Below are 115,343 nucleotides of genomic sequence, written 5' to 3'. Positions count from 1 at the left end.
CTATCTGCGCGAAGTCTTGGCCACCCCGCATTCGGCCGCGCGCATCATTTGGCGGAGGATTTGCGCTGCTGTGTATGACCAGTAGCACCTAAAAGTAGATTTCAGGGATATCATTATGCAAGTTTATGCAAACGATTGACTGGCCCTTGAGCTGCGACTTAACCTAAAACCCGTAGTGAGTTACACACGGAAGAAAGGGCAATAGGTTATGACCAGAACGGCTAGACCGAGCAGCTCTGCACCTGTGTACCGAATGGCACACGGTGCATACATGGCGGAAATCGCCAGCCTAGGCGGCGGCATTAAGGCGCTGACCTACAACGGTGAACCTCTTGTGGAAACCTACGAAGGCCTGCCTCCGATGTGCGCCGGCGTGGTTCTTGCACCATGGCCAAACCGCACAGAAGACGGCTGCTTCACTTGGCGCGGGACTAAGCACTTAGTCCCCGTCAACGAGCCCGAGCGCAGCAACGCCAACCATGGCTTCGTCCTCGACGCAGCCTGGGATCTGGTTTACTACGCCACCGACCGCGTGCAACTCACCACCCGCATCGAGGAACCGTGGCCGTGGCCTACCCAACTCATAGCCACCTACACCCTCGACGCAGCCGGCTTATCCGCCCACTTCGAGGCCAGCGCCGAAGGGCCCGCCCCGTTCGCGTTCGGCCTGCACACCTATCTCTCGGCACGCGGCGCGGCTGCCGACGCCTCCGAACTGACCCTCCCCGTCACCGAGCACCACCTGCTGGACGCCCGGAACTTGCCGACGGGTGAGGTAGAAGAGGTCATCGTCAAGCGCCAGCGCATTGCCGAAGTGGAATGGGATGACTGCTTCCACGGGCATGGACCACTGACCGCGGAGTATGTCTCGGCGGGCAAGGGCGTGCGCCTAGAGATGGGGCAGGGGCTGGATTGGGTCCAGATGTACACTCCGGCAGATTACCCAGGGCGCGGGCGTGCCCTGGCGGTGGAGCCCATGAGCGCTCCGCCAAACGCACTGCGTAGCGGCACAGACGTGGCCGTTCTCAACGCACATCAACCGATTGCCTACGAGCTTCGCTTGAGCGCAATCTAATAAAAGAAAGCTCTTGAAATGGAACCTTCAGTATTGAGACTCGACGCAACCTGGGTGGATTATCTGCTCGTTGCTTTGTACTTCCTCTTTGTCTTGGGAATTGGCTGGGCTGCAAAAGCCCGCGTTTCCTCCTCCATTGACTTCTTCCTCTCGGGCCGCGGTTTGCCGGCTTGGGTGACTGGCCTGGCGTTCGTCTCTGCGAACCTCGGTGCGGTGGAAATCATCGGTATGTCTGCAAATGGCGTGGAATACGGTTTCCAGACCATGCACTACTTCTGGATCGGCGCCATCCCGGCCATGGTCTTCCTAGGCATCGTGATGATGCCGTTCTACTACGGCTCCAAGGTGCGTTCCGTGCCGGAGTTCATGCGCAGGCGCTTCGGCAACGCGGCACACCTGGTCAACGCGATTTCCTTCGCCTTGGCACAGCTGCTCATCGCCGGTGTGAACCTGTACCTGCTGGCCACCATCGTTGAAGCCCTGCTGGGCTGGCCGATGTGGGTCGCGCTCCTTGTCGCTGGCCTCATCGTTTTGTCCTACATCACCCTGGGCGGCCTGTCCGCAGCCATCTACAACGAGGTTCTACAGTTCTTCGTCATCGTTGCTGCTCTGGCACCATTGACCATCATCGGCCTCAACCGCGTCGGCGGCTGGCAGGGCCTGAAGGATTCCGTTATTGCGGAATCCCACTTCCACACCTGGCCGGGCACAGACATTTCCGGCTTTGAGAACCCAGTCTGGTCCGTCATCGGTATCGTACTGGGCTTGGGCTTCGTCCTCTCCTTCGGTTACTGGACCACCAACTTTGTCGAGGTACAGCGCGCCATGGCTTCGGAGTCCATCTCCGCAGCCCGCAAGACCCCAATCATCGGCGCTTTCCCGAAGATGTTCGTGCCCTTCCTCGTGGTTATCCCGGGCATGGTGGCTTCCGTTTCCGTCGCTGACCTCATGGAAGAGCGCGCTGAGCCAAACGACGCCATCCTGCTGCTCATGCGCGACCTTCTTCCGAACGGCCTCCTCGGCGTGGCCATCGCTGGCCTGCTGGCCTCCTTCATGGCTGGCATGGCCGCAAACATCTCGGCCTTTAACACCGTTATTTCTTATGACATCTGGCAGACCTACGTGGTCAAGGACCGCGAGGATGACTACTACCTGAAGTTCGGCCGCATCGCGACCGTCGTCGCCACCGGCGTGGCCGTCTTTACCGCCCTTTTGGCCCAGAACTTCGGCAACGTCATGGATTACCTGCAGACGCTGTTCGGCTTCTTCAACGCCCCGCTGTTCGCAACGTTCATCCTCGGTATGTTCTGGAAGCGCATGACTCCGCACGCCGGTTGGTCCGGCTTGGTTGCAGGTACCGCATCTGCAATTACCTTCTGGTACATCGCAACCTTTACCGACGCAACGGCTTCCATCTTCAACCTTCCTGGCCAGGGCACGGCATTCGTGGCCGCTGGCGTGGCCTTTACGGTGGATATCATCGTCTCCGTCATCGTCACCATGTTTACCCAGCCCAAGCCAGACGAAGAGCTCGTCGGCTTCGTATCCTCGGTTACCCCGAAGGACCACTTCGAGGACTACACCGAGAAGAACCTGCCGTGGTACAAGCAGACCGTCCCGCTGGGCGTCATCTGCCTGGTTATTGCCGTCGGCCTGAACGTCATCTTCGCCTAAAGGAGCATCAATCATGACAACCAAGACTTCACCTCAGCACGCGGGTGCCTTTGACCTGCGCAACGTGATCGGTGCGCTCCTGGGCATCTACGGCATCGTGCTCGTAGTCTGCTCCTTCGCCCTCGACCCAGGCGTCAACCCAGACACGGGCCTGCCGAAGGAATCCTCCGACAACCTCTGGGCCGGCGTCGCCATGCTGGTCGTCGCAGTAGCCTTCATGCTGTGGGCCAAGCTGCGTCCCATCATCGTTGACCCTTCCAAGATCGACGAGTCGAAGCTGGCGGAGGCCAAGTAATGCTAGAGATCACCAAAGCCGCGCTTGCCGACGGCCGCGAAATCATCTACTTCGACGACACCCCACACACCGACCGCGTCTTGGAAGACAGCCGCGAACTCCCGCAGGTCACACCGGCCTCGGAGATGCGCCGCGACCCGCTGACCGGGGACTGGGTAGCCTTTGCCGCCCACCGCATGAACCGCACATTCATGCCCCCGGCCAACGAGAACCCGCTCGCGCCGACCCTGCCGGGCCAGCTGCCCACGGAGATCCCGTCGCCGTCTTATGACGTGGTGGTCTTTGAAAACCGCTTCCCCTCCTTTGCGATGGGGATGGAGGACTACGAGGACGACGTCGACGGCATGGGCCTGGTCCCGCGCCTGCCGGCGAAGGCCCGCTGCGAGGTCGTGTGCTTTACTTCTGACCCGGAGCTGAGCTTCAAGGATCTGCCCGTGAGCCGCATTCGCACCGTCATCGAGGCGTGGGCGCACCGCACCTCGGCGCTGTCTGCGCTGCCTGAGGTGGCGCAGGTCTTCCCGTTTGAAAACCGCGGCGCCGAAATCGGCGTGACGCTGCAGCACCCGCACGGCCAGATCTATTCCTACCCGTTCCTCTCGCCGCGCATGAAGTCCATCGTGGCTTCCTCGCAGGCTTACGAGGGCGATCTCTTCCAAGACATCCTGGACAAGGAGCGCGCAGCGGGCACCCGCATCATCGCGGAGACCGAGCACTTCACGGCGTTCGTCCCCGCGGCCGCTAAGTGGCCGCTCGAGGCGATGGTCATGCCCAACGAGTACGCGGCGGATTTCACCGAGCTTTCCGACGCCCAGCGCGACGACCTCGCCGCCCTGCTCAAGAAGCTGTATACCGCTGTGGACCGTTTCTTCGACGGCGTGGAGAAGACCCCGTACATCGCTGGTTGGAACCTCGCGCCGACCGACCCTACGCTGCGCGGGGACGTGCGCATGCACCTGCAGCTGTTTTCGCTGATGCGCTCGCCGAACCGCATGAAGTTCCTCGCCGGTTCGGAGTCCGCGCAGGCAGTGTGGATCAACGACACCACCCCGGAGCGCATCGCCGCCCGGTTCCAGGAGGTGTGGGATGCTTAACTGGATCTCCACTCGCTCCGACGCCGCGCTTGCCGACGCCGCGATCGCACTCTTCCGCTCCAACTTCTCCACGGAGCCTGCCGGGGTTTGGGCCGCGCCGGGCCGCGTGAACCTCATCGGTGAGCACGTCGACTACGCAGGTGGCGCCTCGATTCCTTTCGCGCTGGAGCAGAACACGGCCGTGGCCGTGGCCCCGCGCGAGGACGGCCAACTGCGGATTGCCTCCGAGTTCGGCGGCAAGGTCTACCGCGTGGACGTTTTTCTGGAGGAGGTTGGCCCGGGTTGGGCCGCGGGCACCCCGGACGCCTGGGCAGGCTACGTCGCCGGCGCCGTGTGGGCGGGCCTCGAGGACGGCGTCATCGCCTCCTGCGAGGGCCTCGACATCGCGATTGTCTCCGACGTTCCGGTAGGCTCCGGCCTCTCCAGCTCCGCGGCGTTGGAATGCTCGGTGGCGGTGGCGGCCTACGAGCTTTCGACGGGGCACGCGCCTGACGACGCCGCCCGCACCCGCCTGGTTCTCGCCTGCATGCGCGCCGAGAACGAGGTCGTCGGTGCCTCGACAGGTGGCTTGGACCAGAACGCGAGCCTCTTCGGACAGAAGGGCAAGGCGCTCGTCTTGGACTTCTCCACGGGTGAGGTGCGCCGCGTGCCGTTTAACATCGCGGAGCGCGACATGGTGTTGCTCATCGCAGACACCAACGCCCCTCACACTTTGAACGACGGCCAGTATGCCTCCCGCCGTGGCGTCATCGACGCGGTTCAGTCTGCATTGGCGGGCTCTGGGGCCCGCGGCGGAACTATCCGCGATATTCCCGATGCCGTTGCGGCCGCCACCCGGTGGGCGAGGGAAGCGGGGGAGGATGAGGGCGTCGTTAAGCGCCGCGTCGCCCACGTCGTGGAGGAGACCGCTCGCACCTTGGAAGCTGCCTCCGACTTGGAGGCCGGCAACCTTGACCGTTTCCGGGAGCTCATGCGCGATAGCCACATCTCGCTGCGCGACCAGTACGAGGTCACCACGCCGGAGCTGGACTGCGCGTTCGCGGCGGCCGGTGAGGTGGGCGCGCGTATGACTGGGGGCGGTTTCGGTGGCGCGGTGATTGCGCTGGTCAAGCGTGCCGATGTGGAGTCGACGGCGGAGGCAATTGTTGCTGCCGCGGCTGAGCGCGGCTTCCCGGCGCCGACCTTCCTTGTGGCCAGCCCTGGCGACGGCGCGCGCCGAATCGCCGGATAAGCCCGGCCAACTGGCAGCTGGAAAAACTTTCTGGTCGCCTGTAATAAACGCGGCGGTAGTGCAACTAACTAGGTGAACATCAATTTCCTAGTTAAGGAGTCATCATGAAAAAGACCCTCGTTGCTGCTACCGCCGCTTGCGCTATTTTGGCTGGTGGTGGCGCTGCAGTTGCTACCGGCTTCAACCCGTTCAGCGAGGATGCGAAGACCACCGCTGGCACCCAGCTGACCAGTACTGTTGACGGTCAGCTGGGGCCGGGCCAGGAGCTACTTATTGCGGCAAACTGCCCGGGTACTCGCGCGAACCTGACCACGTCGTGGGGTGCGACGACGGTGATGTCGCCGGCGGCTGACCTCGGCCAACTGGTGGGTTACGTAACCGCGCCGGACAACATCGGCCCCGGTCCTGCCGACGGCTACCACACCTACACCGTGACCTGCGATTCCGGTGAGACCGATACCTTTACCTTCGCGTCCGGCGGAAACGGCGGCCACTAGCGCCCTGTGCGGCCTGGCCTCCGCTCTGGCCCTTTTCGCCTGCGGTTCCGCCCGGGGTTTCCGCACGTCCCAGACTGGTCCCATTGGTTGGCTCCCATTGATTGGGTTTCTTTAGGGGGTAATGAAACCCAATGGGCCGTATTGGTCGCCAACGCTACTCGTAAAGGGACCATTAGAGGGAAACCCGTAGAGGGGGACCAACACGAAAGCGTCGAAAACAGCCCCACAAACGCAGGTCCAAAACCCATTGCCCGGCTACATGAACTCGCGTGAAACAGTCGGCGCTATCCTATGTGCTATGACTAATCCTTTTGCCAATAACCCCTTCGAGGAACCCCTCGCAGACGCACCTGGCAATCCGTTTGCGGACGCGGCAAAACCGCAACCAGCGCAGTCTTTCCAACCAGCGCCAGTAGACGAGCCAAGCGAAGTCGTACCAGCTCAAACCGAAGCTAACGAGCTAGAGCCAGCAGAGGCGGACGGCAAGGTTTACCCTTTTTCTTGGTGGAAAGCTGGCCTGTCAGCGTTTTTCCTTTTAGTCGGATTTAATGACTTTAGCGCGGAGCCAGGAGCCAGTCTTTTCTTTATCATCCCGTCGGCGTGGTACCTGTTAATGTCCGTCATCTATCGCGATAAGCTGCACAAACGCCGTTGGCTGTGGGTGTGGGCGGTGGCGTTTGCCTGCCGGATCATCTTTTAGCGGCTAAGCCTAAAGCTTGGCCAGCGCCTTGGTGATGCCCTCCTGCAGCGTGGCCCGCGACTGCTTCATCGGATGCGCAATCGCACGCAGCCCCATGTACGCAATCTGGTCCGCCGCGCGGTTGAGAGGATCGCCCGCATGGCCAAGCACGCGGCGGATTTCCACCTCGCATTCACCCTCGACGTCGTTCCAGGCCTGCTGGAAACGCGACCGCGCACCTGACGTCACGCCGCGCCACGTTCGCCGCGAGCGCACCGCCTTCGACTGCTTATTGCGCAACTGCTCCACCGCTTCGAGCGCCGCGACCGAATCGCTTTCAATAATCGCCTTCTTTGCACCCACCTTGAGCAGGTACTTCAGCGCCAAGGTCAGCGACTCCAGCTCGAGCTCGTCAGTACCCGCCTTAGTCTCGCGGGTGCGCAGCCGGTAGTCGCCATTGCCCGCCACGAAGCACATGGAGCCCTTGAACACGGTGTCGGAGGAGGCGTCGGTAGCAATGCGCACCGTGGCGCCCTCCGGCCATGATGACGCCCGCGAAAAGCTCGGCCACCAATGTGCCTTCGGGGTCTCTACCTGCGTGGACTCTTTCTTCCGCGGCGCCTCGCCCAACTTCTTGGCCTTACGCGCGGTCAGGCCCGCTTCCTTGCGGCGCACAGAGCTCGCGCTTTTCGACGCCCTATTTTCCTCCGCAAAGCTGCCCGTCACCGTATAACCGCGCCGTTCCAGCGCCGACCGCAGCGCATTTTGCCGGCGCCCCGTGACAATCCAGACTCGGCCCTTCAGGTTCTTCGTGGCCTTCTCGAACTCGCGGATGGCAATCTCCACCACGTCGCCGCTCTTGGTCTGGCCCTTGCGTATGAACCGGGTCTGCCTGGCGTTTACTGCGATGACCCAGCCATCAACAGTACCGCCCGGCGCGGAGTCCCAGCGCTCGTCCCACAGTGCGATCGCCACATGGACCGGTGCGCTCACCATAGAGTCGGTGATCTTCCGGGTGCCATACGTACGGGACTGCGTGCCGGTAAGCGCGCTGAGTTCGAGCGGTTCCATCGTCTACTAGTAAACCATCTGCGTCCGACCCCAAGCACAACGGACTTTTCAATCAGCTTTAAAGCGGTTCTTTAGCCCCAGGCCAAGAACGCGGGCTATGCACTGGGCTACCTGACCGGCAGGGCGCTGACACCGCAGTAGCTGACACCGCAGAGGCGGTACAACCTGCGGAAATTCCGGTTAAGGAAAAAGTCGCGCACTAGTCTGTAATAATTCCGAGCCTGCTGCAACATACTCTATGTGAAGTATGTTCCAGCAGGCTTGTGGAGTTTTATTTGTCCGTCTTAACCTTGCCCGGCGCGCGAAAGCGGGAGTTCTCCCGGCATTTTCGCGCGCATTATCCTGCCGTCTTGGCGTTTTTGCGGCGTCGCGTGCCGCAGGAGCACGCTGAGGAGCTGGCTGCCGATGTCTTCGAGCGCGCCTGGGCCAACTTCGACACCCTGACGGGGGAGAACCCGCTGCCATGGCTCTATGGCATCGCACGCAACGTGATGCGCGAGTTCTATCGCTCGCGCCGCGAGTTCGAAAACCTCGACGACTTCGACGGCGCCCTTCTCGACGAATCCGCCGCCGTTGACTTGTCCCTCGACATCAACCGCGCCCTGCTGCAGCTTCCTTATGCCGAGCGCGAGATCCTCACTCTCTTCGCCTGGGAGGAGCTCACGCAGGCCGAGATCGCCGAGGTCCTCGGCATCACCCCTAACAACGTCCGCGTGCGCCTGCATCGCGCCCGCACCCACCTTTCCGAACTCACCGGAGGCCACGATGACTGATCCGCTTTCCCAATTGCGCGCCGCAAATCCGGTGCCAGACGCTGCGCTTGACGACGCCGCCCTTACCCGCTCCGAGGCGGTCCTCAGCGATATTGTCGATTCGGGGTCACACACGCCGTGGAAGGCCGTGGCCGCGGGCGTCGGTGTCCTAGCTCTGGTCGGCGGGGTCATCCCGTTTGTGAACCACAGCGAGCCAGTCGCAGTGGCGGAGGTGCTCACGCACGCGGGCGAGGCTGCCGCCGCGCAGCCCGACGCCGCGGACAAGGGTGTGACCTCAAAGAAGTACCTCAAGCGCGTGGACACCGATGGTTCGTCTACTGCCACGACCGAGTACTCGGTGGGCGTCGACGGCACCGTGAACATCTCCTCCCAAGGCGAGCTGCCAGGGTTCGACCCGCAGCCAGTCATCCCCGCAGAAGACCTCATGGCGGCCACCGACCGCGCTGGGCTGGAAGCTCTTGCGGATCGTTTCCCCAACCGCGCCCTCGGCGCGCTGCAGCTGCTGCTGCAGCCGGGTTTGAGCAGCGCGCAGCAAAAGATTGTCTACGACATTCTGGCCGCCACCGACGGCAACGACCTGGCTTCGGCCTCGCAGGGCTCCCACGACGGCGTGGGGGAGGACGGCCTCATCAGCGTCATTCGCGACGCTGACCACGTCAGCTTCTCCATCCTTCCGGCAACCGGCCAGCTGGTCCGCGTGGTCGGTCTGGTCGGCCCCAACGTGACCACCACCGTGGAGGCCACGGCCATCTTGGGCTGCGTGTCAGTCACCGGCCTGGAAGGCCCCGACAGCATTTCGCTGGCCTGCGGTGATAACAACTACCTGGTCAAGGACCTCAAGTGGTCCAACTGGGGTGCCGATGAGGCCACGGCGGAGGGGACGGCCGTGGAAAACGACTGCGACCCCTTCTGTGCGGAGGGCAAGTTTAAGCAGACGCCGGTGCGGGTGGTCGTCGACAAGCGTGAAGCGTGTGGCTACAACGCCAAGGTGTACTCGCGCATCCGTGTCATCTGCTCGGACCACGAAGAGGTCGAGGAGATTGGCTGCGCGTAGCGGCTAGGTCAGCTGGCGGAGCGCGAACTGCCCGTACATGTCACCGAGCTCCTCGGCGGTGTACGGGCCATCGGGGCTAAACCACGTGGCCACGCCGATGCCCATGTCGATGAGCGCCCAGCAGGCAATCTTGAGGTTCTCGGCTTGGAAGCTGCCCTCGTCGACGACGTTCATCCAACGTGCCACATAGTCGCGGCGCAGCTGCAGGACCACGGACTTGTGGGGTTCTTCGAGGTTGTTGAGCTCGTTGTTGACCACGCGGACGCGCTTGGCGTGGGTGGCGTGGAAGATGACGTGTGCGCGCATCGTGGCGAGGATTTTTTCCTCGGAACCCGTGACCCCGGCGAGCGCCGCGGCGTTGGCACGTAGGAGTTCCTCCATGGCGGAGACGGTGACCTCGGCGAGCAGCTCTTGCTTGGACTTGTAGTGGTTGTAGAGGCTCGATGCCCGCATGCCCACTGCCTTTGCGATGTCTTCCATGCCGGTGCCGTGGTAGCCGCGCTGGTCAAAGAGGTCGAGGGCGGCGGTGGCGATTTGGTCGCGGCGCTTCTGGTTAGCCATGGTGGTGTGCCTTTCGCTGGGTACGTTTCCTTGACAGGCGGTGAGGTGTGTATCACAATAGCAGACTAATAGTGATTCGTATCGGAGGCCTGAAATGTCCAATAATCTCTTTGATTCTACAACTGACTTCCTCGGCGTGTTCGACGGCATCAGCGCCCAAGATGCCGAGGTCTGGGCACGTGCTCGCTCGTTTCGTGAGGATTGCCTGCCGGTTATCAATGGGCATTGGGAGAAAAGCGAATACCCCCTCGAACTAGTACGCCGCTTAGGCGAGCTCGACCTCATGACGGACGGCCTTGACGTTCCTGGCCACGAGTCTATGACCGCACGCGGCGCAGGTTTGGCGCTCATGGAGGTCACGCGTGCCGACGCCTCGATGGGCACTGTCGTTGCCGTGCAGGCCGGCCTGGCTATGCGCTCCATCGCGATGCTTGGCTCGGAGGAGCAGCGCTCCCGCTACCTGCCGGCGATGGCGTCGTGCTCGCTGCTCGGCGCGTTTGGCCTGACGGAACCGCTGCACGGGTCTGACTCCATTGCGCTGGAGACCACCGCGGTCCGCGACGGCGATTCCTGGGTTCTCAACGGCGAAAAGAAGTGGATCGGTAACGGTGCTTCCGGTGGCGTGACCGTGATTTACGCCCGTATGGAAGACGGAAACGTGGGTGGCTTCATCGTTCCGCAGGACGCGCCGGGCTACTCCGCCACGGTGATTGCCGGCAAGCTGTCACTGCGCGCTATCCATCAGGCGCACATCGTCTTGGAGGATTGCCGCATTCCTGCCTCCAACCGGTTGCCCGGCTGCCAAACGTTCAAGGACGTCTCCCGCGTGCTGACAGCAACGCGCATCGGCGTCTCGTGGATGGCGTTGGGTTCGGCCGTGGCTTGCTATGAAACCGCGCGCAACTACGTCATGGAGCGCGTCCAGTTCGGCCGTGAGCTGGCAAAAGCGCAGATTATCCAGCAGCGCTTGGCCAACATGGTGCTGGACCTCAACCAGATGATGCTGACCTGCCGCGAGGTTGCCGCCCGCGAGGAGGCCGGCACGCTCACCCCGCCGCAGGCTTCCGCAGCGAAGCTGCACAACACCCGCGCTGCGCGACGCATTGCTTCTGACGCCCGCGACATGCTCGGCGGCGTAGGCATCCTGCTAGAAAACGACATTGCGCGCCACTTTGCCGACATCGAGGCCATGCACACCTACGAGGGAACCGACACCGTGCAGAGCCTCATCATGGGCAAGGTCATTACGGGTTTCTCGGCCTACAAGTAGCAGCCTGCCCGCGCCTCGCTTGGCGCGCGGCTCACCCCTCTCCGGGTTTGGTCCCATTGGTTGGGTTTCATTAGGAGGCAAAGAAACCCTTAGGAGCCATTGCGCGGGAGTCGGCTCTCGTAAAACTACCCAACCAATGGGACCACTAGAGGAGGACCAAACCGCGGCAGCTGAAACCGCCCATTCGCAAGCAAGAGGCCAGCCGCTGAGGCGCCAGCCGGCAGACAGCCTCGAAAGCGCCAAATCCCCCTAGCTGCGCAAATGCAGAGTTATCCACAGGTAAAAAATTGACTCTAGACACGGGCGCACGCGCTTGGCGAACATGGTTGTATGACTCAAACACAACGACTCATTCACTTACGTCCACTGTCCAACGATCACCAGGTGTGGGAGCAAATAGCCAATGGCGAGCTTCTGCGAATCGCGCCCTGGGTCGCAACCCCGCGGGATTACTTCGAGCAATTACCCACGTACGAACGCCAGCGTCTCAAAGTGATTGCCGCGGGAAAAAGCGTGCACAAAGCCATCATGATAGGAAAGTCAGCAGCCAGGCTATGGGGCATTTGGGTCCTCCCGCCTTTCGGCGAAAAGATTGAAATGGCTAGGCAGTCCAAATCGCTGCCAGTCAAGACGAAGATTCCAGCCGATTACGATTACCGCAAGACGCACCTGCCAGACAACATGGTCTCCGAGCAGCTCGGCACCCGTTGTACAACTGTGGCACGAGCGTGCATCGACATCGCAAGGCACCATTCCTTCGAAGAGGGACTCGTTGCCATGGATTCGGCGCTCGCGAAGGAACTCACCACGAAGGAGGAGCTGCGCCGCACGCTGACCGCCATGGGGCGTGTGCATGGTGCCCCGCAGGCACGGAAGGCGATTGAGCACGCCATCGCGCATTCGGAATCGCCTTTCGAGTCCTACTTTCGAGGCATCGCCATCGCGGAAAAGCTGGGAGAGAAGGTGGTTGCGCAGTACTTCATTCCGCCGAACTTCCGCGCAGACGCATGCATTGACGACGCCGTCGTGATTGAGATCGACGGTGCCGTCAAGTACGACGGCTCGTCGTTTGGCAAGAGTGCCGAGCAAACAATCGTGGAGGAGCGACGACGCGAGAAGCTGATTCAGAACCGTGGCCTCATCGTGCTGCGATACAGCCCACGGGAGCTGCTCACGGAGAGAGCCCGTGTCGTACGAGAGGTGCGCCAGGCGCTGGAAGCTGCCCAACAGCGAGGATGGTCCCAGTCTACTGGTCCCTTTACGAGTAAGAAGGCCGGCTAAAACCCGCTAGGTGGTCCCTTTACCCCGTAAAGGGACCCAACCAATGGGACCAATCCGAAAGAAATGGTTGGGACAGGTCCGCGGGCTAGTTGCACAGCGGCTTACGGGTCGCCGCCATGTGCTTCGCGCGATCGACGTTCGCCGGCAGCAGCACGAGCGGCACGTCGAACTCCACTTCACGGTCGGCGAACTCGTTAAAACTCAGCGAGCCCTCACCGGTGTACATCTGAGCCAACTTTGCTGCGATGACGTGGTCGTTTTCAGTGGCATTTTCCAGGGGCCACTCGCGGTCGAGGGCAGGGCCGGAATAGAGCTCAATCGCGACATCGGCAGGCGGGGCGTAGCCCTCAATGAGCGACTCCGCCTCAGCAATCGCGCGAGCGAGCACGTGATCCGGCGACATCAACACGACGTCGTCTGCCGCGAGGAAGCCCTGTTCCTTGGCCACGAAAGCGTTGGGGAAGGGCTTGGTCGAGGTGATGAAGTCGAAGGCTTTCTGGTGGTAGTCGGCCACGCCAGCCGCACGCAGGCGCTCCAGTGCGGAAATCGTGCCCGACCAGCCCGGATAGAGACCCACGTTAAGTTCTGGGAAAGCCAGCTGGCTATCTGCGTGCGCCACGATTCGGTCGCAGGATAGGGCCAGCTCTAAGCCGCCGCCCAAGGCAACACCGCGTACCGCTGCGACCACGGGCACCGGCGCGAACTTCAGCTGGCGCAGCGTGTTCGAGCCGTCTGCAATGAGCTCCTCAACGCGCTCCGCCGAGCCCGACTCGCCCGCCGCAGCAATCGACGCCAAGTCCGCACCTGCGCAGAACACCGGCGCATCGTTACCGATGACCAGCGCTTTCAGGTCCGCAGAGGAGATGGAGTCAACGGCAGCGCGCAGGACTTCCAAAGCGGCAGTCGGCAAGGAATTCATCGGCGTATGCAGGTCGATGATGCCGATGCGCCCGGAAGGAGTGGACACTGCATGCACCGCGCCGGCCGGCAGGCAGACCACGGTTTCCAGGTCCAAGGAGCGCAGGCTGACCACGCCCTCCCGCTCCCGCAGCTCCTGCAGCTGGCCCTCGGAGGAAAGCACCTTGCCGTCTACAAAGAATCCCCCGGCAGCGGCGGCTGCGGTCACTAGCGCTGGCGGCTTCGAACCGTAAGCGGAGGCAACCCTGTCGATGCCGATGGCGTCGGCAAGCGCGAAAATGCCCTTCTTCCAGCCGAAGCCGAGGGTGAGGCCGTCGTCGATAAGCGCGACGTGCTCTGCGATCTCCGGCGCGACCTCGCAGCAGTAGCGCAGGGTGTCGAGGAAGACCGCGCGGGCGAAGCGGCCGCCCGGCGAATCCGTGTCCATGACCTCCCGCGGATCCTTGAGCCCTATGACTGGGTCGTCCGGCTGGGTGCGTGCCACGTACTCATAGTCGGAGTTGATGACCTCGTCGCGGCCGCGGTAGAAGCCGCCCTCGCCGGTGCGCCCGGTCAGGCCGCGCTCGACCAAGCCCGCGATGAACTCGTCGCAGCCCAGCGGCACATCGAGAAGCGGATCACCCGCGGGAAGTGCGGACTCGAGGGAGTTCCAGATGGGCCCCACCAGCTGCAAACCGATGTAGTCCAAAAGCCCGAAGATGCCGGTGCGGGGGATGCCGAAGGCGCGGCCAAAGGCGGCGTCGGCAAGCTCGTAGCTCACGCCGAACTCGCGGGCGCGGGCAACGCCGGCGGCCATCCAGTAGCAGCCGACGCGATTGGCAATAAAACCCGGGGTGTCGCGGCACTCGAGCGCGATCTTGCCCAAGGTTTGCTCGATGGTGGTGCGTAGCGCGGTCTCAGTCTCGCCGGAGGCGATGAGCTCGACCAAGCGCATGACCTTCGGCGGGTTGAAGAAGTGGGTGATGCCGAAGCGCTCGCGGCGCGAGACCGGTACACCCTCGACGAGCTTGGCCAGCGGGAGGGTAGAGGTGTTCGAACTCAAGATGGCTGAGGGCTTGAGGTGTGGCTCGATGGCCGCGTAGAGCGCGTGCTTGGCGCCGAGGTCCTCGAAGATGGCTTCGATGACCCAGTCGCGGTCCTCGAGGAGGGCGTAGTCATCGGAGGCGGTGACGCGGGAGGCGTCCGAAGGCAGGTAGAAGCCGCGGCGCTTTACCTGGATGTCCACGCCCTTCTGCGCGCCCTCGGCGTTCTGGTCGAGCAGGACGACATCGAGACCCGCCGATGCGCACAGCGCCGCGATGCCCGAGCCCATGGAACCTGCGCCGATGACGGCAACCTTGGTGATTGTCATTTACTTCGCTCCTTCGTTCTCGGATTCGTTTTCGATGATGAGCGCAATGCCCTGGCCGCCGCCAATACACATGGTGACCAGGCCATAGCGCTTGTTCAGGCGGCGCAGCGCGTATGCCAGCTTGGTGATGAGGATGACTCCGGTGGCTCCCACCGGGTGGCCGTGCGCCACGGCGCCGCCGTAGATGTTGGTCTTTTCGGGGTCGAAGCCGAGCTCGTCCTGCACGGCGATGGCCTGCGCGGCGAAGGCCTCGTTGGACTCGATGAGGTCGATGTCGTTCAGCGTGAGTCCGGCCTTCTCTAGGGCCTTCGGCACCGCAGCGATGGGGCCGACGCCCATGCGGGTGGGGTCGACGCCCGCGATGGCCCAGCTGACAATCTTGGCCAGCGGCTCCAGGTTGCGCGTGCTCACCTGCTCGGCGGTGGCGAGGACCACGGCCGCGGCGCCGTCGTTGATGCCGGATGCGTTGCCTGGGGTTACGGTTCCATCCTTCGCAAAGGCGGGCTTGAGCTGCGCAAGCTTGTCGACGCTCGTCTCCCTCACGTGCTCATCAAAGTCTAGGTCGCCTACGGCGACGATCTCCTCGGCGTGGACGCCTTCCGCGCGGGCGGCCGCGGCGCGGCGCTGGGATTGCGCAGAGAACTCGTCTTGGCGCTCGCGGGAGATGTTGTGGTCACTCGCGACGTTTTCCGCGGTCACGCCCATGTGGCCAGTGCCGAAGGGACAGGAGAGTGCGCCGGTGAGCCAGTCGTAGAGTTTGCCGTCGCCCATGCGCTTGCCGAAGCGGGCGCCCTCGACGGAGTAGGGGGCTTGGCTCATGGATTCGGCGCCGATGGCAAGTGCCACGGTGCCGTCGCCAGACTGGAGGAGTTGCGCGGCGGAGACCACGGCTTGGACGCCGGAGCCGCAGAGGCGGTTGACGCCCATCGCGGTAGAGGACTCGGGCATTCCGACGCCGATGGCGACTTTGCGGGAAATATACAAGTCGCTCGGGATGACGGGCATGACATTCGACGCCACCGCGGTGTCGATTTCGGCGGCCGGGATACCCGAACGCTCAATAGCTGCCGACGCCGCCGTCGTACCCAGCTCGGTTAGTGAAAGGCGGGCCAGGCTGCCGCCGAATTTACCGATGGGCAAGCGTGCGGCCCCGACGATGTATACGTCTTGTGCCATGAGGTCCTCCTAAAATATGCGAATCACCATTAGTTAAAAATGAATCCTAGGTCACATCCTTGAGTTGTGCAATGCTTTCGAGAAAGTTTTCGCTTGTCCCGCGCGTGTGGGGCGCCGGCGCCGCATGCGATTGCGGTGCAGGCGTTGAAAACAAATTGAGGGAATGTGGCGCCTACTGGTTAGGCTGCAACGTATGAAGTGTTTTGAAACGCCGCTGATTCTTGACGGCGGCCTCGGCACCCACCTGGAGTCCCGCGGTAACGACATCTCGGGACAGTTGTGGTCGGCGCAGATTCTGCGCGAGAACCCTGCTGAAATTCAGGCGGCGCACGAGGACTTTTATCGCGCGGGCGCGCAGGTGGCCACCACGGCGTCGTACCAGGTGACCTTCGATGTGCTCGGCGTCGAAGCTGAAGAGCTGCTGCGTCGCAGCGTGGAGGTGGCACGCGCTGCCGCGAACAATGCGCGTCCCGATGGTTTGGTGGCCGCCTCAGTGGGGCCTTATGGTGCAGGCCCCGGTGAAGGCACGGACTACGACGGTGCCTACGGGCTGGGCTGCGAGGAGCTTAAGCGCTGGCACCAGCGCCGCATCGAGGTGCTCGCCGCAACCGACGCTGACTTCCTGCTTGCTGAGACCATTCCCAACGTTGACGAGGCGGCTGCATTGCTGGAGCTACTCGACGCCACCGGCAAGCCCTATGCGCTCAGCGTCACCGGCGCGCTCACAGCGGACCCTGCCAAGGTTGCGCAGGTCATCGAGCTCGCGAAGCAGGCGCGCAACCTCGGCGCCCTGGGCGTGAATTGTTGTGATGCGGAGACGACAAAGGCCGTCGTTAAGCGCATGCGTGAGGGCATCGATCTGCCCGTGCTTGCCTACCCCAACAGCGGCGAGACCTGGGATCATGTGTCCCGCCAATGGCGCCGCGATGACGAGCATTCGCGGGGGCTGGTCGAAGCCGCACGCCAGTTGCGTGCCGCGGGCGTGACTCTGCTGGGTGGGTGCTGTCGAACTACGCCGGAACAGATTCGGCTGATTTCGCAGCAGGCGTACTAGCCGGTGCGGACTCCGATTACATCACCGGCCAGACCATCGTGGTCGATGGCGGCATGGTCTTCCACTAAGCCTTTCTCTAGATGGAAACCTGTAAAGAGGGCCCCTTTTAGCCGTAGAAATGAAAAACGGTCTTAGCTAGTGTGTCGTGCATGGATAGTTTTAGTCATGCCCCGATTTTGTCAGATCCCCGCGCTGCTGCTTTTTCAGTTCGAGGACTGCACAAGTCCTTTGACGGCAGGCCTGCCGTTCACAACTTAGACCTAGACGTGCCGCGCGGTTCCATCTACGGAATCGTGGGGCCGAACGGTGCCGGCAAGACCACGATGCTCACGATGGCGTGCGGTTTGCAGCGCCCAGACGCTGGAACCTCCTTCATCGCCGGCCACGACGTGTGGGCTGAGCCCACCGAAGCCAAGCAGGCGATGGGCCTGCTCATGGACGGAGCCCCCGTGTTCGACCGTCTCACCGGAGCCGAGTACCTGTATTACCTGGGCGCCTTGCGGCAACTCGACGAAGCCGAATCCCAGCGCCGTGCCAACGAGTTGCTGCACGCACTATTCCTGGATGAGGCGGCTGCCAAGAAGATCGCGGACTACTCCGCGGGTATGACGAAGAAGATTCTGCTGGCAGGCGCTGTGCTGCACAACCCGGAGGTGCTTGTGCTGGACGAGCCGCTCGAGGCCGTGGATCCCGTGTCCGGGCAGCTCATTCAGCGCCTCCTTCTGAACTATGCTGCGCGCGGCGGCACCGTTGTCGTGTCCTCACACGTGATGTCGCTGGTAGAGGGGCTGTGTACGCATGTTGCGATCATCGGCGATGGCCACGTGCTCACCAGCGGCACAGTGGACGAAGTCCGCGGGGACAAAACTTTGACGGACGTGTTTATCGATTTGGTTGGCGGCGAGGAACTGAGCGAGAGCGCATTCGATTGGCTCAGCGGTAAGGGGGCTAGCCATGTCTGAGGCGCAGAAGTCCCCGCGCAGTCTGCGGGCAACCACCGTCGCGCTGCACCGAGTGCTGTGGAAGCGTGGGCTGCAGGGCAACAGTGCCCAGATCATGATGATCGTTTTGTTGGCCATCTATGGCTTCCTCGGGGTTTTCAACCTGGGAGCAATGGTGGGCTTCGCGCTTTACTCTGGTGGCGATAGCTTCCATGCGCTGACCGGAGCGAATGTCATTGGCGTCGTGGTTTACCTCTTGCTGGCGGTATTCTTGCCCGCTGGTGAGCGACAACTGGATTCCGACTCCTTTGTGGGACTGTCCGTGCGTATGCAGGAAGCGCGGCCAGGGCTGATGGCTATTGCGTTCATCAACTCCCGCGTCATCATTTCCGCTGTGTGCTCCATAGTGTGGGCGGTATTGGGGTCCATTTTCATTGTGAATTTCGGGGCGGCGATTCCAGCCGTGTCGATTGTGGCCTTCGTGGTTGGGATGGTCTTGTCGTGGTTTGTCACGATTGTTCTGTCCGAGTGCGTCGTCAACGTGGCGCGCACCTTCACCTTCCTCGACAGTGACAAAGGCAAGGCCTTTGCGGGCATCTTCGGCGTGGTGCTGATCCTCGCGATGTTGTCCTTAAACGGCAGATTCGATGGTGCTATCCCCTTGGGCGCTATTGGCGACGTCGCGGCATGGACGCCCCTGAGCGCCGCAACGGGCTGGGCGACGGCCCTCGCAAATGGTTCCTACATTGAGGCCGGGATCCAGCTGCTTATCGCAGCGGCTACCGTGGTTGCGCTCGTGGCGTGGTGGCGATACTTGATTGCGCGCGACTTCGCCAAGCCTGGCCTGCTAAGGGCATCGAAAGCGCCCATCAAGGATCACGGTGTCAGCCGCTTGCGGCTGCATGGTGTGGCCTATCGTAGCCCCGCCGCGATGGAGTATTCGCGCTCCTTGCTGTACATGGGCCGCGACTCCCGCTTGCTGGGAACCTTGTTAATGCTCCCGCTCGTTGGCGTATTCGCCATTTACAAGGTGGTCACGGGTGACTTCACTTTGGGAATGGGTGGCCTCGTGTTCTTGGGGCTGCTCGGCGGACTCGTAGCCGTCAACGACTTTGGCTACGACGGTCCATCGGGATGGTGCAAGATGGTGACGCCGACGCCGCCGCACAAGTACTTCGCGGCGCGCCACTTTGCTCACATCACCCCGGCCGTCCTCTTCGTGCTGTGTGTCACGGTCGTCGCAACCATCTTCGGAGGTCGGCCACTTCTTTCGGTGTGCTTTGGCTGCGCATCGCTGGGAATGTTGCTGTCCTCGGGTGCGTGTTCCGCGGTGCTTAGCGCAGTGAATCCCTATCCAACCTCGGCGCCAGGGACCAACCCGCTGGCCGATAAGTCGGGTTATTCGGCCGGTGCCTTTGTGGGCGCGTTCCTAGGTTTCTTCTTGGGGTGGGTCGCTTCCGCGCCGGGCTTGGTGCTCATGGTCATCGGCTACAACAACGACTCCGTCGCGCTGCTGTGCTCCGGTGCAGCCCTGGCGTTAGTTATCCCGGTCATCGTCGAGTTTCTTTGCCTGCACTTCGTCGGCAAACACGTGGACAGCAAGATGCCGGAGATTTACGCAAAGGTCGACGCCTGGGTGAAGTAGACCGTGTAGGCGCGGGAAACGGTGAGGGGGCGTCGTCAAGCGCAAGGGGGCACCCGAAAAACGCATCCTCGAGCTGGGCTTTTAAAGTGGTTGACCAATTTTCTTCCTAAATTGTTGAACAACCCCTTAAGATGATGTGCGTCACGAAACTTATGCGACCTGCATCACGAAAGGACAGTTTGGTGAGCGCTGAAACAACTGAAGTCGTCAAGAACCCACCCAAGGGGATCGGCGCAATGGCGGGTGCCATGTTCCTCATGGCCACCTCCTCCATCGGTCCGGGCTTTTTGACCCAGACCTCCGTCTTTACCGTCCAGATGGGTGCAGCTTTCGCTTTTGCGATTCTGCTCAGCATCATCGTGGACATCGCCATCCAGCTCAACGTCTGGCGCGTTCTGTGCCTCTCCGGCATGCGCGCCAACGAGCTTGGCAACACCGTTCTGCCGGGCCTTGGCTGGTTCCTCGCGGTGCTCGTCTTCATCGGCGGTGTGGTATTCAACATCGGCAACATTGCTGGCTCCGGCTTGGGCTTGAACGCAATGCTCGGCATTGACGCCCGCATCGGCTCGGTCATCGCTGCGGCAATTGCCATCTTCATCTTCTTGTCCAAGAAGGCTGGCATCGCGCTCGACCGTCTGGTTGCAGCCCTTGGCGCCATCATGATCCTGCTCATGCTCTACGTGGCTATCGTCTCGCAGCCGCCAGTGGGCGAGGCGCTCAAGAACACCGTCATGCCGGAAGAAGTTGATTTCTTCGTTATTACCACCCTCATCGGCGGCACCGTCGGTGGCTACATCACTTTTGCGGGTGCGCACCGCCTCATCGACAACGGCATGACCGGCCCGGAGCACATCAAGAACATCACCACGACCTCGGTCATGGGCGTCATCATCACCGGCATCATGCGCGTGCTGCTCTTCTTGGCTGTGCTGGGTGTCGTCAGCACGGGCGTGGCACTGTCTGAGGACAACACTGCTGCCGACGCCTTCCGCCAAGCCGCCGGCGAGTTCGGCCTCCGTGCGTTCGGAGTGGTGCTCTTTGCCGCGGGCTTGTCCTCGGTGATTGGCGCTTCCTACACCTCGATCTCCTTTGTGACCACGCAGAAGGTCGCCCCGTGCACCCGCAACTTCCTCACGGTGGGCTTCATCGTGGTCTGCACTATCTTGTTCGTCATCCTCAACTCCGCTCCTCAGAAGCTGCTGATTTTCGCAGGTGCGTTTAACGGCATCATTTTGCCTATTGCGTTTGCGATGGTTATGTGGGTTGCTTTCCGACGCCGCGATCTCCTCGGCGGAGTCAAGCATCCAATGTGGCTGCTGGTGGTTGGTTCCCTCGCGCTGCTGCTGGAGTTCTACATCGGTTTCAACTCCATCTCCGGAATCATGAAGCTTTGGGCTTAGGGGCCTTGGTCGATGTCTTACACTGCACATCCTTCCACGATGCAGCCCGCTAACGTGCGCGCGCATGCCCGGCAGAATCAGATGGTGACTACGGCGGGTTTCGCTGACGGATACATGCAGGCCAACCTGCTTGCGGTGCCGCAGGAATACGCGTTCGACTTCCTGCTGTTTGCTCAGCGCAATCCGAAGGCGTGCCCGATTGTGGGCGTGCTGGAGGCGGGTCAATACAGCTCGGAGCTGCTTGCGGGTGGTGATATCCGCACCGACATTCCCGGCTACCGCATCTTCCGCGACGGTGAGCTAACCGACTCCGTGGAGGACGCCACTGAGTTCTGGACTGAGGACATGGTCACGTTCCTCATCGGCTGCTCGTTTACTTTCGAGTCGGCGATGCAGGAAAACGGCATTACGCTGGCTCATATCGAGCAGGGACGCAACGTGTCGATGTATTGCACGAACATTCCCACCACTCCGGCCGGCATTTTCAGCGGACCGCTGGTGGTCTCCATGCGACCGATTCCTGCATCTCAGGTTGCCGACGCCGTGCGCATCACCTCGCGTTACCCGTCGGTGCACGGGGCGCCGGTGCACGTGGGAAACCCTGAGGATATTGGCATTTTGGATCTTTCTCGCCCTGACTTCGGCGACGTCGTGGACATCCCGGAAGGGCACATTCCGGTGTTCTGGGCTTGTGGCGTGACGCCACAAGCGGTGGTGATGAACTCGAAGCCGCGCCTGGCGATTACCCACCAGCCCGGCAAGATGCTCGTCACTGACGCGCCCGACGTGGACTACCAGGTGCCTTAAGCCCGGTTTGGTCCCATTGCTTGGGTTTCATTGGTTGGGTTCCTTTACGAGTGGCCGGTGCCGGAAAACTCGGCTTAATGGTCCCTTTACCCCACAAAGGGACCCAACCAATGGGACCAAACCACAATGGGGGCAGGGGAGCCGCCCCGTCAAGCCTCCCCGCCAAGCCTCCCCAAGCTAGATGACCGCGAGCATCTTCTCGCGGGTCCGCAGCAAGCTGTCGTGCAAAAGCGCGGCAGCTTCTTCGCGTTTTCCATCGGCAATGAGCTGGGCCAGGCGGATGTTGCCCTCAATGTGCTCAGCGTGCAAGGTGGGGTAGCGCGGGATAACGAGCAAGAAGCTCAGCCGCATCCGCGCGAGTAGGTTGTTCATTTGTGCGTTAAGCGTCGGGGAATTTAGCGACGCCACCAGTGCGCGGTGAAAACGCTGATTAATGTTGGATACTTCCTGGTCCTCGCCGTTTTCCTGCGCGGCGCGAGCAGAAGTGACAAGCTTAATCAACGCTGCCGGATCGGCGAATTCGCCCCACAGCACGCCGGAAGGCTCGATGGCCGCACGTGCGATAAACAGGTCTCGCACGTAGTCGGCGTCCGGCGTGGCAATGAAGACGCCCCGGTTGGGGATGCGCTCCACGAGTCGCTGCGCAGCGAGCTCAGTGAACGCCTCGCGGAGCGTATTGCGGGAACAAGAGAAACGCTCAGCGGCTTTGACCTCGCTGAGCTGTTGACCGGGCATGAACTCGCCGGCCGAGATGGCATCGCGAATCTCCGACGCCACAGACTGAGAAAGCATGCCAGACAGCTTAACCCATTGGGCGCGCAGGTAAACCGCTGAGACTAGTGGTGTGTGGATTTACCATCCTGGTTTTACGATTGCGATCCGCTACTTGATCGCCGCGATGACCGAGCCGGTGCTCAGACGGTCGCCTTCCTGCGCCACCAGCGTGATGGTGCCCGTGGACGGCGCTTTGACAGAAGACTCCATCTTCATCGCCTCGATGGTCGCGATGGCCTCGCCCTCTTCGACCTTGTCACCATCCGCGACGTTCCACGCCACGAGGTTTGCATCATACGGTGCGGTTACCTCGCCTTCCTGCGAGCCCGCGCTTGGCGACGCCACCTTCACCCCACCAGCAGCCGCCGGGGCTGCCGCAAACAGGTTCTCCGGCAAACCGACGCTGACCAGCTTGCCGTCGATTTCGATGGCTACCTGAGTGCGCTTGGCGTAAATGGTCTCGACCGGCACAATGTTGCTCGTGGACTCCGCAGACGGGCGGTAGTTGTGGTCAAGCCAGTCCGTGTAGATACCAGCTGTGGCCTCGGCATCGCCGTGGTCGGCGAGTACCTGAGAGTCCACCATGTCGCGGTGGAACGGCAGTACGGTGCGCACGCCTTCGATGTCGAACTCGGCCAGGGCCTGCTTGGCGCGGGCCAGGGCCACCTCGCGGGTCGGTCCCCAGACCAGCAGCTTGGCAATCAGCGAGTCGTAGTACGGCGGCACGATGGAACCCGAGCGCACACCCGCGTCCACGCGGATGCCGGGGCCCGTTGGTGGCTCGAAGCGCACGATGGTGCCCGGGCACGGTGCGAAACCGTTGAGGATGTCCTCGGCGTTGATGCGGAACTCGAAAGCGTGGCCGTGCGGCTCCGGGTCGAGGGATTCGTCCACGAAGGACAGTGGCTCGCCCGAAGCGATGCGGAACTGCTCCGCGATGATGTCCACGCCGGTCACGACCTCAGTGACTGGGTGCTCTACCTGCACACGGGTGTTGACCTCGAGGAAGGAGATGGTGCCGTCCTCAGAGACGATGTACTCCACGGTTCCAGCGCCGGTGTAACCCACCTTGGCGCAGATGGCGCGGGCGCCCTCGTGGATGCCGGTGCGCTGGGCGTCGCTAAGCGCAGGTGCGGGAGCTTCCTCGATGAGTTTTTGGAAGCGACGCTGCGTGGAACAGTCGCGGGTGCCGAGCACGGCGACGTTGCCGTGGGTATCGGCGAGGATTTGCGCTTCGACGTGGCGCGGGTGGGTGAGGAACTTCTCCACGTAGCACTCGGCGCGGCCGAAGGCCTCCTTGGCCTCGCGGCCTGCGGAGTTGAAGGCCGCCTCAATGTCTTCCAGGTTTTCCACAACCTTCAGGCCGCGTCCACCGCCACCATATGCAGCCTTGATGGCAATCGGCAGGCCGTGTTCCTCGGCGAAGGCGCGGGCCTCCTGCCAGTCGTCGATGGGGTCGGAGGTGCCAGGAGCCAGGGGAGCGCCGACCTCTTCGGCCACGCGGCGGGCGGCGATCTTGTCGCCGAGCAGCTCGATGGATTCTGGGGTTGGGCCAATCCAGGTCAGGCCGGCGCTGGCCACAGCGCGGGCGAAGTCGGCGTTCTCAGAGAGGAAGCCGTAGCCCGGGTGTACAGCGTCGGCACCGGCACGCACGGCGATGTCGAGCAGCGCTGGGACATTCATGTAGGTATCGGCCGCGGCGTTGCCGGGCAGTGCGTAGGCCTCGTCAGCTACACGGGTGTGCAGCGCGCCAGCGTCGGCCTCGGAGTAAATGGCGATGGAGCGGATGCCCAGGTCACGCGCAGCGCGCGCAATGCGCACGGCGATCTCGCCGCGGTTGGCAATAAGGACTGCAGAAATCATGATTAACCTTCAACTAGTTCAAAGTGGACCGTGGCTCCCGGCGGGAGCTGCGCGGCGATGTCGATGTCTTCTTCCAAGACGGTGGCGATGACGGGGTAGCCGCCCGTGACGGCGTGGTCGCGCAGGAAGACTACCGGCTCACCCGATGGCGGGACCTGCACGGAGCCGGCCACCATGCCCTCGCTGGGTAGCTCGCCTTCGCGGGAACGCTGGAGCGGCGCCTCCGCAGCGGAAGCGGCGGTCAGACGTAGACCCACGCGATTGGACTGCGGGGTGACCTCCCATTTGCGCTCCAGGAACGCGTCGAGGCTGTCCTGCGTGAACCAGTCGTCGCGCGGGCCGAGCACGCAGCGCAGTACGCCGGAGGTCTGCCCGTTGGAGCCCTCGGAAACGCGCAGCGGATTGGTCAGCTGCGCATCCGTCATGGCACTCGAGCGCGGCAGGACACCGATGATGTCACCGATGCGCACGGGCGCAGGGCCCAGCCCAGAGAGCACGTCGGTGGAGGCGGAACCCAGCTCGGTATCGGCCACGATGCCGCCGCGGATGGCGATGTAGGAGCGCATGCCGTACGTGGCCGGCTCGACGATCACGGTGGAACCCGCTGTCACGAGCACTGGGCGCGCGAGGTGCACCGGCATCTCGTCGAGGAGTACGCGGGCTTGCGCGCCGGTCACACAGATGACGGTATCGGTCAGGGCGCGCAGGCGAATACCGCCGATGTTCTCCAGCACGGTGGCGCCACGCGGGTTGCCCACCGCGACGTTGGCGGTGGCCGCTGCTGCCTGGTCCGCCGCTCCCGACGGGGTAACGCCTAAGTTGCCGCGGCCCGGGCGGCCTTGGTCCTGGAAGAGGGTGACAAGGCCTGGGTCGATGACTTCCATACGTGGCAGGCGCGCCGGGGTACGGCGGCCAAACGGGGTGGTGGACACGATGTCCGGCAGGGAGCTGACGGCGCGGTAGCGCACGCGGTCGCCGGGCTGCACCAGTGCCGGCGGCTGCGCATCCGATTCCCACATCGGCGTCGTGGTGGTGCCTAGCAGCTGCCAGCCGCCGGGGGAGACGCGCGGGTAGACCGCGGAGAAATTACCCGCGATACCCACGGCACCAGCGGGAACGGCGGTACGCGGGGTAGAGCGACGCGGGATGTCGACGCCGCGGGAGGCATCTGCCGGGGTGCAATACGTAAAGCCCGGCGCAAAGCCGCCAAAGGCCGCGAGCCACTCGGTCGAGGTATGCCAGTCGATGAGCGCCTCGCGCGACATCCCCAGGAGGGACGCGGCTTCGTCGACATCCTCGCCGTCGTAAAGCACGTCGATTTCCACCAAGCGTGGTTCCTCCACGGAGCGTGCGGAAGGGTGGAAATCCTTCAAGAACTCGGCGGCGGCATGCGCCGAGTTTGGGGTATTAAAGGTGAGCAATAGGGTTGTCGCTGCGGCAATCGCATCGACTTGGTCTTTCAGCGGCTGCGCAGTAAGTGCCTCGTGCCAGGCCATGACCTGGGAAAGTCCATCCAACTCCACGAGCAGCGCGCGGGTTCCTACGGGGTGAATGTGCATTAGATAAAGCTCCGGATTTCAATGCCACGGGCATTCAGCTCGGCTACCACGCCGCGCAGCATCTCCACGGCGCCCGGGGAGTCACCGTGGGTGCAAACGGACTGCGCATCCACGCTAAGGACGCTGCCGTCGATGGCGGTGATGGAGCCGGTTTCTGCCACCTCGAGCACGCGCTTTACGACGTCGTCTGCCGAGTGCAGCACAGCATTGTCCTGCGTGCGCGAGACTAGGGTGCCGTCGGGGTTGTAGTTGCGGTCGGCGAAGGCCTCGCGGATGACAGTCAGGCCGCGTGCCTCGGCGACGTCGACTGCCACGCCGCCCGGCAGCAGCATGACCGGGATATCTCCAAAGGTCTTGATGCCGTCGATGACTGCCTTGGCCTGGGCTTCGTGGTGAACGATGGCGTTGTACATCGCGCCGTGCGGCTTGACGTAGGCAACGCGAGTGCCGTGTGCGCGGGCCAGCGCCTCAAGCGCGCCGATTTGATAGGTGACTTCGTCTGCCAACTCAGCCGGGTTGTAGTCGATGAAGCGACGGCCGAACGCGGCTGGGTCGTTGTAGCCCACGTGAGCGCCTACGACGACGCCCGCCTCTTTAGCTGCGCGGACGGTGCCGGCGATGGAGTGTGGGTCACCCGCGTGGAAGCCGGTGGCGACGTTGGCAGAGGAGACCAGCTTGAGCATCGCTGCGTCGTCTGCGACTGGATTGCCTGCGGTGGTCTCGCCGAGGTCGGCATTGAGATCAATAAAGAGCTGGCTCATACACTCAAATCCCCTTTGAAAATTGTTCAACAATCTATAGACGGACAGTGTATCGTGCGTCACGTCACTTTGTGAAGTGGGACGCCATTTTTGAGGAAGGGCGGGGGTAGTCACGCTGCGCCGATGATGGCGGTGGCGGGGTTGGCGGGGTATGTGGCGCCAAGGGTGCGTTCTCTGCAAGCGGTGACCGGGCAGGCATAAGGTAGGATCTATGACGCAACTGTTTGAATCTTTGGAAACGTATCTGGAAAAGACGCAGTCGCAGCGTGAGGAACTTTATAAGTGGTTCCACCAGCACCCAGAGCTCTCGCTCCAGGAAGTCGAAACCAAGGCACGGATTATCAAAGAGCTGGAGGCGCTTGGCGACGTCGAGGTAGTCGACGTCGGGGCCGGCGTCGTCGGAATCCTGCGCAATGGCGATGGCCAAACCGTGGCGATGCGTGCCGATTTCGACGGCTTGCCAGTGAAGGAAGACTCGGGCGTGGACTATGCTTCCACTGCAACGCAGATCTCCGCTAAGACGGGCGAGGAAGTTCCGGTCGGGCACATGTGCGGCCACGACATGCACACCACGTGGCTTTTGACCACCATCTCTTATCTGGCGGAAAACCGGAACGCATGGTCCGGCACTTTCGAGGCCGTATTCCAGCCCGCCGAGGAGATCGCTGAAGGCGGCAAGAACATGGTCGATGCGGGTATCACCGGCAAGATTCCGGTCCCCGATGTAATGCTGGGCCAGCACGTCATGGGTGCATTGCCACTGGGGCATATCGCGACCAACGAGGGCATTAGCCTCTCCCAGGCTTCCACTGTGAAGGTAACTGTGCGCGGCGTCGGCTCGCATGGCTCCATGCCGGAGATGGGCGTCGACCCAATCGTGCTTTCCTCCTCAATCATCATGCAGCTGCAGACAATTGTCTCCCGTGAGCTACCAGCCAGCGAGCGCGCGGTGGTCTCCGTGGGCACGATTCACGGCGGCACGAAGTCCAACGTGATTCCGGATAAAGTCGTGTTCGAGCTCAATACCCGCTGCTACTCGCAGGAAGTCGAAGACCACATTCATGCCTCGATCGAGCGCATCGTGAACAATCAGGCCGCCGCGGCAGGCGCGCCGGAGCCTTCCTTCGAATACTCCGATCGCTTCCCGGTGCTGGACAATGACCGCGATGTAACCGCCAAGGTCACCGAGTCTATGCAGACCTTGTTGGGGGAGGAGCGCACGGAGACCTTCGCGCCTCTCTTAGCCTCTGAGGATTTCCCGGATATCCCGAATGCCTTTGGCACACCATATTGCTTCTGGGTCGTCGGCGGCTTCCCAGCTCCGGAGAATGCACCGGGCAATCACTCTCCGCAGTTTGTCCCTGAGCTGCACCCCACCCTGGAAGCAGGTGCGGAGGCCACGGTTGCTGCGCTTTGCCCTTGGCTGGCGGTTTAAGGAAGCTGCGCTTTTAGATCCGGGTAGGAAGGCTGGGCGCCGCGGCCCAGCGCGGCGAAGGCGCCCACGCGGGCGGCGTGATGGGCGGCGTCGGTAAGCGTGGCCCCTTGGAGGAGCTTCGCCACGAGCGCGCCTGTGAACGCGTCGCCGGCGCCCGTGGTGTCCACCGCTTTGATCTGTGGGGTGGGAATCGGCGTGGTGCCCTCGGCATCCGCCACGATGGCCCCGCGCGCTCCAAGCGTTAACACCACCGCGGCAAAGCCTTCGGCGCGCAGGCATTCTACGAGCTCTTCTGGTTCATCGCCCGGCGTATGCGCACCCAGTTGCTTGAGCACCAACCCCGCCTCGTGTTCGTTAACCACGAGTGGGTCTGCCTGTAGGAGCGCCTGCTTATCGACGTCCACCACCGGCGCCAGGTTCACCACCACGCGGGCGCCTACCGCGCGTGCGAGTTCGACCGCCTTCTGGAATCCTGCGGCGGGAATCTCGCCCTGTAGCAGCACCAAGTCCGCCTTGTGCATTGCCCGCGCGTGCTGTTGAACGAACTCAGCGTCTACCCGCGCATTCGCGCCGGGGACCACGACGATGGTGTTCTCGCCATCGGCTGCGACCTCGATTACCGCAAGGCCCGTGGTGGTGGAATCGAGGTGTTCGACGTGGCTGAGATCGACGCCCGATGCTTCTAGCAGTTCCATGGCTGGGCCTGCGTACGCATCATCGCCGACTGCGCCCACGAATGAGATGCTGGCGCCTTGGCGTGCCGCAGCTACCGCTTGGTTTGCGCCCTTGCCGCCGGCGAGGATGTCGCCGCCACCGCCTATCAGTGTCTCGCCCGGCGTGGGATGGCGCTCCACGCTAATCATCAAGTCGGCGTTGATGGAGCCGACGACCACGCAGCGCGGCTGTTTTGCAGTCATGATGTTTCCTTTGCGTTTATGCCTTGTGTGCTCCACTCTAAGAGTCCGCGTCCGAGCTTGGGGTGGCGCAAGGGCGCAATTTGCCAAATATTGGGTGGATTTTTTGAAGTTTTGACGCCTTGTTTGGCAAATTGTGCTGGCATGACGCTGACGGACGTGTGCGCTTGCCCCTGACCAGCCAGGCGCCAAACTAGAAAAGCCGCTCCCTATCTTCCAGCCCCTGAGAAGGGGGCTGAACGAAGATGTGGAACGGCTATCCAAGCAACGGATGCTTGAAGGGCTTAGAAGGTGCCCTTAATCTCCTTGCCGAAGTCGTTGACGGTTGCCTTGCGAGAGTCAACGTTCTGGTCGTTAGCCTGGGAGTTGTCGCCTTCCAGACGGCCAATCTGGGTTACCTCGATGTAGTTGTGCAGGCGGCCTTCCTTGGTGTTGCCATCGCCGAAATCGAGGTTTGCAACGCGAACCTTCTCGCCAGCGTTGATTGGGTTAGCCAGGGTGACCTCGAAGGTGCGGGTGGAGGTCTCCTCGTTGAAGCCCAGGTCACGGATGTGAGCGCCGTTGGAAGAACGTGGGGTGATGAGGCGGTCAACGCCCTTCGGGCCCTTGTCGGTCTTCACGTCAACGCGGTACTGAACTGCAGGGAAGGTGCCGTAGTAACGGTCAGAGCCAACGTTTTCCAGCTGCAGAGCAACGGTGCCTGCGAAACCGGAGTGCTTAGCGCCGGAGGTGGTGAAGAAAGGCTTCAGATCGAGCTTCTGCTTTTCGTCAGAGTTCTCGTCCTTCTTTACTTCTTCGAGCTTTGTCTTGTCAGCTTCCTCTTCCTTCTTAGCTTCAGCTTCGGAAACAGGTGCTTCGGTTACTGGAGCCTCGTTGTCCTTGACAACCTCAGCGTCAGCCTTCGGATCCTTGTCTTCCTGCTTAACCTCCTCGGTGTTCTGTGCGTCCTTGTTAGGAGCGAAGGAGTCAGCAAGGTCGTCGTACAGCTTGACGCGAACCTCGTTCTTGACCGGCTGCAGTGCGGACCAAGCGGTCGGGGTGGACCAGGTGCCGTTGGTCTTGCAGTACTGCTGGGTACCGGTCATGTTCAGAACACGGAAGCCGTAGGTTGCTTCACCGGTGTGGTTTGGCGGAACGTCGTAAGGTCCGATGGACTGGCCAGCCTCCCAGGACAGGGAGTAGGACGGGAAGCGCCGATCTTGGTAGCGATCTCGTGGGAGATGCCTGCGGAGCCCTTGGAGTTCTTACCGGAAACATCGCCACCCAGGTTCATGGAGGTGGTGCTGGTGCGGTCGCCGTTGACCTCCAGCTGGATGGACTGAGACTTGGACAGGTTCTGCTGGAGCGGAATGTCCTTCTTGGTCTGGTTGGTGGTGGAGATGGTGCCAGCCGGCATGAAAGTGTCAGTTGCCTTGTAGACAACGGTGCGGTGGTCTTCCCATGGGTTGCAGACCGGGCGTGGGTTAAGGACGTTAGCCTTCTTGTGGTCGGAGCCGTGGGTGGTGTGGATGATTGGCAGCTTGGCGTTGATGGCCGGAGTCTCTGGGTAGGACTCGGTGATGGTTTCAGCGCTAGCTGCTGGCATCATGAGCGCGCTGCCGGCGATGGCAAGACCGGCGAACAAGCCGGCGGAGCGACGACGGAAAGACATGTTCAGTTCTCCTCGAACGACTGGAGGTGGACGTATTTTTGGCGAGTTACGCACGGCGAATACGCTGGCGGTGCGTGACGAAGACCTACGCTAGCGAGTGTTTTTCAGTGGCGCACGATAGAGATGTATTGACAATTAAAGATAGAGATTCATATAAGTGTCATGAACAATGCAAAAGGTTTCGGTGGAAAATTAACGCTGACTGGGAACTTTCCGAATTGGGACTATATCGTGCGAAAAGTGTTCTTGTCCGAACGGTCACAAACTAAAGTATAATTACTTTCGGGGGTAATCCTTATGCGGAAAATGGCCAATCCGAAACCCTCGAAAGGTGAAAATGCCGTTTTATTGACCCAGCCCCCGCAGTTCACCTTGGAATAGTCTGAATAAATTGATGTCTGGGATGTATTGTCACGTGGCTTATAGCGCCCAGTGGTGAGGGTAACACTATGCGGGCTAATGTGCTCGGCTAACAGCATTAGGGAACCAGACAACCTTAGTAGTTTAAATGCCATAACCTGAAATCATGAGCGCCAAATCCCCAGAAAACCTCTTGCTTTATCTTCCTGAAGAGCAAGAACAGGCCATCGCCGAGCTATTCGACGACCTCGTTCGGCGCGGTCTGCCACGCCAGAATCAGCGCCCGCACATCACCGTTACTTTTGCACAGTCCATGGCCCCCGAGGCAGTGGAGCTGGCCGCTGAACTGCTTCCGCCGCTATTGCCAGCAACTTTTCAACGGGTGGGAACCGTAGTATTCGGAACGCGCTCGAAGCAATCAATCGCCTGGCTTTTGGAAACAACCGATGAGTTCGAAGCTGCCGCCCGGGAGATTAGCGCGGCCAATCCTGAATCACGAGGAGCACGCTGGATCCCGCATCTAACAATGGGGCTTCGCATTCCGCGCGACGAGGTCGGCCGCTATATCGACGTCCTCGATGCTGCAACCAACGAGGCCACCCGCGCCGCTGCACGCAGCGGCGGGCACTTGCTGAAGGAATTTACTGCGGCCCAAGCTGCATACTGGCGGCCGGCGACTGAGGAATTGCGGGTGCTATAACCATCAGCGTGCCCGCTAAGCGGGGGGTTTAGCGTTCCAGGCTAGGAACTAGTGCGTCTGCGCAGGAACAGCGATGGCATCGCCAACTAGGTCGATGACCTCTTCGCGAGTGCTCGTATCGCGCAGTCGCGCGCGGAATTCTTCCTTCATCAGGCGGCGGGCCAGCTTCGACAGAATCTTGAGGTGCTGGTTGCCGGAGCCTTCCGGAACAGCGATGAGGAATACCAGGTCGGTTGCCTCCTCGCCCTCGGCCCACTTGATGCCTGGCTTGGGCAGACGGGCGAAAGCCAGGGTTGGGCGCGTGACTCCTGCAGTGCGGGCATGCGGGATGGCAACGCCATTGCCGACGCCGGTGGAGTGTTGCTCTTCGCGGGCTAGTGCGGCGTCGACAAGCGCTTCGGCGTCGGAAGTACGACCGGCGGCTGCGATGGAAGCGACGAGCTCGCGAATGATGTCTTCGCGGTTGGTACCACGCGTGGTCTCAAGCGCGACCGTATCGGGCAGAAGCAGGGCGTCGCTATCGCTGGCGCCTTCAGCAGGAGTTGCTTCCGACGCCGCGGCGCCCTTCTTGGCGGTGATCCCGACGAGCAGGAGGATAAGCGCGGCGTCGACAAGAATGCCGGCCGCCAGGCCGATGATGAATCCGCCAACGTTGTCGACGGCGCCCAGCAGCGCCACGATCGGGCCGCCGTGCATGACGTGATCCTCGACGCCGAGCTGTCCCGCGATGGCGCCCGCGACGGCACCGCCGATGACGTTAGCTGGAATGACCTGCAGCGGACGAGCTGCAGCGAGCGGAATCGCGCCTTCGGTGATGCCGAACATGCCCATGAAAAGGGCGGCGATACCGGAATCGCGCTCGGCCTTGTTGAACCAGCTGCGGCGAACCAAGGTGGCGACGCCAACGGCAAGCGGTGGCACGGCAATCGCCGTGGCCGCCATGCCCATCGGCGCCGCGTTGCCGGCAGCGATGAGACCGCCGCCAAAGAGGAATGCGGTCTTGTTGAAAGGTCCGCCCATGTCGAAGGCAATCATCGCGCCGATGACAGCACCTAGGACAAGCACGGAAGAACCCTGCATGCCAGCGAAGTATTCCGTCATTGCTTCAAAGGCAGCGGAGACTGGATGACCGATGATGTAGATGAACGCCAGGCCCACGATGAGTGTGGTGAGAATCGGAATGACAATAATCGGCCAAATCGGCGCGACATATTTGCCCACCGGAATCTTCTTGATAGCCAGGGCAACATAGCCGGACAAGATACCCGTGATGATGCCGCCGATGAAGCCGGCGCCGGCTTCCGAGCCATACAGGGAACCGGTTGTGGCGATAAGGCCAGTGATAAGGCCCGGGGCAAGACCCGGGCGGTCCGCGATGCCGACGGCGATGTAGCCGGAAAGAATAGGCACCATAAGTGAAAACGCCAATGCGCCGAGCTCATTGATGGTGAACCAGAAGCTGCCTTCCGGAATGGCGATGCCCTCCGGGGTTGGCGTGCCGCCGATTGACAGCGCGACCGCGATGAGTAGACCACCCGTGACCACGAAGGGGATCATGTGGCTGACGCCGTTCATCAGGGACTTATAAAGCGTCTGGTCAAAGCCGCGCAGACCCGAATTGGCAGTGCCTTCCGTGCGGCCTCCCGCCGGGGTGGTGCTCTCGGCGGAGTCACGCCGGGCCTCGGCTGAAGTTAGCGCCGTTGCCTTCAGTGCACGGCCCAGCAGCTCCTCTGGGCGGCCAATGGCTTCGTCGACGCCGGTAGCTACGAGCCGCTTTCCGACGAAGCGCTCTTTAGCCACCACAGTATCCGCCGCGATGACAACGGCGTCTGCCGCATCGATGTCTGCCTGCGAAAACTTCCCCTCGACGCCGATGGAGCCGTGGGTTTCCACCTTAAGCTCGTAGCCTAGCTTCTGTGCTGCGGTCTCAAGGTTTTCCGCCGCCATGTAGGTATGTGCGATTCCCGTTGGACAGGCCGTAATGGCAAGCAGCCTTGGCTGTGATTGTGATGTACTCATAAAAGTGATCTAACAGGACGAGGAATCGGGAATCTAGCGGCGGTGGTATTTGGCCTGAGAACTGAAGTTAGGGAAGAGGGAGTTGAATTGCGATAGTATTTCGGATGTACGTGCCAATTGGGAAAAGGGAGAATGAAGATGATCGAAAAGGGCGACAAATTGGCCTTGTCAGGCGTATTCGACGATGTAGGCATTACGCTAAACCGCACTGATGACAAAGATGTCGGCGAATATCAGTACTCAATTCCACTATCTTTCAGTGACGATCCAGCATCTATTGCTGGTGCTGTGGATGTGTCATCTTCCGGCGAAATCTTAGGAGTCGAGCTCGTGATGATTCAACAGACTATAGCTAATCGACAACCTGAAAAGGGCAAGTAGCTTCCATTGAATTCAACGCTGAAGGCAGCCTTTGGGTGAGGTCTTGGGGTGCTGCGTTATTTCTGCCGAAAGCCCGTTAGCGCAACTGATTAGCGTGATAGATTGCGTTTATGAATAAGTTCTCTCGTTTTTGTGCTCGTGGTTTGGCAGTTGGGCTTTTGTCCCTTGGCGTGGTCAGCGGTGGCGGAGTGGGTGTGGCGGCACCCCAAGCCTCGGCGTTGACGCCGGAGGAGCAGCATCAGTTCCTAGTTGATCCGGTTGGGGCAGTCTTGTGGCAGGGAGTCAAGGGCTCCTCCGATGCGCTGAACAGCAATCGCGGTGCGGCGATGGCAGCGTCGTTCTATTCTATGAATTCGCCGGCGCCAGGTATCGGCTTGCCTGCTTTTGATCGCTGCGTTCAGGGGCTGGGTTCCTCCACCACGGTTCCCGGAGTCCGTTACGTGGTCGGCGGATTGTGCGCGATGTTGGACCCGGCCGCGCGAGCGGAGATTGAGCGTATCAACTTCACCCCGCAGTACTAGGCTTGAAGGCTGTGAACTCTACTAAGGTGAACACGGAACTTGCCCATAAACACGTCATCGTGATGGGAGTGTCTGGCTGCGGAAAATCGACCGTCGGCAAGCAATTAGGCGAAACGTTGGGGCTTGTCTTTAAAGATGGCGACGATATGCATCCGGCGGCCAACATCGAAAAGATGTCGGCGGGGCATGCGCTTAACGACGCCGACCGCTGGCCCTGGCTCGAAGCAATCGGGCAGTGGATGCAGGGACAAACTGAAGGCGCCATCGTGGGATGTTCAGCGCTTAAGCGTTCGTACCGGGATCGGATTCGCACCCATGCGCCTGACACGGTTTTCGTTCATCTGCACGGCAGCTACGAGCTTTTGATGGAGCGCATACAAAATCGTGCAGGCCACTTCATGCCGGTATCGCTTTTGCAATCGCAGTTCGAAACTTTAGAGGAACTGGGTGAGGATGAGCCGGGGATAGTGCTCGACGTAGCACAAAGCCCCGCAGAACTTACCGCCGAAGCAGCGGAGTATCTGCGGGGCTAAGCGGCCAAACTTTGTTTGGCCGTGTTATGTGGCCGCGTTTATGGCCCTGTCTATACAGCCGCGGTGATTCCGAAGAGAATCAGCACGAAGACGAAGCCGACGAAGGAAACGAGTGCCTGGTTAAGGGTCCACGTGCGCAGTGTGGTTGCCACGTCCATGCCCATGAGGCGGCCGACCAACCAGAAGCCAGAGTCGTTGACGTGGCTGCCGAAGACCGAGCCCGCGGCGGTGGCAAGCACGATAAGAGCAAGCTGCACTGCAGAGTAGTCTGCTGCCTCCACTGCTGGGACCATGAGCGCTGCTGCAGTAGTAAGAGCCACGGTGGCAGAACCCTGCGCAAGACGTAGCGCGACCGCAATGAGGTAGCAGGCAAGAATGACAGGAATGCCGAGGCCTGCCATAGAATCAGCAAGAGCATCGCCGATTCCAGAGGTGCGCAGCACGCCGCCGAACATGCCGCCGGCACCGGTAATGAGCACCACCGAGCAAATCGGGCCCAGGGAAGACTCCATGGTCTTTTCAATCGCGGTCTTGTCCATTCCGCGCTTGAATCCGAGCGCAATCATCGCGGCAATCGCCGTGATGAGCAGTGCGATAGGGGTCTGACCTAGGAAGATGAAGAATTTCGCCCAGGTGGCATCGCCGGAAATGTGGCCGGCGGAGGAAAGCGCGGACAAGCCGGTGTTGCCAAAGATAAGGAGCATTGGGATTAGAAGAATTCCGATGACCGTCGCCGGTGAGGCTGGCTTTTCCGGAAGCTCTTCATCCGCCACGCGTTCACCGGTCAAAATATCGCCGACAACGAAGGGGTACTTCTTGCCCAAGTGCAGGCCCAGTCGGTAGCCGGAGAGATACCACGTAGGAAGCGCTACCAGCAGGCCGAAGGCCAAAATGAGACCGATGTCAGCGCCGTAGAATTCGCTGGCCGCGACAGGACCTGGGTGGGGCGGAAGGTAGATGTGCATTACTGAGAACGCGCCGGCCGCGGGAATACCGTAGGCGAGAACCGGGCCGTTGAGGCGCCGCGCCACTGCGAAGATCACCGGCAGCATCACGATCAAGCCAGCGTCGAAGAAGATGGGGAAACCCATAATCAGTGAGGCAACACCCAGCGCAAACGGTGCTTTATTTTCGCCGAAGAGTTTCACCAGGGCGTCGGCAAGCGATTTAGCGCCACCGGAGGTTTCAACCAAGCGCCCGATCATGGCGCCCAAACCAACCAACAGCGCAACGGAACCAAGCGTTGAGCTGAAGCCCTTGGTTAGCGTCGGTACTACGCCTTCAAGAGGAATACCGGCAACCAGCGCAGTCAGGGTAGAAACTATGGTCAACACGATGAATGCGTGAACCTTGAAGTAGATCACCATGACCAAGATCAAGGCAACCGCAGCAGCTGCTATCCCCAGGAGAGGGCCGGTTGTAAGCACCGGCTCCCAGGTTTCCATGACGTCCATGGAACTAATCCTTTCTCAAGTTACGGCCTTACTGTTAAGCCGTAGTTGTGAGTCAGATTATCATCGGAAATAAGCGTGGATATAACCACTCAAATGTGACTTTCGTACCGTGCAGCTCAAATTGGAACCTAAGTGCCAGCGCTACCTCGAAGGAGGACGATGACGACGATTCCATTTATTTAGGACACCGATCTGGGCCAGGCCGACAGACTCGAGACATGTCGACACATATGATGTGGTGTGCAGCGCAATTGAATAGCCCAACGAATTGATCCGACAAGCTAGAAGGAAGGCCCCATGGTTGCCCCTAAGCGATACGCCGTCGTTGACTTCGAGACCACAGGCTTTGGCTCGACTGATCGAGTCATCGAGATAGGTGTGGTTCTGTTGGACCACAACCGGGAGGTGGAGTCAACGTGGGAGACCTTGGTGCAGCCGCAGCGGGATATTCCGAACTCATTCGTTCACCGCATCACACCGACTGACGTTGTGGATGCGCCCCTTTTCGGCGATGTCGCAGGGGAATTCTTCGAACTGCTCAACGGGCGCACGGTGGTCGCACACAATGCGTCTTTCGAAGTGCGGTTCCTGCAGAGGGAGTTTTCCAGTTTAGGGGTGGCGTGGCCCAACTACGGGGCGTGGGTGGTTGATACCAAGCGGTTGTTCCAGCAGACGTATCCAGGCGAGGGAGCAACCCTTGAGCAGGCCTTGGAAGTTGTTGGGATTACAAATGCCCGTCCGCACTCGGCACTGGCAGATGCACTGGCGACTGCAGAGCTGTTTGCCCGGCTGGTTAGCCAAGGGACTGACGTGGTGATAAGCAGCAGAGCAATTACCCTCCCGGCTCACGAGTTTTCTGCCCGCGGCGCGCTTCTACCACGCGCCGCGTTGGCAGAAGATTTGACGCACAAACGCGGTGAATGGCTGGCTCGCCTGGCAGATACTGCAGCACCTGAAGGCTCCGGAGACGCGGAGAAGTACAAGAAACTGCTCGCGGCAGCGTTGGTAGATAAGGAACTTTCCAAGTCTGAAATTGCCCAGCTGAAGAACCAAGCACAGCAGGAGGGGCTCACCAGCAATGACGTGATGAGTATTCATGAAGAATTCATCCGGCAGCTCGCCGTGGAGGTTTGGCTCGATGGTGAGGTGACAGAGGAAGAACGTGCCACGCTGCTGTTGCTCAACGAGCAGTTGGGGCTGCCTGCCGATACCGCCGAGGCACTCCTTGCGGCACCACAGCGAGGGGAAAGTGAACTGGGCATCAGCCTATCTGCTGGGGACAGAGTGACGTTTACGGGGCAGTTCGATCTTCCCCGAGAAGAATGGGAACGTCGCGCAATGGCAGTAGGGTTAAGCGTCGGCGGCGTGACGAAGAAGTCCGTGCTACTCGTTGCAGCGAACCCTGACTCCATGAGTGGAAAAGCGCGCAAGGCTAGGGAGTACGGCGTCCCAATTATTGGTGAGACGGCCTTTGCTCGTCTGTTGGGCAATATGTCTGGGGGAGGGCAACTCGTGGAGCAGGACCTTTCGGCGCAGCCTGCTGAACTTGATCTGACAGAAACCTACGGGATCTTCCCGTGGAGCACTGGCGTTTCTGGCACAAGTGTGCACACTGGCACAAAGGCATTGGCGGTGGAGTGGTGCGCCAAGCACCCAAGACGGAAACTTCTGGAGCTCTCACCCCAGTTGACGCCGTTTAGTGAGATCGAGGTGCAAAGTTCTTACAAGAGCGGGTACACACAGTGGTTTGCGCGGTTCCCGCAACCGCTGGAGGCAACCGTGGAGGACTTGCGTGATCTTCCAGGAGTAGGCGAACACAAGCTTGTAGCCATGGTGGAAGCTGTGGTTCTTGCAGCCAGTGACAGTGGAAATGCCGCGGTAATCGATAGTATTGGTGCAGCGGAAAACCCTTATGGTGACATCCCCATTGGTGACAATCCTTTTAGCGACGATGACTCCGCTGGGCGCGCTGCTGAATTTTTGGGTCGAACGTCCGAAGAAATCCGCGCGTTGGACCAAGCCGCGTTGTACATCGGGTGGGCACAGCTAAATGGCGCGGTTGTAGAGGTTGCGTCGTTACCAAGTGCCGTCGCAGCCGAGGTCCCCATAATTTCTGCACACCTTGAGCACCAATCCCCAGTGCGGGCTTTGTTCCAACGCGCCGTGGATGAGCTCGATCGAGCCATCGGCGGTGATGAACGCAAACGCGGAATCGCTAACAGCCGGTGGCTTGGTGAGGCGACGTTGGATTCCATCGGTACCGCGTTTGGTCTCACGCGCGAGAGGATCCGTCAGTTGGAGCGACAATTGGCGGAAGATTTTGAGAAGGATAGTGCTCTCTTTAAAGAAGTCGTGGCGGCTGTGGGTAAGCGTGCCCGTCCAATCTTGCCTGTGGATGAGCTCCGAAGGGAGCTACCTGATCTCGTACGAAAGCCAGCAGGGTTTGACGCAACGTTCGGTGAAATTTTCACGGGCATTGGCAAGCAATGGGAAGTTGTTAACGGCTGGTTGGTGTTCAATGGCTTCACTCAGGCCTTGTCAGAGAGGTTAACAACGCTGGCGGACGACCACGGTATTGTTCGGATTGATGAACTCGCCGTGGGCTTAGAAGTTACGCCGGAACGGCTGGAGCAGTACATCGTGACCAACGATGAACTTAAGGTCGCAGTCTTGGACAACTACGTGCTGACAAAGGTCGGCAGCTACCAAGACCGTGCTGTGAGCGTGCTTGCTATAAACGGTGAGCCGATGACTGCAGAGGCGATCATGGATACCCTCGGGGGCGGCAGCCCACGGTCTGCTTCTAATCAATTCTCCATTGACCCTCGTCTGACAAAAGTCTCTGCCGATCAATGGGCGCTGACGGAGTGGGGACACGAGGAATTCAAGAGTATTGCTAGCTGGATCTCTACGCGCCTGGCCGCTAGCACCCGAACTCATACGGTTGTCGATGCCGCAGGCTCCTCGCAGGAAGTCCCTGCGATTGCTTTGAATGAGCTGCTAGCGCAGGCAGAGAGATTGCGAATTTCAGAACTCTCGATCCGCCAATATGCGGCCAATGGAGATTTTGAGACTCGCGACGGCATGGTTATTGCACGAGTGGATGAGTCTGGAAACGTCATGGAGGGCGATATCGCAGATGCCCGCGATGCCTATCTCCGTGACGGCGAGTGGAACCTCTTGCTGACAGTTAACAAGGACCACCTGCGTGGCAGCGGCTTCGCTGTGCCCGCGCCCATTGCTGCGTACTACGGAGTAAAAGTGGGCGAGAGCTGTGCGCTGAGTAGCCGGTTAGGTGAGGAGTTTGTTCGTGTCAATCGTCTTAAGCAAGTCTCGTTGTCAACGATAAAGCGGTTCCTCGACGAGCTCGGTGTCCGCGAGGGCCAGCGGGTGTGGCTCAAGCTGGGCAAAGAAAGGACCTTTGATGTCTCGATCGCACCTGCTGTCCAGCATCATGAGGCTGGGTTGGCTCGCCTCTATGACTTCGTGGGACTTGACGGCACGCTGATGCAGCCTGGTGAATCGACGGAAGATTCGCTAGCTCGAGTTAACGAGATACTGGGACTGAGCCCGCAGGCGCCGCGCCGGCGAACGGTGGCGGTCTTCCGTCATCGCCACCAGGACGAGATCGCTGACCTTATTCAGGAGCTCTAGGGGATTTCATGGAGCAAGGGGGCTGAAATAACGCAGTCCCGTGCATTGCTTAAGATTAAAAAGGGCGAATTTTTCATTTTAGGCGAGTTTTGGGGTAGCTTAATTACAAAAATCGCGATTTTTAACGTTTAGGCGGTGTAATGCCTGTGGAAAAATACGAACCACTGAAAAAGGTGTTTTATCGTGCTACGAGCGGTGGCAGGGAGCTTGTTGCTGAGCAGCTCCGTGTGCGGCGTTCAAGTCCTGCTGCTTTTACCTGGCCCTATGAGGTGGGCAAGCACGGGCTTTTCTACGTTCACACCCGTGGTCTCGCAGAAAGGGTGGAGCGCGTCTGGCGCCAAGAGGTTCAGATTGCTGCGTTGTGGCAGAAGCTTCCAGTGACGGCTAGGGAACACTATTTTCACGAGCTGGTGGTCGATGAAATAAAGGCGACCAACGATATTGAGAACATTTCCTCCACCCGCAAAGAAGTCGCCGCTGCGGTTGAGGCTGAACGCAGCATGGGAAAGGCGTCGGAAGGCGCGCCAGTGCGACGATTCCGGGAAATGGTGCGGCAATACTTGGCCCTCCCCGGCGAATTTTTGGGGCGAGATGACCTTCCACCATTGGGTTTTCCCTCAAACCTGTCTGAGATTCGCTCGCTGTACGACTCCCTCGTCGGCGAAGAAGTAGACAAAGCCGATGTGCCCGATGGCGAGCTCTTCCGAACTGGTGATGTTTCGCTAAACGATGGAGTGCGTGAGCTTCATGCGGGCGCACGGGGCGAGTCCGCCATTCGGGCGCGCCTCGAGGTGATGCTCGATTCTGTTCATGAGTCTCGCGGGGTTCAGCTCTTCGCGGCCTTTGTGGAGCACTTCATGTTTGAACATACCCATCCGTTTTACGACGGCAACGGACGCATGGGGCGATTCCTCCTGAGCATTCGGCTATCACGGTTGCTTTCTACCCCGACAGCGTTGTCGCTCTCGGCGGAAATCTTTAGGCAGAAGAGGCGCTACTACGATGCCTTCACCATGGCTGAAGACCCCATGAACTATGGGGAGCTGACATTCTTTGTCGAGGATATGGCCGCGATGGTCAATGCTGCCCAGGCCCGTTTGTTGTCCTCCCTCGAGGAAAGAAGCGACCGACTGAAGCGTCTGGAACAGAGCCTGCGTGCGCTAGAGAGCGAAGGAGCTGTAAGCGAGCTGGCATTGTCAATCGCATTCTTGCTTGGACAGGTCGCGCTTTTTGGTCCACGTGCTGGCCTGAGCTTGGACGAGGTAGCCAGCGTTGTGGGAGTGTCCAAGCCGACCGCGCGTAAAGGAATTACCGAGCTCGAGAGCATGGGTTACGTCGAGTTCTTGTCGCGGCGCCCGCTCGTTACGGCACTTACTGCGCCGGGATTGACATGGCTCGGGTTAGCAGAGTGACCAATCCAGCGATCGGTGTGCACTAGCGGAAATCATCGCGGATAAGGTTAATCACGCGCAAAGATTCGGCAGGGACTAGGTAAACGTTTGCATACCTGGTAATTACTTTAGCTAGGGCTGGTCATGTATTTCGTGGCCGGCAAAGAGTAAAGGTAGGAGGACACGTATGTCCATGCTGAATGCGTTGCTCGCAGAAGGTGCAGTTGACCTGCACGGCCATGCGGGTGACTGGCGTGAGTCTATTGAGCTGGCGGGCGGTTTGCTCGTTGCGGCGGGCAAGACGAGCCCGGCATACACCGAGGCAATGGTGCGCTCGGTGGAGGAAAACGGACCATACATTGTGGTCGCGCCGGGCTTCGCTTTTGCCCACGCGCGGCCGTCGGAGGCAGTGCGGGAAACGGCGTTGTCGTGGGTGCGCTTGGACACTCCGGTGGAGTTTGGCTCCAAGGCCAATGACCCGGTGAATCTTGTCGTAGCACTTGCGGCGAAGGATTCGTCCGAGCACCTGAGGGCTATGAAAGAGCTGGCCGGGCTGCTGGGGAAGAAGGACGTGCGTGCGCGTCTGGATTCTGTAGAAAGCGAAGCTGAGCTGCGCGAGGTGCTTGTGGATGTGGCGAACGGTGGGGTAGGGGCGGCGTCGGAAAGCGCGGCTCTTGCAGCTGATCACAGTGACGCGCGAGATGGCGCCGAGCACCAGACCGCGGCGGATTCGGTGGCTTCAAAAGGCAAAATCTACACCGTGTGCGGCAATGGCCTGGGCACGTCGTTGTTCCTGAAGAACACGCTGGAGCAGGTCCTCGATGAATGGGGCTGGGGCAAGTACCTCACCGTCGAGGCAACAGACACGATTTCGGCCAAGGGGCGTGCGAAGGAAGCTGACTTCCTGCTGACGTCCGGGGAAATCGCTGCAACGCTTGGCGACGTCGGGGTGCCCGTCCACGTCATCGAAGACTTTACGAACATGTCCGAAATCGATTCTGCTCTGCGCGAGCTTTACGACGTCTAAGGAGCACTCATGGATGTCTTGTTGAACATTGCCAACTTCTTGGTCAATGAAATTCTTTCCGTACCGGCGTTCCTAATCGGCATCATCACCGCGGTGGGTCTCGCCGCGATGGGCCGTGGCGTGGGCCAGGTCCTCGGCGGCGCCATCAAGGCCACACTCGGCTTCCTCCTGGTGGGCGCGGGTGCCGGCTTGGTGACCGCCTCCCTTGAGCCGCTCGGCGCCATGATCACCGGCGCCACCGGCGCGCAGGGCGTGGTGCCTACCAACGAGGCCATCGTGGGCATTGCCCAAGATCAGTTCGGCTCCCAAGTGGCCTGGATTATGATCCTGGGCTTCGTGGTCTCGCTGATTCTGGCCCGGTTTACCCCGATGAGCTACGTGTTCCTGACCGGTCACCACGTGTTGTTCATGGCCACCTTGCTGACCATGGTCCTTGCACCTGCTGGATACTCTTCCTGGATCGTGGTCGCCTTTGGCGCCGCGTTGCTGGGTATCTTGATGGTCTCCCTGCCTGCCATTGCTCACCCGTGGACGCGCCGCATCACCGGCGACGACTCCATCGCCATCGGCCACTTCGGCACCGCCGGCTACCTCGCTGCCGGTGCCGTGGGCAAGATGGTCGGCGGCAAGGGCGAGAAGATGTCCAAGTCCACGGAGGAGCTCAAGCTTCCCGAAGGCCTGCGCTTCCTGCGTGACTCTATGGTGGCTACCGCACTGTCCATGGCTCTCATGTACATCGTGCTCGCCGTCATGTTCATGGTGCGCGCTGGTACCGAGGAGGCCTTCACCGCATTCGAAGGCGGTGCCACCAACGTGGGTAACTACCTCATGCAGTCCTTTACTCAAGGCCTCCAATTCGGCGTGGCCGTGGCCGTGATCCTCTTCGGCGTGCGCACCATCCTGGGCGAACTCGTTCCTGCATTCCAGGGCATCGCTGCCAAGGTCGTCCCCGGTGCCATCCCGGCTCTGGACGCGCCTATCGTCTTCCCGTACGCACAAAACGCCGTGCTGGTGGGCTTCATCTTCTCCTTCATCGGCGGCCTCGTCGGCCTCGCTGTTCTGGCCGCATGGCTCGGTCCAACATTCGGCGTGGCGCTGATCCTGCCGGGCCTGGTTCCGCACTTCTTCACAGGTGGTGCAGCGGGCGTCTACGCCAACGCAACCGGTGGACGCCGCGGCGCCATCTTCGGTGCGTTTATTAACGGCCTCATCATCACCTTCCTGCCGGCCTTCCTCCTGGGTGTGCTCGGCTCCTTCGGCGATGCTAACACCACCTTCGGCGATGCCGACTTCGGCTGGTTCGGCCTGCTCCTGGGCTGGTCTTCCAAGGCCGGCGGAGCACTGGGCCTCGTTCTCATAGCAGTTCTTGGTTTGGCTGTCTTGGCACTGGGCTGGTTCTCCCAGCGCAAGCTCGTTGCCACCAATTGGGATCCCACCCCGTGGCGTGAGCAGCCGGGCGCTGCCACCCCAAAGGCTGAGGCATCTGGCGTTAAGCCGCTTGCTGCTGGCCAGACTGCAGCTTCGAAGAAGTACCCCAAGGTGCTTCCTCCGAAGGGTGCTCCGGTTCCGCCCAAGACGATTGCGTAGCAATTCTGGTTGGCTTGTTGGACAAGCGCGCGGATTTCCGTGCCATCACGATGATGGCTGGCAACGCTGCCGCACCCAGATCTCATCCAAGAATCCGGGCGCTAAAAGGTAGACGTGGGCACGGGCAACGGTATTACGCGAGGCTATGCGGCAATGGCCTGGGAGACCTTTGGGCTAGAAGCTAACGCGACGGTCATCGAAAAGGCGGACCGCGAAAGCTTCTTTGGCTTGCTTGACGACGTCCTGGAAACCCAGACCAACCCAAACCGTCCGATTCAGAAAGCGGACTAGAACAGGTCCCAGATGGTGACTGCCAGAATCACCGAACCAAAGAAGAACACAAAGTAGTTCCACGGGTCATGGCGGTAGGCCTTGTACTCCTTGACCCGGTGGAACATGTAGACCGGAAGCAGGAAGATAAGCACCGCATCGAAGACGCCACCCACCAAGTAGATGAGGTTGAGAATTGGCGGATTGAACACCGAGACCAGCGTGCCGGTGACAAAGATGAACGTGTAGACGATGGTGAGCAATCCGCGGCGGTTCAGACGGTTCGCAGTGCGTGGCGCGATGAGGCGCATCATATAAGAGGTGCCCTCCTCAGCGCCGAGCATGGTGCCGAAATAAGAGGTAATAATCGCGAAAATAACGACCATCGGGGCCAGCCAGGCAAGCAGCGGCACGCCGGTGACGTTAGCGAAGTAGGAGAGCACTGGCAGGTTCTGCTCAGTTGCTTCCTTCATGCCATCCGCGCCAAGAGCCAGCACACAGGACCATACGAAGAACATGGTAAAGACGACCAGCAGTGCGGCAGTGTAGAACTCAATGCGGGTAACGCGCTTTTCCGTCTTCTCGCCGTAGGTTGGCTGCATATCCACGGAGAATTGGGAAAGGCCGGCCATGTGCGAGAAAGAAAAGGCAAGAACCGGCAGAATCAGCACCGAGCCCAGCAGAATATAAGGCCAGCTGCCATCTTGATATTCCACTTCCATGAAGGAACGCAGGTCCCACTGCGGGATCAGATAAATCGAGGTAGCAGCCAAAGAGATGATGAGCGGATAGACCAGTGCCTGCGCCAGCCACAGCATGGGCTTGCGGCCGATGGCGAAGATGCCGGTCAGGATGCCCACGCACAGGACCGAAAGAACCCAGCGGTTAATGGATGGTCCGTGGAGCTGATTGACAATGAAGCTGTCGATGGCGTTGGTCAACGAGATGGCGTAGATGAACACCGTGGGGATGTTCGCCAGCGAGTACATCAATGCCACGAAGAGGCCGGTATGCCGGCCCAAGTACTTGCGTACCAGCTCGAGGACGTCAAGCCCGTGGTCTTTGACCAGAGCGCCCGAGACGATGCGCGCGTAGGTGCGGTGGGAGAAATAGACCACTGGGAAGATGATGGCCGTAGCAAAGGCCAGCGGCCAGAAGCCAAAGGTGCCCGCCTGTAGCGGAAGGAAGAGGATACCTGCGCCCATCGCGGTGCCGAAGAGCGCGAGCACCCAGCCCAGCGCAGTACCTTCGGTCTTCTTTCCCTCGCGACCTACTGGGGAGGCAGTAGATGCGGTCTCGTCCGCGGCGGGCGCGGCAGTGTCAAAAGTTGTCATCGGCTAGTTCTCCCCTTAGTAGTCCACTGCATCGCGCACGATAGGGCAGGTCATGCAGTGTCCGCCACCGCGACCACGGCCCAGTTCGGCGGAGCCGATCTCGATGACTTCGACGCCGGCGTCGCGAAGCTTGGCATTGGTGTGTTTGTTGCGATCGTAAGCCACGACCACTCCGGGCTCCAAGGCAACCACGTTGTTGGCGTCATCCCACTGCTCACGCGCCGCGGCATAGGAATTGCCGCCAGTTTCTACGACGTGGAGCTTATCCAGGCCGAGCGCTTCCTCGACCACCGTGACGAAGTGCTTGTCTGGGCTTTCGAGTTCCAGCTTCTTCTGATCATCTGCAGGGCGCAGGATAAGCGGACGGATGGTATCCACCACGCGCGGATAGGCGGTGGCCTTGTCGGCGTCGAGGAAGGTGAACACGGTATCCAGGTGCATCGAGGCGCGATCTGGGGCCATGGCTGCGATGATGACCTTTTCTGCTGCACCCGCCTTGAACAGGTTGCTGGCCAAGCGGCTCACACCCTGCCAAGTAGTGCGCTCGCCCATGCCCACTAGGACTGCACCATTGCCCACCGGCATGATGTCGCCGCCTTCGAGGGCGGCAAGGCCTGGGTCCTCGTCCGTGTCGCCGTACCAGAACTCAAAGGATGCGTTGGCAAAGCGCGGATGGTAGCGGTAGATAGCACGCGTGAGCATCGTCTCCTGGTGGCGGGCAGGAAGGCGCATCGGATTCAGCGAGACACCGCCGTAAATCCAGGCGGAGTTATCGCGGGAGAACTGGCTATTGGGCAGAGGACGCAGCGCGAACTCATCGGGAGCGTACACGTTGCGCATGGTGTCAATGACGCCGTGGCCGAGGCCTTTGGGGATTTCGTTGAAAGGCACTCCGCCGATGAGAAGTTCGGCCAGCGTCTTGTTGTCCAGCCCGCTAAACCACTCGCGCAATTCGCTGCCCACGCCCACGCCGACGTTCTTATCCAGTAGCTTGTTGCCGAGGATGAACTCGCGGCCTTCCTTGGTCGCCAGCGTTTCTTCTAGCAGGATGCGCATGTGCAACACCTCGACGCCGCGCTCTTCCATGCGGGCGACGAACTCATCGTGGTGGCGTTGCGCTTCCTCGACCCACAGGACGTCGTCGAAAAGCAGCTCCTTGCAGTTGTTTGGAGTGAGCCTCTCGTGTGCCAAGCCGGGGCGGCAGACCATTACCTGGCGGAGTTTGCCCACCTCTGACCAAGCGCCGAGTTGCTGTCCGTCTTTGTTACCGGAGGTTTCAACAGAATCCATCATGTAAATCTGTGCCTTCCTTTTTCAAGTATTTGGTGCTGGAGGCAACAGTAACTAAACCCTTATGAGTTATGGGTCACATGATGAAATGAATAGTAATTTGAATCATACATATCATTCATGCTGCTGGTAGTGAATAAGATTTGCATAATTCGCAAAAGATTCAGGAATTTTGCGTTGCACCCGTCTGGGGGTAGGACTCGTCGTAGGAGGCGGGGAGAAGCGCGACGACGATAATCGTCGCGATGACGACGGCGCAGAAAGCCAAAACCCACGGCCAAACCTTGATGAAGATGCTGATACCTACCAAGGCGCACAGCACGGCCAACAGATAGGTGGTGCCGCGTCCGGCCTCTTGTTCCTCCCGCTTGGCGTTTTCCAAAGCCTTTGCCATGCGTGCCGATTCGCGGGCTTTTTCCGCGAAGGCTTTGCTGCGGTATCGGTTGGGAATTTCCATCGTGGTCACCACGGCATTCCCACCTAAACCAAAGCGGCAGCCATCAGCGCCATGTAGACCAGCAGGACCCCAGACAGGATGCCTAGGAACACGGTATCTAAGTCGCGTTCCTGCTTGCGTGCCTCAGGCAAGGCTTCACGCTCGAGCTTGGCGACGCGCGCCATTGCCTTCTTGTTGGACTGAATCTGGGAGCGTTCCTGTGCGATGCGTTCAGGCATCAGGGCTGGCATCTGCGTGGTCTGGGACTGCATGAGAGATCTAGGTTCCTTCCTTATCGAGGTCAGCGGTTCTGATAAGGAGTATGGAGTAAAAGTCCCAGGTGCCCTCGGAAAATGGGGATTATTCCTCTAGCTCTAGTTCCGGGTCTTCTGCCTGGGCGGCTTCTAGAACTTCCTTCGCAGCGCTCAAGTTGATAGTGCCTACTACAATGCCGACAGCGATGTCCGGCCACGGGCTAAACCACCAGATGGTGATAACGCCAGCCAGCAGGATAAGAAGATTGGCCGCTACGTCATTACGGGCCGCCAGCCAGGCGCCCTTGGTCAGCGCGCTTCCATGCTTGCGCAGGCTGAGCAGCAATACCGCGCAAAGTAAGTTGATGAGCATAGCAAATACCGCGGTACCGGAAAGCAAGAGGGCTTCTGGCGGAGTGCCGCTAATCATCTTCCAGATTGCAGTGGCAAAGGCCGCGATTGCCGGAATGAGGATAAGCCCCGCAAGCGCGTAACTTGCTTTCCGACGCCCCGCTACCGACCATCCCAGCGCCGCCAAGACGAGTGCGTTGATGAGGAAGTCTTCGAGGAAATCCGCGGCGTCGGCCAGTAGTGAAGCCGAGCCGATGTGCCAGGCCATGGCCACTTCAACGATAAAGCCAAACAGGTTCAATGCCGCAACCCCCGCCACTACGCGCCGGGCGCGGGTGCCGAGGGTGGAAGAAGTTAGTTCAGAGCTCACGGAGCTCGATATTAGTCTTTAACGACCACGTCATCGGTACGACGGTGACGCTCAGCCCAGAATGAGCCCAACGCTGTAATCAGGGAGATTGCCACGAGGATGATAACTCCAGGAATCGAGCTTGGCGTCTCGTTTGAAGCGTTCATTGCAGTCGCGATAAACGGCAGGAGTCCGGAAATTGCTCCAGCGATGTTTGCAGCGATAGCGACGCCGGAATAGCGGACGTTCGCTGGGAAGATTTCGGACAAAAGAACGCCGGAGACAGAGTAGGTGCTCGTTACTAACGAGAGGCCGAGACAGACAGCCACAGTTAACAAGGCTGCGTTTCCAGAGTCGATCATTGCCCAGATGGGATAGGCCATGATAGCAGTTGCAATACCTCCCCAGCCCATTACTTTGCCTGGCCCGATCTTCTCGCCGAGCCGGCCAAAGTAAAGGTTGATGAAGATCTGGCAAACAGCGGCAGCGAGCGTCGCATTGACTACCGTTTGGCGCTCGAAGTTCAAGGTGATTGTGGCGTAACTGATGGTGTAGGTGGTCAATACGAAGAACCCGCCGATTCCGAGCAGGGCTGCTGCAGCGGCAAGAACTATTTGCCCGAAGTGCTCGGTAAATAGTTCTTTGAGGGATCCTTTGTGTTTCGCTTCATCTTCTTCTGCTTCCTTCTCCAAGGCTTGATAGACCGGAGATTCCTCTACTTTTGTGCGGATATAAAGCGCAATTGCGAGGAATGGGAACGCGATCAAGAAAGGAATGCGCCAACCCCAGCTTGAAACTGCGTCATCAGGCAGCATGAGGATGAGGGAGAAGACGCCAGAAGAAAGGAGCGTGCCAGCGGGCGAGCCAATTTGGACGAATGCGGCGTAGCGCCCTCGCTTTTCTGCAGGTGCGTGTTCAATTGCCATCGTGGTGGCGCCGCCCCACTCGCCACCAACTGCAATTCCCTGTACAAGACGTAGAACGGTTAGCGCAATCGGAGCCCAAATGCCGATTGAATTGTAATTAGGTAATAGGCCGATTAAGCCCGTTGCTACGCCGATAGCGACAATCGAGATGAGAAGTGCTGGGCGACGTCCCATCCTGTCGCCGATCTGGCCGAATAAAATTGCGCCAAAAGGTCGAGCAAGGAAGCCAACGCCTAGCGTCGCGAAAGACGCGAGAGTTGCTGTGGTTTCGCTGGCGTCGGAGAAGAAGAGGTCATTGAAGACCAATGCTGAGGCGGTGCCGAACAGGAAGAAGTCATACCACTCAAGCGCGGTACCAATGAATGCTGAGCTAGCAATTTTGAATACGTCTTTGGAGTTGACTTCGACTTGCTCGGGGGCTGAAGACTGAGTGTCTAGGGGAGCGGTCGGGCCAGTCAAGATATTCCCTCCTGTCGTTAAGGTGTGGTGTGGATAACACAATAACGGTGGAGAAATTGTAGCGGGATGAAAAATATAAAAGTTGGGATTTTTTCCTGCGGATTGAACATGGGCTGTGCAATTGCACAGCCCATGGCTTGAAGGGCGTGTTTGCCGTGTGGATCGAGAGGCGGGGGAAGAGGATTAGAAAGTGGTTACCGGTTTATAGTTGAGCGCGAGAATGACTGCGGCAGCGTCGTAAGGACGCGTGACGTCGTAGCCTGTTGCATCTGCGAATTGGCTGAGCCGATTGATGACAGTGTTGCGGTGGCAGTAGCTGATGGCTGCTGTTTGTTTGATTGAGCCGGTGCGAAGATAAGCTTCTACAGTTTCTAGGGCCGGGGAGTTGGAATTGCGTAACTTCGTAATATCGGCGCTTAGCTCGTTTTGCTTCGAACCGGGAAAAGATGCGAGTGCGCTTCCTGCAATTGCCCAAGATAGTTCATGGGCTGGGGTCGGCTGTGTGGGCGTGCGTGAAGCCTCAAAGAGTTTGGGGCTAGCTAGTACTGCATCGCGGACATTTGCAAGCCCTTCGACCTTACTGAAAACAGCGCTGGGTAATGCTGGAATGTTCGGCTGATTCTCGGCGCTTATGGGCCAGAAAGCGGTGAATAAACCATTGTGCGGATAGCCGAAGATCTTTCCTTCCGCTGTTGCAAGTTCGAGTGCGTCTCGAGCTTTCAAGGCGCTGTTTGCGTGGAAAACGACGACTTTGAAATTGCTATGTGCGTCGCAGCCTATTGCTTGGGCTATTTCCTTGATTGTGATGGTGTCAATGGAGGCGGAGGAGAATAATTTGTCGAGATGGCGGGCGTTGGCTAGGCGTAAATCTTGCGCAATACGGGCATTTTCTCTCCGGAAGCCATCGCGAACGAAGAAATTGTATTTTGCGACCGCATTGTGCAGTTGGTCCACGTGAGAGATAAGTACTTCTTGGTTTCCTCCGGCGGCTTGACGGATGCGGTTCCAAATCACCAGAAAATCCAGTTGAACTGCATCTATGAGCGTGCTGATGGGGACGCCTTGCTGCGCGCGTCTGCGTCCTAAGGCGTCTGCATGCTGGCGAAAAGTCGTGTCGTCCAGTGTGCCTGCGATGGCCTCCATCAGCATGGTGAGCACCTCAAAAGCAGTGCGGCGAAGTTCTTTCTCACTGACAGGGGAGTTGCCATAGCTGCCAAGACTGCTGAAATCAGCAATGAAGTCATCGACCAATCCTGGGATGTCTGACTGAACTTCTTTGAGGATTCTTTCCCAATCGCCATCGTGCATATGCACAACACTACTGGCTAAAGGGTGGGAAAATGACTCAATTTGTGGGAAATGACTGTGCAGCTGCCCTTCTTCGCTTAGTGTGACTTGCAGCATAAGTAAGGAGGAGTGAATGAATCAGAATCAAATCACTATCATCTACGATGCTCATGTACTGACTCAGGATCCGTCTTACCCTGAAGCGCATGCGATTGCCTTCGCGAATGGGAAGATACTTGCCCTTGATGATGCTGCGTTAGCTCTTCCGGGTGAACGTTGGGATGCACAAGGAAAAGTCCTTACCCCAGGGTTTAACGATGTGCATTCGCACTCCGTGTGGTTCGGGCAAACGCTCATGGAAGTTGATTTGTCCAAGGTTGTTAGCGCGCAAGATGTATATGATGCAGTTGCCTCCGCTGAGCCTTCTGGCGAATGGATTATTGCTTCGGGCTTCGTCGCATCTAGCTTGGGTGGACAGACCCTTGAACTTAGCGAGTTGGATCGCGCGGCCGCTGGACGTCCGCTTCTTATCAAACACAACTCTGGCCATGCTTATACCGTTAATACTCGTGCACTCGAATTAGCGGGAATTGATCCTGCGGCGCCGCCGACAGTAGAAGGCGGAGAATTCGTTCGCGATTCAGCTGGTCGATGTACTGGTTTGCTGGACGAAAATGCGATGCGCCCGATTCAGCAGGTGCTTTTGCCTGAATCTCAAACTGAGATTTCAAGTGCATTGGAACGAGCGCACCAAGTTTACCTCGAACGAGGAATTACGTCAGTTACTGATGCTGGTGTAGCGGGCGGATGGATTGGACATAGCCCTCGCGAGATTGCGGCTTACCAAGCTGCTGATTTACAAGTCCGTACGCAGGTAATGGTGACCATGGATGTTCTCCACGAACTCGATGGGCATCAAACTGATGGCATAGGTTGGGGTATCGACGCCGGCATCCGAAGCGGGCTCGGTAACGAATGGTTGCAAATTGGCCCCACCAAGATTTTTACGGACGGCTCCCTGCTTGGGACTACGGCTGCGATGACGGAAAATTATGAGTGCTGCCAGCATTCAGGCTATTTTCAAGGCGACCCGGAGCTAATCAAGCGTAATGCCTTAATGGCAGCGGGCGCCGGATGGTCACTCGCTTTACACGCAATCGGTGATGCTGCGGTTGACTTCGCGATTGAAACGCTCGAAGAAGCCATTCGTGTGCACGGGGCACCCAAGATTCCGCACCGAATCGAACATGGAGGCGTTGTTAGAGCAGAACAGATTGATCGCTTGGCGAAGCTGCCTGTAGTTCTGGTCCCACAGCCGTATTTCATTAAAGAATTCGGTGATGCAATGGCGCAGAAACTCGGTGCCAAGCGTGTAGAGCTGTCTTATCCAGCTAAGCGTCTCCTTGATGCCGGAATGACTCTGCCTGGTAGTTCAGATCAACCGGTGACGCGTGGTATCCCACTCGAAGTCATGCAAGCTTTCGCGCAAAGAACTACTGCTGCGGGCAATGAATATGGGCCTGCAGACAAGATCACCGTATCTGAAGCTCTTTACGCGTATACCGCGGGTTCAGCGGCAGCTACAGGCTGGGCAGGCCGAAAGGGACAAATAAAGCCCGGGCAGCTCGCGGATTTCGTTCTGTTGGGCTCGAACCCACTGGAAACACAAGTGGAAGCGCTATCTGAGATAGAAATTCTGGCGACTGTGGTCGGTGGCGAACTTCGCTACGGAAGCTTCTAAAACCCAAAAAATCTAATACACATTGCGAATTAACTCGGAAAGGAATACATAATGCGAGCAACAACTGATGAACAGTACCTGGCGGACTTTCGTGAGATGTCGGCGAACGGCGCGACTGCGGGAGGTGGCGTCGAAAGGCAGGCTGCGAGCGAAGGCGACCGCGTTAATCGTGCGTGGTTTGCGCAGGTGCTGGAATCGATGGGTGCGCGCGTGCATTACGACGAGATTGGTAATCAGTACGGTCTCTTCGAGTTCGTTCCGGACGCGCCTTTTGTAGGCCTGGGTTCGCACCTCGATTCACAGCCTTTGGCCGGGCGCTATGACGGTGCGTACGGCGTGCTGGCAGCAGCGCATGCGGCAAACCGGGTGGCCCGCCTTGCGGAAGAGGGGAAGATTTCGCCGCGTTATAACCTGGCCATAATCAACTGGTTTAACGAGGAAGGCTCGCGTTTTTCTCCGTCGATGATGGGCAGTTCCGTGTTCACCGGAGTTATGCCGCTGGAAAAAGCGCTGGAATCGACGGATCTTGCAGGAACCACCGTGGCAGAGGCTTTTGAGGAAGCGAAGTGGACCCCGGTGGAGCAGGCCCCGAAGGTGGTTTCCTATGGCGAAATCCATGTTGAACAGGGTAAGGGTTTGGAGGCTGCTGGCAACACCATCGGCCTGGTGACCGCGACCTGGGGCGCGAAGAAGTTCCAGGCGGTAGTGCACGGTGAACAGGGACATACCGGTTCCACCATGATGGTGGATCGTCGTGATGCGCTGTTTGGCGCTTCTCTCATCATTGCCGAAGTACAGCGTTTAACGCGAGAGTTTCCAGAGTTTGAGCTTCAGGCATCTGTGTCCCAGCTGACCTTGGAGCCAAACTCGCCGGTGACCATTGCCCGTGAGGTGCGCTTCAATATCGACCTACGCTCGCCGAATAGCGAGACGCTGGAGACCGCGCAGAAGCGCGTTCGGGAGATTATTTCGGCAGCGGAAGAAGAGTCCCGTACCCGTGTTGAGCTGAACGTTACCCATGAGTGGGCACTCAACCCGTATCCAGAGGCCGGCGTGGAACTTGCACGTGAAGTGGTTGAAGAGCTGGGCTATTCGCACCAGGAGATCTTCACCGTGGCCGGGCACGACTCGACGAATATGAAGGAGCACGTACCGACCGTCATGCTCTTTATCCCAAGCGTTGACGGCGTCTCCCACAATGAGGCGGAATACACCAAGGATGAAGACTGCGTTGCAGGTCTTGATGTATTTACCCACGTGGCTATCCGACTTGTGGAAGGAGCGTTGTTAAAAGGTTAATCGCCTATCTTTCTTGTGCATTCTCTTAAACTCAGCAAGCTGATTATGCCCAAAGTGGCGCTAAAACTACTCGGCAGAATGCTGCGAGAAAGATAGTAGTTTTTCTGGCATTCACGGGGTGGCCGGGTAAAAGTTGCCTGCAGCCCCTTAGTCGCGGAAAGCGCCTAGTGCGAATAGAACGAACACGACTGAGGCGATGCCGATGGCCAGTGGCCACATCTGGATCGCGAGTGCGCCGATGAGCAGCACGGCGACAAGCGTGCCGAGGAACACCAGATCGAAGCCGTCGAGGAGCGTAGCCTGCTGTGCAGCCTTTTCTGCCTCGCGGGCCTTGGCGGCCATGATTGCGGCTTGCTCGCGACGATGACGGATATCGGCTAGGGCCGCAGCGCGGGCGCGCTTCTTTTCGGCTTCGGTGGCAGTGTCGGGCAGGAGATAGGCAGTAGGCACGGGCTTGGTCCTTTCTGGCGGAGGAAGGAGCTTTGGGCTCCGGAGAGAAATCAATGTCTAGAAAGGAGTGTGGCTTAGCGGTGGGGTGAGGTGACGGAAAGTGGGGAGTGTTCCCTCGTGCCTGTGTGACACCAATTGGCTGGGGTCGAGAGGCACAAAAAACAACTTCAGCGCCCGGGCCTCACATGGGGCCGCAGGGCGCTGAAGTTGTCTCTATCTCTCTCATGCGCTCTCTCAAACGCATGATCATATTATGCGGCTTCGTGCTGGCATATCAATTAACGAAACCTTGAGTATTCCTGGCAGTTACTCGTCCAGCTCCAATTCGGGGTCCTCGGCCTGTGCGGCCTCGAGGACCTCTTTTGCTGTGTCGAAATTGATGACCATGGTCAAGAGTGCGGTGCCTGACAGTAGGGGCGGCTCCGGTGGGGTGCCGGTCACCATCTTCCAGGTGGCGGTGGCAAAGGCAGCGATGGCAGGAATCAGGATGAGCCCGCCTGCACCATTCCTGGCACGGAAGGTCTGACGCCGACTTGGATCTAGGACAAACGTGTCTGGAACGGTGCAGGCCTGCGAAAACTAAAGAAACCGCGATGCTGTCCTCCCTAACGGGAAGAGTATGCGCCGCAGTTCTTCTTCTCTATCTCTCGTGCACTCTCTCAAAACGCACGGCGCTATTACGCGTCAACTCAATTTGAATTTGGGGAGATGCGACCGTAATTTTGGCAACACTTCATGGTTCCATAGGTAAAACAACGTCAGCGCCCGGGCTCTCACGTGGGGCCCTGGGCGCTGACGCTGTCTCTCTCTAAACACTCCCGATTATCAGCCAAGGCTGCCCTCCGGAAGCTGAGGGGTTCTCTCTATCTCTCTCATGCGCCCTCTCAAACGCACAACATAAGTATGGGGCACGCAGCTGGCACAGCCATGATTCGCGGCTGATAGTCCACTGGAACTCCCTGTCATTTCACTGGCTATTTGGCCCGGATGTTCGAATCTTGCCGCTTTGCAGGGGCGGGCGTGTCCGATGTGCTTTCTAGGGTGTGTGGTGTGTTGAAAACAGTTCCCTAAACATCCAGCTAATTAGCTGGCTTTCTCGTCCGTGAAGGAGCCATTATGTGCAACAGTTGCGAGAACAAGTCCCTTTCCCGCTTTGGCGATGACGCCCGCCCCGTCACTTTGACCCGCATCATGGGTGCACTTCGCGAGGTTGGCATTGACTTCCATGTCGAAGGAAGCGAATCAGACATCCTCGTTGTGGAATTTTCCCGGTTTACCGTCTTGATTGCCCTAGACGGCGCCTACGGCCAGCTTTTCTCTCTCAAGGCTGTACCCAAGGTGAATGTGCATTCGAGTCGCGCAGCGGATCTTGCATTCGCCGTGTCCGAGTCCAACAACCGGTTGCTTTGGCCGGCCTCCTCTTTCACTGAGAAGGAAGACGGGTACCTCGAAGTAGCCATCACTATCCGTTATGAACTGCGTGCAGGCTTAAGCGACACGCAATTGGAGGACATGATCGATATCAGCATGTGTAGCGTCCAAACGGCGCTGGAGATTCTCAGCGAGCATGTTCCTGAGCTCGCGGGAGTACCCGATGGATTCACGGAGCGTTTCGGGGAATCCAACACGGGAACACTGGTACCTGTGACCTTGGAACGTGTGCAGCGCGTTCTCGCTGCGGAAGGTATCGAGAATGTGGAGATGGAGCCGGAAGAGCAAGCCATTTACGCGTTTATCAACGGCTATTATTTCGTATTCCGCATGGATGGGCGGCGCTGGATGTCCGTCCGCGCCTACTTCGACTCTGATACCGCGAAGTTCAATTATGGTGAACTCCTCCAGGTGCTCAACGACTTTAACGCGGGTGAGCATGAGTCTATGGCTCACGCGGCGAGCTCAGATGATCATATAGGAATCGCGCTTGAGCAGCACTTCCTTGTCGATAGGGGGATGTCCGCGGGGCAGATTGGCTGTGCTATTCATGGGGCCATCTTTGGGCACCTCGATGCAATCAGTGAGCTAGAGCCGGTGGTCAAGCACCTTGTGCGGGAGGACGCGGAAATTGAGGGGCCTTACCTCGACTTCGATTGGGAAGACGAAGCAGACCCCGAGCAACTAGAAACTCCGGACAACTAGAACTGAGCGGGGCGCTTTGCGATGAAGGCTGCCACGCCTTCCTTGTGCTCATCGGTTCCTCCTCCTTGTGCGTGGCGTTGTCTTAATTTGGGTTATCTGGGTTGGGCTCTGCGAAGTATTGGTAAAGCTGGGCGCGGTATTCCTCGCTTAATGGAGCGGGACGTCGCGCAGAAGGATCGATGGCCACGATTGTGGTCGTGGCGAAAACACATGACCGCCCGCCCTGGATGAGTTCGTGGGAAACCTGGTAGGAGGTCCTGCCGATACGGGAAGTCCATACCTTGGCGGAAATATCTGGTTCGTAGGAGACCTCGCCGTCATAAACCACTTCTAGGGAGCGGACCACGTGGGGCTCCTCGGGGCTGATGGCGCGTCCAAGCTTTTCGGCTACAGCACGGACTCGAGCTTCTTCGATGAGCGTGATGATGGTGGCGTTGTTGACGTGCCTGTTGGCGTCTTGATCGGACCAGCGTAGGCCGAGTGTGACGTCGATGGCGTTGGCGGGAGCGCGCATTTAAGTGTCCTCCGTGTCTCAGCCGGTGATACGAATAACTATTAGTTGACTGTACCCAAATTAGCCGCGGTCTGACTAGCATTTTCTATTTAAAAGGTCAAATGTTGACCCTGTGCGCGAACCAATATTAGTTTATTTGATCGAGTGCATGCCGATTTGGCGGATTCCAAGCGGATGGTGGTCTTGACCCTGCGTTTCTTCTGAAATCCGATTAGGTTCTGAGCCCGCATCAAGACGTCGAAGGGCGTGTAATCATCCACGGGAACTGATTAGCTTTCTCGTTGGTGGGGGTTTCACCGATTAGCAATTATGCGAATCGCATGCACGATAAAAGCCGCCTTCCCAGCACTTGCTGGGGGAGGCGGCTTGTGGTTGTGGTTAGACGGTTCTACTTTCGGCCATTCCTAACGCGCGACCAGGCTGCTGCGACAACTAGGCCAACGCACGCGATGGCGAGGTAGCTCCACATATGATCGGCGCTGGTCTGAATGGTCTTTGGTGGAGCCGGAGTGGTCTCTGCGGTTAGGACGCTTTTGGTGTCGCGACCAGAGGTGACACCGTCAATCCAGTCGGCGGTTCCTGCGAGGGTAGTGATTGCTGCGCTGGGGGAGGGAAGGTCAGGGTCGCCATTGGCAGTTCCGGCGGTAGAAAGCCCGGCGAGCTTTCCATCGACGAAGAATGGTCCGCCGGAGTCGCCGCCCTGCACACCTGCACCGGAGACCGAATGTACGTCCAGGATGGCGCTTTGAATCATTGGCATCATGGAACCGTCGGCTGGGATGCTTTCGGTTCCAGCAGGGATGGACTCGGTTTTGGAATCATCTGGCTTGACCGCATCTGGCTTAGCTGCATCTGGCTTAGCTGCATCTGGCATTGCTGTACCTGGCATGACAGCTTCTGGCTGCATTTCCATTGATTTCATGGCACCGCCTGGAATAGCCTCACCTGGAGTAGCTTCACCAGGCGCAGCCTCGCCTGGGGTTCCTTCAGAGGGACCTGCGCCCAGCAGCTCATTGACCACCATCTTGGCCATCGGAAGCTGTCCGGATCGGGCCATCGACGAACTGTTGCTCCAACCGTAAAGAGTTCCCGTCTGCCCAGGTGTCGGGATATCGCGGGAAACCTTCGCCGGGGTTGCGTCAGTGACCTTCTCGGTCAAGTGAAGTAAGCCTGCATCGGACACTGGAGACAGTGCCCAAGAATCGGTATCATAGACCTTCCCGCCGATGCGGGCCTGGGTTCCTTCGTTGTTCACAGACTCCAGGCAGTGGCGTGCTGTGAGCACCCATTGATCTGCAACCAGCGTTCCAGTGCAGTCACCAAAACTGCCGATTTTGCCAATCCTTAGTGCGGCCACAGCACCGCTTTCAGCATTTGCAGGTGCGGGTTCGCCGTTTTCCAATGCTAGAGCCGGGGCAGCAGATAGAAGCAGGATGCTGCTAGCAAGTGCTGCGATGGAAAAAGATGTTTTCTTCACGGTTATTTCCCTTTCCCAGAAGGAACAATGGCCTTGATCGAGGTGGCGACGAGCTTTTCAGCAGGGCCCTGTCCCACAAACTTCTTCCAGAGACTTGCGATGACGAGGAAGAATACGATGAATCCTGTTGCGGACAACGTGGAATGCAAAGACACATTCTGCTGCCAATAAAATGCGGTGAGAACGTGCAGGATGTAAATGGTCAGCGACATTGTTCCCATGGCCGCGAATGGGTAAACCGCGGCCGAGAAGCGGTCGCCTATAAACAGGCACAAATGCAGCACAATAGCGGCAACGGCGACGGAGAGAATGATTTCGCCGAAGACACCGGTATGTCCGGTAAATCGGAGCCAGCCAGCAATCTCCGGATCAAATCGGAAGTACATGCCGACGGCTGCGATGACAACGCTGACAGCGGTAACAATCCAGCTCAACCGAGTATTAGTGCTGGTCTCGGAGGAGGAAGTGCCGTGCAGGCGACCGCGTAGGTAGACGTCGTAAAGCAGCATGCCGCCGATGAAATATGCGATCCACGCCAGTAGCGGATAAATCTGTGGCAGCGTCATAGGCGTGTACTTGATTGTTGCGGCGATAGTTGCGGCGATGAAGAAGCCGACTCGCCACCAGGTTCCGAGTGCTGGCATCCAGGAAACCAACATCATTACCAGGCCCATGACAATGAGGACTACTTGAATTTGCCCACCGACCGGCAACAAGGCCATGCCGATGAGGATAATCAGAGCGCCGCGAGTGATGAGGCGCAAGAAAGTGGTGCTGCTGTAGTTTCGGCCGATAATCATCATGGTGGCGCCGGCAATAATGGCGAACAATGATGAAGGCAGGCCGGAGAGCACAACCTTTGTGCTCCAAAGCAGTGAGGCCATATGGACAATGATCATGCCGATGATGGCGAGGGAGCGCGCTATATCAAGCCCCACAATTCGTGAAGGTTTATTCACCCCAGTATTCTCCTTATACTACAACTTATCGGGAGGTGCTCTTCGGTAAAAAGTACTCCCTATAAACGTCTTAATTAAAACGACTTTCTGTTTGTAGCAACCGAATCTGGCAATACACAAAGTGATTATGTGTAAAACACAGTGTTTCATCTGTGTATTCTCTGGGAAGCTAGCATGCTCAAGAGCCCAGGGACAACCAGTACCTGAGGGCTTGGCTAAAAGAAAGTGAACTGAAAGTTTTTAGTCGCTCAAACAAAGCAAAAGTACCTCGGCGCGCGTTACGGGGTTACTGAGGTCGAATCCGCATAAGGACTGGATCTTTTCGATACGGGCTCGCACGGTGTGGCGATGCACGCTGAGCTCGGTGGCGGCAGCGGCGAGTTGGGAGTCTGCAAGCAAGTAAGCCCGCAGCGTGCGCAATAGCTCGGTGTTGTGTGCGGCGTCGTAAAGCGAAAGGCGCCCAATGGTGGCTTCGCGGCGCTTGCCTAACGCGGCGTGGACAGCTGATTCCCCGATCCAGGCGGGCGCGTCGGAGCTGAATTCCGCGAGGGTGCCCAGCGGCAGGCTACGCGCGTGCGCGGTGAGCGCCTTGACGCGGTCGCCGCTGATGTCGCCCCACTCCACGCCCCTAAGCAGGGAAACCCGCAGGTGCTTGGCGTAGCGGCCGAACAGGGTCTGCATAGCGATGGGCTCAGGGGGCAGAGCAATGAGCGCGCTTTCCGACGCCGCCCCCTCCAACGGCAGCACAAAGCACGCAAAGCCGCCGTCGTTGGCTGCGTGGTGGACGAGCCCCAGCGCGCGGTTGAGCCGGGCCGGGGAGTCTGCCTGTATGAGATAGACATCTACCTTGCCGTGCGAGGCGACCGAATTAAACGCCGCCTCCATCGCCGGCGTTGCCAAGGCAGTGGCAGTGCCGGAGACCTGCGTGGCCAGCGCCAATGCGCCTAAAATCACGCGCGCGGAGGAATCCCGGTTTTGTAGCAGCAGTTCAGCAAGACCCGCGAGGTGGCGGATGAGGGCGCGGGCATAAGAGTCGAACTTCTCCTCGCGGGAGACCGCCAACGCGAGGCGATTGCGGCCGGGGCTGTTGAACACGTTGGTAATCGCGGCAATCGTGGTCCCGTCCCTCGTTGAGTTGGAACGCGCGCCCGCGGTGCGCCCTGAGCTCTGGCTGGCGGCGGCAAGCGCGAAGTCCGCTGCGTTGAGTCCACGGAAATCGTGGCGTGCGATGACCGCTCCGGAGTCGTTTGCAATGGCAACCGCCGCGCCGAGCTCTTTCGACGCGCGCTCGAGCAAAACCTCGATGCCATCCGAGGCCGCCTGGTTGAGACGCTCTTGCTGCCGATGAAGCGCGAATTGCAGATTGTTCTCAGTACGAGTTTGCTCCGTGGTGACTGTATTGATGATCGAGATGAAAGGCGTGGCGCGCGGGACCTCGAAGAGGGTGAGGTGGTGGCGCGCCGCGGCGTCGATAAGCTCCTGCGGAACCGTGGCGAAGGTCAGGCCAGTGCCGAAGCCAATGGCACCCACGCCCGCCGCCGCCAGGGTGCGCGCATAGGCGGAAAAGTCGCTGGGTGAGTTTTCGAAAGCTAGCCCCAAGGTCAGGATGATGGCGCCCTGGGTGGTGAACTCGCTGGGATCGCGCAACTCGCTGGCTTGGATGGTGGTGAATTCACGCGGGCCTTCGAGAATCGGGCGCAGGTTTAGTTTGCGCTGGTTAAACAGCCATTGAAAGCGAAGTTCGCTCATTGCCGGGTCCTTCTTGCAGCAACTCGTCGATAGACATAGTGAATAGTCTTTTCCCCAAAATATATACGCGATGTCCATGGCCTGCGACTAGTCGTGGCATCCACAATGATTCACATCACAAAGCAAGACGATTGAAGGAGAATCATGCAGGAACTTGAATACCGCATCGAGCAGACCCGCCACCTCGCCGAGCAGCTCCCCGGACCAGTCAGCGCCGCACTGGATGAGCGCCGCAAGAACGCCATCCCAGCTGGCATGGCGCCTTCGCTGCCGGGCTACGTCGTCGACGCTGACGGCGGCATCCTCGCCGACGCTGACGGCAACCGCTTCATCGACCTGGCCTCCGGCATCGCCGTGACCTCCGCCGGTGCCTCCAACCCAGCCGTGGTGAAGGCCGTCCAGGAAGCAGTCGCACACTTCACCCACACCTCCTTCACCATCTCCCCGTACGAGTCCTACGTCGAGGTCGCTGAAAAGCTCAACGAGGTCACTCCGGGCGATCACCCAAAGAAGACCGCACTGTTTAACTCCGGCGCCGAGGCCGTTGAGAATGCCGTCAAGATTGCCCGCAACTACACCGGCAAGCGCGGCGTTGTAGTCATGGACCGCGCCTTCCACGGCCGCACCAACCTCACCATGGCTATGACCGCGAAGCAGTCCCCGTACAAGAACGGCTTCGGCCCGTTCGCGCCGGAAATCTACCGCGCACCGATGTCTTACCCGCTGCGCGACCAGCTCGGTGGTGAGGAAGCAGCCAAGAAGACTCTGACCATGATTGAACAGGAAGTCGGCGCTGCCAACCTGGCTTGCGTGGTCGTCGAGCCGATTCAGGGTGAGGGCGGCTTCGTGGTCCCAGCTGAGGGCTACCTGCCGGCTATCCAGAAGTGGTGCAACGACAACGACGTTGTCTTCATCGTTGATGAGATTCAGGCTGGCATGATGCGCACCGGCACCTGGTTCGCTTCCGACCACGAGGGCATCGTCCCTGACCTAGTCACCATCGCCAAGGGTATTGCTTCCGGCATGCCGCTTTCCGCAGTCACCGGCCGTGCAGAGATCATGGACGCACCGCAGCCAGGCGGCCTGGGCGGCACCTACACCGGCAACCCTGTTTCCTGCGCCGCAGCGCTGGCCACCCTCAAGGAATTTGAGGAGAAGGACTTTGGCGCCCGCGCGCTGAACCTGGAAAAGATAGCCCGCGAGGAGCTGGAGCCAATCCTGGGCGACGAGCGCGTCGCCGAGTTCCGCGGCCGTGGCGCCATGCTTGCACTCGAGTTCGTCACCGCTGATGGCGAGCCAGACTCCGAGCTCGTCCACAAGATTGCAGATGCCGCAAAGGCAGAGGGCGTCCTCATCCTCACCTGCGGCCTTGACCACAACGTTATCCGCTTCCTGCCTTCCCTGGCCATCCCGGAGGATCTGTGGCGCGAGGCCCTGCAGGTAGTGGTCAAACAGTTCAACGAGTATAAGTAAGTCCGGGCTGCAGCCACAAGGGTAGAAACAAATGACAAACTTTGATTATTCGCAGGTTTCTGAGTTGTTGGATTCTCTGCCAACTGGCCTTTGGCTGGAGGGCAAGAACGTCGCAGCCACCGGCGGCGCCACTTTCGAGGTCCTCGACCCAGCAACGGAAGAAGTCATTGCCAACGTTGCAGATGGCACCTCCGCTGACTGGATGCGCGCGCTGGAGCTTGCCGACGCCGCGCAAAAGGAGTGGGCGGGTTTTGCGCCGCGTACCCGCTCCATCATCCTCACCGACATCTTCAATGCAATCAACGAGCGCAAGGATGACTTCGCTCGCGTGATGACCCTGGAGATGGGAAAGCCTTACGCGGAAGCGCTGGGCGAGGTGGCCTACGGCGCAGAGTACATGCGCTGGTTTGCCGAGGAAGCAGTGCGCATCCCAGGCCGTTACTCCCAGTCCCCGGCAGGTAATGGTTCCATCACCGTTTCGCACACCCCGGTGGGCCCGGTGCTGGCAATTACCCCATGGAACTTCCCGCTGGCCATGGCCACCCGCAAGATTGCCCCGGCGTTCGCCGCTGGCTGCCCGGTCGTGGTGAAGCCTGCTGCGGAGACTCCGCTGACCATGCTCCTGCTGGGTGAGGTTATTGCTGAGGTATTCGCCCGCCACGAGGTACCGGCAGGTGTGTTCTCCATCGTGACCACCACGCAGTCTAGCGCGCTGTCTTCCGAGCTCATGGCGGATCCGCGCCTGCGCAAGGTGACGTTTACCGGCTCGACCGGCGTGGGCAAGATTCTGGTGCGCCAGTCTGCCGATAATCTGCAACGCACCTCCATGGAGCTGGGTGGAAATGCCCCGTTCCTGGTCCACGAGGACGCCAACCTCGACCTAGTGCTTGACTGCGCAATGCAGGCGAAGATGCGCAACGGCGGTGAGGCTTGCATCGCGGCCAACCGCTTCATCGTGCACGAGGCGGTGGCTGAGGAGTTCACAGAGCGCCTGACGGAGAAGATGGCTGCTATCCAGGCAGGCCATGGTTTGGAAGAAGGCACCACCCTCGGCCCGCTGATTAGTGCGAAGCAACGCGACGGAGTGGCTCAGTTGGTCGAGCGCGCGCTTGAGCAGGGGGCCACCGCCACCACCGGCGGCGAGCGTCCGGATGGCGCCGGCTTCTTTTATCCAGCTACCGTTCTGGCGAACGTGCCTGACGACGCCGAGATCCTGCGCCAGGAGATCTTCGGGCCGGTAGCCACCGTGACCACCTTCTCCACCTTGGAGGAAGGAGTCGCCAAGGCCAACGACACCGAGTTCGGTTTGGCAGCCTATGCCTTCACCGAGAACTTCCACACCGCGGAGTACCTGGCGCACGCGCTGGAGGCAGGCATGGTGGGAATCAATCGCTCTGCTATCTCTGACGCTGCCGCTCCATTCGGTGGCATCAAGGAATCAGGCTTCGGCCGCGAAGGCGGCGCTGAGGGCATCGAGGAGTACATCTCCGTGCGCTACATCGCTAAGCCTTAGCGCTAACCAGCAAGCCTCAGCGAGCTGATTTTTCACAGGCATTGCCCCTCGGCGCCCTCACTTTTTGCAGAAAAAAAGGGGAGGACGCCGAGGGGCCCAGTTGATCCATGCGTAGTTACTTAAATTTCTATCTTTAAATTCGGGAGAAATATGACGGTTGTTGAAAAGACAGAAGGGGCGGCTCCACAGGCTGCGAAGCCGGCCTTGAGTTTCGTCCAAGGCATTGCCCTTATCTTTGGCACCAACATTGGGGCAGGCATTCTTTCCATTCCCTATGCCGCGCGTAACGGCGGATTCATGGCGCTCGTTATTGCGCTTCTCGTGGCGGGTACCCTGACCACGATTTCTATGCTTTATGTTGCGGAAAGTGCGATGCGCACAAAAGCGCCTCTGCAGGTTTCCGGTTTGGCGGAGCACTATCTGGGGCAGTGGGGCCGTTGGCTGGTCTTTCTTGCCATCATTATTAACGGCGTGGGTGCTTTGATTGCCTATGCTTCGGGCTCTGGCCAGCTGATAAGCAATATTTTCGGTGCGCCGCCGCTATTGGGAACGCTCATCTTCTTTGGTTTCGGCTCTTGGGTTATGTACCGCGGCCTGCACACCACCGGAGCTACTGAGGGGGCTATCACCGCCGGAATGGCGATTATTATCGCGATTTTGTGTGGTTGGACCTTCATTGGGCCAGGCATTAAAGCGGAAAACCTCCTGGTGCTGCACCCATTTTTCATCGTTCCGATTTTGAACCTGGCTGTTTTCTCGTTCGTGGCGCAGTACGTCGTGCCGGAACTGGTGCAGGGAATGGATCCGGAAAAACCGCATGAGACCGCACGCGCCATCGTCGTGGGCATGGTCATCACCGGCTTTACCTTGGCGCTCGTTCCTTTCGCTGCGCTCGGCCTCCTTGGTATGGATGTGACCGAAGTCGTGACTATCGCGTGGGGTGAGAAGCTTGGACCGGTGGCCTATTATCTGGCGAATATCTTCGCTTTGGCTGCAATGCTGACATCTTTCTTGGCAATTGGTTTTACCACGATGCGCAACATCTTGGACATGCTGCATTGGGAGGGAAGTAACCGCCAGCGTGCGATTGGTGTTGCGCTGACGGTGCTGCCGCCGCTAGTTATCTTCGTTTTAGGGTTGGGCGGCTTCGTTGCCGCGCTGTCTTATGCGGGCGGATTTGCCGGCGCTATCATGTCGATCATTCCCGTGATGCTGTTGCATGCCTCCCGCAAGCATGGCGACAAGGAAACGCGATGGAAAGTTGGCGTTCTTGCGCATCCGCTGATTCAGGGCGTCATCATCGTGGTCTATTTCTTGGCTTTCGTTTATTCGGTTCTCTCGATTGTGGGCCTGGTTCCGGCGGGCTGGGCTTAAGAAAGTGGCGTCGGCAAGCGCTCCTGCATAGGGGAGTGGGCAGGGTGCTTGCCAAAAGTATTACCGAAATTTATTTTTCCAGAGGGGTCTGGCTATCAGTGCAGGTCATAGAGAAATAAAACGAACCTTACGGGACGAGAACTCTGAACGCCTAATCAATTAAGGGTGATTAGAGTCATATATTCTCCAGGGTTCCTCGGCTGGGAATTGTTGCTGTTGTGAATTTAGGATTTGCCTAGAGAACTCCAAAGATTTTGTTAAGATGAACAGTATGCCTACATGGCATCCCGGGCAGTTCGATCTCTATGCGAATAGCCAGTCCCCTCACGTACTTTGTTATCGCTCTGTCTGTTCCACAGCCGCGACAACAACTGAATTAGAGAGAGTATTGGTCATGTCAAAGATATCTTTTCGGCCACCTCGTTCTGTAACTGCACTCAGCGGGCTTAATTTAAGCGGCCGCTGGCGCATGCTCACTGCCTCAGGCATGGCTGCTGCGCTAGTTATGGGCGGGGTCGTTGTTGTACCCAACCTCCTCGATAATGAGCCTGCAGCCCAGGCGGAGACCGCAGCGCCAGGTTCCTCCGAAGAAACCGCCATAAACACCACGGTTCCCGCGGGAAGTACCCGCTCCGTGAACGGCTTCGTGGGCCTGCAGACCGGCGGCACCATGCAATCGAACCTGGACGATCCAAACGTTGCGCCCATGTCTGGCGTGAAAGTCTTTGCCCAGTGGTTCGAAAAGGACGGCACAGCGTCGCCGATTTATACCACCACCACCGGCGCCGATGGTCAGTTCCACATCGGCATGACCTCCTTTACTGACGCCAAGGGTGTCCAGCGCAACTTCGACGCAGACCCCAACTTGCCGGAGGGGGAGAAGCTCCGCGTCTGGTCCATTAATCCGGATACCTCACAGTACAACCTGCTCTACTCCTATGGTCAAGAGCAGATCATGCCGGAAGGCAACATCGCCAACACCGAGGCCGGCACTACCCAGTCCGTGGGGTCTGATACCTATAACCACATCAAGATCGCTTACTCGCCCATCGCTAACAACAAGGTGATGCACAACCTGGCCGAAGCTGCTACCAACGAGCGCTCGGGCTCCTATGGCCAATACTCCGGTACCGTCTTCTGGAACCAAACCAACGCCGCCGCCGGCGCCCTCTTGTGGCAGAACTACCAGTCCGCCAACGGTGTCGACTCCGTGGCTCCAGACGTCACTGTGTATGGCTCCTACCTTTCTGATTACGCGCTATCGCGCATCTACGATCCCGCAACCATGGCCGCCATCGGTTACAAGGGCCGCGTGCGCGATTCCAACTGGAGTACCCAGCAAGAACTCGCGCTGCAGCAGTGGATTAAGCAGCGGATGGCAGCGGAAGGCCAGCAGAAGTGGATCGCAGAGACCGTCCAAGCCAAGACCGATGCCAACGGTAAGTACACGCTGCAGTTCCGCGGTATCTGGGGAAATAGCTGGGACGATAGAGGTATTTTGTCCAAGGATTATACCTGGCACAACCTGGCTGATTCTGCCGCGGACGGTTCTTGGGCCAACGGCAACATGAAGTCGAAGCACGTCAACGACGAGTGGATGTTCTTCTCAATGCAGGACATGCCGGGAATTTCCGTGAACACGCCGTTTAACTACAACGGTTACACCGGCAACACCACCAGCAACTTAACCTCTGCCGGCACCTTGGCCGGATGGCCGTCTAACTGGGGCGGTTCGCTGGATTACGCCACCAACATCAACTTTGCGCTGTACCCGGGCAACCTGAAGTTTGACGTCACCCCGTATGACTCTTTCTCCAACGTCGCTACTGCGGGTCAAGCCATCGAGACCAACACGACGGGCCTGCAGTACGACAAAAACGGGACCGTGCGTTATCAGATCGCGTGGTTCGACGAGGCTGGCAATGAACTGACCCAGTACACCTGCCCGCCGGTAGCGCCAGACGCGAGTGGCAGGCTTCCTTCCTGCGGTTTTGTCACCGACCCTAACTTGAAGAAGACCACCACCTACACCGCACGCTTGTTTGCGGTCTCGCCCTCTGGCGTGCGCGATGGCCTGGCGATAACGCAGGATTCCTTCACCGTTAAGCCACTGCCGACGTCCGGGCGCTACGAGCCCACCTATGGTTCTACAACCGTGGCTCAAAGCAGCATTGGTTCCGTTGCGGCGCCGCTTTTTGACGACTCGACTACCGCAACAACCGTTGAAACCCTGCCGGCACCAGCCGGTACCACCTACAAGCTGGCGGATGGCGCCCCAACGTGGGTAAAGGTTGATGACCAAGGCACCATCACCGCCACACCGGGCGCCGATGTTGCGCTGGAAGATTACACCGTCCCGGTCATTGTCACCTACGCCGATGGCTCGACCGACCTCGTCAATGCCAAGGTCACGGTCACTGACGGCATCCCGCCGGAGATTGCGCAGATCGATTCGCAGAACCTAGAGCTGGGCAAAGCCATCTCCCCGATTCAGGTTAAGCCGACGGACAACGTCGGTGTGACCAGCGTTGAGGTCAGTGGCCTGCCAGATGGCGTCACCTACGATCCTGCGACCGGAACCATTAGCGGTACTCCGTCGGCCACCGGGGCGTCGACAGTTAACGTCCGCGTCACCGATGCCGCCGGAAATGTCACCGAAACTGCATTCAGTATCAACGTCGTGGATACTTCCGCGCCGGTTCTCACCAGCCCGGATGCCACCGTCCCAGAGGATAAGCCTGCTTCGATTCCGATCAAGGTGGACGATCCTAAAGCCACCGTCACCGTGGAAGGTGATATCCCGCCGGGCATGACCTGGAACGAGCAAAACGGTGCCCTCGAAGGTACCCCAACCGAACCGGGCATCTACACGGTCGCCGTATCGGCCACCGATCCCCAGGGCAATAACTCTGTATCCAACCTGGTCGTTACTGTTACCGACACCAAGGCGCCGACCATTGCCAAGATCAACGACGCCACCGCAGAGGCCGGTCAACCGATCACCGCAATTCCAGTAGACGTCACCGATAACTTCGACAAGTCCGTCAGCAACGTTGTAGTCGCGGGCCTGCCACCAGAAGTTACCTATAACCCGGAGACCCACAAGATCGAAGGAATCCCGCAGGCACCGGGGGAGTACCCAATTACGGTGACTGCGACCGATGCCGCCGGCAATACCTCGACCCAGGAATTCCTTATCAAGGTAGTCGACACCACCGCGCCGAAGGTGGACGATATCGATGATGTGAGCGTGGAAAACGGCACCGCCTTGGAGCCGATCCACGTGACCAGCAATGAGCCGAATTCTAAGTTCAGCGCGTCCGGGCTACCAGAAGGCGTCAGTATCGATCCCACCACGGGCATCATCTCTGGTACACCAAAGACTGAAGTCACGAGCCCAGATGGCAAGAACTTCCCGGTCACCGTCAAGGTAACTGATCCTTATGGAAACGTCACCGAGAAGACTTTTAACATCAAGGTCACCGATACCGTTGCCCCGGCTCTGCGCCCGCTTCGCGACGTCTCGGTTCCTGAAGATCAGCCGCTCAACCTGGAGCCTGTCACCAGCCCGGACCCAACCGCGAAGATTGACGTCACCGGCCTGCCCGAGGGCGTGACCTTTGATAGCGAAACGGGGCTCGTCACGGGCACCCCAACCACTCCGGGGCGCTACGAAGTTACCGTTACCGCCACCGACCCAGCCGGTAACTCCACGAAGCAGACCGTTGTCTTGTTCGTGGGCGATGCCACCGCGCCTACCTTCGATGATCCGGAGGATCAGACGATTAACCAGGGGGAGGCCATCAAACCCATCGATCTGATGAGCCTAAACCCGGACGACAACTCCACCGCACCGCAGGATCTCGCCTGGACCGTCACCGGCCTGCCCGAGGGCGTGACCTACGATCCCGAGACCAAGAAAATCTCCGGCACCCCGAAGGAAACCGGCTCTTCTGTGGTCACCGTGACCGCAACGGACGCCGCCGGCAACGCCACGACTAAGACCTTCGTCATCGCGGTAAACGATGCAACGGCGCCTCGCATCACTCCGGTGGACAGCGTCAGCGTCCCGGAGAATGAACAAATCACTCCGATTCCGGTCGTTACCGATGATAAGAACGCGAAGATCGAAGTCACGGGCCTGCCGGAGGGCTTGAGCTACAACCCGGATACCAACCAGATCGAGGGCACCCCGACTAAGCCGGGTACCTATGATGTCGTTATTGCGGCAACTGATGCAGCGGGCAACGTGTCCTACGAACCGTTTACCATCACCGTCGAAGACAAGACCGCCCCGGTCATCGATCCGATTGAGAAGCAGGATATCGCTCTGAACGAGACGATTAAGCCGGTCGTGGTCTCGGTAAATGATCCGGATGCTACCGTCCAGGTTGATCCGGAGACCCTGCCGAAGGGGGTTAGCTTCGACCCCGTGACCAACACCTTTACCGGCCGCCCAGAGAAGCCGGGAACCTACACCATTAAGGTCACGGCTACCGATGCCGCCGGCAATACCTCGGAGCCCGTTGATTTTGTCATCACCGTCTCCGATAAGACCGCGCCGCAGATCGCGCCGATTTCGGATCCTACCGTTCCCGCGGATTCCCCGATCACGCCAATTGAGATCACCGCTGAGGACAACGTTGCGGTGACCTCCTTGACAGTCACTGGCTTGCCTGAGGGTTTGAGCTATAACCCCGATACCAAGCAGATTGAGGGCACCCCGACTAAGCCGGGAAGCTACCCAGTGACGATCACCGCTAAGGACGACGCTGGCAATACCACCGAAGAAGTCTTCAACATCAACGTCAATGACGCCGGTGCACCAGTCATCCAGCCGCTGCCCGATAGCACGGTCGCTGCGGGATCTGAGGCCAACCCGATTCCAGTGCGCGTAGATGATCCTTCTGCGAAGGTAACGGTTGAAGGCCTACCTGATGGCATGACTTTTGACCCAGAGACGGGACTAATCACCGGTACCCCGACCAAGCCGGGCACCTACACCGTGACCGTGACCGCGGTCGACGAAGCGGGCAACAAGGCTATCGATACCTCGACCATCACCGTCACCGATGCCCAGGGGCCAAAGCTGGACGAGATCAGTGACCAAGACGTTGCTGCCGGCAGCGCCATTAAAGATATCGTTGTCAAGGCGGATGACCCTGATGCCAAGATTTCCGTAGTCGGCCTGCCAGAGGGCGTTCAGTATGACGCCGCTACCAACACGATTTCTGGCACGCCAACCACCGCGGGCACCTACCCAGTGCGCGTCCTGGCAACCGATGCAGCCGGAAACACCTCCTACGTTGACTTCACCATCACGGTCAGCAATTCCACTGCTCCGAAGGTCGACCCCATCGACGATCAAACGGTAGAGAAGGGCGATGCGATCACCGATATCAAGGTAGTCAGCGACGATCCGAACGCCACCGTGACGGTCACCGGTCTGCCTGATGGTCTCAGCTTCGACCCAGAAACCGGAACCATCTCTGGCACGCCAACCACCGCTGGTGAGCTGGCTGTCACCGTGAACGTGACCGATGCCGCGGGCAACACGACCACGGAGACCTTCACCATCACCGTCGTCGACCCTGGAGCGCCGGTTCTGGAACCAATTTCGGATCAGGAGGTGCCGCTGGGGGATCCGATTGAGGAGGTTCAGCCAACCCCGAAGGATCCATCGATTTCTACGACGATCACCGTGACTGGGCTGCCGGATGGTGTTACTTACGACACCGATACCAATACGATTTCGGGTACTCCAACTCGCGCGGGGGACTTCCCCGTCGTGGTCACCGTAAAGGCCACTGACGCCAACGGTAAGTCTTCCGTCGAGAAGTTCACGATCCACGTGGTCGATTCTGGGGCGCCTTCCTTAGACGGCGTCGCCGATCGGACCGTCAAGGAAGACACCGAGCTTGACCCGATTCATATCACCTCGGATGACCCGCAGGCTACCCTGACCGTGACTGGCTTGCCTTATGGCGTTCGGTTCTTCCCGTCCACGGGCGAGATTTCCGGCGTGCCAACTACTCCGGGCACCTATGAAGTGACGGTGACCGCCACCGATGCGGCAGGCAATACTACCGAGAAGCAGCTGACCATCACCGTAAAGGATGCAACCGGTCCGCAGGTGGATCCGATTGCAGATCAGGCTGTCGATGCCAATACGCCGATTGAAACGATTCGGGTCTCTTCTGATTCGGACACGGATAAGGTAACGGCCTCCGGTCTGCCGGATGGCGTGAAGCTTGAGACCGTTGACGGCGTTGCCACCATCACCGGCACCCCGACCAAGCCGGGCACCTACGAGGTCACCGTGACGGTCACCGATGCCAACGGCAATGCCACCGACGAAACCTTCACCATCGTGGTCCGTGAGCCGGCCGATACCACCGCGCCGAAGCTTGACCCGATTTCGGATCAGACCGTGAAGCTGGGTGAAGACGTCACTGAAGTCACCGTTCACAGCGATGACCCAGCAGCAACGCTGAGCGCAACCGGCCTGCCTACTGGCGTCGAATTTGACCCAGCTACCGGCACCATCAGCGGCAAGCCGAGCGCCTTTGGCCGCAGCACGGTTACTATCACGGCAACCAACGCCGCTGGCAACAAGGCAACCACTACGTTCACCATCGACGTCGTCGCAGCCGATCCGACCGATCCGACCGACCCGACGGATCCGACCGATCCGACCGACCCGACGGATCCGACCGACCCGACCGACCCGACCGACCCGACGGATCCGACCGACCCGACGGATCCGACCGACCCGACGGATCCGACCGACCCAACCCCGGATGATCCGGTCACGGCACCGGTGATTGCACCTATTGCTGACGTGAATGTTGCAACCAATAGGACGTTGATGCCAATCAACGTCGTGGTTGATAACGAGGAAGCAGACGTCACCGTCACCGGCCTGCCGGATGGCGTGACCTATGATGAGGCCACCGGCCAAATCTCTGGCAAGCCAACCAAGGCTGGCGACTACACCGTGACTGTGACCGCAACGGTGAATGGCGTTTCTTCGACCAGCGAATTCCACATCGTGGTCAAGGATCCGCAGCAACCGCTGGCAGACGCAAATAACCCGGCATACCCGTCGGTAGACGTCGCGCCGGGTAGCGAGGTCAAGGTCCCACAAACCGGCGATATGGTACTTCCGGAGGGCACTAAGTTCTCCACCACGGATTCGAACGCGAGCGTTGACCCAGCAACGGGTGAACTGACCGTCAAGGTCCCGGAGGATGCAACCCCGGGTGAGACCATCACCATTCCGGTGACCGTGACTTATCCAGACGGCTCTACTGAAGAGGTAGAAGTTGTTGTCACGGTTGTTGAGCCGGCGTCTGCCGACGTCACGGATTACAAACCTGCTTATTCCGAACCCATAAAGGTTGCATCCGGTGAGACTGGTACTGCTGAAGTTCGGTACGGTTCTGATGATGCTCCGAGCGGCACGAGGTATGAGATTCCTGCTGATTGGGCCGGCCAAGGTGGTTGGAACGTAAGTATCGATGAAGCCACCGGCAAGCTGACGGTTATCGCGCCGAAGGCAGGGACGGCAACTCCGGATGATCTCGAACTCGTTGTTCCGGTAGTCATCACCTACCCGGATGGGGCAGTGGCTGACACCATTGCGGCAACGTTCACCTTGGATACCTCCGGCGATACTCCGGAAACCCCGGATGCACCGTCTTGGAACGATGCGAAGGCCCCGGCTGGTGGCGCCGTGAAGGTTCCAAATGTCGGCGGCAAGGTACCGGCAGGTGCCAACGTCGATAAGACCACCGGCCCAGGTACCGCGACCTTGGAAGAGAACGGCGATGTCATCGTCACCATCAAGCCAGACGCCAAGCCAGGCGATACCGTAACCGTCATCGTCCGCGATGACTCCGGCAAGGAAATCGGCAGCATCACCGTGACCGTCACCGAGCCGAACACTGATCCGGGTACTGACCCCGGCAAGAACCCAGGCAGCTCGGATGGGTCTTCTGATGGCTCTTCGGATGGTTCCTCGAGCTACCAGCCTTCTGAGCGTTGTGTGGCTACCGGCTTGGCAGTGGGTCTGCCACTGTTGCTGCTCATCCCGGCAGGTCTGGCAGCACAGGTTCGCATTCCAGGTCTGTCTGAGATGCAGGCACAGCTGGCACGCCAGTGGCAGCAGTTCAACACTCAGACGCAGAAGCAGCTGGGTATCTTCAACCCGCAGCTGGCCGGCCAGGTCGAGCAGGCTAATCGCCAGCTCGCGGCCTTCAACGCGAAGATTTCCCCGGAGGTGCGCAAGCTAGGCGCCGGTCTTGCCCTCGTGGCTGCCGGACTTCTGGTAGGCGGTCTGGTCTACGATGCCTGTGCTTCCGACGACGGGTCTTCCACCGGATCTTCTGACTAGTCAGTTGGCAAGCTCAACTGATTGAGCCCTAGGGCTTAATCAAAAGAAGGGAGGCTGTCACTAACGCTTTGGTTAGTGACAGCCTCCCTTTTGTGTATGAGCGTGGGCGGGTTAAGTAGCAAATGCTACTTAACCCTCAGTTTTTATATTGGGGGTGATGCTCTGCGCCGAGATTAGTTTTCGATGTAGTACATCTGCTTGTTGACGAACTCATCCATGCCCAGCGGGCCGAGCTCGCGGCCGAAACCGGAGCGCTTCACGCCGCCGAAAGGCAGCTCCTCGCCCTCACCGGCTGGGGTGTTGACGTTGGCCATACCCACCTCGAGGCGGCGGGAGATGGCGGCTGCGCGTTCGGTGTCCTGGGAGAACACGGTGCCGCCCAGGCCGAACTGGGTGTTGTTGGCCAGCTCGAGTGCTTCCTCGTCAGAGGACACCTTGTAGACCACAGCAACTGGGCCGAAGAACTCTTCGTAGTAGATGTCAGAGCCAACCGGGATGTCGGTGATGACGGCAGGGGAGATGAAAGCACCCTTGTCGGCCAGCTCACCGCCAGCACGCAGCGTTGCGCCTTCCTTTACCGCGCGCTGAATTTGGTCGTGCAGGGTCTCCGCCGCCGCACGCGAGGACAGGCAGGAGTAGGTGCCCTCACCCTGGGCGTCGGCAGGCGCAGCCTTTGCTGCCTCAGCGAGCTTGGTGAGCTCAGCCACGAACTCGTCGTAGATGTCCTCCATGACGATCATGCGCTTGTTGGAGTTGCAGGCCTGGCCAGTGTTGTACATGCGAGTCGTCCACGCCAGCTTGGCTGCTTCTTTGACGTCGTCGGTGTCGAGCAGAATGTAAGGATCGGAGCCACCGAGCTCCAGCACAGCCTTCTTCAGGTGCTGGCCTGCCTGGGCACCAACGATGGAGCCGGCGCGCTCGGAACCAGTTAGGGAAACTCCCTGGATGCGTGGATCGGCGATGATGGTGGAAATCTGATCGTGGGTGGCGAAGATGTTGTTGTATACGCCTTCCGGGATGCCAGCGTCATCCATGATCTTCTGCACGGCGAGTGCGGAACGTGGGCAAATCTCGGCGTCCTTCAACACGATGGTGTTTCCCAGCACCAAGTTAGGGCCGACGAAGCGGGCGATCTGGTAGTAGGGGAAGTTCCACGGCATGATGCCAAGCAGCGGGCCGATGGGCAGGCGGCGGATAACCGCAGTGCCGTTAGCGCCCGTAGGAATCGACTGATCCTTGGTGAATTCCTCGCCGTTGTCGGCGTAGTACTTGATGATGGCGGCGGAGAATTCTGCTTCCTCGATGCCTTCGGAGATAGGCTTGCCCATCTCTTCCGCGGCAATCTTGGCCAGCTCTTCCTTGCGTTCTGCAAACAGCGCTGCTGCGCGGGCAACGATTTCCGCGCGCTCGGACATCGGGCGGGCGCTCCACTCGCGGTAGGCTGCGGCGGCCTTCGCCAGTGCGCCTTCTACCTCGGCGTCGGTTGCCGCGTCGAAGGTCTCGACGATCTCGTCGGTAGCAGGGTTTTGAACTCGGTAAGTGGTAGACATTAATTCTCCTTGTTGTGTGATCTAGCTCCTTTTGGAGCCTAATAGTGAACTAGGTTGAAATAGGGCTATCCTCTAAACTAGCGGCAATTGAGAGTCTTCGCCGGAAGTTATCCGCTTCAGCGTGCGGCCCTTGAAGAAATCCGGGTGCGCAAAGCGCGTAAACAGCATCAGTACGGAACCCAGCAGCAAGATGCCCATGCCCAGCACGAAGACGGTGCCCACCCCGAAAATCGAGGAGCCAGAACCGTATTCCGGGCTAAGCGAATCGAATGCGGTGATAAAGAACATCAGCAGCAAGAATCCACCGCCGACCAATGGGAAGCAGAACTTGAAAACCACGTTGTGTACGCTGCTGAAAAGCTCGTGGCGGAAGTACCAAATGCAGGCCACGGCGGTGATGCCGTAGTAGAAGCAGATCATCAAACCGAGGGCAGAAATGGTGTCCCACAGAGCGTTCTCAGAAAGGATGCGCGTGACCGTGTAGAAACCGCCCGCTGCAATAGCGGAGGCAATCGTGGCCGTAGACGGCGTGCGGAACTTTGGGCTGATCTTGGAAAAGACCGGCGGCAACGCCTTGTAATAGCCCATTGCCAGCAGCGTACGGGCGGGGCCCACCATCGTGGACTGCAGCGAGGCGAAGGAACTGGAGAGCACCGCGACGTAGATAAGCAGGGCGGCCGAGCCCAGCACAGGGGAAGAGAGAGCGGCGAAGATGGATTCCTGGTTCTCCGGGTTGCCGGCACCTAAGCCTTCGTCACCAGTACCCGCCCAGGTGATGACCGCCAGTGCGGTGAGGACGTAGAGGCTGATGATGACCAAGACCGTGATGGTTGCCGCGCGACCCGGAGTCTTTTCTGGGTCCTTCGTTTCCTCATTCATCGTCAGCGTGACGTCCCAACCCCAGAACATGAAGATGGACAAGGAAATGCCCGCCGCGATGAGGGAGAAGTTGCCGATTTCCAGCGGATTAAACCATGAAACTGAAATCGGGGTGAAGTCGAAGCCGCCGCCCTTATAAGCGCGCACGATGGCCACGATGTCAAAGACAACGATGGCGATGATCTGGACCGCCACCAGCACATACTGTAGTTTCTGCGTGGAATCCAAGCCGCGGTAAGACACCCACGCGGCAATGGCGATAAACACCATCGTCGTGGGGATATTAATCCAGAGATTGCGCGTCAGATCAGCAATTTCGGGGCGGCCTGCTATCTGGGCAAGGAAGAGATAGAAGAAGTCCACAGCGACTGCGGCAAGGTTCGAAAGAACCAGGATGGTGGCAGTAATAAGGCCCCATCCGCCCATCCAGCCCACCCACGGGCCGAATGCTTTGGTAGCCCACGTAAAGGAAGTACCGGAGTCAGGCACGGCGTTGTTGAGCTCGCGATACGCAAAGGCCACCAGGAGCATCGGGATGAATCCCAAAAGGAGGACCGCCGGAACAAACTCGCCCACCGCGGAAATGGTCGGGCCAAGTCCGGAAGTCAGCGTATAGGTCGGCGCGATGCAGCTGATGCCGATGACGACTGCGCCGAGTAAGCCGACACGTCCGGTAGCCAGGCCCTTGGTGGAGGCGATGTTATCGCCGCTGCCCGGCGTGGGCTGAATCGGTGGTGCAGGAGTGGCACTAGTCATGACTACTCACCGCCTTTCAAAAAGAACTAGGAAATACGGTCTGGTGCTAGGAAGCGATCTGGGCGAAAGCGCCTGCTAGATCGCTTCGTGGTCGGCGCCGGCGTGCATGTAGCCGGCTGGTACGACGACCATGGGAACGGGAATGGAGCGCAGCATTCGCGACGCCGTGCCACCCAAGAAGAGCCGGCCGGGAACCGCGAGACGAGAAGAGCCAACCACGGCGAGCTCTCCGTCTTGCCAGGTGACGTTTTCCATTGCGGCTTCGACATCGCGGCCAGTGGCGACGTCGGTTGTGGCATAGCCTGCCGAGAGCATTTCTTCGGCGATATCGCCCAGCTTGCGGTTGGCGTAAGCGCGTACTGCATTGGGAACGTCGGTGCCGAGGCCATGCAAATCGGACTCGCCAGGCAGCACGAGCGAAAGCAGGCGCAGCGGAATGTGGCGGCGCCGCGCACGGTCCAAACCAATCGCGATGACATCCGTGGTGCCTGGGCGCGGACCAAACATGACGGTGATGCGGCTGATGGGGCCGGGGTAGGAGTAGCCGCGTGGTGCGAGAGCGATAGGGACAGTACCGGAGTGCAACAACGTGTTGACCGCAGTACCCATTTGGAAGCGGCCAAAAAGGCCGCCCTTGCGCGCACCAACCACGATCATGTCGCAGTCCAGTTCTTCCGCCGCGCGATTGAGGGCCTCGGCCTCAGACTCGCCGGGGACGATCCTGGCGGTGGCGCGGATATCACTGGGGACTTCGCCCAGCGCCTCCTGCAACCAACCTGCAATCTGTTCTTCCAGGATGGAGCTGTATCCGCGGTCGTGCGGGTAGACACCGGAGAAGGAATTATTGGCCGGGGCCGCCATGACGATCTCAAGGTTGACGTTGCGGGTCTTGGCAAGGGCGATGCCCAAGCGGAGCGCGTCCTTGCCATAGTCCGTAGCAACGTAGCCCACCAAGATATGTCCGGTGGCTGCGCGGCGCTCGAAATCAGAAGCAGACAATATTTAACCCTTATCGGCAATCTTCTGGGCGACGAGCTCGCCCTGGCGGACAGCACCGTCGACGTGCTGGTAGCCCTCGGCAGCGATGTCGGAGCAGGCGTAGTAGATGGAGCCGGTCGGCTCGTTCTGCAGGTGGCCCCAGCGGGATAGGCCACCCAGGTCATAAGAGGTGGCGTATGCGCCGCGGGTCCACTCTTCTGCAGCCATGTCGGAGAGGTAGAACGCGATTGGCTCCTTGGTCTTCGGGCCCAGGTAATCAGCCATTGCAGACAGGATGCGCTCCTTGCGCTCTTCTTCTGGCAGGTGCCACATTTCTTCGGCATAAACGTCGGAGACGAAGCCGACCAAGGTACCGTACTGGTCTTCTTCGCCCTCGACGGAGGCAGCAAAGTTCTTGCCGTAGTTGGTGTTGTCGTAGACCTCCTGAACCAAACGGCCGCCGCCGAAGCCGGTGCCGGAAAGGCCCTCTTCGCGCCAGAAAGGCTTGTCGTAGATGGCGTGGACCTTGATGACCAAGCCCATGGAGATGTGCTGGTGCACGATCTGCTGGTCACGTGGCAGCGGCGGTACGAAGGAGATGCGGCTGTACAGGTTTGGCGGAACTGCCAGGACTGCGTAGCGGGCCTTGACGGTGACTTTCTCGGAGTAGGCGGTCACCTGGCCAGCAGCGCCGTTGTTCGGCACGCCGTTGCGAACGTCGGCTGCGATCTTGTTGAGGTCATCAGCAGTGGTTGGGTCAACCTCAGCCCAGTGCAGTTCGCGAACCGGGGTACCGAGGTAAACGTCCTCGCCGAGCTCCTTGGCCAGAGTCAGGGAGACGGTCTGCATGCCGCCGACCACGCGGCGGTCGAGGATGAAGTCCTCATCCACCAGGTTAGAGAAGGACCCTGCGGAGGATGCCATGAGCACTGCCTGCAGGGTGGAGAAAGCATAGGAAGGCTTGGTCAGCATGCCGGATGCTACGTAGATGGAGACGTTGTCGATTGCTTCGGCGTCGTCAGACAGCCCCTCGAGCCACGTGCGGAAGGAGATGGAGTCCAGCTCCTTCGCACGCGGGTGAGCCCATGGGCGCGCCGGGTCCATCTCTGCTGCGAGGTCGTCCATGATCTTGATGAGGCGGTCCATCTCTGCGATGGTCTTCTCGGAAGCAGGGAAGACGGTGCCCTCATACTCGTGGCGGGTGCCGTCTGGGGCAACGTAGATGGACTTGCCCTCGCGGTAGCGCTGGAAGGTCTCGAGTCCTAGTTCATCAACGAGCGCGATGAGGCGGGTCTGGTCTGGGGAGATCCACTGGCCGCCCAGCTCGACGAAGTGCTCTACGCCCTCGGCGTCCTTGACCTTGCCGTTCCACGTACGGCCGCCGACGCGGTCACGTGCCTCGAGGACTGCGACGGACAGACCCTTCTTCTTCAGGGTGCGGGCCGCCATGAGGCCTGCTGGACCTGCGCCGATGACGACGACATCGCGCTCGATGACGGGGTTGGTGTTGGAGTCATTGCTGAAAAGAGATGACATGGTGTTTCACTCCTGAGTATGGCCTTCCCGTTGAATCGCGCGCCTAGACGTGCTCGACTGTGGGAAGATTTGATGAAAGCAAAGCGCAAAATGAACAGCATTCATTTTGTGTTGCGTGTCACTGTACAGGACTCAGTGTGAGTCTGGATAGGGGTAAGAGTCATGAATTTTTTGCGTGCCAAAGGTCGACCGTCAAAGGCGCTGGTAACTCGTGAAAAAATTGCTGAGGCTGCCCTAAAAATTATTGACAAACAGGGGTACGAGAAGCTCACTATGGCCCGAATCGCTCGCGAAATGGGGGTGGGGCCGAGTGCGCTGTACAACCACGTTGAGAACAAGCACGAGCTGCTTATCCTCGTGGAGGACGCGGTGATGGCACAGGTAGACGCATCGCTTCTCGACGCCGCCTTAGCGGGCGAGGTGAGCGTGCGTTACGCATTAGAGGTCTGGGCGCGTTCCTACCGCGATGTATTCGCGCGGCATTATCCGCTGGTGGAGGTCATTGCTTCTACCCCCGTGTCAGGCGCTCCACGGGCAGTGAAAATGTACGAAAAATTAGCTGAGGTACTGGCCTTTGCCGGCGTCGAATCCGCGCAGATTCTGCCGCGGATCATCATGCTGGAGTCCTTCATCTACGGCTCTGCCTTCGATGCCAATGCTCCCCAAGAAATCTTCGAGATTCCCGAAGACGGTGATGTAGAAGTACCGTATCTGCGCAGCGCCCGTGCTGCATGGCTGGAAAAACTTTCGGCTGCGGCAATTAAAGAGCAAAAAGCCGCCAACCCGTTTGCGGAAGATCCGTTTCAAACGGGTTTGGCGGCGTTATTGGCAGATTTCCTGCCGGCGGTTCCAGGTGAGCAACCGCCGTCTAAGTAGGGAAAGGGCGATGGGATAGAAGGCGATTATTCGCCGTATGGGCGAATACCCGCACGCTCCCAGGCGGCCAAGAAGATGTTTGTTTCTTCCTCGGTGGTAATGGAAACGCGTACGCCCTCATCCAGGTAGCGGCGGATGATGACGCCTTCGTCGGAAAGCTTGCGTTCAACCTCTTCGGCGTCGCCGCGTGGAATCCAAACGAAGTTGCCCTTGGAAGGGCGCGCGCCAATTGCCTCAGCTACGCGCTCGCGCTGCACCTTGGTCTCTTTGACGCGGGCAAGCAGCTCCTCTGCCGAGTTAAGCGCTGCGATCGCAGCCTTTTCTGCCATGTAGGTAACCGTCAGCGGCATGGTCATTAGCTTGAGGCCGTGGATGAGCTCCGGGGAGGCGATTCCGTAACCCACGCGTGCACCGGCAAGGCCGAAGGCCTTGGAGAAGGTGCGGGCGCCCACCAGGTTCGGGTAGTTGAAAATCTCCTCGGCAGAGTTCGGGGTATCCTCCGCGTCGTTGTACTCCCAGTAAGCCTCATCGAGGATAACCACGATGTCCTTCGGAACCTGCTCCATGAAGTCGCGGAACTCGCCCTTGGTGATGGTGGTGCCGGTTGGGTTATTTGGGTTGCAGAGGATGATGGCGCGGGTCTTGTCCGTGATGGCCTCGATCACGGCATCCAAGCCCAAGCGGTCGTCCTCGGTGAGCGGAGTCATCACTGGTTCCGCGCCGGCCATGCGCACGTAGAGCGGGTAAGCCTCGAAGCTGCGCCACGGAAAGATTACTTCGTCACCAGTGTGGCAGGACATTCCGATGGCCTGCTGAACGATGGCCGAGGCGCCCGCCGCGATGGCGAGGTGATCTTCAGGAACGCCTAGGTACTTAGAAAGCTCGGTGGTCAGTTCTGGGCAGCCATTGATCTGGTAGCGGTTGGTCTCCGCTGCCGCCCGCGTCATTGCCTCGAGTATGGAGGGAAGCGGCGGGTTAGGGATTTCGTTGGAGGAGAGCTTCAGCTTGTCGCCGTCGGACTTGCCGGGCTTGTAATCAGGGAACTTGTTGAGATCAGGGCGAAGCATATGGTTTTAAAACTCCTTACTTTAAAGCGACTTTTAAGAAGTGATTGATAAGACCTAGAACATGTTCCACACGGTAACCGCCATGATGACGATTCCCATGCCAAATACGAAGTAGTTCCACGGGTCATTTTTGAACTTGGAAAAAGCGTCGAGCTTCTTGAACATGTAGACCGGGACCAGGTAAACGAGGAAAGCCACGAAGATGCCACCGACGACCGAAATCATCGACACGATGGATGGGTTATAGACCGCCACCAGGGTAGTGCCAACGAAGGTGATGAGATAGACGATGTTGAGCAGGCTGCGGTGCGAGATGCGCTCAGCCAGCTTTGGCGCTGCTAGGCGCAGCAGGTACTCTGTGCCTTCCTCGGTGCCCAGCATGTGGCCGAAGTAGGAGGAGATGATGGCGCACATGACCACAACGGGTGCCATGTAGGCCATGAACGGGGTGCCGGTGACGTTAGCGAAGTAGGACAGTACCGGAATGTTTTGTTCCAGTGCCTCATTCATTCCATCGGCCCCCAAAGCCAGGACGCATGACCAAACGAAGAACATGGTAAAGACCACCAGCAAGATGGCGGTAAGCAGCTCCGTGCGGTCAACGCGCTTGGCGGTCTTCTCGCCATAGGCCGGCTGCATGTCTAGTGCGAACTGAGACAGTGCCGCCATGTGGGAAAAGGAAAATACAAGCACCGGCAGAATCAGCAGGATTCCCTTGAGGATTCCAAAGTCGCCTTCACCGTTGTCGTAGTGCAGGAAGCTCTGAAAATCCCAGCGTGGGATGAGATAGATGGACGTTGCTGCCAAAGCGAAGATGAGCGGATAGACCAGCACCTGGGCCAGCCACAGCATGGGCTTGCGGCCCACGGCGAACGCGCCGGTCATAATGCCCACGCAGAGGATAGCGAGTACCCACCGGTTGATGGAAGGTCCACCCAGTTGGTTGACGATGAAGCTATCGACCGAGTTGGTGATGCTGATGCCGTAAATCAGCACTGTGGGGAAGATAGCGAGCCAGTACAAAATGGCGATAACGATGCCGGAGGTGCGGCCAAAATACTGCGTGGCCAGTTCCAGGACGTCCTTGCCGTGGTCGCGGATGGGCGCGCCACTGACTATTCGGACATAGGTGCGGTGCGAGAAATAGACCAGCGGCAGGATGAAGACCGTGGCAAAGACCAGCGGCCAGAAACCAAATCCACCAGCGTTAAGTGGAAGGAACAAAATTCCTGCGCCGACGGCAGTGCCGAACAGGGTGATGACCCAAGTCATCGTGGAGCCAGCAGGTTTGGCCTCCGCACGCTCAACAGCGGTAGCAACGGTATCGCTCATTGAAAAATCCTTTGTTTGGGGACAGGTTTAGTCGTTGTCAGGCAGCGACAGAGCTTGGTCCACAATCACGTTGATGACTGCTGGAATCTGCTTCTCGCGCATAGCCTGCAGGGCGCGCTCGACGGCAGGGCCTGCCTCGGCGTCGGAAGTGACAAGCTCGCCGTGTGCGCCGAAGCCACGGGCGACGGCGGCGAAATCCGGGTTGGAAAGCTGGGTGCCGGAAACGCGATCAGGGAAGTGGTTCTTTTGGTGATCGCGGATGGTGCCGAACTCGCCGTTGGACAGCACGACGGTCAGATAAGGAGCGCCGTACTGCAAGGCGGTAGCCAGCTCTTGGCCATTCATCAGATACTCGCCGTCGCCAGCAATGGCGATGACGGTGCGCTCAGGAAACTCCAGCTTGGTGGAGACTGCACCTGGAACGGAGTAGCCCATCGAGCCATTGCGCACGCTGAACTGGGAGGGGTAGACGTTGGTGTGCATAAACTGCTGCGCCCAGATGCAGTGGTTGCCGGCGCCGAAGGTGTAGATGGAATCCTCTGGGGCCTGCTCTTGAATGGCGCGCATGAGTGATTCGATGTGTGCGGTTCCTTCAGGAGCCGGGCGCCAGTCGGCTTCGTCCTGAACCGTTGAGAAAGCCACCTGCGCCGCGTGCGCATCCGCGAACCACTGCTGCTGGGCAGCAGAGACCTCGCCCGCATCGATCTCAGACAGCGCTTCGGCGAAGGCTACCGGGCTGGCCAGGATGTGGCGGGTGACGGCTGCGGAGTTGCCACGCAGGCTGGAATCGATGTTGATGAAGAAGTTGCGGTCATTTGCGCCTTGACGCAGCTTGTAGCCGTCAGTCGAGACGTCGCCAAGCACTGCTCCAACGGCGAGTACGAGGTCGGAATCCTGGAGCAGCGCAGCTGCCTTCTCATCACGGCCGTAGCCCAGCCAGCCGGCGTTGGCCGGGGAAGAAAAAGGGACGCGGTCGCTGGCGCGGAAATCGTGGACCACCGGAATCTGGTTGGTCTCTGCAAACTCGGTGATTTGGCGTGCGGACTCTGGGGTCCAGCGCGGGCCGCCGGCGAAGATGAGTGGGCGCTCGGCGCAGCGTAGGGCCTCGGAAAGCGCGGTGATATCGCTTGGGGATACCGCGCCGTCTGTCACGTTGATTGGCTGGACAATCTCCCCGTCGAAGTCCAAGTGGAGAATGTCCTCCGGCAGGCCCACCACTACTGGGCCTGGGCGGCCCTGCTTGGCCTGGAAGAACGCCTCGGCCACCACGTGGGAAGCACGGGATGGGTCATCGAGGATGAAGACCTGCTTGGTCTGGGTGCCAAACCAAGCCTTTGGGTCGAACTCCTGGAAGGACTCACGGTCACGGTCGGGGAAGGGGATAAGACCCACGAAGAGGACCAGCGGGGTGGAATCCTGCCAGGCGGTGTGGATACCAACGAAGGCATTGGAAGCACCTGGGCCGCGGGTGACCATTGCGACGCCCGGCTCACCGGTCGCCTTGCCGTGTGCCTCTGCCATGTAGGAAGCTCCGCCTTCCTGGCGGGTAACGATGGCTTCAATGGGGCTGTCATAGAGCCCATCAAGCACTGGCAGGAAGCTTTCGCCTGGGACGAGGTATGCGCGCTTGACGTTGTGTGCTGCGAGGGATTCAGCGATGGCGGTGCCAACATGGCGACGAGTCATAGTTTTTAAACAATCCTTCTTCTGTGATTGGTGCAACATTTTCACCTTATTGTGAGGGACTTTCGGCCATGTTGTCTAATGTCTAAGGATTTTGAAATCCATGCCCATTGGTAATAGCTCGTGTTAAATGAAGCTTTATGGACTACACGAGGGCGAAATATTTCTTGGCGCTCGCGCGCACCGGTTCCGTGACCGCCGCGGCAGAGCAATTGGGTATCACCCAGCCGGCGCTAAGCCGCCAGCTGCGGCGCTTTGAGGAGGAGCTGGAGCTCGAGCTTTTCGAACGTGCAGCTGGGGTGCTGCGTCTCAACGAGGCGGGCAAGGCATTGATTCCTGTGTGCCAGCAATTGGTGGCAGATAATAACAGGGCTACGCAGGCGGTTTCAGCGCTGCAACGCGGCGAGATGCGCGCCTTGCAGGTGGCCGCAACGCCGACAACTATCTCGACGATTTTGGCGCCTTTCATCGCTGATGCGCGCGGGGCAATTCCGCTTCTGACCACACTGGCGGTCGAGCACTACGAGGTGTACCAAGCGCTAGATACCACCGCCGATGTGGTGGTGACGCCAATTCCAGTAAAGGAGGGGCTCGATTCCGTTCCGCTGGGGGAGGCCACTATCCGGGCTTGGGTAAACAAGGAGCACCCTCTAGCAGGCCAAGGCAGCATTGACGTGGAGGACTTGGTCACTCATCGCCTCGCCATGTCAGGCCGGCGCAGCGTCTCGCGCGGGCTCTTCGATGCCTTCGTAGGGCGCAGCCACGCTGTGCTTGGCGACGTCGTCGAGTGCGAGGACACCGTTACGCTCATCGCCCTCGCGCGAGCCGGGCGCGCAATCGCCATCTCCAGTGCTCTGCAGGACCACGACGCGGTAGGCCTGCGCATCTGCAACAAGGAGGAGATGCTAGGCGGTGTGCCCCTGCATGCGGCTTGGCGTAGCGGGCACTTTGCCGCCGCGGAAATCCATGCCGTGGGCACGCGCCTCCAGGAGTTTCTGGGAATTAACACCGCCGATGGCGTTCGTGCCAGCTAAAGACGCAGATCCACCTTCTCGTTGGCGGCGATTTCTTCTAAACGCTCGGCAGTGCACATGCCGGCGACAATAACGGCGGAGCCTCCACATGCGAGCGGTTCGAGAATTAACTTCTTAAAGGAATCCTTGTCCTTCCACCCCGCGGACATCACGCGTTGGGCAGGGCCGGCGGCCGAATAAAGCTCCGGCAAAGCGGTGGTGGGGCCATAGAACTGATCGCCGTAGAAACGCACGGTGGGCCCAAAGTCGATGGCGCCAGCGGGCAATTCGCCGCCAGATTCGATGACGCCGCGCCCGAATGGATCATCGGTAACGAGCACAACATCGGCGCCTGTGAATTCCTCAGTCAACTCTGCAAAGCCCTCGGGCGCGGCAAAAATAACATCGGGGCTTGCGCCGTCTAGCTCAGCGCGCGTGAACGCTGTGTCGACGCCGGCAGCAAGGGCGCCCAAAGCGATAACCGCGGGCTGCCAGGAAACAGGGAGGTCGAAGAAAATGAGGGAATCGGAATCGAGCTCAAGCTCTTCTAAGAGCATGTTGGCAATCTTGGAAACCCAGTTATCCAAGGTCTGCGCGGAAAAATCCATGCGCGCGCCGGTGGCTTCGTTGTAGAAAGTCAGGCGCGGCGCTGCGGCATCTGCGGAAAGTAGGTGCTGAAGCATATCCATGTCCGACCATCGTAGGTGACTTAGCCTTAGCGTGGCAGGGAGTGCTTTCGCGCGATGGCCCTAGGCCCCGGCTTGAGAATTACTTAGTTTGTGTGGCGTTTAGTTCACGCAGCGCGGGCCGTCGCCACCGGCGTCGATCTCCGGCGAAACCATAGCCGTTCCGAGGTCACTGCCTGGGGTTCCTACCTGGTCGCTGGCAGCGGATTCAGCCGGTTCAGCGGCTTGGGCGGCCTCATCGGATGGGCCGGTGTAGTCGTCGTATGCAACGACCACGAAGGTGTTTTCATCCAAGGAAGGGTTCGAGGTCACGGGCAGGCCACCGAGCTGCTCCGCGAGGTCCTTGGCGCGCTGGTCATTCTCGTCGGCGGCGACAATCTGCGACTGCGCGTACAAGCCTGGCTCGGCGTTGCTCGTGCGTTCGACCGTGTAGCCCACGCCGGTGAGCCACTTGCCGATGCCTGACGCGAGACCGTCAATGGAGCCCGCGTTGAGAACGTTAAGCTCGATGCCATCCGCGACTGGCTGCTCCGAAGGGTTGGAGCCTTCTTCAGCGCTTGCCGACGCCGCGGCTGCTTCATCCTGTTCCGCAGTTCTTGCGAGGTCATCCATGAACTTGTGGACCTCAGCCTTATCGATGGTCACCACGGACTCGCCATAGTCGCCGACACCGTCGATGGAGGTCACTGGAATGGTGGTGAAGGTGACATTTCCGCCGGCCAGGCCAGACAGCTGGGTGACTAAGCCCATGACGTCCCAGCCCTCATCGATGACGACGGAACGCTCAATCGCATCGGCGATCCTGGAGAGTTTATTCGGATTAGCCAGGGTGCCTGAGGACAGCACCTTCGAGACTAACGAAGCCATGTAGGCCTGCTGGCGAACAATACGGTCGAGGTCGCCGCGTGGCAGCTCGTAGCGCTGGCGGACGAAGGACAGGCCTTCGGCGCCGTGGAGAGTCTGCCTTCCCTTCTTGAAGTCGGCGCCGGACATCTCGTCTTTGACGTCGTTGTTCAAGCACACGTCGACGCCATCGACGGCGTCGGTAAGCAGCACAAAGCCCAAGAGTCCGACCTCTGCATAGTGATCGATATCGATGTCCGTAAGGGAACGGACCATATCGATAAGTCCCTGGCGGCCGGCCTCGACGCCCTTCTGCTCGATCTCCTTGTCGGAGTACGGCTTCTTATCGCCTTGGGCCTCCGCCTGCGCATTCTCCTCTTCGAGTTCCTTGAGTTTATCTGCCTTGTGCGCTGCGAAGACCGCGTTGATCTTGGTGTTGCCGTACTCGCCGTCGTCGACGTAGGTATCGCGGGGAATGGACACCGCGGTTGCGCGTGAGCCATCATCCGGAATGCGGATGATCATGATGGTGTCTGTGTTCTCCTCGCCTTCAGCAACACCTGCGTGCAGATCCGCCAGTTCCTTTTCAGAGAGCGGATTGCCCTGTGCATCGGTACGCGAATCCTTGCCCACCAAGAGGATGTCCACTGCGCCGTCCTGGGTGTTAGCTTTGAAACCGCCCTGGTTGCCGAGCGCCAAATTTCCCACTGAGGCCACTCCGTCGCCCACGCGGCCCACGGTGGCATAACCCACGCCAGAGAAAACAAGAATCGCGGCCGACAAGAAAGTAAGGATTGCCTTTAGCGGCTTGGAACCCTGCTGCTTGACGGTCGACGCCGAAGATGGCGCGGGCTGGATGGCACGAGCGCGGCGCTGCTTGTCCGATCTTTTTTCAAATGACACAGTGGGAGGACCTTCTATTTTGGAGTTCTTCACCTGTAGGTATCGGTGGTGATTCCGATGCTTAATTTGTTTTAGTCTTGTGACAGTTTAGGCGAGGTAAGCGCGAAATCGTGATCTGCGCATGATTTTCTTCTAGCTCGCAGTGTCTTGGCGGCATCCTCCCGTCAAGTATGGGTACGCTATGGACCATCGTGAACACAGAAAATAACGCTCCCCTCGCAGTGGTGACGGTGACCTATTCGCCGGGCCACTACCTTGGGGATTTCCTCGATTCGCTGGAGAATGCCACCCAGCAACCCGCCACGGTGGTCTTAGCCGATAACGGCTCCACCGATGGGGTCCCGCAGGCTGCCGCGGAAAGCCACGCCAACGTTGTGTTTTTAGACACGGGTGGAAACATCGGCTACGGCGGCGGAATGAACGCGGGAGCACGCCTTATCAAGAGCGGTGCTTTGGGGGAGGTCGACGATGAGTTCTTCCTCATTAGCAACCCAGATGTCACCTTCACGCCAGGGGCTCTGGACACCATGCTCGAGTGCGCGCGCCGCAACCCACAGGCCGCGGCTGTGGGCCCGCGCATCGTAGAGCCGGACGGGTCCAACTATCCTTCAGCGCGTGCTGTGCCGACGCTGGTGACCGGGATTGGACACGCCCTCTTTGGCTCAATCTGGCCGGGCAACCCATGGTCCCGCGCGTACCGAGACGATAAAGACATGTCAGTAGAGCGTGTAGCTGGCTGGCTATCAGGCTCCTGCCTCCTGGTGCGCTGGGAAGCTTTTGAACAGATTGGCGGCTTTGACGAGCGCTATTTCATGTACATGGAGGACGTCGACCTGGGTGACCGTTTTAGCCGCGCTGGCTGGAACAACGTCTTCTGCCCAGATGCCATAATTACCCACGCTAAGGGCCACTCGACGCAGGCTCACGCCGGCGCGATGTTACACGCCCACCATGATTCTGCGTATCGCTTCCAGGCCGACCGTCACCCTTACTGGTGGCAAGCGCCAATTCGGCTCGTGTTAAGAGCTGGCCTGACGCTGCGTGCCTATGCGGTTACGGCACTTGCGTGCCGTAGTTAATACTCACGCCTTTTGCCTTATAAACTTAGCCCGATACAACATCTGCCGATATAACACGTCGATTAATTCGAATAAGGAATCCTCGTTATGACTGAAGCAGTTACCCAATGGGGTGCCTCCGCCGACGCCGTCATCCTTGTAGGCGGCCGCGGCACGCGTTTGCGTCCGCTGACCATCGGTACTCCAAAGCCGATGCTGCCGACTGCAAATTACCCGTTCTTGCAGCACTTGCTGGCACGTATTAAGGCTGCTGGCATCGACCACGTGGTGATGTCGACTTCCTTTAAAGCGGAGGTTTTTGAGGAGTACTTCGGTGACGGCTCTGACTTGGGTCTAGAGATCGAGTACGTGGTGGAAGAGACCGCGCTGGGAACCGGTGGTGGCATTCGCAACGTGTATGACAAGCTGCGCCACGACACGGTGATGGTCTTCAACGGTGACGTGCTCTCCGGCATGGACCTCAACGGCATCCTGCAGACTCACCATGAGAAGAACGCCGACGTGACAATGCACCTGCTCAACGTGGCGGATCCGCGTGCGTTTGGCTGCGTGCCGACGGACAGCAATGGCCGCGTGACGGCGTTCCTGGAGAAGACTGAAGATCCACCAACCAACCAGATCAACGCTGGTTGCTACATCTTCAAGCGCGAAGTTATCGAGAACATTCCGGCCGGCCGTGTGGTTTCGGTCGAGCGTGAGACTTTCCCTAATCTGCTAGAGGAAGGCCGCTTGGTAGTGGGCCACGTGGACAACTCCTACTGGCGCGATATGGGCCGCCCGGATGACTTTGTACGCGGTTCCTCGGACTTGGTGCGTGGCATTGCGCACTCGCCGTTGCTGGAGGGCCGCACGGGTGAATCCGTGGTGGATGATTCCGCGGGTATTGCCGGCGGCGTCCTGCTGCTTTCGGGTACTGCAGTGGGCCGTGGCTCTGAGGTGGGGGCAGGTTCGCGTTTGGACGGCACAGTGGTCTTTGACGGCGTGACAATCGAACCTGGCGTAGTTATCAGCAACTCGATTATCGCCTCTGGTGCCCACATCGGGGCGAATGCGCACATTGATAACTGCGTTATTGGCGAAGGCGCTGTGATTGGTGCGCGCTGTGAGCTCAAGGGCGGCATGCGCGTCTTCCCGGGCGTGCAGATTCCTGACGCGGGCGTGCGCTTTAGCTCAGACGCCTAAAGCTCGAGCTGGAGGGTTTCCCTCACCATTGTCTCTATTGACACTGGTGGGGGATATTTTTATGGGCTTGCGTAACCGCTGGGTGCTACATGGGATCAAAGTGGCCAAAGTGTTTTTTGAGATCCACTAGAAAATTCAGAGTGGTGGCGACACGCCGATCAAACCTGGGAATTGTTTACAGGATCATGAGGCACCACTATATGTAGTACCCCCACACCTTACCCCCATGGGGGGATCTGTGTGGCGGATGTGAAAGTTGAGGATCGTGTGCTGCGTTTTTGGCGAATTTGGGCAAAATGGACTCTGGTCAGGTTGACGATATTTAGTGATCCGGTGTGAAATAACATCAGTGTAATCAAACGCATCGGCGGTGCCGGACTGGCTTTGTTGGTCCTGGTGTACAGTCGGTGCCACTAAGTAAGAACAACCCAACCTCGGAGAAAGGAAGTAGCGTGGAGAAAAACTCGAATAATGGCGCTATTCTCCGTGGCGGTGCTGCCGCAGAGATGTCGCTTGACGAGCTTTTTGGCGCCGTCGAGCAGGAGTGGCAAGACCAGGCACTGTGCGCGCAGACCGATCCTGAAGCCTTCTTTCCAGAAAAAGGAGGCTCCACCCGTGAGGCTAAGCGCATCTGCCAGGCCTGCGCGGTGCGTGATGAGTGCCTCGAGTATGCCCTTGAGCATGACGAGCGCTTCGGAATCTGGGGCGGCCTGTCTGATCGTGAGCGTCGCCGCCTCAAGCGTGAGATTGGCTAGTTAGCTAAAGCCGACTTAGCTCAAGTCCCCCCGTTTAGTTCTGTTCAACTTTTTCGGTTGAGCGTCTGCTAGGTGGGGGATTTTTCTTTACCAACTAAACCTTGGGTCGACGTCTTCGGGGTCAAGATTTAGATAGTTCGCCACTAGTGCGGTGAGGACTGTCCCCAAGAGTTCTGCCCGCTCTCCAGGATTCTGTGCGCGTTCCTCGATGGGCATGCGGAAGATCACCATTCGTGCGCGGGTAGGACGGCCGGCCGAATCCACACCGGCGGGAACTACGCGTCCGAGAGGGACCGGGCCATCGGCAATGATTTCTTCAGGCAGCACGGTCATGTCTGCTGAAAGGCGCATGCGGGGAACTGTGTCCACAGCTAGGTCGAGGCCCGCGAGCTGCTCCGCGAAGGCGTTTTGAATCGGGGCGTAGGCCTCGAGGACTGCCATGTCGAAGCGCTCGCTGTTGCTGCGGAAACGCGGTGTCGTCTGTGGCAGGAGTGGGCCGCGCATGCCGCGTCCACGGCGATTGCGGAACGTGCGTACATGTGGGCGGCGCATGGTCATGAGCGTGATCTTAGGACTCCGCAGGTGCTTTTCGGTGCGGGGCGCGCCGAGTCCCGACTATTCAAATCTCAAGTAAGGGTTTAGACTCATTGCCGTGAATCATTCTCGTCATTGCTCTCGCCCAGGCTGCGGCCGACCTGCCGTGGCAACATTGACCTACGCATATTCACAGCAGACGGCCGTCGTTGGCCCGCTTGCGGAGGAGACTGACCCGCATAGCTGGGACCTGTGCGAGAAGCATAGCTCCCGCATCACCGCCCCCATCGGCTGGGAGATGGTGCGCGTGGATCGCATCGAGCTGGACGAGGAAGATGACCTCATGGCACTCGCTGAGGCCGTGCGTGAGGCTGGCCGTGTGACCACCGGCCTGGTGGACGATGGTGCTGGCTCCGGTTCTGACCCCATCGACTACGCCGCGAACTTCGATGGTGCAGATCCGGATAGCTCGAATCACCCGGTTTTTCGCACTCGACGTGTCAGTGAGGCGAAGCAACACCGTCGCGCCCACCTGACGGTTGTGCGGGACGAGAGTGAGGAAGCCGCGCTTAGCGACGTCGACCGCGGCAATCATCATCGCGTCAGAGAAGATTAAAAATCCTGTTCCTAGGCCGCTGTCCGTTCTTGCATATGCAAAAGGGGTAGTATTGCAGGTTATGCGTACTCGTGAACAGCTAGATGCCGTTATTAAGGCCTATGACGTCCGTGGTGTCGTGGGCGAAGATATTGATGAGAACTTCGTTCGTGACACCGGTGCTGCCTATGCCGCTATTTTGCGCGGTGAAGGGGAGACCAAGGTGGCGGTGGGTCACGACATGCGTCCTTCTTCACCGGCGTTGTCTGACGCTTTTGCGCAGGGCGTGGCTTCTCAGGGCTTGGATGTCATCAAGTTGAACCTGACTTCGACTGATGAATTGTATTTTGCGGCTGGTTCTTTGGATTGTGCGGGTGCGATGTTTACTGCCTCGCATAATCCGGCGAAGTACAACGGCATCAAGCTGTGCCGTGCGGGTGCTGTGCCGGTGGGGCAGGAGACTGGCCTGGAGGCTATCAAGGGCATGCTGATTGAGGGCGTGCCGGCCTTTGACGGCGAGCCTGGCTCTGTCAGCGAGCGCGAGGTGCTCCCGGACTATGCGGACTTCCTGCGTTCTTTGGTGCCGCTGGAGTCTTCACGTCCATTGGTTGTGGCGGTAGACGCTGCTAACGGCATGGGTGGCCATACGGTTCCGGCTGTGTTTGAGGGCCTGCCGTTTGATGTCCGTGATTTGTACTTCGAGCTGGATGGCACGTTCCCGAACCACGAGGCTAATCCGCTGGATCCGAAGAACCTCGTAGATCTGCAGAAGTTTGTCACTGAGCAGAAGGCTGATATTGGCCTTGCCTTCGATGGTGATGCGGACCGTTGCTTTGTGGTCGATGAGAATGGTGATGCTGTTTCGCCGTCGGCTATTTGTGCGTTGGTGGCAGAGCGTTACTTGCAGAAGTTCCCAGGTTCGACGATCATCCATAACCTGATCACGTCGAAGACGGTGCCGGAGCTGATTGCCGAAAATGGTGGCAGGGCTGTGCGTACCCGGGTGGGCCACTCGTTCATTAAGGCGCAGATGGCCAAGGAGAAGGCTGCTTTTGGCGGCGAGCACTCCGCACACTACTACTTCCAGGAGTTCTGGAATGCGGACTCCGGCATGTTGGCTGCGATGCACGTGCTGGCTGCTTTGGGGGAGACCGATAAGCCGTTGAGCGAGCTGATGGCTCAGTATTCGCGTTATGAGGCTTCCGGTGAGATCAACTCCACCGTGGCAGACCAGAAGGCTGCAACCCAGGCTGTGCTAGATGGTTTGGCGGACAAGATTGAGTCTGTCGACGAGTTGGACGGCGTGACCGTTGAGTTGAAGGGCACGGATGCGTGGTTTAACGTGCGCGCTTCGAACACTGAGCCACTGCTGCGTCTGAACGTTGAGGCGAAAACTGCTGATGAGGTCCAGGCCATCGTCGATGAGGTGCTTGGAATCATCCGCGCTTAGGCGCTTTCCCCGTGCGGGCGCCTTCGTGGCGACCATTCTTCTGTTCGTACCGTTTCCTGTAAATAGTGCCCTACAATTGTGTGTTTTGGCCCGCTATTTGCAGGAAAAAGGCTCCTGGATGCCGCCACGATTGTCGCACATCTCGGTCCATAGAGCTCGTACCTTTCCTTGTGAATAGTGAACCCGAACGGCTCATCTTTGCTGGCTTAATTGCAAGAATCGGTACATTCGCGGCGGCTGAGCCGCGCCGCCCCGGCTGCGCCGCAAAACACAAAAGCGCCAGCACAATGCTGGCGCTTTTATGCGGGAAAATTAGCCGCGGGAGTGGGAAACCATTTCCTCCCACTCGACGTACTTCTTGCGCTCGCGGCCCTCAGCCTCGCCGAGTGCGCGCTCTGCCGCATCGAGGTTCTTCCAGCCATCCCAGGTCAGGAACTCCACGCCCGCAGCCTTCAGGGTCTCCGTGATGTCCTCTTCGGAAGCGTGGGAGAGCTTGCCTGCCTCGGCGTCGTCAAGCAGCATGCCGATGGTCTCGGAGGCATCGGACTTGGTGTTGCCGATGAGGCCCACCGGGCCGCGCTTGATCCAGCCAGTGGCGTAGAGGCCAGGGACGATGGTGCCGTCGAGCTCGGTGACGTGGCCGCCGTCGTTGTTGATGACGTTCTTCTCGGAGTTGAAAGGAACGGTGTCGATAGCGTCGGAGCGGTAGCCCACAGCGAGGTAGACCGCCTGAACCGGCCACTCGGTGAACTTGCCGGTCCCGGAGACGGAGCCGTCGCCGTTGAGGGCGGTGCGCTCGGTCTTGATGCCGGTGACCTTGCCATTCTCGCCGAGGATCTCAACCGGCTGCTCGAACAGGTGAATCTGCAGGGTGTGTGGTGCTTCCTTCGGTTCGCGGATGGCGTAGCCCTCCAGGGTCTGGCAAACCAGATCCTGGGACTTAGAGTTGGCGCGTGCCTCGAGGGAAGCCTCGTCGTAGTCGATGTCCTCCGGGTCCACGACCACGTTGATGGTCGGGGAGTGGTCGAGCTCCTTGAGCTCCAGCGGGGTGAACTTTGCCTGTGCCGGGCCGCGGCGGCCGAAGACGCGCACGGTGTGAGCCTTGTTCTTGGACAGGGACTCGTAGACGTTGTCTGGGATCTCGGTGACTTTGAGCTCATCGCCGGTCTTGGCCAAGATGCGGGCGACGTCAAGGCCCACGTTACCCACGCCCACGACGGCTACCTCTTCAGCGGAGAGATCCCAGTCGCGGTTGAAGCGCGGGTTGCCGTCGTAGAAGCCCACGAATTCGCCGGCGCCGTGGACGCCCTCGAGGTCTGCCCCCGGCATGTCGAGGACGCGGTCTCCTACGGCACCGGTGGCGAAGACTACGGCGTCGTAGTGCTCCTTGAGCTGCTCGACGGTGAGGTCGCGGCCGATGTGCACGTTGGAGATGAGGCGGATCTGCTCGGTCTCCAGGACGCGGTGCAGGGAGTTAACGATGCCCTTGATGCGTGGGTGATCTGGGGCTACGCCGTAGCGGATGAGGCCGAAGGGAGCTGGCATCTGCTCGATGAGGTCGATCTGGACGTTGCCACCGGTCTTCTTGACCAGGATGTCAGAGGCGTAGATACCTGCTGGGCCAGCGCCGATGACGGCTACCTTCAGTGGGGCTTGCGACATGTCAGTAGTGGGCCTTTCCTCAAATTGATAAACAGCTAAAGAATTCGGTTACTGGTCGTAATACTAGCTGTTCTAGTTCTTCTAATGAATATTAGACTGATCAGTCTGCTAAAAGCGTGTGAGCGTGGGGTTTATTGAACCGCTTTCTGGAACGCTGGGCAACTCGATTATTTAGATTCTTCCAGCGTGGCGACGTTGTCCCAGCTCACAATGTAAAGAGTAGTGAAATTAATCCATACTGCTTTGTCTATCAATATTAGACCGGTAGGTTTTGTCATCTACGACGAAAGGCAAGTGTTCATCCCTATGACTACCGCAACGAAACCACAACGCAAGGCCCGTCCGCGCAAGCCCGAGGGGCAATGGAAGATTGACGGCAAGGAGCCGTTCAACACCGACGAGGAGATCAAGCAGGAAGACGGCGGCCTGTCCGCTCGCCAGCGCGTCATTGATATCTACTCCAAGCAGGGATTTAAGTCGATTCCGCCAGAGGATCTTGCCCCACGCTTTAAGTGGCTCGGCCTCTACACCCAGCGCAACCAGAACCTGGGCGGCGAGCTGACTTCTAAGCTGAGCAACACAGAGCTGCAGGACGAGTACTTCATGATGCGCGTGCGTTTCGACGGTGGCCGCGTGGACCCGGCCAAGCTGCGCACCGTGGGCGAAATCTCCCGTGATTACGCTCGCTCCACCGCGGACTTCACGGACCGTCAGAACATCCAGTTGCACTGGATTCAGATCGAGGACGTTCCCGCAATCTGGGAAAAACTGCGCGCTGTAGGGCTCGATACGCTGCTGGGCTGCGGCGACGTCCCACGCGTCATCCTCGGTTCGCCAGTCGCGGGCGTGGCAGAAGACGAGATCATCGATGCCACTCCGGCAATCGACGACATTGTGGAGAACTACCTGCCACGCGATGAGTTCCACAACTTCCCGCGCAAGTTTAAGACCGCGATTTCCGGCAACCGCCGCCAGGACGTCACCCATGAGATTCAGGACATTGCCTTCGTCGGCGTCAACCACCCTGAATATGGTCCTGGCTTCGATTGCTTCGTTGGCGGCGGCCTGTCCACCAACCCGATGCTGTCCCAGTCCCTGGGCGCTTGGGTTCCGTTGGAGCGCGTTCCTGAGGTTTGGGCAGGCGTAGCCCGCATCTTCCGTGACTACGGCTACCGTCGCAACCGCAACCGCGCCCGCCTAAAGTTCCTGGTAGCTGAGTGGGGCATTGAGAAGTTCCGCGAGGTCCTAGAGACCGAGTACTTGGACGCACCGCTTCTCGACGGCGAGCCACTCGTTGTAGAGCCCGGTTCCCGCGATCACTTGGGCGTGCACAAGCAACAGGACGGCAACTACTACCTCGGTGTGAAGCCCACCGTGGGCCATGCCACCGGCGAGCAGCTAATCGCCATTGCCGACGTCGCTGAGAAGTTCGGTATCACCCGCATCCGCACCACGCCGATGAAGGAGCTCCTCTTCCTCGATGTCAAGGAAGAGGACATCCCGGCGCTTTCCCGGGCACTCGACGAGACCGGCCTGTATTCCCAGCCTTCCGAGTTCCGCCGGGGCGTCATCTCCTGCACGGGCCTGGAGTTCTGCAAGCTCGCGCACGTGACCACCAAGGCCCGCGCCATCGAACTCGTGGACATCCTCGAGGACACGTTGGGTGACCTGGACGTTCCGATATCCATTGCGCTCAACGGCTGCCCGAACGCCTGCGCCCGTTCGCAGGTCTCTGACATCGGCCTGAAGGGCCAGATTGTCACCGACGCTGACGGCAACCGCGTCGAGGGCTTCCAGGTGCACCTGGGCGGTGCGCTGGGCCTGTCCCCGGATTGGGGCCGCAAACTGCGTGGCCACAAGGTCATTGCGGACGAGGTGCCTGACTACGTCATCCGCTTGGTTAACAAGTACAAGGAGCAGCGCGCGGAAGGCGAGCAATTCCGCCACTGGGTTCTGCGCGCCGCTGAGGAGGATCTGCAGTGAATTTCCGACGCAAGCCCAATCCCAACCGCAACCACCCCATGTACTGCCCGTACTGCGGGGGCACCGGGCTCTTCCCGGATGAGGAAGGGGAGTTTGCCTGGAAATGCACTGAATGCCTGCGGATTTTCTCCGTGATGTTTCATGGTCAGGACGATGCTCCCGTCGCCCCGGCGAAGACTGTTTCTTCCAACGAGGCGTTGCAGCGATCGCTCCAGCGTCGCGGCCACGTCACTGCGATCCCCAAGGAATAACCATGACCTCCCTCATTACGTTGTCGCATGGTTCGCGTCACCCGAATGCTGTAGCTGGCATCGAGGTGCTTACCCAACGCGCCGACGCGCTTGCCGACGTCGCGCACTGGCAGTGTGCGCACCTCGAGTTCAACGAGCCCGATCTCGCCACGGCAGCGCAGCAGCTCGCAGCGCGCGGGGAAACCGAGGCCGTGGTGGTGCCGCTGCTTTTTACTGAGGGCTACCACCATCGCGTGGACGTGCCGGAGGCCATCGCTGCGGCAGAGGAAGCCTCCGGGCTGCGCCTGCTGCGCGGTGACTCGCTGGGCACTGGGGCTGACATGGCGCAGGTGCTGGCGCAGCGCGCAGGCTGCCAACCACAGTGCGCGCCGATGACCGATCATTTGGTCATCTACTCGGTGGGCTCATCGAATCTGCAAGCCAACCAGGCAATTGCGCGCCTAGCGGTGCGGGTGGCTGACTTGACCGGCGTGAGTACCTCAGTGGCTTTTGCTACACGGGGCGGTAGGGAAGACGTCGCCAAGCAAGCGCGTATTTATGGCTCGGTGCGGGTGCTGCCGCTGTTCGTTACTGAAGGTCTACTTCTTGACCTGCTCGCAGAAGCCCCAGCGTATGTAGACTCCCCGCTAGGCGTTGACCTTGCGGGAATCGTCTCCCACCGCTTTGCTCATGCAGCGGGCCTGCCTTATCAGACTCGACAGCTTGTACAGATCGGACGATAAAAGATGCGATCCCTCATTCTTATCGCGCTAGGCGGTGCGGCGGCGCAGCTTGTCGACGGCGGAATCGGCATGGGTTTCGGCGTAACCTCGACCACCATTTTGCTGCTGGCGGGCCTAGGTCCTGCGCAGGCCTCCGCGGTGGTGCACACCGCTGAGCTAGGAACCACGTTGGTCTCTGGCTTGAGCCACTGGCGTTTTGGAAATGTGCATTGGCCTACGGTGTTCAAACTGGGTGTGCCGGGCGCCATCGCCGCATTCATAGGGGCAACGGTGCTCTCCAACGTTTCGACGGAATCGGCTGCGCCCATCACGGCACTCATCCTCGTGGCCATCGGCGCGAACCTGGTGTGGCGCTTTTCCCGCCCGCGTCCTAAGCGCTCGGCATATAAGCGTCAGCACTCCACGGGCTTTCTTGTCGGCCTCGGCTTGGTAGGTGGATTCGTGGATGCGACAGGTGGCGGCGGCTGGGGGCCGGTTTCTACGTCAACGATGATGGCCATTGGGCGGGAGCAGCCGCGGCGTATTGTGGGCACGGTAAATACCGCGGAGTTCCTTGTGACCTTTGGCGCTACCGCTGGCTTCATCGTGGGGCTGTGGCACGAAATTGTGGCGCACCTGGCTGCGGTCATCGCGCTGCTCATCGGTGGCGCCATCACCACCCCGATTGCGGCTTGGCTCATCTCGCGCGTTAACCCTGTGGTTCTGGGTGGGTTCGTGGGCACCGCGATTGTTGTCCTGAACGTGGGCAAGGTCATCGGTGGCGCGGAGACCTACTTCGGCTGGGAGCTCGCTAGCTGGGTTGTTCCGGTGGCGCAGGTTGCCATCGCTGTGGTCGCAATTGCGGCCACAGCTCTGGGCGCGCGCCGCACCAGGGCCGCGCGGGCGGCAGAGCTTGAAGCTGAAAACGCTGAGCGTGATGCGCACGCAGCGTTCCATGCACCGCGTGGACACTCGGCTCGCTCTGGTCGGGGATTCAAAGTCATCGCTGAACAGGAGCCAGAGGCTGATCACTGCGCGAAGCGGGCGTCGGTGCGCGCCCAATAGGGGCCCAATAAGGGGGAAGCTAAGTCGTAAGCCCCGCAACGTCTCCGATGACAAAGACGGCCGGCGGGGCAATGGTCGCGGACTCTACCGTCTCGCCGAGGGACCCGAGGGTACAGCGGAAGGTGCGCTCACCTTCCATGGTTTCCTCTTGGATGATGGCGACTGGGGTCTGCGGTGAGCGTCCACCATCTTGTACTGCCTGGGCAATGGCCCGGGCATTTTTTACGCCCATGATGATGCTGAGGGTGGCGCCAGACTGCGCAAGCGCGCCCCAGTCCAACAAGGACTTGGGGTGGCCAGGCGGGAGGTGCCCAGAGACAACGGTGAAAGCGTGGACGACGCCGCGGTGCGTGACAGGCACGCCGGCAAGGGCGGGCACGGATACGGCAGATGTAACGCCAGGGATCACTTCCACAGGCAGCGAGGCGGCAGCGAGCGCCTGAACTTCCTCGAAGCCACGGCCGAAGACATAGGGGTCACCGCCCTTGAGGCGGGCGACCTTGCGGCCCGCACGGGCGTGCTCGATGAGCAGTTCGTTGATCTTTTCCTGTGAAGTCTGGCGCTGGTAGGGCAGCTTGGAAACGTCGATGACCTCTTTTGCGTCGACATCGCACAGTTTGTGCAGATCCTGGGTGGGGCCGAGATGATCTGCCAAGATGACATCGGCGTTCTGCAAGGCGTACATGCCGCGGACCGTGATGAGGTCCCATGCGCCGGGGCCGCCGCCTACCAGGACCACCGGGTGAATCTGCGGGGTGTTCGCTGTGCTCATGGTCATTAATACTAATCGCTGCAGGTCCGGCGGCTGAGTCCGGGGCTGTTGGCTGGACTTTTTCTCCCAACTTCCTGTCTGAGTGGCGTGAAAGCCTCTTTTGCGCAATCGATGTCGGCGTCGCGGGCTATGCTCGGGGCCATGGATAGTGGCTATTTTGACGGCGCGGCCTATGACCCAGAGACCGTGCGCTTTTTCGACGTCGCGCACGAGGGCGGCCAGGTTCGTGTTTTGGCGGGTGAGGTCCAACAGCTCGCACAGCACCTCGGCGGAACTCAGCCGCGCTCGCTGGTCATCCTTCCCACCGAACAGGTGGCACGCGCTGCGGCCTATACAGCTGCGGGTTTGGCGGAGCCTTCGCGCGTGCCAGTCGTTGTGGCTGAGTCCCTGCCGCAATTTGTAGGTGCGCTGGACGTTGTCGTCGTTATCGGTGAGCGCGGCGAGTGTGATTGGGCCTCGCGTGCTCTGATTGCTGCGGATAAGAGAGGAGCCGCTACGGTCTTGGTCGGCCCCGCGCGTGGTCCCTTGTTGGAGGATGCGCCTGCGGCTACCCTGGTCGCACCGACGCTACCTACGGCAGAGGGGGCGTCGCCTGCACGCAGCATTGCTGCCCTTCATGCCATTCAAGCGGTCCTCGAAGAAGAAGGTGAGCTTGTCGCACGGCGCCTCGAAGAGGTGGCTGACGCAATCGACCGTGAACTCGAAACGCTTAGCCCTGAGCACGATTCTGCTACCAATCCGGGGCGCGCACTCCGAGAATTCGTTGAAGGGGCGCGAGTCGTTCATAGCTGCGGCTCTGATCCATATGCTTTCTCCGAAGAACGAGTCCGGGTTGATTTGGGCTCCTTGGTTGCTCGGATGGCGGCAGCTATTTGGGCTGCCCATGGACTAGGGGGCACGTACGTCGATGCGCAAGAGCTGCCGATGGTGATTGAACGAAATCAGCATTCTGGTGCAAATGCGATTCGTGACATCTTCTATGACCCCGAACTCGACGGGGGAGAGGAAACGGGTCCTTTGGTACCCTTGAAAATTGTCTTATGGGGCAAGGAAGAGGCGAACCTTCCCCACTCCATTGCCCAAGCAAGCAATGATCCTGAACCCGCGCTGGGTGATCTCGCCCGTGCGCTTCAGCTCATTACGCGGAGCTATGCCGCGACCGCCTACGAGATTTCTTAAAAGAAGGAAACACATATGCAGCTGCTCAACAGCGCAACTCGAAACTATTCTTGGGGCTCCCGCACCATGATTCCGGAGCTCAAAGGCGAACCAGCGGCAGAAGCGCCTATTGCTGAGTTATGGTTCGGCGCTCACCCGGGTGATCCTTCGACAGTAGATGGCCAGCGTCTTGATGAAGTAATCGCCGCAGCACCCCGCGAGCAGCTAGGTGCGCGTGTCGAACAGACTTATGGGCAACGCCTTCCGTTCTTGTTGAAGATCCTCGCCGCTGAGGAACCATTGTCATTGCAGGCTCACCCTTCTAAGGCTCAAGCAGAAGAAGGCTTTGCCCGCGAGAACGCTGCAGGAATCGCATTGAACGCTGCGAATCGCAACTACAAAGATGACAACCACAAGCCTGAACTCATCGTGGCCTTGACCGAGTTCTACGCTATGGCAGGCTTCCGCCCACTTGAGCGCACGCTGGAGCTGTTCAAAGCGCTGGACTGCAAGCAGCTCGACCATTACTTGAGCATGTTGCTGCCAGATCCGGCCGCCGAATCTGAGAACCTGCGTGCGCTGTTTACTACGTGGATTACTATCCCAACTGCAAAGCGCAAGGAACTCATCGCTGCCATCGTCGAAGCTGGCGAGGCTCTCATCGCCCGCACTGCTGAGGATGGCGCTGAGGCATGGATGGCACGCGATATGCGTACGGTGATTAACCTCAACGAGCAATACTCCGGCGATATCGGTGTGCTCGGCGCACTGCTGCTCAACCACATTGTTCTCGCGCCGGGGGAGGCACTGTACCTGAATGCGGGTTCGCTCCATGCTTACGTTTCGGGATTGGGCGTGGAAATCATGGCGAACTCTGACAACGTTCTGCGTGGTGGTCTCACCCCGAAGTTCGTGGATGTGCCAGAGCTCGTGAAGGTCTTGACCTACGAATCTGTTGCGGACCCACGCGTGCAGCAGGTGGACAAGGCTGGAGCGCCCAACGTTAAGGGAGCCGAAGCCTGGTCCTATCCGGTACCGATCGACGAGTTCGCTCTTGACCGTGTGGAGCTAGGGGCCAATGATGAAGTTGAACTCGAGTTTGACGGCCCTGCCATTGCACTGTGCACCGGTGGAAGCGTTGAGCTTGAAGACGCAGAAGGAAATACCCAAACTCTCACTCCTGGTGGTGCCGAGTGGCTCCCCGCTGTAGAGGGTGTCGTAAAGGCGCGCGCCGTCCAAAGCGGAGCCGGCCAGCTCTTCGTCGCTCGCGTCTAGGCGCGTGCGCTTAGCCCGCTGCGGCGAACTCGTCGGCAATGGCGCGGGCGACCACTAGGTCTTCCCATGCCATGCCAGTGAACTTGAACACGACTGGTCGCTCACGAGAGATTTCTGCTTCGCCGCGAATGACCTGCGCCATGGTCAAGACGGCGCCGCGGTCGATAAAGCCCTCGGCCTCTGCTTGAACGACATCGCCGCCTTCTGCAAAGGTGGTCTCGACGTCCTCGACGATAATCGTTGCCGACCCCATAAGCTCACCCGAAATCTCACGGGCTTGCGGCGTGTGGGAACCCAACGCGATTACTATCGCGTCCCCGCGCACGTCGCCCAGCCCAAAGAGCGGCTCGGGGGAGTTGGTCGCGGTGATAACAAGTTCTGCGGCGGCTAGTGCTGCGGCGGTTTCGGGGCTGCCAGCAGCTAGCCACGTTGCGGCGTGGGCAAGCTGGGCGGGACGGTTCCTGCTGACAAAGCTAAACTCAACGGGCCTTTCTCGCAATGTATCAATAAGCGTTGCCGCATGGTGACGGCCCTGCGGGCCGGTGCCAAAGATGACTACCTTGAGTGGGGCATCGGCCGAAGTCGCATTACTTCCGGGGCCTTCTAATAGATTGAGAACCGTAGCTACAGAAACAGCCGGCGTGCGGAGATTTGTAATGGCCTCACCCTCTAAGAGGTGGGAGGGGGAGAGGGTCTTGGGATCGAAGAGGACATATGTGCCTTGAATGCTCGGTAGCTCGGGGCGGTATCCGGGATCCGAAAGGGATAACAGCTTGATTCCGAATCCCAATTCCGGTGCAGTCGCGGGCATAAGAAGGAAGTTACCGTGCTCAACTGGGATTGAGCTGCGTTGTGGATCGTTTCCTAGTTGCAAACCAGACTGCAGCGTTGAGCGCAACGCGTGCACAGCTTTGGCAGGGGGAAAGCGGCTTTGAATTTCTTCGGCGGTCAGTACGGTGAGAGGCATGCGAGTTCTCATTTTGAAAGGCAGGTTTAAGAAGCGGACTGCGCGGGTGCTTCTACGTTCGCAGGCTGCTCGGCAAGTTCATTGGGTTCCTACTCAGAGCCCTCCGCCGGTGAGTAATCGGTAGGTTCTTTCGGGGCATTGGGGTTAACCGGTTCCACGCTGGGTTGTGGCGCGTCAACGGTTCTGCCGTTTGCGTCAGTAGTAGGTGCTGGCTCAGATTCAGGAGCCGCTGTTCCATTCTGTTTGGTGGGATCATCCGCGGGCTCTGAAGGCCCAATAGGCTTGACGGCGGGTGGCTCAGAGTTGCTACCCCTCTTGCGCTTGTTCTCGTTGGGCACCGTGCGATTCGGTGAGGTTTCGGTAGGGGTTGCTGTATGGGGAGGAGCCGGGCTCGGTACAGCAGATTGCGTTGGCGATTCGGGTGCAGTAGCTGCGGATTCAGATGAACTGCTGGTTCCGAGCTGTGCGTTATTGGAAGGTTCTTGTCCCGTGCCGTAGTGGCTGTTGCCGCCATATTGCTGCGCGGTGGCGCGGCTTTGCGAAGAGAGATTTTCTGGGCGATAAACCGCCGTAGGGCCGAAATTAGCACCGGTGCCAGTGATGGCGTTGGGAGCTAGATATGGGTCATTCTGAAGAGCAACAGAGCTCTTCTTGGGAGCGCGCTTGGATGTGTGGCTGCTCGTTGTGGTCTGCGTAGTCTTCGCTTGGGTTGATTCGGTGTGGCCCACTGGGGTCATTGATTCGCTTTGGTTCTTTGCCATGGATGGTCCAGGCGCGGAGATTTTCCACACGCCAAGGCCGACGAAGACAGCAGAAAGGAGGCCGATGGCGATAAAGACATACACGCGGCGTGCATCGGTCTTCATGATGGCTTCCTTTCTTAAGATAAGAGGGTATTAACACTGGTGAGTTGAGTTGGTCAACGGGCGAAGTAGTTAAGTAGTGGATAGGGGGGGCAGGGGATATGAATTTCTTAGTGTCGCTACGACACAACAACAACAAAGCAGCTGTTTAGACAACTTGGCGTCTTGGTTGTTTAAAAATAGCACTCATGCAGCGGAAATGCTGTAAGGGTGCAGGGTGTGTAACAACTCGGTAACGACACTATCATGTAATCCTTGATAAGGGAATGCCTAGATGCAGCTGTGGCCAGTCTGAAGGCGGAAGATTGTGCCAGTTTAAGCCGTAGCATCGGGCACCTATGCTAGGCGGATGCAGTGAGAAGCAGATTTGTCGGCACTGACCTGTATGTTATGCGCCAGTGTGGCCTTTGCCCTATAAATTGACAGAGGAAATGCACTGACAAACCGAGAAGTAGCGGCTAGATATAGAAGTAAACACCGCCAGAAGTTGCTCCACATTCTTAATTTCTGCGGTGGACACTCCACTTTTGATTACTCGGGATTGCTAGATTTCGGAATCGTTGATTGTCTAGCGGCTCTAAGAAAGGGAAATGCAATGAGCACTTGGGACGAGAACATCTTTTCAGAAGACGTAAACGTAGATTTTCTGGATGAACTTGCGAACTTGGATGACGAAGACATTGTGGAGGCAGTCTCTGATGCCTGTGCACTGGCAACGTCCGGTGATGCGATCTCTGCAGATGAGGAACGGAACGCACAGGCGGCGGCGACAATCGCCGCTATCTGGGCCGGAGCGCCTTTCAGTGCGGGCGAGGTAGTTTCTTCCTACCCATTTATCCGCGGATTGGCCGGCTCTGGGGACGAGGCCCTCAATGAGCATGCCTTGGAGATTCTCGAGGCAGTCGAAGAAGACTATGACCTAGAGGCGTTCATCGAAGCGCTGTCTTAAGTCACCGGACGCATCGCAAAGCAGCGAAGGGCTAAACCAGAAATGTTAATCAGCATCGAGGGAATCGATGGAGCAGGCAAGAACACGCTAGTGCAGCGCATTAAGAAAGAACTTTCCGTTGAGGTTAACGTTCTTGGCTTCCCCCGTTATGAAGAGTCGGTTCATGCGCAGCTTGCGCAGGATGCTCTCTACGGGAAGATGGGCGATCTGACTGACTCTGCTTTTGCGATGGCAACCCTATTCGCCCTCGATCGCTTGGGTGCAAAAGAACGCCTGCTTGCAGCCCAGGAGAGCAACGACTTGCTCATTCTTGACCGCTATGTGGCGTCGAATGCTGCGTACTCGGCTGCGCGTCTAGGCACCGACGAGGTCATTGATTGGGTCTTTGATCTGGAGTTTGGTCGCTTCGGCTTGCCAAAGCCGCAGCTGCAAATTTTCCTTGACACCGACGTCGAGCTTGCCGCCGCACGAGCGACTTCCCGTGCCGAGGAAGATTCGACCCGCGCCCGTGATCGATACGAAAAGGACAGTACTCTGCAGGCGAACACTGCGGCGGCGTATCGTCGATTAGCAGAGCGTAAGTGGGGCGGACAGTGGATCGCCACCGCTGATACCGATATGATTGTGCAATCTGTGAAGAAACTCGTGGAGGAGTAGGAATATGGCGCCGAAGATTCTGGTGGTTGACGATGATCCTGCGATCTCGGAGATGTTGACCATCGTTCTTGAGGCAGAAGGCTTTGAGCCTATTGCGGTAACCGATGGAAATGAAGCGGTTCCGGCTTTTCAAGAAAACGACCCAGACCTCATCCTGCTCGATCTCATGCTTCCTGGCATGAACGGCGTTGACATCTGCCGTGCTATTCGCACCGAGTCCTCGGTCCCGATTGTCATGCTGACGGCTAAGACCGACACTGTGGACGTGGTCCTCGGCCTCGAATCGGGAGCCGATGACTACATCACCAAGCCTTTCAAACCAAAGGAACTCATTGCGCGCATCCGTGCCCGCCTGCGCCGCACCGATTCCGCTTCCTCTGGTGAGCTCATCGAGGTCGGCGACCTCGTCATTGACGTTCCCGAGCACACAGTAACCCGTGCGGGCGGCGAAGAGATTTCGCTGACTCCTTTGGAGTTTGACCTTCTTCTCGAGATGGCGCGCAAGCCGGGCCAGGTTCACACCCGCGAAGCCCTCCTCGAATCCGTGTGGGGCTACCGTCACGCCTCTGATACCCGTTTGGTCAACGTGCACGTCCAGCGCCTGCGCGCCAAGATCGAGCACGACCCCGAAGACCCACAAATTGTCCTCACCGTCCGCGGTGTGGGATATAAGACCGGCAAGACCGGCTCCGGGGAATAAAGAGGGCTTTCGCTATTTTTGAATGGTTTAGACGTTTTCGGGATCGTCTTGTAGACAAGTGGCGCACGTCGCTGCAGACTCGAGTCATCGGCATGATTCTCGTAGCCTCTACGGTGGTCATGCTTTTGCTCGGCTACGCGCTGGTATCAGTGCTTACTCAGCGTTTGGTGAGCCAGAAGGAAGACGCAGCCTTTCAAGAACTTGATCGCGCACGCGCAACGGTGGAGCAGCAAATCGACGCCACCGGAACAGCGAACTCGGTCCAGGTGCGCATCAACTCCGCACGGGCGTCATTGGGGCAGTTGTCCTCGGAGCTAAACGATCATCAGGAAACCTATGAAGCTGTTGTCGTCGTAGATAATGACGACGGAACCTTCACCACCTCTCCCGAAGGTTTCCGTATTCCGGAAGAGATGCGGACACTGGTTTCCAATGGGAATATTGCGCAGCAATATACAAGCATCGACCGCATCGAAGGGGAGGCATATAACGCCCTGTTGGTTGGCACCCCCATCGATTCTGACATCCCTGATACCCAGGTTTATCTGGTGCTTTCCATGGAATCCGAGGAAGCCACCATGGCGTTGATGCGCGGTCTGCTCTCCGCTGCTGGTGTGGTGGTCGTGGTCCTCCTGGTAGGCATCGCATGGCTGGCAACGCAGCAAGTTATCGTCCCAATTCGTTCCGCTTCACGCATTGCGCAGCGTTTGGCTGCAGGCCATCTGCGCGAGCGAATGGTGGTCAATTCCGATGATGAGATGGGCCGCCTAGCAGCGTCCTTCAACGACATGGCTGACAAGCTATCGAAGCAGATTACCCAGTTGGAGGAGTACGGCGACCTGCAGCGGCAGTTCACTTCCGATGTTTCGCACGAGCTGCGAACTCCGTTGACGACAGTGCGCATGGCCGCAGATCTGATCGCCGCCGACTCGGACTCCATGGAACTGCATACCCGACGCGCCTCGGAGCTGATGATTCGCGAGCTTGACAGGTTCGAGGAATTGCTCGCCGACCTGCTGGAAATCTCGCGGCACGACGCCGGCGTGGCGGACCTGTCTGCCGCATCCCTCGACGTGCGTTCGTGCGTCGATTCTGCGATGGCACAGGTTGTGCATTTGGCTGAAGAACTTGATGTTGACGTGCAGATTAATATGCCTGCTGAGCCGGTGACCATCGAAGCCGACTCCCGCCGCATCGAGCGCATTCTGCGCAATCTCTTGGCCAACGCCATCGACCACTCCGAGGGAAAGCCAGTTGTGGTGGACATGGTTGCCAACGAAGAAGCGGTGGGCATTGCGGTCACCGACTCCGGAGTGGGGCTCAAGGAAGGACAAGAGGAGTTGGTGTTCAACCGCTTCTGGCGCGCCGATGCCTCGCGTAAGCGCCATTCCGGCGGCACGGGCTTGGGCTTGGCGATTGCCCGCGAGGACGCCGTGCTGCATGGCGGTACACTCGACGCCATCGGTTATCTTGGCGTGGGCTCGCGTTTCAGGCTTATTGTCCCGCGCGTTCCGAACACTCCAATCGAATCCGAGCCAATCGTTTTGGAAGTTCCGCATGCCCCGTGCCCTGAACCTGACAACACAGAAGTCTTGGAACAGCAGGACGTTGGCATCATTTGGCCGTCGGAGCGCATGTCCCGGGAATTCGTAGAGGTTGAATCCGCAGTGCTTGACGACGCCCCCGAATCCGAAACCCATGCGGGGAAGACGCCGAACGCGGCGTCGTCAAGCAGCGCTAGTGAAGCAGAAAAGGAGCAGCGATGAGTAGCAGCCGTACCTCCCAGAAGCTGCGCTTTGTGCGTTCCTCGCGCAGCGTGCTGGCAGTAACTAGCGCCGCCTGTGTTTTTGCCGTGGCAGGTTGTTCGACACTGCCGCATAATACTTCACCGCAGGTTATTGGAACCTTTCAGAAGCGTATCGATCCACAAGTAGAAATCATGGGGCCGAAGGCAGGCGCAGACGCCGATCTGGTCCTGCGTGAGTTCTATACAGCCTCTGGTAAACCCGCCAGCAACTACGAGTCTTCCCGCAACTTCTTGGCGGACTCCATTGCTGAAACTTGGGACCCAACCGGCTCCATGCTCGTCGTGGATTCGATTGACATTTTGACCGTGGACAATGGCGCTGATCGCAGGACCTTTGACGTGCGCGGAAATGTGATTGGCTCCCTCGTCGATGGCGGCGCATATGTTCCGCGCAGCATTAAGTACGAGGCCACCATCAAGATGGAAAAGATTAACGATCAATGGCGCATCGTCGATCTGCCCGCTGGCCTGGTTATTGAGCGCAATGACCTGCGCAATAACTATCGTCCTTTGTCGCTGTATTTCTTTGGGCAGTCGGAACAGTCTTTGGTTTCTGACCGTCGGTGGCTCTACACCGGCCAGCAGTCGGTGGACACTGAGCTGGTCACGTTATTGTTGGAAGGGCCCAACAATGACTTGCGTCCTGCAATCTCCGATTTGGTCCCCGTCTCTGCAACCTTCCTCGGTAAAGAAGACGGAACTTATCGATTTAGCGGAATGAATTCGATGAGCCAAGAACAACGGTTGCGCTTTGCCGCCTCTTTGGTGTGGACGTTGAACAACGCTAACGTCGGCGGCAAGATCAAGGCCACCGCTGATGGCAGCCCGCTTATCGACGGCTTGGATGAGATGACGATCGATGACTTTGCGGAGTACAACCCGGGCAACCTCGCCAGCTCTGATGCTAAGCTTTATGCCATCAATAACGGTGCTTTGCTCGAGGTAAGCGGCGGCACGGCAGCGCCTTCTAGCACATCTTTGGGCCGTGCGAATAACCTCCAATCGGCAGATATTTCCGCAGAATCAATCGTTGCGGCGGTGCAGAAGAATTCCCAGACTGAGTATCAGCTCAAGTTGGGCAAGATGGGTGAGAATCTAAGCGACCATTTGAAGGCAAAGACGATTGCTCGCCCCACCTTTGAACCTAGTGGCCAAGCCATCTGGACCGTCGTCAACGGTGAGAAGGTAGTGCGGGTCGCGCGTTCCGCCGCGACCGGTGAGATTTCCCAGTCTGAGGTTGATACCTCTGGTATGGATAATATCAATGGCGAGATCTCCGTCATTCGCTTGTCTGCCACCGGTGCTCGCGTTGCGATGCTCATCGGCGGCAACGTTTACATCGGTATCGTCGCTCGTGGTAAGAATAGCGACTACCATATCGTCAACGCCCACCAGGTGGGCTTGGAAATGCAGAATACGGCTCTGTCGCTCGACTGGATGAGTGATGGATCTCTGCTTGTGGGTACGAACAATACGAATTCCCCAGTGTGGCGAATCGAGCAAGACGGCTCTTCTGCCACCACGTTGGCTTCGGGAAACATCACAGCTCCGGTAGTTGCCGTGGCAGCTTCACCGACGACGCTCTACATCACCGATTCGCACGCGTTGTTGCAGTTGCCTGCGGAGAGCACTGACAATTCCTTCTGGCGTGAAGTCTCTGGTCTGCAAGGGCTTCGTTCTTCGCCTATCGTGGCCAAATAGTAAGCGCAAGAAAAGCCGGGGCGGGGGAGGACAGGCCACGGTGCGATAAGGGGAGGGCGTAGGCATGCGCAAGCGAAGGCTAGCAGCGCGGGCTTTGGAATTACTTGACGTGGTTGTCCCGCGTGAGTGCGCGGGGTGTGGCGGTGTGATTGTTGCGCCTGCGCTCATTTGTGAGCGGTGTCAGAAGCATTTGCGACTGCCGCCGCGCCAGATCTCTCGTCCGGTTCCCCTGGGCTTGCCTGTCTGGGCATTGGGTCCGTATTCAGATGTGCGCCGCAATCTCATTGTCTCGATGAAGGAGCGGGGAAATCGTGCGGTGCGTTCCCATGTGGCGGCTGTGTACACAGCTGGTATTGAGTATTTGCGGGCGCGAGGGGAGATACCAGAAGAAATTGTCTTGGTGCCGGCCCCGACGAGGCTGAACTCCGCCCGCGCGCGTGGTGGGGATCCCGTGGAGCAAATCTGTGAAAAAGTAGCGGCGAGCTTGCCCCACATGCGCACGTGTACTGCTTTAAAAGTGAGGGAGTTGGCAGCGGACCAGTCTGATCTTAATGCAGGTCAGCGGTGGGAGAACATGCGTACTGCGGTGCATCTGACGCGGGCAGCGAGCCAGGTGGCGGGGACGCGCATAGTGCTTGTCGATGATGTGGTGACCACCGGTGCGACGCTTAGCGCTAGCGCCGCGCGGCTGCGCGGTGCAGGGGGAGTAGTAGACGGTGCAATCGTACTGGCAGAGGCGTAGTTATGTGAGGTTCAGGGGTAAATTTGCGACCTAAAGGATCCCTTGGTTATGACCACTGGTAGCATGAAGGGTGTCACAGGGAAGCAGTGAAGTGGCCCAGGCAATTGCTGGAGATTCAAGTCCAAGCGAGGAAATGTCTAGAGTCCTTCAAACTGCGGAATGTGCAGTCATTCAGTCCCCACGAGATAAGGGAGGCAACTCAATGTCCCAGCCCACCAACGCTCAGGTCACAATCACCGGCCGTAACGTCGAGGTCCCAGATCACTTCCAGGAGCGCGTAACTGAAAAGCTGGCCAAGATTGAACGCCTTGACCCGACTCTGACCTTCTTCCACGTGGAGCTCCAGCACGAGCCTAACCCACGTCGTGAGGCAGAGTCTGACCGCATCCAGATCACCGCTACCGGTAAGGGCCACATCGCTCGTGCCGAGGCTAAGGAAGATTCCTTCTACGCTGCTCTGGAGACCGCTCTGGCAAAGATGGAGCGTTCTTTGCGTAAGGTCAAGGTTCGCCGCGAGAACGTCAAGTCCGGACACCGTGCGCAGAAGGGCACCGGTGAGCTTGCTGCTGAGATGGTTGCTGCAGCTGAGAACGAGCGCGCCAAGGAAGAGCGCTACATCGATCCTTATGCAGAGACCGTCGAGGACGTACGCCCAGGCCAGATTGTTCGTTCCAAGGAGCACCCAGCTACTCCGATGAGCGTCGATGAGGCCCTCAGTGAAATGGAGCTGGTCGGCCACGACTTCTACCTCTTCATCAACGAAGAGAACAACAAGCCGTCTGTGGTTTATCGCCGTCATGCATTCGACTACGGCATCATCTCCCTTTCTGAGGATGCTGGCGAAGCTTAAACGGCACGTCCCAACTCGGGCTTAAGCTCCTAGAGCTTCCCTCGTCCCCTGCCGCTCATTGCACAAGCGATGAAGTGGCAGGGGGTGAATTCGTTTTGCGCAACGGTATCGCCAGTTTTAGCTGGGCCGCTCAGAATTAGGGTCAGAATAAGGCTTTGTGGAGCGAGTGGGTACAATGACCTGAAGTTAACTATTTTGTCGCGACAAGAAGGACTATCTAGAAGTGTTTGGACTTTCCAAGCTGCTCCGTGCAGGCGAAGGACGTACCGTCAAGCGCCTTGCAAAGATGGCTGATGATGTTATTGCTCTCGAATCCGAGTACGCCGCGCTGACTGATGCAGAACTAAAGGCAAAGACCCAGGAATTTAAAGACCGCCTGGGTAACGGTGAAGAGATGAATGACATCCTTCTCGAAGCTTTCGCCACCGTGCGTGAAGCGGCTTGGCGCGTTCTGGACCAGAAGCACTACAAGGTACAGATCATGGGTGGTGCTGCCCTCCACTTCGGCAACGTTGCCGAGATGCGTACCGGTGAGGGTAAGACGCTGACCTCGTTGCTGCCTGCTTACCTCAACGCACTTGAAGGTAAGGGCGTTCACATCGTTACGGTCAACGATTACCTGGCTAAGCGTGACGCCGAGATGATGGGCCGTGTGCACCGTTGGTTGGGTCTTAGCGTTGGCGTTATCCTCTCCGAGATGCGCCCTGCAGAGCGTAAGGAAGCTTATGCCTGCGACATCACTTACGGCACCAACAACGAGCTGGGCTTCGACTACCTGCGTGACAACATGGTGCGCTCGCTTGACGACGTCGTCCAGCGCGGCCACAACTACTGCATCGTCGACGAGGTGGACTCCATCCTTATCGACGAGGCACGTACCCCGCTCATTATTTCCGGTCCGGTCGACGGCTCCTCCCAGTTCTACAGCGTCTTCGCGCAGCTGGCGCCCAAGATGCGTGAAGGGATCCACTACGAGGTTGACCACAAGAAGCGGACCATCGGCGTGCTCGAGGAGGGCGTTGAGTATGTCGAGGATCAGCTCGGCATTGATAACCTGTACGCACCAGAGCATTCCCAGCTGGTGTCCTACCTGAACAACGCTCTGAAGGCGGAAGAGCTCTTCACCCGCGACAAGGACTACATCGTCCGTAACGGTGAAGTCATGATCGTTGACTCCTTCACCGGCCGCGTTCTGGCAGGCCGTCGCTACAACGAGGGTATGCACCAGGCCATTGAGGCCAAGGAAAACGTGGAGATCAAGAACGAGAACCAGACTCTGGCTACCGTTACTCTGCAGAACTACTTCCGTTTGTATGAAAAGATTTCCGGCATGACCGGTACCGCAGAGACCGAGGCAGCCGAGCTGCACTCCATCTACGGCCTCGACGTGGTGCCGATTCCGACCAACAAGCCGAACCAGCGTGCGGATCACTCCGACCGCATCTACAAGACTCAGGAAGCTAAGTTCGCTGCGGTTGTCGATGACATCGCTGAGCACGTTGCGGCGGGCCAGCCAGTTCTGGTTGGTACCACCTCCGTTGAGCGTTCCGAGTACCTCTCCCAGCTGCTGACCAAGCGCGGTGTGAAGCACTCCGTGCTGAACGCTAAGCACCACGAGGAAGAGGGCCAAATTGTTGCTCGTGCCGGCCGTCCAGGAACGGTAACGGTTGCGACCAACATGGCAGGCCGTGGTACCGATATCGTGCTGGGTGGTAACCCAGAGGTCATCCTCGATGAGAAGCTGCGTGAGCGCGGCCTCGACCCATTCGAGGATGAAGAGCGTTACCAGGAGGCATGGGATGCAGAGATTGAAGAGGAGAAGGAGCGTTCCAAGCGCCTCGGTGACGAAGTCCGCGAGGCTGGCGGCCTCTACGTCCTGGGCACCGAGCGTCACGAGTCCCGCCGTATCGATAACCAGCTGCGTGGCCGTACCGGCCGCCAGGGTGACCCAGGTGAGACCCGCTTCTACCTGTCCATGCGTGATGAGTTGATGGTTCGCTTCGTGGGTCAGTCCATGGAGAACATGATGAATCGCCTGAACGTGCCTGACGACGTCCCAATCGAGGCCAAGATGGTCTCTAACTCCATTAAGGGCGCGCAGGCACAGGTGGAGAACCAGAACTTCGAAATGCGTAAGAACGTCCTGAAGTACGACGAAGTCCTCAATGAGCAGCGCAAGGTTGTTTACGCTACCCGCCACGACATCCTCGATGCGGGTGACATCAAGGACAATATCCGCGACATGATCGATGACACCGTCTCGGCATACGTCGCGGGCGCTACGGCCACCGGCTACGTCGAGGACTGGAACCTGGACGAGCTGTGGAACGCACTCGAGTCTCTGTACGGCCCGACCATGAGCCACGAGTCCCTCGTTGAGGGAACCGAGTACGGTTCCGCCGGCGAGCTCACCGCTGAGCAGCTGCGCGAGGCCCTGGTTGCTGACGCTAACTCTGAGTACGACAAGCTTGAGGAAGCTGTCACCGCGATTGGCGGCGAGTCCCAGATGCGCAGCACTGAGCGCATGGTCATCCTTCCGATCATCGATCAGAAGTGGCGCGAGCACCTTTACGAGATGGACTACCTCAAGGAGGGCATCGGCCTGCGTGCGATGGCGCAGCGTGACCCACTGGTGGAGTACCAGAAGGAGGGCGGCGATATGTTTAACGCCATGAACGAAGGCGTCAAGGAAGAGACTGTGCGCCAGCTGTTTATGCTCCGCAAGCAGTTTAAGGCGCAGGAGGAAGCACAGGCAGCTGCTCCGACCTCGGACACTACTGAGGCATAGTGCGAAGATAAGACGCACGTGCGACTTATTTAACTGAGTGCCTGGCCACATTTGTGGTCAGGCACTTTTAAGTTCTAGACAGATTCCTATAATCTGGGACAAAGATATTTAGAAATTCATTTTCGATCGCCTTTTACCCCTGAGGAGACTGTCGTGCGACGTCGTTCATTACGCCTAGGTTTGTCGGCATTTTTGTCGGCTACTTTGTTAGGCGGTACGGCGCATGCCTACGCGGTTGCGGAACAAGAGCCACGCACGTGCCACCAGTACCTGGCGGCGGCTGGTAGCGAT

The 115,343-nt window shown here is 59.2% G+C and carries 94 protein-coding genes and 1 pseudogene (2 of these 95 only partly in view); 57 read left to right on the top strand and 38 right to left on the bottom strand.

Annotation, left to right across the window (positions count from 1 at the left end; translation table 11 throughout):
* The 8 genes from CHU71_RS10095 to CHU71_RS10060 all read left to right on the top strand — a co-directional run.
* Positions 1–85, top strand: partial view of a YdcF family protein gene (locus CHU71_RS10095; protein ID WP_070420863.1) — the 3' portion only. The gene continues 386 nt to the left of window position 1, outside the view; only the last 85 of its 471 coding nucleotides appear in the window; the start codon falls outside the window, past its left edge; the stop codon is at positions 83–85.
* Between the two features lie 168 nt (positions 86–253).
* Positions 254–1,075: an aldose 1-epimerase family protein gene (locus CHU71_RS10090; RefSeq protein WP_147760979.1), complete on the top strand. Its 822-nt coding sequence runs from the start codon at positions 254–256 to the stop codon at positions 1,073–1,075.
* A gap of 18 nt (positions 1,076–1,093) precedes the next feature.
* Positions 1,094–2,749, top strand: a complete 1,656-nt coding sequence (locus CHU71_RS10085) for a sodium:solute symporter family protein (protein WP_147760978.1) — start codon at positions 1,094–1,096, stop codon at positions 2,747–2,749.
* Between the two features lie 13 nt (positions 2,750–2,762).
* Positions 2,763–3,044 carry a hypothetical protein gene (locus tag CHU71_RS10080; protein WP_005528050.1) on the top strand — a complete coding sequence of 94 codons (282 nt, stop codon included), beginning with the start codon at positions 2,763–2,765 and terminating at the stop codon, positions 3,042–3,044.
* A complete protein-coding gene (galT, locus tag CHU71_RS10075) occupies positions 3,044–4,135 on the top strand; it encodes a galactose-1-phosphate uridylyltransferase (RefSeq protein ID WP_005528051.1) in 1,092 nt (363 codons plus the stop codon). The genes CHU71_RS10080 and galT overlap by 1 nt, the downstream gene beginning before the upstream one ends.
* Positions 4,128–5,366 carry a galactokinase gene (gene galK / locus CHU71_RS10070; protein WP_147760977.1) on the top strand — a complete coding sequence of 413 codons (1,239 nt, stop codon included), beginning with the start codon at positions 4,128–4,130 and terminating at the stop codon, positions 5,364–5,366. Before galT ends, galK begins: the two co-directional genes overlap by 8 nt.
* A 104-nt stretch (positions 5,367–5,470) precedes the next feature.
* Positions 5,471–5,863 carry a hypothetical protein gene (locus CHU71_RS10065; RefSeq protein ID WP_062035737.1) on the top strand — a complete coding sequence of 131 codons (393 nt, stop codon included), beginning with the start codon at positions 5,471–5,473 and terminating at the stop codon, positions 5,861–5,863.
* Between the two features lie 298 nt (positions 5,864–6,161).
* Positions 6,162–6,563 carry a hypothetical protein gene (locus CHU71_RS10060; RefSeq protein ID WP_147760976.1) on the top strand — a complete coding sequence of 134 codons (402 nt, stop codon included), beginning with the start codon at positions 6,162–6,164 and terminating at the stop codon, positions 6,561–6,563.
* Between the two features lie 9 nt (positions 6,564–6,572).
* On the opposite strand, the gene CHU71_RS10055 is transcribed toward CHU71_RS10060, so the two are convergent.
* Positions 6,573–7,613 carry a ribonuclease HI gene (locus CHU71_RS10055; protein ID WP_147760975.1) on the bottom strand — a complete coding sequence of 347 codons (1,041 nt, stop codon included), beginning with the start codon at positions 7,611–7,613 and terminating at the stop codon, positions 6,573–6,575.
* A 263-nt stretch (positions 7,614–7,876) separates the two neighbouring features.
* Between CHU71_RS10055 and CHU71_RS10050 the strand changes: the two genes are divergently transcribed.
* Positions 7,877–8,386: an RNA polymerase sigma factor gene (locus CHU71_RS10050; RefSeq protein ID WP_255456434.1), complete on the top strand. Its 510-nt coding sequence runs from the start codon at positions 7,877–7,879 to the stop codon at positions 8,384–8,386.
* A complete protein-coding gene (locus tag CHU71_RS10045; RefSeq protein ID WP_147760974.1) occupies positions 8,379–9,440 on the top strand; it encodes a hypothetical protein in 1,062 nt (353 codons plus the stop codon). Before CHU71_RS10050 ends, CHU71_RS10045 begins: the two co-directional genes overlap by 8 nt.
* A gap of 3 nt (positions 9,441–9,443) precedes the next feature.
* Here the strand turns inward: CHU71_RS10045 and CHU71_RS10040 are convergent, their stop codons facing one another.
* Positions 9,444–10,001: a TetR/AcrR family transcriptional regulator gene (locus CHU71_RS10040; protein WP_046645159.1), complete on the bottom strand. Its 558-nt coding sequence runs from the start codon at positions 9,999–10,001 to the stop codon at positions 9,444–9,446.
* A gap of 94 nt (positions 10,002–10,095) precedes the next feature.
* Here CHU71_RS10040 and CHU71_RS10035 point away from each other — a divergent pair, with 94 nt between their 5' ends.
* Both CHU71_RS10035 and CHU71_RS10030 read left to right on the top strand, forming a co-directional pair.
* On the top strand, positions 10,096–11,271 hold the full coding sequence (locus CHU71_RS10035) for an acyl-CoA dehydrogenase family protein (RefSeq protein WP_005528062.1): 1,176 nt from the start codon (positions 10,096–10,098) through the stop codon (positions 11,269–11,271).
* 330 nt (positions 11,272–11,601) lie between these two features.
* Positions 11,602–12,552, top strand: coding sequence for an endonuclease domain-containing protein (locus CHU71_RS10030; protein ID WP_147760973.1), 951 nt, complete (start codon positions 11,602–11,604; stop codon positions 12,550–12,552).
* An 85-nt stretch (positions 12,553–12,637) separates the two neighbouring features.
* On the opposite strand, the gene CHU71_RS13135 is transcribed toward CHU71_RS10030, so the two are convergent.
* Positions 12,638–14,821: a 3-hydroxyacyl-CoA dehydrogenase/enoyl-CoA hydratase family protein gene (locus CHU71_RS13135; RefSeq protein WP_147760972.1), complete on the bottom strand. Its 2,184-nt coding sequence runs from the start codon at positions 14,819–14,821 to the stop codon at positions 12,638–12,640.
* The gene (locus tag CHU71_RS10020) at positions 14,822–15,997 is read right to left on the bottom strand and encodes an acetyl-CoA C-acyltransferase (RefSeq protein ID WP_147760971.1); all 1,176 of its coding nucleotides are present in this window, start codon (positions 15,995–15,997) and stop codon (positions 14,822–14,824) included.
* A 193-nt stretch (positions 15,998–16,190) separates the two neighbouring features.
* On the opposite strand from CHU71_RS10020, the gene mmuM reads away from it, so the two are divergent.
* From mmuM to CHU71_RS09990, 5 genes are all read left to right on the top strand, one after another.
* On the top strand, positions 16,191–17,051 hold the full coding sequence (gene mmuM, locus CHU71_RS10015) for a homocysteine S-methyltransferase (protein ID WP_240927110.1): 861 nt from the start codon (positions 16,191–16,193) through the stop codon (positions 17,049–17,051).
* Between the two features lie 149 nt (positions 17,052–17,200).
* Positions 17,201–18,013 carry an ABC transporter ATP-binding protein gene (locus CHU71_RS10005; RefSeq protein ID WP_086891912.1) on the top strand — a complete coding sequence of 271 codons (813 nt, stop codon included), beginning with the start codon at positions 17,201–17,203 and terminating at the stop codon, positions 18,011–18,013.
* Entirely contained in the window at positions 18,006–19,637 is a 1,632-nt protein-coding gene (locus CHU71_RS10000; RefSeq protein ID WP_147760969.1) for a hypothetical protein, read from the top strand. Before CHU71_RS10005 ends, CHU71_RS10000 begins: the two co-directional genes overlap by 8 nt.
* Before the next feature lie 236 nt (positions 19,638–19,873).
* Entirely contained in the window at positions 19,874–21,037 is a 1,164-nt protein-coding gene (locus CHU71_RS09995) for an NRAMP family divalent metal transporter (protein ID WP_147761113.1), read from the top strand.
* 12 nt (positions 21,038–21,049) lie between these two features.
* The gene (locus CHU71_RS09990; protein WP_147760968.1) at positions 21,050–21,844 is read left to right on the top strand and encodes a putative hydro-lyase; all 795 of its coding nucleotides are present in this window, start codon (positions 21,050–21,052) and stop codon (positions 21,842–21,844) included.
* A gap of 177 nt (positions 21,845–22,021) precedes the next feature.
* Here CHU71_RS09990 and CHU71_RS09985 read toward each other — a convergent pair whose 3' ends face one another.
* The 4 genes from CHU71_RS09985 to CHU71_RS09970 all read right to left on the bottom strand — a co-directional run bounded on the left by CHU71_RS09985 (position 22,022) and on the right by CHU71_RS09970 (position 26,801).
* Positions 22,022–22,636 (bottom strand): GntR family transcriptional regulator, encoded by a 615-nt coding sequence (locus CHU71_RS09985; protein ID WP_086891909.1) that lies wholly within the window; start codon positions 22,634–22,636, stop codon positions 22,022–22,024.
* Positions 22,637–22,726: 90 nt separating this feature from the next.
* Complete coding sequence (locus CHU71_RS09980) at positions 22,727–24,481, bottom strand: biotin carboxylase N-terminal domain-containing protein (RefSeq protein ID WP_147760967.1); 1,755 nt, start codon at positions 24,479–24,481, stop codon at positions 22,727–22,729.
* A 2-nt stretch (positions 24,482–24,483) separates the two neighbouring features.
* A complete protein-coding gene (locus CHU71_RS09975) occupies positions 24,484–26,040 on the bottom strand; it encodes a 5-oxoprolinase/urea amidolyase family protein (RefSeq protein WP_147760966.1) in 1,557 nt (518 codons plus the stop codon).
* Positions 26,040–26,801, bottom strand: a complete 762-nt coding sequence (locus CHU71_RS09970) for a LamB/YcsF family protein (protein ID WP_147760965.1) — start codon at positions 26,799–26,801, stop codon at positions 26,040–26,042. Before CHU71_RS09970 ends, CHU71_RS09975 begins: the two co-directional genes overlap by 1 nt.
* A 211-nt stretch (positions 26,802–27,012) precedes the next feature.
* On the opposite strand from CHU71_RS09970, the gene CHU71_RS09965 reads away from it, so the two are divergent.
* Entirely contained in the window at positions 27,013–28,236 is a 1,224-nt protein-coding gene (locus CHU71_RS09965) for an amidohydrolase (protein WP_147760964.1), read from the top strand.
* Here the strand turns inward: CHU71_RS09965 and CHU71_RS09960 are convergent.
* A complete protein-coding gene (locus CHU71_RS09960; RefSeq protein WP_147760963.1) occupies positions 28,233–29,153 on the bottom strand; it encodes a ribokinase in 921 nt (306 codons plus the stop codon). The two genes, CHU71_RS09965 and CHU71_RS09960, sit on opposite strands and share 4 nt — an antisense overlap.
* Positions 29,154–29,434: 281 nt before the next feature.
* Positions 29,435–30,801: pseudogene (locus tag CHU71_RS13205) on the bottom strand (hypothetical protein).
* Between the two features lie 526 nt (positions 30,802–31,327).
* On the opposite strand from CHU71_RS13205, the gene CHU71_RS09950 reads away from it, so the two are divergent.
* Positions 31,328–31,861 carry a 2'-5' RNA ligase family protein gene (locus CHU71_RS09950; RefSeq protein WP_049159527.1) on the top strand — a complete coding sequence of 178 codons (534 nt, stop codon included), beginning with the start codon at positions 31,328–31,330 and terminating at the stop codon, positions 31,859–31,861.
* Positions 31,862–31,909: 48 nt separating this feature from the next.
* Here the strand turns inward: CHU71_RS09950 and CHU71_RS09945 are convergent, their stop codons facing one another.
* On the bottom strand, positions 31,910–33,880 hold the full coding sequence (locus CHU71_RS09945) for a fructose-specific PTS transporter subunit EIIC (RefSeq protein ID WP_147760962.1): 1,971 nt from the start codon (positions 33,878–33,880) through the stop codon (positions 31,910–31,912).
* Positions 33,881–34,012: 132 nt separating this feature from the next.
* Here CHU71_RS09945 and CHU71_RS09940 point away from each other — a divergent pair, with 132 nt between their 5' ends.
* From CHU71_RS09940 to CHU71_RS09930, 3 genes are all read left to right on the top strand, one after another.
* Positions 34,013–34,261, top strand: coding sequence for a hypothetical protein (locus CHU71_RS09940; RefSeq protein WP_147760961.1), 249 nt, complete (start codon positions 34,013–34,015; stop codon positions 34,259–34,261).
* Between the two features lie 110 nt (positions 34,262–34,371).
* On the top strand, positions 34,372–34,782 hold the full coding sequence (locus tag CHU71_RS09935; RefSeq protein WP_240504698.1) for a hypothetical protein: 411 nt from the start codon (positions 34,372–34,374) through the stop codon (positions 34,780–34,782).
* A gap of 2 nt (positions 34,783–34,784) precedes the next feature.
* Positions 34,785–35,315 carry a gluconokinase gene (locus CHU71_RS09930; protein WP_240504697.1) on the top strand — a complete coding sequence of 177 codons (531 nt, stop codon included), beginning with the start codon at positions 34,785–34,787 and terminating at the stop codon, positions 35,313–35,315.
* Between the two features lie 50 nt (positions 35,316–35,365).
* Here CHU71_RS09930 and CHU71_RS09925 read toward each other — a convergent pair whose 3' ends face one another.
* Positions 35,366–36,760: a GntP family permease gene (locus CHU71_RS09925; RefSeq protein WP_086892471.1), complete on the bottom strand. Its 1,395-nt coding sequence runs from the start codon at positions 36,758–36,760 to the stop codon at positions 35,366–35,368.
* 306 nt (positions 36,761–37,066) lie between these two features.
* Between CHU71_RS09925 and CHU71_RS09920 the strand changes: the two genes are divergently transcribed.
* The 5 genes from CHU71_RS09920 to CHU71_RS12870 all read left to right on the top strand — a co-directional run bounded on the left by CHU71_RS09920 (position 37,067) and on the right by CHU71_RS12870 (position 44,719).
* Complete coding sequence (locus CHU71_RS09920; RefSeq protein WP_147760960.1) at positions 37,067–40,423, top strand: exonuclease domain-containing protein; 3,357 nt, start codon at positions 37,067–37,069, stop codon at positions 40,421–40,423.
* Between the two features lie 140 nt (positions 40,424–40,563).
* Positions 40,564–41,835 carry a Fic family protein gene (locus CHU71_RS09915; protein ID WP_147760959.1) on the top strand — a complete coding sequence of 424 codons (1,272 nt, stop codon included), beginning with the start codon at positions 40,564–40,566 and terminating at the stop codon, positions 41,833–41,835.
* Positions 41,836–42,001: 166 nt separating this feature from the next.
* Positions 42,002–42,841, top strand: coding sequence for a PTS sugar transporter subunit IIA (locus CHU71_RS09910; protein ID WP_147760958.1), 840 nt, complete (start codon positions 42,002–42,004; stop codon positions 42,839–42,841).
* Positions 42,842–42,850: 9 nt separating this feature from the next.
* Positions 42,851–44,428: a PTS ascorbate transporter subunit IIC gene (locus CHU71_RS09905; RefSeq protein ID WP_046645143.1), complete on the top strand. Its 1,578-nt coding sequence runs from the start codon at positions 42,851–42,853 to the stop codon at positions 44,426–44,428.
* Positions 44,429–44,542: 114 nt separating this feature from the next.
* Positions 44,543–44,719 (top strand): hypothetical protein, encoded by a 177-nt coding sequence (locus CHU71_RS12870; RefSeq protein ID WP_187272072.1) that lies wholly within the window; start codon positions 44,543–44,545, stop codon positions 44,717–44,719.
* Here CHU71_RS12870 and CHU71_RS09900 read toward each other — a convergent pair.
* The 7 genes from CHU71_RS09900 to CHU71_RS09870 form a co-directional block, all read right to left on the bottom strand.
* Positions 44,716–46,032, bottom strand: coding sequence for a septum formation initiator (locus CHU71_RS09900; RefSeq protein ID WP_147760957.1), 1,317 nt, complete (start codon positions 46,030–46,032; stop codon positions 44,716–44,718). The genes CHU71_RS12870 and CHU71_RS09900 overlap by 4 nt on opposite strands.
* 15 nt (positions 46,033–46,047) lie before the next feature.
* The gene (locus tag CHU71_RS09895) at positions 46,048–47,325 is read right to left on the bottom strand and encodes an arginine deiminase (protein WP_061920904.1); all 1,278 of its coding nucleotides are present in this window, start codon (positions 47,323–47,325) and stop codon (positions 46,048–46,050) included.
* 160 nt (positions 47,326–47,485) lie between these two features.
* Complete coding sequence (locus CHU71_RS09890) at positions 47,486–47,788, bottom strand: hypothetical protein (protein WP_147760956.1); 303 nt, start codon at positions 47,786–47,788, stop codon at positions 47,486–47,488.
* Between the two features lie 14 nt (positions 47,789–47,802).
* Positions 47,803–48,030: a hypothetical protein gene (locus tag CHU71_RS09885; protein ID WP_062041909.1), complete on the bottom strand. Its 228-nt coding sequence runs from the start codon at positions 48,028–48,030 to the stop codon at positions 47,803–47,805.
* A gap of 88 nt (positions 48,031–48,118) precedes the next feature.
* On the bottom strand, positions 48,119–48,733 hold the full coding sequence (locus CHU71_RS09880) for a cation transporter (RefSeq protein ID WP_147760955.1): 615 nt from the start codon (positions 48,731–48,733) through the stop codon (positions 48,119–48,121).
* 11 nt (positions 48,734–48,744) lie between these two features.
* Complete coding sequence (locus CHU71_RS09875) at positions 48,745–50,097, bottom strand: MFS transporter (RefSeq protein WP_147760954.1); 1,353 nt, start codon at positions 50,095–50,097, stop codon at positions 48,745–48,747.
* A gap of 183 nt (positions 50,098–50,280) precedes the next feature.
* Complete coding sequence (locus tag CHU71_RS09870; protein ID WP_070497582.1) at positions 50,281–51,405, bottom strand: helix-turn-helix domain-containing protein; 1,125 nt, start codon at positions 51,403–51,405, stop codon at positions 50,281–50,283.
* Between the two features lie 112 nt (positions 51,406–51,517).
* Between CHU71_RS09870 and CHU71_RS09865 the strand changes: the two genes are divergently transcribed.
* Positions 51,518–53,125 (top strand): amidohydrolase, encoded by a 1,608-nt coding sequence (locus CHU71_RS09865; RefSeq protein ID WP_070455522.1) that lies wholly within the window; start codon positions 51,518–51,520, stop codon positions 53,123–53,125.
* 51 nt (positions 53,126–53,176) lie between these two features.
* Positions 53,177–54,424: a M20 family metallo-hydrolase gene (locus CHU71_RS09860; protein WP_147760953.1), complete on the top strand. Its 1,248-nt coding sequence runs from the start codon at positions 53,177–53,179 to the stop codon at positions 54,422–54,424.
* A gap of 147 nt (positions 54,425–54,571) precedes the next feature.
* Here CHU71_RS09860 and CHU71_RS09855 read toward each other — a convergent pair whose 3' ends face one another.
* Positions 54,572–54,874 carry a hypothetical protein gene (locus CHU71_RS09855; protein WP_046645139.1) on the bottom strand — a complete coding sequence of 101 codons (303 nt, stop codon included), beginning with the start codon at positions 54,872–54,874 and terminating at the stop codon, positions 54,572–54,574.
* A gap of 367 nt (positions 54,875–55,241) precedes the next feature.
* Between CHU71_RS09855 and CHU71_RS12865 the strand changes: the two genes are divergently transcribed.
* Entirely contained in the window at positions 55,242–55,400 is a 159-nt protein-coding gene (locus CHU71_RS12865) for a hypothetical protein (RefSeq protein WP_187272071.1), read from the top strand.
* A 590-nt stretch (positions 55,401–55,990) separates the two neighbouring features.
* Positions 55,991–57,010 carry a YbjN domain-containing protein gene (locus tag CHU71_RS09850; RefSeq protein ID WP_147760952.1) on the top strand — a complete coding sequence of 340 codons (1,020 nt, stop codon included), beginning with the start codon at positions 55,991–55,993 and terminating at the stop codon, positions 57,008–57,010.
* An 82-nt stretch (positions 57,011–57,092) separates the two neighbouring features.
* On the opposite strand, the gene CHU71_RS09845 is transcribed toward CHU71_RS09850, so the two are convergent.
* From CHU71_RS09845 to CHU71_RS09830, 4 genes are all read right to left on the bottom strand, one after another.
* On the bottom strand, positions 57,093–57,524 hold the full coding sequence (locus CHU71_RS09845; protein WP_147760951.1) for a thioesterase family protein: 432 nt from the start codon (positions 57,522–57,524) through the stop codon (positions 57,093–57,095).
* Positions 57,525–57,912: 388 nt separating this feature from the next.
* On the bottom strand, positions 57,913–59,001 hold the full coding sequence (locus CHU71_RS09840; protein WP_147760950.1) for a trypsin-like serine protease: 1,089 nt from the start codon (positions 58,999–59,001) through the stop codon (positions 57,913–57,915).
* Between the two features lie 2 nt (positions 59,002–59,003).
* Entirely contained in the window at positions 59,004–59,960 is a 957-nt protein-coding gene (locus tag CHU71_RS09835) for a DUF418 domain-containing protein (RefSeq protein WP_147760949.1), read from the bottom strand.
* 240 nt (positions 59,961–60,200) lie between these two features.
* A complete protein-coding gene (locus CHU71_RS09830; protein ID WP_147760948.1) occupies positions 60,201–61,709 on the bottom strand; it encodes a PucR family transcriptional regulator in 1,509 nt (502 codons plus the stop codon).
* A 144-nt stretch (positions 61,710–61,853) separates the two neighbouring features.
* On the opposite strand from CHU71_RS09830, the gene gabT reads away from it, so the two are divergent.
* The 4 genes from gabT to CHU71_RS09810 all read left to right on the top strand — a co-directional run bounded on the left by gabT (position 61,854) and on the right by CHU71_RS09810 (position 74,464).
* Positions 61,854–63,182, top strand: a complete 1,329-nt coding sequence (gene gabT, locus CHU71_RS09825) for a 4-aminobutyrate--2-oxoglutarate transaminase (protein ID WP_147760947.1) — start codon at positions 61,854–61,856, stop codon at positions 63,180–63,182.
* 31 nt (positions 63,183–63,213) lie between these two features.
* The gene (locus tag CHU71_RS09820; protein WP_147760946.1) at positions 63,214–64,695 is read left to right on the top strand and encodes an NAD-dependent succinate-semialdehyde dehydrogenase; all 1,482 of its coding nucleotides are present in this window, start codon (positions 63,214–63,216) and stop codon (positions 64,693–64,695) included.
* A gap of 150 nt (positions 64,696–64,845) precedes the next feature.
* Positions 64,846–66,069, top strand: a complete 1,224-nt coding sequence (locus CHU71_RS09815) for an amino acid permease (RefSeq protein WP_147760945.1) — start codon at positions 64,846–64,848, stop codon at positions 66,067–66,069.
* 469 nt (positions 66,070–66,538) lie between these two features.
* Positions 66,539–74,464: a putative Ig domain-containing protein gene (locus CHU71_RS09810; RefSeq protein WP_187272069.1), complete on the top strand. Its 7,926-nt coding sequence runs from the start codon at positions 66,539–66,541 to the stop codon at positions 74,462–74,464.
* 173 nt (positions 74,465–74,637) lie between these two features.
* On the opposite strand, the gene CHU71_RS09805 is transcribed toward CHU71_RS09810, so the two are convergent.
* From CHU71_RS09805 to CHU71_RS09790, 4 genes are all read right to left on the bottom strand, one after another.
* Positions 74,638–76,014, bottom strand: a complete 1,377-nt coding sequence (locus CHU71_RS09805) for an NAD-dependent succinate-semialdehyde dehydrogenase (RefSeq protein ID WP_147760943.1) — start codon at positions 76,012–76,014, stop codon at positions 74,638–74,640.
* Between the two features lie 72 nt (positions 76,015–76,086).
* On the bottom strand, positions 76,087–77,649 hold the full coding sequence (locus CHU71_RS09800; RefSeq protein WP_070420893.1) for an APC family permease: 1,563 nt from the start codon (positions 77,647–77,649) through the stop codon (positions 76,087–76,089).
* Positions 77,650–77,724: 75 nt separating this feature from the next.
* The gene (locus CHU71_RS09795) at positions 77,725–78,648 is read right to left on the bottom strand and encodes a universal stress protein (protein ID WP_147760942.1); all 924 of its coding nucleotides are present in this window, start codon (positions 78,646–78,648) and stop codon (positions 77,725–77,727) included.
* Positions 78,649–78,651: 3 nt separating this feature from the next.
* Positions 78,652–80,163, bottom strand: a complete 1,512-nt coding sequence (locus tag CHU71_RS09790) for an NAD(P)/FAD-dependent oxidoreductase (RefSeq protein ID WP_147760941.1) — start codon at positions 80,161–80,163, stop codon at positions 78,652–78,654.
* Between the two features lie 162 nt (positions 80,164–80,325).
* Between CHU71_RS09790 and CHU71_RS09785 the strand changes: the two genes are divergently transcribed.
* Positions 80,326–81,039, top strand: coding sequence for a TetR/AcrR family transcriptional regulator (locus CHU71_RS09785; protein WP_147760940.1), 714 nt, complete (start codon positions 80,326–80,328; stop codon positions 81,037–81,039).
* 26 nt (positions 81,040–81,065) lie between these two features.
* Here the strand turns inward: CHU71_RS09785 and CHU71_RS09780 are convergent, their stop codons facing one another.
* Genes CHU71_RS09780 through CHU71_RS09770 form a run of 3 tightly spaced genes read right to left on the bottom strand, consistent with a single transcriptional unit; the run spans position 81,066 to position 85,124 of the window.
* Entirely contained in the window at positions 81,066–82,106 is a 1,041-nt protein-coding gene (locus CHU71_RS09780; RefSeq protein ID WP_005528137.1) for a histidinol-phosphate transaminase, read from the bottom strand.
* A 54-nt stretch (positions 82,107–82,160) separates the two neighbouring features.
* The gene (locus CHU71_RS09775) at positions 82,161–83,438 is read right to left on the bottom strand and encodes an amino acid permease (RefSeq protein WP_147760939.1); all 1,278 of its coding nucleotides are present in this window, start codon (positions 83,436–83,438) and stop codon (positions 82,161–82,163) included.
* 27 nt (positions 83,439–83,465) lie between these two features.
* The gene (locus CHU71_RS09770; RefSeq protein WP_147760938.1) at positions 83,466–85,124 is read right to left on the bottom strand and encodes a thiamine pyrophosphate-dependent enzyme; all 1,659 of its coding nucleotides are present in this window, start codon (positions 85,122–85,124) and stop codon (positions 83,466–83,468) included.
* 137 nt (positions 85,125–85,261) lie between these two features.
* On the opposite strand from CHU71_RS09770, the gene CHU71_RS09765 reads away from it, so the two are divergent.
* Entirely contained in the window at positions 85,262–86,155 is an 894-nt protein-coding gene (locus CHU71_RS09765; protein ID WP_049158671.1) for a LysR family transcriptional regulator, read from the top strand.
* Here the strand turns inward: CHU71_RS09765 and CHU71_RS09760 are convergent.
* Positions 86,152–86,823, bottom strand: coding sequence for a TIGR03089 family protein (locus CHU71_RS09760; protein WP_049063892.1), 672 nt, complete (start codon positions 86,821–86,823; stop codon positions 86,152–86,154). The two genes, CHU71_RS09765 and CHU71_RS09760, sit on opposite strands and share 4 nt — an antisense overlap.
* Positions 86,824–86,922: 99 nt before the next feature.
* Positions 86,923–88,566 carry an LCP family protein gene (locus tag CHU71_RS09755; RefSeq protein WP_005528144.1) on the bottom strand — a complete coding sequence of 548 codons (1,644 nt, stop codon included), beginning with the start codon at positions 88,564–88,566 and terminating at the stop codon, positions 86,923–86,925.
* 170 nt (positions 88,567–88,736) lie between these two features.
* Between CHU71_RS09755 and CHU71_RS09750 the strand changes: the two genes are divergently transcribed.
* The 3 genes from CHU71_RS09750 (at position 88,737) to CHU71_RS09740 (ending at position 91,582) form a co-directional block, all read left to right on the top strand.
* Complete coding sequence (locus tag CHU71_RS09750; protein WP_147760937.1) at positions 88,737–89,645, top strand: glycosyltransferase family 2 protein; 909 nt, start codon at positions 88,737–88,739, stop codon at positions 89,643–89,645.
* A gap of 87 nt (positions 89,646–89,732) precedes the next feature.
* Entirely contained in the window at positions 89,733–90,827 is a 1,095-nt protein-coding gene (locus tag CHU71_RS09745; RefSeq protein WP_147760936.1) for a sugar phosphate nucleotidyltransferase, read from the top strand.
* Positions 90,828–91,333: 506 nt separating this feature from the next.
* Complete coding sequence (locus CHU71_RS09740) at positions 91,334–91,582, top strand: WhiB family transcriptional regulator (RefSeq protein ID WP_005528147.1); 249 nt, start codon at positions 91,334–91,336, stop codon at positions 91,580–91,582.
* A gap of 87 nt (positions 91,583–91,669) precedes the next feature.
* On the opposite strand, the gene CHU71_RS09735 is transcribed toward CHU71_RS09740, so the two are convergent.
* Entirely contained in the window at positions 91,670–92,140 is a 471-nt protein-coding gene (locus CHU71_RS09735; protein WP_147760935.1) for a metallopeptidase family protein, read from the bottom strand.
* Positions 92,141–92,234: 94 nt separating this feature from the next.
* Here CHU71_RS09735 and CHU71_RS09730 point away from each other — a divergent pair, with 94 nt between their 5' ends.
* A complete protein-coding gene (locus CHU71_RS09730; RefSeq protein ID WP_080548590.1) occupies positions 92,235–92,732 on the top strand; it encodes a DUF3499 domain-containing protein in 498 nt (165 codons plus the stop codon).
* 61 nt (positions 92,733–92,793) lie between these two features.
* Positions 92,794–94,161 (top strand): phosphomannomutase/phosphoglucomutase, encoded by a 1,368-nt coding sequence (locus CHU71_RS09725; RefSeq protein WP_147760934.1) that lies wholly within the window; start codon positions 92,794–92,796, stop codon positions 94,159–94,161.
* Positions 94,162–94,473: 312 nt separating this feature from the next.
* Here the strand turns inward: CHU71_RS09725 and CHU71_RS09720 are convergent, their stop codons facing one another.
* Positions 94,474–95,823, bottom strand: a complete 1,350-nt coding sequence (locus tag CHU71_RS09720; protein WP_147760933.1) for an FAD-dependent oxidoreductase — start codon at positions 95,821–95,823, stop codon at positions 94,474–94,476.
* A 306-nt stretch (positions 95,824–96,129) separates the two neighbouring features.
* Here CHU71_RS09720 and CHU71_RS09715 point away from each other — a divergent pair, with 306 nt between their 5' ends.
* The 4 genes from CHU71_RS09715 to CHU71_RS09700 are packed head-to-tail and all read left to right on the top strand — an operon-like array spanning position 96,130 to position 99,823.
* The gene (locus CHU71_RS09715; RefSeq protein WP_147760932.1) at positions 96,130–97,806 is read left to right on the top strand and encodes a nitrite/sulfite reductase; all 1,677 of its coding nucleotides are present in this window, start codon (positions 96,130–96,132) and stop codon (positions 97,804–97,806) included.
* Positions 97,803–98,057, top strand: coding sequence for a hypothetical protein (locus CHU71_RS09710; RefSeq protein ID WP_046645119.1), 255 nt, complete (start codon positions 97,803–97,805; stop codon positions 98,055–98,057). The genes CHU71_RS09715 and CHU71_RS09710 overlap by 4 nt, the downstream gene beginning before the upstream one ends.
* Positions 98,058–98,059: 2 nt before the next feature.
* Positions 98,060–98,779: a sirohydrochlorin chelatase gene (locus CHU71_RS09705; RefSeq protein ID WP_147760931.1), complete on the top strand. Its 720-nt coding sequence runs from the start codon at positions 98,060–98,062 to the stop codon at positions 98,777–98,779.
* Between the two features lie 3 nt (positions 98,780–98,782).
* Positions 98,783–99,823, top strand: coding sequence for a sulfite exporter TauE/SafE family protein (locus CHU71_RS09700; RefSeq protein WP_147760930.1), 1,041 nt, complete (start codon positions 98,783–98,785; stop codon positions 99,821–99,823).
* Positions 99,824–99,842: 19 nt separating this feature from the next.
* Here CHU71_RS09700 and cobA read toward each other — a convergent pair whose 3' ends face one another.
* The gene (gene cobA, locus CHU71_RS09695; protein ID WP_147760929.1) at positions 99,843–100,601 is read right to left on the bottom strand and encodes a uroporphyrinogen-III C-methyltransferase; all 759 of its coding nucleotides are present in this window, start codon (positions 100,599–100,601) and stop codon (positions 99,843–99,845) included.
* Between the two features lie 135 nt (positions 100,602–100,736).
* Here cobA and CHU71_RS09690 point away from each other — a divergent pair, with 135 nt between their 5' ends.
* The gene (locus CHU71_RS09690; RefSeq protein WP_049063012.1) at positions 100,737–101,774 is read left to right on the top strand and encodes a hypothetical protein; all 1,038 of its coding nucleotides are present in this window, start codon (positions 100,737–100,739) and stop codon (positions 101,772–101,774) included.
* Positions 101,775–101,789: 15 nt separating this feature from the next.
* A complete protein-coding gene (manA, locus tag CHU71_RS09685; RefSeq protein WP_147760928.1) occupies positions 101,790–103,028 on the top strand; it encodes a mannose-6-phosphate isomerase, class I in 1,239 nt (412 codons plus the stop codon).
* Between the two features lie 10 nt (positions 103,029–103,038).
* Here manA and CHU71_RS09680 read toward each other — a convergent pair whose 3' ends face one another.
* Together CHU71_RS09680 and CHU71_RS09675 are read right to left on the bottom strand one after the other, a co-directional pair.
* Positions 103,039–103,995, bottom strand: coding sequence for an ornithine cyclodeaminase family protein (locus CHU71_RS09680; RefSeq protein WP_187272068.1), 957 nt, complete (start codon positions 103,993–103,995; stop codon positions 103,039–103,041).
* Positions 103,996–104,084: 89 nt separating this feature from the next.
* Positions 104,085–104,861, bottom strand: coding sequence for a hypothetical protein (locus CHU71_RS09675; RefSeq protein WP_147760926.1), 777 nt, complete (start codon positions 104,859–104,861; stop codon positions 104,085–104,087).
* A 592-nt stretch (positions 104,862–105,453) separates the two neighbouring features.
* On the opposite strand from CHU71_RS09675, the gene CHU71_RS09670 reads away from it, so the two are divergent.
* The 9 genes from CHU71_RS09670 to CHU71_RS09630 all read left to right on the top strand — a co-directional run.
* Positions 105,454–105,807: a DUF4259 domain-containing protein gene (locus tag CHU71_RS09670; RefSeq protein WP_005528163.1), complete on the top strand. Its 354-nt coding sequence runs from the start codon at positions 105,454–105,456 to the stop codon at positions 105,805–105,807.
* Positions 105,808–105,849: 42 nt separating this feature from the next.
* Positions 105,850–106,464: a dTMP kinase gene (locus tag CHU71_RS09665; protein WP_049158686.1), complete on the top strand. Its 615-nt coding sequence runs from the start codon at positions 105,850–105,852 to the stop codon at positions 106,462–106,464.
* Between the two features lie 4 nt (positions 106,465–106,468).
* On the top strand, positions 106,469–107,164 hold the full coding sequence (gene mtrA, locus CHU71_RS09660; RefSeq protein ID WP_005528165.1) for an MtrAB system response regulator MtrA: 696 nt from the start codon (positions 106,469–106,471) through the stop codon (positions 107,162–107,164).
* Between the two features lie 92 nt (positions 107,165–107,256).
* A complete protein-coding gene (gene mtrB / locus CHU71_RS09655) occupies positions 107,257–108,930 on the top strand; it encodes an MtrAB system histidine kinase MtrB (protein ID WP_147760925.1) in 1,674 nt (557 codons plus the stop codon).
* On the top strand, positions 108,927–110,672 hold the full coding sequence (gene lpqB / locus CHU71_RS09650) for an MtrAB system accessory lipoprotein LpqB (protein WP_187272067.1): 1,746 nt from the start codon (positions 108,927–108,929) through the stop codon (positions 110,670–110,672). Before mtrB ends, lpqB begins: the two co-directional genes overlap by 4 nt.
* Positions 110,673–110,817: 145 nt before the next feature.
* A complete protein-coding gene (locus CHU71_RS09645; protein ID WP_236593767.1) occupies positions 110,818–111,414 on the top strand; it encodes a ComF family protein in 597 nt (198 codons plus the stop codon).
* A gap of 202 nt (positions 111,415–111,616) precedes the next feature.
* Positions 111,617–112,264: a ribosome hibernation-promoting factor, HPF/YfiA family gene (gene hpf, locus CHU71_RS09640; RefSeq protein WP_005528170.1), complete on the top strand. Its 648-nt coding sequence runs from the start codon at positions 111,617–111,619 to the stop codon at positions 112,262–112,264.
* Between the two features lie 223 nt (positions 112,265–112,487).
* Positions 112,488–115,052, top strand: a complete 2,565-nt coding sequence (secA, locus tag CHU71_RS09635) for a preprotein translocase subunit SecA (RefSeq protein ID WP_046645110.1) — start codon at positions 112,488–112,490, stop codon at positions 115,050–115,052.
* 153 nt (positions 115,053–115,205) lie between these two features.
* Positions 115,206–115,343, top strand: the start of a protein-coding gene (locus CHU71_RS09630; protein ID WP_141740914.1) for a hypothetical protein. It continues 213 nt past the right edge of the window; 138 of the gene's 351 nt are visible here — the first part of the coding sequence; the start codon lies at positions 115,206–115,208; its stop codon lies off the right edge, out of view.

This window comes from Corynebacterium sp. LK14 (assembly GCF_008042215.1).
GTDB classification, from domain to species: Bacteria; Actinomycetota; Actinomycetes; order Mycobacteriales; family Mycobacteriaceae; genus Corynebacterium; species Corynebacterium striatum.
This window is presented reverse-complemented; position numbering and strand designations above follow the sequence as displayed.

Coding starts and splice junctions, on each gene's coding strand:
- CHU71_RS10090 (WP_147760979.1), top strand. CDS start 254: ATGGCACACGGTGCATACATGGCGGAAATCGCCAGCCTAGGCGGCGGC.
- CHU71_RS10085 (WP_147760978.1), top strand. CDS start 1,094: ATGGAACCTTCAGTATTGAGACTCGACGCAACCTGGGTGGATTATCTG.
- CHU71_RS10080 (WP_005528050.1), top strand. CDS start 2,763: ATGACAACCAAGACTTCACCTCAGCACGCGGGTGCCTTTGACCTGCGC.
- galT (WP_005528051.1), top strand. CDS start 3,044: ATGCTAGAGATCACCAAAGCCGCGCTTGCCGACGGCCGCGAAATCATC.
- galK (WP_147760977.1), top strand. CDS start 4,128: ATGCTTAACTGGATCTCCACTCGCTCCGACGCCGCGCTTGCCGACGCC.
- CHU71_RS10065 (WP_062035737.1), top strand. CDS start 5,471: ATGAAAAAGACCCTCGTTGCTGCTACCGCCGCTTGCGCTATTTTGGCT.
- CHU71_RS10060 (WP_147760976.1), top strand. CDS start 6,162: ATGACTAATCCTTTTGCCAATAACCCCTTCGAGGAACCCCTCGCAGAC.
- CHU71_RS10055 (WP_147760975.1), bottom strand. CDS start 7,613: ATGGAACCGCTCGAACTCAGCGCGCTTACCGGCACGCAGTCCCGTACG.
- CHU71_RS10045 (WP_147760974.1), top strand. CDS start 8,379: ATGACTGATCCGCTTTCCCAATTGCGCGCCGCAAATCCGGTGCCAGAC.
- CHU71_RS10040 (WP_046645159.1), bottom strand. CDS start 10,001: ATGGCTAACCAGAAGCGCCGCGACCAAATCGCCACCGCCGCCCTCGAC.
- CHU71_RS10035 (WP_005528062.1), top strand. CDS start 10,096: ATGTCCAATAATCTCTTTGATTCTACAACTGACTTCCTCGGCGTGTTC.
- CHU71_RS10030 (WP_147760973.1), top strand. CDS start 11,602: ATGACTCAAACACAACGACTCATTCACTTACGTCCACTGTCCAACGAT.
- CHU71_RS13135 (WP_147760972.1), bottom strand. CDS start 14,821: ATGACAATCACCAAGGTTGCCGTCATCGGCGCAGGTTCCATGGGCTCG.
- CHU71_RS10020 (WP_147760971.1), bottom strand. CDS start 15,997: ATGGCACAAGACGTATACATCGTCGGGGCCGCACGCTTGCCCATCGGT.
- mmuM (WP_240927110.1), top strand. CDS start 16,191: ATGAAGTGTTTTGAAACGCCGCTGATTCTTGACGGCGGCCTCGGCACC.
- CHU71_RS10005 (WP_086891912.1), top strand. CDS start 17,201: ATGGATAGTTTTAGTCATGCCCCGATTTTGTCAGATCCCCGCGCTGCT.
- CHU71_RS10000 (WP_147760969.1), top strand. CDS start 18,006: ATGTCTGAGGCGCAGAAGTCCCCGCGCAGTCTGCGGGCAACCACCGTC.
- CHU71_RS09995 (WP_147761113.1), top strand. CDS start 19,874: ATGGCGGGTGCCATGTTCCTCATGGCCACCTCCTCCATCGGTCCGGGC.
- CHU71_RS09990 (WP_147760968.1), top strand. CDS start 21,050: ATGTCTTACACTGCACATCCTTCCACGATGCAGCCCGCTAACGTGCGC.
- CHU71_RS09985 (WP_086891909.1), bottom strand. CDS start 22,636: ATGCTTTCTCAGTCTGTGGCGTCGGAGATTCGCGATGCCATCTCGGCC.
- CHU71_RS09980 (WP_147760967.1), bottom strand. CDS start 24,481: ATGATTTCTGCAGTCCTTATTGCCAACCGCGGCGAGATCGCCGTGCGC.
- CHU71_RS09975 (WP_147760966.1), bottom strand. CDS start 26,040: ATGCACATTCACCCCGTAGGAACCCGCGCGCTGCTCGTGGAGTTGGAT.
- CHU71_RS09970 (WP_147760965.1), bottom strand. CDS start 26,801: ATGAGCCAGCTCTTTATTGATCTCAATGCCGACCTCGGCGAGACCACC.
- CHU71_RS09965 (WP_147760964.1), top strand. CDS start 27,013: ATGACGCAACTGTTTGAATCTTTGGAAACGTATCTGGAAAAGACGCAG.
- CHU71_RS09960 (WP_147760963.1), bottom strand. CDS start 29,153: ATGACTGCAAAACAGCCGCGCTGCGTGGTCGTCGGCTCCATCAACGCC.
- CHU71_RS09950 (WP_049159527.1), top strand. CDS start 31,328: ATGAGCGCCAAATCCCCAGAAAACCTCTTGCTTTATCTTCCTGAAGAG.
- CHU71_RS09945 (WP_147760962.1), bottom strand. CDS start 33,880: ATGAGTACATCACAATCACAGCCAAGGCTGCTTGCCATTACGGCCTGT.
- CHU71_RS09940 (WP_147760961.1), top strand. CDS start 34,013: ATGAAGATGATCGAAAAGGGCGACAAATTGGCCTTGTCAGGCGTATTC.
- CHU71_RS09935 (WP_240504698.1), top strand. CDS start 34,372: ATGAATAAGTTCTCTCGTTTTTGTGCTCGTGGTTTGGCAGTTGGGCTT.
- CHU71_RS09925 (WP_086892471.1), bottom strand. CDS start 36,760: ATGGAAACCTGGGAGCCGGTGCTTACAACCGGCCCTCTCCTGGGGATA.
- CHU71_RS09920 (WP_147760960.1), top strand. CDS start 37,067: ATGGTTGCCCCTAAGCGATACGCCGTCGTTGACTTCGAGACCACAGGC.
- CHU71_RS09915 (WP_147760959.1), top strand. CDS start 40,564: ATGCCTGTGGAAAAATACGAACCACTGAAAAAGGTGTTTTATCGTGCT.
- CHU71_RS09910 (WP_147760958.1), top strand. CDS start 42,002: ATGTCCATGCTGAATGCGTTGCTCGCAGAAGGTGCAGTTGACCTGCAC.
- CHU71_RS09905 (WP_046645143.1), top strand. CDS start 42,851: ATGGATGTCTTGTTGAACATTGCCAACTTCTTGGTCAATGAAATTCTT.
- CHU71_RS09900 (WP_147760957.1), bottom strand. CDS start 46,032: ATGACAACTTTTGACACTGCCGCGCCCGCCGCGGACGAGACCGCATCT.
- CHU71_RS09895 (WP_061920904.1), bottom strand. CDS start 47,325: ATGATGGATTCTGTTGAAACCTCCGGTAACAAAGACGGACAGCAACTC.
- CHU71_RS09885 (WP_062041909.1), bottom strand. CDS start 48,030: ATGCAGTCCCAGACCACGCAGATGCCAGCCCTGATGCCTGAACGCATC.
- CHU71_RS09870 (WP_070497582.1), bottom strand. CDS start 51,405: ATGCACGATGGCGATTGGGAAAGAATCCTCAAAGAAGTTCAGTCAGAC.
- CHU71_RS09865 (WP_070455522.1), top strand. CDS start 51,518: ATGAATCAGAATCAAATCACTATCATCTACGATGCTCATGTACTGACT.
- CHU71_RS09860 (WP_147760953.1), top strand. CDS start 53,177: ATGCGAGCAACAACTGATGAACAGTACCTGGCGGACTTTCGTGAGATG.
- CHU71_RS09850 (WP_147760952.1), top strand. CDS start 55,991: ATGTGCAACAGTTGCGAGAACAAGTCCCTTTCCCGCTTTGGCGATGAC.
- CHU71_RS09845 (WP_147760951.1), bottom strand. CDS start 57,524: ATGCGCGCTCCCGCCAACGCCATCGACGTCACACTCGGCCTACGCTGG.
- CHU71_RS09830 (WP_147760948.1), bottom strand. CDS start 61,709: ATGAGCGAACTTCGCTTTCAATGGCTGTTTAACCAGCGCAAACTAAAC.
- gabT (WP_147760947.1), top strand. CDS start 61,854: ATGCAGGAACTTGAATACCGCATCGAGCAGACCCGCCACCTCGCCGAG.
- CHU71_RS09820 (WP_147760946.1), top strand. CDS start 63,214: ATGACAAACTTTGATTATTCGCAGGTTTCTGAGTTGTTGGATTCTCTG.
- CHU71_RS09815 (WP_147760945.1), top strand. CDS start 64,846: ATGACGGTTGTTGAAAAGACAGAAGGGGCGGCTCCACAGGCTGCGAAG.
- CHU71_RS09810 (WP_187272069.1), top strand. CDS start 66,539: ATGCTCACTGCCTCAGGCATGGCTGCTGCGCTAGTTATGGGCGGGGTC.
- CHU71_RS09805 (WP_147760943.1), bottom strand. CDS start 76,014: ATGTCTACCACTTACCGAGTTCAAAACCCTGCTACCGACGAGATCGTC.
- CHU71_RS09800 (WP_070420893.1), bottom strand. CDS start 77,649: ATGACTAGTGCCACTCCTGCACCACCGATTCAGCCCACGCCGGGCAGC.
- CHU71_RS09790 (WP_147760941.1), bottom strand. CDS start 80,163: ATGTCATCTCTTTTCAGCAATGACTCCAACACCAACCCCGTCATCGAG.
- CHU71_RS09785 (WP_147760940.1), top strand. CDS start 80,326: ATGAATTTTTTGCGTGCCAAAGGTCGACCGTCAAAGGCGCTGGTAACT.
- CHU71_RS09780 (WP_005528137.1), bottom strand. CDS start 82,106: ATGCTTCGCCCTGATCTCAACAAGTTCCCTGATTACAAGCCCGGCAAG.
- CHU71_RS09775 (WP_147760939.1), bottom strand. CDS start 83,438: ATGAGCGATACCGTTGCTACCGCTGTTGAGCGTGCGGAGGCCAAACCT.
- CHU71_RS09770 (WP_147760938.1), bottom strand. CDS start 85,124: ATGACTCGTCGCCATGTTGGCACCGCCATCGCTGAATCCCTCGCAGCA.
- CHU71_RS09765 (WP_049158671.1), top strand. CDS start 85,262: ATGGACTACACGAGGGCGAAATATTTCTTGGCGCTCGCGCGCACCGGT.
- CHU71_RS09760 (WP_049063892.1), bottom strand. CDS start 86,823: ATGGATATGCTTCAGCACCTACTTTCCGCAGATGCCGCAGCGCCGCGC.
- CHU71_RS09750 (WP_147760937.1), top strand. CDS start 88,737: ATGGGTACGCTATGGACCATCGTGAACACAGAAAATAACGCTCCCCTC.
- CHU71_RS09745 (WP_147760936.1), top strand. CDS start 89,733: ATGACTGAAGCAGTTACCCAATGGGGTGCCTCCGCCGACGCCGTCATC.
- CHU71_RS09740 (WP_005528147.1), top strand. CDS start 91,334: ATGTCGCTTGACGAGCTTTTTGGCGCCGTCGAGCAGGAGTGGCAAGAC.
- CHU71_RS09735 (WP_147760935.1), bottom strand. CDS start 92,140: ATGACCATGCGCCGCCCACATGTACGCACGTTCCGCAATCGCCGTGGA.
- CHU71_RS09725 (WP_147760934.1), top strand. CDS start 92,794: ATGCGTACTCGTGAACAGCTAGATGCCGTTATTAAGGCCTATGACGTC.
- CHU71_RS09720 (WP_147760933.1), bottom strand. CDS start 95,823: ATGTCGCAAGCCCCACTGAAGGTAGCCGTCATCGGCGCTGGCCCAGCA.
- CHU71_RS09715 (WP_147760932.1), top strand. CDS start 96,130: ATGACTACCGCAACGAAACCACAACGCAAGGCCCGTCCGCGCAAGCCC.
- CHU71_RS09705 (WP_147760931.1), top strand. CDS start 98,060: ATGACCTCCCTCATTACGTTGTCGCATGGTTCGCGTCACCCGAATGCT.
- CHU71_RS09700 (WP_147760930.1), top strand. CDS start 98,783: ATGCGATCCCTCATTCTTATCGCGCTAGGCGGTGCGGCGGCGCAGCTT.
- cobA (WP_147760929.1), bottom strand. CDS start 100,601: ATGACCATGAGCACAGCGAACACCCCGCAGATTCACCCGGTGGTCCTG.
- CHU71_RS09690 (WP_049063012.1), top strand. CDS start 100,737: ATGGATAGTGGCTATTTTGACGGCGCGGCCTATGACCCAGAGACCGTG.
- manA (WP_147760928.1), top strand. CDS start 101,790: ATGCAGCTGCTCAACAGCGCAACTCGAAACTATTCTTGGGGCTCCCGC.
- CHU71_RS09680 (WP_187272068.1), bottom strand. CDS start 103,995: ATGCCTCTCACCGTACTGACCGCCGAAGAAATTCAAAGCCGCTTTCCC.
- CHU71_RS09675 (WP_147760926.1), bottom strand. CDS start 104,861: ATGAAGACCGATGCACGCCGCGTGTATGTCTTTATCGCCATCGGCCTC.
- CHU71_RS09670 (WP_005528163.1), top strand. CDS start 105,454: ATGAGCACTTGGGACGAGAACATCTTTTCAGAAGACGTAAACGTAGAT.
- CHU71_RS09665 (WP_049158686.1), top strand. CDS start 105,850: ATGTTAATCAGCATCGAGGGAATCGATGGAGCAGGCAAGAACACGCTA.
- mtrA (WP_005528165.1), top strand. CDS start 106,469: ATGGCGCCGAAGATTCTGGTGGTTGACGATGATCCTGCGATCTCGGAG.
- mtrB (WP_147760925.1), top strand. CDS start 107,257: ATGATTCTCGTAGCCTCTACGGTGGTCATGCTTTTGCTCGGCTACGCG.
- lpqB (WP_187272067.1), top strand. CDS start 108,927: ATGAGTAGCAGCCGTACCTCCCAGAAGCTGCGCTTTGTGCGTTCCTCG.
- hpf (WP_005528170.1), top strand. CDS start 111,617: ATGTCCCAGCCCACCAACGCTCAGGTCACAATCACCGGCCGTAACGTC.